90 protein-coding genes are annotated in these 94,267 nt (G+C 37.2%); 40 read left to right on the top strand and 50 right to left on the bottom strand.

Translation table 11 applies throughout. The features are described 5' to 3' along the window. The 3 genes from H560_RS0116775 to H560_RS0116765 all read left to right on the top strand — a co-directional run. Nucleotides 1-270 (top strand): IS3 family transposase (locus tag H560_RS0116775; RefSeq protein WP_034753070.1); only part of this gene is annotated, 270 nt, incomplete at its 5' end. 29 nt (nucleotides 271-299) lie between these two features. Then, nucleotides 300-1,202: an RHS repeat-associated core domain-containing protein gene (locus H560_RS0116770; protein WP_027381100.1), complete on the top strand. Its 903-nt coding sequence runs from the start codon at nucleotides 300-302 to the stop codon at nucleotides 1,200-1,202. Between the two features lie 8 nt (nucleotides 1,203-1,210). Further along, nucleotides 1,211-1,498: a hypothetical protein gene (locus H560_RS0116765; RefSeq protein ID WP_027381099.1), complete on the top strand. Its 288-nt coding sequence runs from the start codon at nucleotides 1,211-1,213 to the stop codon at nucleotides 1,496-1,498. A 204-nt stretch (nucleotides 1,499-1,702) separates the two neighbouring features. Here H560_RS0116765 and pepT read toward each other — a convergent pair whose 3' ends face one another. Beyond that, nucleotides 1,703-2,950: a peptidase T gene (gene pepT, locus H560_RS0116760; RefSeq protein WP_027381098.1), complete on the bottom strand. Its 1,248-nt coding sequence runs from the start codon at nucleotides 2,948-2,950 to the stop codon at nucleotides 1,703-1,705. Nucleotides 2,951-3,134: 184 nt separating this feature from the next. Between pepT and H560_RS0116755 the strand changes: the two genes are divergently transcribed. Beyond that, a complete protein-coding gene (locus H560_RS0116755; protein ID WP_027381097.1) occupies nucleotides 3,135-3,983 on the top strand; it encodes a hydroxymethylglutaryl-CoA lyase in 849 nt (282 codons plus the stop codon). 254 nt (nucleotides 3,984-4,237) lie between these two features. Then, the gene (locus H560_RS0116750; protein ID WP_034753098.1) at nucleotides 4,238-5,074 is read left to right on the top strand and encodes a sulfurtransferase; all 837 of its coding nucleotides are present in this window, start codon (nucleotides 4,238-4,240) and stop codon (nucleotides 5,072-5,074) included. Between the two features lie 162 nt (nucleotides 5,075-5,236). Here the strand turns inward: H560_RS0116750 and H560_RS0116745 are convergent, their stop codons facing one another. Genes H560_RS0116745 through H560_RS0116730 form a run of 4 tightly spaced genes read right to left on the bottom strand, consistent with a single transcriptional unit; the run spans nucleotide 5,237 to nucleotide 7,163 of the window. Further along, nucleotides 5,237-5,563 carry an SUF system Fe-S cluster assembly protein gene (locus H560_RS0116745; RefSeq protein ID WP_027381095.1) on the bottom strand — a complete coding sequence of 109 codons (327 nt, stop codon included), beginning with the start codon at nucleotides 5,561-5,563 and terminating at the stop codon, nucleotides 5,237-5,239. Between the two features lie 3 nt (nucleotides 5,564-5,566). Continuing rightward, complete coding sequence (locus tag H560_RS0116740) at nucleotides 5,567-6,271, bottom strand: 3'-5' exonuclease (protein WP_027381094.1); 705 nt, start codon at nucleotides 6,269-6,271, stop codon at nucleotides 5,567-5,569. A gap of 38 nt (nucleotides 6,272-6,309) precedes the next feature. Next, entirely contained in the window at nucleotides 6,310-6,657 is a 348-nt protein-coding gene (locus H560_RS0116735) for a tRNA-binding protein (RefSeq protein ID WP_027381093.1), read from the bottom strand. Next, nucleotides 6,654-7,163 carry a hypothetical protein gene (locus tag H560_RS0116730; protein WP_027381092.1) on the bottom strand — a complete coding sequence of 170 codons (510 nt, stop codon included), beginning with the start codon at nucleotides 7,161-7,163 and terminating at the stop codon, nucleotides 6,654-6,656. Before H560_RS0116730 ends, H560_RS0116735 begins: the two co-directional genes overlap by 4 nt. Nucleotides 7,164-7,363: 200 nt before the next feature. Here H560_RS0116730 and H560_RS0116725 point away from each other — a divergent pair, with 200 nt between their 5' ends. The 5 genes from H560_RS0116725 (at nucleotide 7,364) to H560_RS0116705 (ending at nucleotide 12,716) form a co-directional block, all read left to right on the top strand. Further along, nucleotides 7,364-7,939: a DUF4840 domain-containing protein gene (locus H560_RS0116725; protein ID WP_027381091.1), complete on the top strand. Its 576-nt coding sequence runs from the start codon at nucleotides 7,364-7,366 to the stop codon at nucleotides 7,937-7,939. Between the two features lie 93 nt (nucleotides 7,940-8,032). After that, nucleotides 8,033-8,599, top strand: coding sequence for an RNA polymerase sigma factor (locus tag H560_RS0116720; protein WP_027381090.1), 567 nt, complete (start codon nucleotides 8,033-8,035; stop codon nucleotides 8,597-8,599). Beyond that, the gene (locus tag H560_RS0116715) at nucleotides 8,592-9,980 is read left to right on the top strand and encodes an outer membrane beta-barrel protein (RefSeq protein WP_027381089.1); all 1,389 of its coding nucleotides are present in this window, start codon (nucleotides 8,592-8,594) and stop codon (nucleotides 9,978-9,980) included. Before H560_RS0116720 ends, H560_RS0116715 begins: the two co-directional genes overlap by 8 nt. A 30-nt stretch (nucleotides 9,981-10,010) precedes the next feature. Next, entirely contained in the window at nucleotides 10,011-10,976 is a 966-nt protein-coding gene (locus H560_RS0116710) for a T9SS type A sorting domain-containing protein (protein WP_027381088.1), read from the top strand. A gap of 204 nt (nucleotides 10,977-11,180) precedes the next feature. Beyond that, nucleotides 11,181-12,716 carry a YifB family Mg chelatase-like AAA ATPase gene (locus tag H560_RS0116705; protein ID WP_027381087.1) on the top strand — a complete coding sequence of 512 codons (1,536 nt, stop codon included), beginning with the start codon at nucleotides 11,181-11,183 and terminating at the stop codon, nucleotides 12,714-12,716. A gap of 85 nt (nucleotides 12,717-12,801) precedes the next feature. Here the strand turns inward: H560_RS0116705 and H560_RS21890 are convergent, their stop codons facing one another. Further along, nucleotides 12,802-15,003: a S46 family peptidase gene (locus H560_RS21890; protein WP_034753095.1), complete on the bottom strand. Its 2,202-nt coding sequence runs from the start codon at nucleotides 15,001-15,003 to the stop codon at nucleotides 12,802-12,804. 86 nt (nucleotides 15,004-15,089) lie between these two features. On the opposite strand from H560_RS21890, the gene H560_RS0116695 reads away from it, so the two are divergent. Continuing rightward, nucleotides 15,090-15,545: an META domain-containing protein gene (locus H560_RS0116695; RefSeq protein ID WP_027381086.1), complete on the top strand. Its 456-nt coding sequence runs from the start codon at nucleotides 15,090-15,092 to the stop codon at nucleotides 15,543-15,545. Nucleotides 15,546-15,739: 194 nt separating this feature from the next. Here H560_RS0116695 and H560_RS0116690 read toward each other — a convergent pair whose 3' ends face one another. The 5 genes from H560_RS0116690 to H560_RS0116670 form a co-directional block, all read right to left on the bottom strand. Further along, nucleotides 15,740-16,144: a hypothetical protein gene (locus H560_RS0116690; protein ID WP_027381085.1), complete on the bottom strand. Its 405-nt coding sequence runs from the start codon at nucleotides 16,142-16,144 to the stop codon at nucleotides 15,740-15,742. Nucleotides 16,145-16,152: 8 nt separating this feature from the next. Then, the gene (locus tag H560_RS22770) at nucleotides 16,153-18,324 is read right to left on the bottom strand and encodes a beta strand repeat-containing protein (protein WP_228372495.1); all 2,172 of its coding nucleotides are present in this window, start codon (nucleotides 18,322-18,324) and stop codon (nucleotides 16,153-16,155) included. A gap of 149 nt (nucleotides 18,325-18,473) precedes the next feature. Beyond that, entirely contained in the window at nucleotides 18,474-18,653 is a 180-nt protein-coding gene (locus tag H560_RS23425) for a hypothetical protein (RefSeq protein ID WP_027381084.1), read from the bottom strand. Nucleotides 18,654-18,658: 5 nt separating this feature from the next. Further along, complete coding sequence (locus H560_RS0116675; protein ID WP_027381083.1) at nucleotides 18,659-19,144, bottom strand: T9SS type A sorting domain-containing protein; 486 nt, start codon at nucleotides 19,142-19,144, stop codon at nucleotides 18,659-18,661. A gap of 188 nt (nucleotides 19,145-19,332) precedes the next feature. Continuing rightward, nucleotides 19,333-20,040 carry a LytR/AlgR family response regulator transcription factor gene (locus H560_RS0116670; protein ID WP_027381082.1) on the bottom strand — a complete coding sequence of 236 codons (708 nt, stop codon included), beginning with the start codon at nucleotides 20,038-20,040 and terminating at the stop codon, nucleotides 19,333-19,335. A gap of 204 nt (nucleotides 20,041-20,244) precedes the next feature. Here H560_RS0116670 and hflX point away from each other — a divergent pair, with 204 nt between their 5' ends. From hflX to H560_RS0116640, 6 genes are all read left to right on the top strand, one after another. Next, nucleotides 20,245-21,471, top strand: coding sequence for a GTPase HflX (hflX, locus tag H560_RS0116665; protein ID WP_027381081.1), 1,227 nt, complete (start codon nucleotides 20,245-20,247; stop codon nucleotides 21,469-21,471). Next, nucleotides 21,471-22,100, top strand: a complete 630-nt coding sequence (locus tag H560_RS0116660; protein WP_027381080.1) for a DUF4919 domain-containing protein — start codon at nucleotides 21,471-21,473, stop codon at nucleotides 22,098-22,100. The genes hflX and H560_RS0116660 overlap by 1 nt, the downstream gene beginning before the upstream one ends. Before the next feature lie 30 nt (nucleotides 22,101-22,130). After that, nucleotides 22,131-23,417, top strand: a complete 1,287-nt coding sequence (locus tag H560_RS0116655; RefSeq protein WP_027381079.1) for a cation:proton antiporter — start codon at nucleotides 22,131-22,133, stop codon at nucleotides 23,415-23,417. A 31-nt stretch (nucleotides 23,418-23,448) separates the two neighbouring features. After that, nucleotides 23,449-24,168, top strand: coding sequence for a DNA alkylation repair protein (locus tag H560_RS0116650; RefSeq protein ID WP_027381078.1), 720 nt, complete (start codon nucleotides 23,449-23,451; stop codon nucleotides 24,166-24,168). Further along, the gene (locus H560_RS0116645; RefSeq protein ID WP_027381077.1) at nucleotides 24,168-24,497 is read left to right on the top strand and encodes a DUF6122 family protein; all 330 of its coding nucleotides are present in this window, start codon (nucleotides 24,168-24,170) and stop codon (nucleotides 24,495-24,497) included. Before H560_RS0116650 ends, H560_RS0116645 begins: the two co-directional genes overlap by 1 nt. A gap of 66 nt (nucleotides 24,498-24,563) precedes the next feature. Then, the gene (locus H560_RS0116640) at nucleotides 24,564-25,634 is read left to right on the top strand and encodes a calcium:proton antiporter (protein WP_027381076.1); all 1,071 of its coding nucleotides are present in this window, start codon (nucleotides 24,564-24,566) and stop codon (nucleotides 25,632-25,634) included. Between the two features lie 31 nt (nucleotides 25,635-25,665). Here the strand turns inward: H560_RS0116640 and H560_RS0116635 are convergent, their stop codons facing one another. Beyond that, nucleotides 25,666-26,046: a group III truncated hemoglobin gene (locus H560_RS0116635; RefSeq protein WP_027381075.1), complete on the bottom strand. Its 381-nt coding sequence runs from the start codon at nucleotides 26,044-26,046 to the stop codon at nucleotides 25,666-25,668. 200 nt (nucleotides 26,047-26,246) lie between these two features. Between H560_RS0116635 and H560_RS0116630 the strand changes: the two genes are divergently transcribed. From H560_RS0116630 to H560_RS0116615, 4 genes are all read left to right on the top strand, one after another. Further along, on the top strand, nucleotides 26,247-27,215 hold the full coding sequence (locus H560_RS0116630; RefSeq protein ID WP_027381074.1) for an ion channel: 969 nt from the start codon (nucleotides 26,247-26,249) through the stop codon (nucleotides 27,213-27,215). Further along, a complete protein-coding gene (locus tag H560_RS0116625) occupies nucleotides 27,215-27,703 on the top strand; it encodes a YkgJ family cysteine cluster protein (RefSeq protein ID WP_027381073.1) in 489 nt (162 codons plus the stop codon). Before H560_RS0116630 ends, H560_RS0116625 begins: the two co-directional genes overlap by 1 nt. A 121-nt stretch (nucleotides 27,704-27,824) precedes the next feature. Beyond that, entirely contained in the window at nucleotides 27,825-28,163 is a 339-nt protein-coding gene (locus H560_RS0116620; protein ID WP_027381072.1) for a hypothetical protein, read from the top strand. Nucleotides 28,164-28,350: 187 nt separating this feature from the next. Next, nucleotides 28,351-28,590, top strand: a complete 240-nt coding sequence (locus tag H560_RS0116615) for a hypothetical protein (protein WP_027381071.1) — start codon at nucleotides 28,351-28,353, stop codon at nucleotides 28,588-28,590. A 49-nt stretch (nucleotides 28,591-28,639) separates the two neighbouring features. Here the strand turns inward: H560_RS0116615 and H560_RS0116610 are convergent, their stop codons facing one another. The 4 genes from H560_RS0116610 to H560_RS0116595 form a co-directional block, all read right to left on the bottom strand. Then, nucleotides 28,640-28,993 (bottom strand): iron chaperone, encoded by a 354-nt coding sequence (locus H560_RS0116610; protein WP_027381070.1) that lies wholly within the window; start codon nucleotides 28,991-28,993, stop codon nucleotides 28,640-28,642. A 296-nt stretch (nucleotides 28,994-29,289) separates the two neighbouring features. Next, a complete protein-coding gene (gene gdhA / locus H560_RS0116605; RefSeq protein WP_027381069.1) occupies nucleotides 29,290-30,648 on the bottom strand; it encodes an NADP-specific glutamate dehydrogenase in 1,359 nt (452 codons plus the stop codon). 190 nt (nucleotides 30,649-30,838) lie between these two features. Then, complete coding sequence (gene dprA / locus H560_RS0116600; RefSeq protein WP_027381068.1) at nucleotides 30,839-31,948, bottom strand: DNA-processing protein DprA; 1,110 nt, start codon at nucleotides 31,946-31,948, stop codon at nucleotides 30,839-30,841. 135 nt (nucleotides 31,949-32,083) lie between these two features. Then, complete coding sequence (locus tag H560_RS0116595) at nucleotides 32,084-32,854, bottom strand: rhomboid family intramembrane serine protease (RefSeq protein WP_027381067.1); 771 nt, start codon at nucleotides 32,852-32,854, stop codon at nucleotides 32,084-32,086. A 273-nt stretch (nucleotides 32,855-33,127) separates the two neighbouring features. On the opposite strand from H560_RS0116595, the gene H560_RS0116590 reads away from it, so the two are divergent. Further along, nucleotides 33,128-34,054: a DUF3078 domain-containing protein gene (locus H560_RS0116590; protein ID WP_027381066.1), complete on the top strand. Its 927-nt coding sequence runs from the start codon at nucleotides 33,128-33,130 to the stop codon at nucleotides 34,052-34,054. A 69-nt stretch (nucleotides 34,055-34,123) separates the two neighbouring features. Here H560_RS0116590 and sufD read toward each other — a convergent pair whose 3' ends face one another. The 5 genes from sufD to H560_RS0116565 form a co-directional block, all read right to left on the bottom strand. Then, the gene (gene sufD / locus H560_RS0116585) at nucleotides 34,124-35,431 is read right to left on the bottom strand and encodes a Fe-S cluster assembly protein SufD (protein WP_027381065.1); all 1,308 of its coding nucleotides are present in this window, start codon (nucleotides 35,429-35,431) and stop codon (nucleotides 34,124-34,126) included. A gap of 98 nt (nucleotides 35,432-35,529) precedes the next feature. Further along, a complete protein-coding gene (gene sufC, locus H560_RS0116580) occupies nucleotides 35,530-36,273 on the bottom strand; it encodes a Fe-S cluster assembly ATPase SufC (protein WP_027381064.1) in 744 nt (247 codons plus the stop codon). A 167-nt stretch (nucleotides 36,274-36,440) separates the two neighbouring features. Beyond that, the gene (sufB, locus tag H560_RS0116575) at nucleotides 36,441-37,889 is read right to left on the bottom strand and encodes a Fe-S cluster assembly protein SufB (RefSeq protein WP_027381063.1); all 1,449 of its coding nucleotides are present in this window, start codon (nucleotides 37,887-37,889) and stop codon (nucleotides 36,441-36,443) included. 38 nt (nucleotides 37,890-37,927) lie between these two features. Beyond that, the gene (locus H560_RS0116570) at nucleotides 37,928-38,302 is read right to left on the bottom strand and encodes a four helix bundle protein (RefSeq protein WP_027381062.1); all 375 of its coding nucleotides are present in this window, start codon (nucleotides 38,300-38,302) and stop codon (nucleotides 37,928-37,930) included. Nucleotides 38,303-38,346: 44 nt separating this feature from the next. Continuing rightward, nucleotides 38,347-38,676 carry a HesB/IscA family protein gene (locus H560_RS0116565; RefSeq protein ID WP_027381061.1) on the bottom strand — a complete coding sequence of 110 codons (330 nt, stop codon included), beginning with the start codon at nucleotides 38,674-38,676 and terminating at the stop codon, nucleotides 38,347-38,349. A gap of 145 nt (nucleotides 38,677-38,821) precedes the next feature. Here H560_RS0116565 and H560_RS0116560 point away from each other — a divergent pair, with 145 nt between their 5' ends. Further along, on the top strand, nucleotides 38,822-39,685 hold the full coding sequence (locus H560_RS0116560; RefSeq protein WP_027381060.1) for a GLPGLI family protein: 864 nt from the start codon (nucleotides 38,822-38,824) through the stop codon (nucleotides 39,683-39,685). A 52-nt stretch (nucleotides 39,686-39,737) separates the two neighbouring features. On the opposite strand, the gene ypfJ is transcribed toward H560_RS0116560, so the two are convergent. The 13 genes from ypfJ to H560_RS0116490 form a co-directional block, all read right to left on the bottom strand. Next, nucleotides 39,738-40,583: a KPN_02809 family neutral zinc metallopeptidase gene (gene ypfJ / locus H560_RS0116555; protein WP_027381059.1), complete on the bottom strand. Its 846-nt coding sequence runs from the start codon at nucleotides 40,581-40,583 to the stop codon at nucleotides 39,738-39,740. 131 nt (nucleotides 40,584-40,714) lie between these two features. After that, nucleotides 40,715-42,793 (bottom strand): LTA synthase family protein, encoded by a 2,079-nt coding sequence (locus tag H560_RS0116550; RefSeq protein WP_027381058.1) that lies wholly within the window; start codon nucleotides 42,791-42,793, stop codon nucleotides 40,715-40,717. Between the two features lie 208 nt (nucleotides 42,794-43,001). Then, complete coding sequence (ribH, locus tag H560_RS0116545; protein ID WP_027381057.1) at nucleotides 43,002-43,520, bottom strand: 6,7-dimethyl-8-ribityllumazine synthase; 519 nt, start codon at nucleotides 43,518-43,520, stop codon at nucleotides 43,002-43,004. Between the two features lie 3 nt (nucleotides 43,521-43,523). Further along, nucleotides 43,524-44,231 (bottom strand): YfgM family protein, encoded by a 708-nt coding sequence (locus H560_RS0116540; protein WP_027381056.1) that lies wholly within the window; start codon nucleotides 44,229-44,231, stop codon nucleotides 43,524-43,526. Between the two features lie 258 nt (nucleotides 44,232-44,489). Beyond that, nucleotides 44,490-45,026 (bottom strand): adenine phosphoribosyltransferase, encoded by a 537-nt coding sequence (locus tag H560_RS0116535; protein ID WP_027381055.1) that lies wholly within the window; start codon nucleotides 45,024-45,026, stop codon nucleotides 44,490-44,492. Continuing rightward, the gene (locus tag H560_RS0116530) at nucleotides 45,026-46,231 is read right to left on the bottom strand and encodes an NTF2-like transpeptidase (RefSeq protein WP_027381054.1); all 1,206 of its coding nucleotides are present in this window, start codon (nucleotides 46,229-46,231) and stop codon (nucleotides 45,026-45,028) included. The genes H560_RS0116535 and H560_RS0116530 overlap by 1 nt, the downstream gene beginning before the upstream one ends. Nucleotides 46,232-46,282: 51 nt before the next feature. Further along, nucleotides 46,283-47,299 carry a hypothetical protein gene (locus tag H560_RS0116525; protein ID WP_027381053.1) on the bottom strand — a complete coding sequence of 339 codons (1,017 nt, stop codon included), beginning with the start codon at nucleotides 47,297-47,299 and terminating at the stop codon, nucleotides 46,283-46,285. A gap of 163 nt (nucleotides 47,300-47,462) precedes the next feature. Then, a complete protein-coding gene (locus H560_RS0116515) occupies nucleotides 47,463-48,794 on the bottom strand; it encodes a hypothetical protein (protein ID WP_027381051.1) in 1,332 nt (443 codons plus the stop codon). 8 nt (nucleotides 48,795-48,802) lie between these two features. Further along, a complete protein-coding gene (locus tag H560_RS21880; protein WP_034753091.1) occupies nucleotides 48,803-49,516 on the bottom strand; it encodes a c-type cytochrome in 714 nt (237 codons plus the stop codon). A gap of 1 nt (nucleotide 49,517) precedes the next feature. Beyond that, entirely contained in the window at nucleotides 49,518-50,039 is a 522-nt protein-coding gene (locus H560_RS0116505; RefSeq protein WP_027381050.1) for a DUF3341 domain-containing protein, read from the bottom strand. Continuing rightward, nucleotides 50,026-51,423: an NrfD/PsrC family molybdoenzyme membrane anchor subunit gene (gene nrfD, locus H560_RS0116500; RefSeq protein WP_027381049.1), complete on the bottom strand. Its 1,398-nt coding sequence runs from the start codon at nucleotides 51,421-51,423 to the stop codon at nucleotides 50,026-50,028. The genes H560_RS0116505 and nrfD overlap by 14 nt, the downstream gene beginning before the upstream one ends. Nucleotides 51,424-51,448: 25 nt before the next feature. Further along, on the bottom strand, nucleotides 51,449-54,514 hold the full coding sequence (locus H560_RS0116495; protein ID WP_027381048.1) for a TAT-variant-translocated molybdopterin oxidoreductase: 3,066 nt from the start codon (nucleotides 54,512-54,514) through the stop codon (nucleotides 51,449-51,451). A 22-nt stretch (nucleotides 54,515-54,536) separates the two neighbouring features. After that, nucleotides 54,537-55,898 carry a c-type cytochrome gene (locus H560_RS0116490; protein WP_027381047.1) on the bottom strand — a complete coding sequence of 454 codons (1,362 nt, stop codon included), beginning with the start codon at nucleotides 55,896-55,898 and terminating at the stop codon, nucleotides 54,537-54,539. Between the two features lie 185 nt (nucleotides 55,899-56,083). Between H560_RS0116490 and H560_RS0116485 the strand changes: the two genes are divergently transcribed. Next, nucleotides 56,084-56,623 carry an SPOR domain-containing protein gene (locus H560_RS0116485; RefSeq protein WP_027381046.1) on the top strand — a complete coding sequence of 180 codons (540 nt, stop codon included), beginning with the start codon at nucleotides 56,084-56,086 and terminating at the stop codon, nucleotides 56,621-56,623. Nucleotides 56,624-56,741: 118 nt separating this feature from the next. Here H560_RS0116485 and H560_RS0116480 read toward each other — a convergent pair whose 3' ends face one another. The 6 genes from H560_RS0116480 to H560_RS0116455 form a co-directional block, all read right to left on the bottom strand. Further along, the gene (locus tag H560_RS0116480) at nucleotides 56,742-58,016 is read right to left on the bottom strand and encodes a DUF6080 domain-containing protein (RefSeq protein ID WP_027381045.1); all 1,275 of its coding nucleotides are present in this window, start codon (nucleotides 58,014-58,016) and stop codon (nucleotides 56,742-56,744) included. Between the two features lie 78 nt (nucleotides 58,017-58,094). Continuing rightward, nucleotides 58,095-58,943, bottom strand: coding sequence for a T9SS type A sorting domain-containing protein (locus tag H560_RS0116475; RefSeq protein ID WP_027381044.1), 849 nt, complete (start codon nucleotides 58,941-58,943; stop codon nucleotides 58,095-58,097). Nucleotides 58,944-59,021: 78 nt separating this feature from the next. After that, nucleotides 59,022-60,563: a protein adenylyltransferase SelO gene (locus H560_RS0116470; protein ID WP_027381043.1), complete on the bottom strand. Its 1,542-nt coding sequence runs from the start codon at nucleotides 60,561-60,563 to the stop codon at nucleotides 59,022-59,024. A gap of 74 nt (nucleotides 60,564-60,637) precedes the next feature. Beyond that, nucleotides 60,638-63,016: a penicillin-binding protein 1A gene (locus H560_RS0116465; RefSeq protein ID WP_027381042.1), complete on the bottom strand. Its 2,379-nt coding sequence runs from the start codon at nucleotides 63,014-63,016 to the stop codon at nucleotides 60,638-60,640. Nucleotides 63,017-63,022: 6 nt separating this feature from the next. Then, nucleotides 63,023-63,487 carry a gliding motility lipoprotein GldH gene (locus H560_RS0116460; protein WP_027381041.1) on the bottom strand — a complete coding sequence of 155 codons (465 nt, stop codon included), beginning with the start codon at nucleotides 63,485-63,487 and terminating at the stop codon, nucleotides 63,023-63,025. Further along, complete coding sequence (locus H560_RS0116455; protein WP_027381040.1) at nucleotides 63,480-64,904, bottom strand: PSP1 domain-containing protein; 1,425 nt, start codon at nucleotides 64,902-64,904, stop codon at nucleotides 63,480-63,482. The genes H560_RS0116460 and H560_RS0116455 overlap by 8 nt, the downstream gene beginning before the upstream one ends. Nucleotides 64,905-65,176: 272 nt before the next feature. On the opposite strand from H560_RS0116455, the gene H560_RS0116450 reads away from it, so the two are divergent. The 7 genes from H560_RS0116450 (at nucleotide 65,177) to H560_RS0116420 (ending at nucleotide 72,982) form a co-directional block, all read left to right on the top strand. Then, nucleotides 65,177-66,409: an OmpP1/FadL family transporter gene (locus H560_RS0116450; protein WP_027381039.1), complete on the top strand. Its 1,233-nt coding sequence runs from the start codon at nucleotides 65,177-65,179 to the stop codon at nucleotides 66,407-66,409. Nucleotides 66,410-66,418: 9 nt separating this feature from the next. After that, nucleotides 66,419-67,951 carry an SGNH/GDSL hydrolase family protein gene (locus H560_RS0116445; RefSeq protein WP_027381038.1) on the top strand — a complete coding sequence of 511 codons (1,533 nt, stop codon included), beginning with the start codon at nucleotides 66,419-66,421 and terminating at the stop codon, nucleotides 67,949-67,951. Nucleotides 67,952-68,033: 82 nt separating this feature from the next. Beyond that, complete coding sequence (locus tag H560_RS0116440; protein WP_027381037.1) at nucleotides 68,034-68,972, top strand: ribose-phosphate pyrophosphokinase; 939 nt, start codon at nucleotides 68,034-68,036, stop codon at nucleotides 68,970-68,972. Nucleotides 68,973-69,027: 55 nt separating this feature from the next. Continuing rightward, nucleotides 69,028-69,672 (top strand): 50S ribosomal protein L25/general stress protein Ctc, encoded by a 645-nt coding sequence (locus H560_RS0116435; protein ID WP_027381036.1) that lies wholly within the window; start codon nucleotides 69,028-69,030, stop codon nucleotides 69,670-69,672. Nucleotides 69,673-69,981: 309 nt separating this feature from the next. Further along, nucleotides 69,982-71,202 carry an aminotransferase class V-fold PLP-dependent enzyme gene (locus tag H560_RS0116430; protein ID WP_027381035.1) on the top strand — a complete coding sequence of 407 codons (1,221 nt, stop codon included), beginning with the start codon at nucleotides 69,982-69,984 and terminating at the stop codon, nucleotides 71,200-71,202. A gap of 52 nt (nucleotides 71,203-71,254) precedes the next feature. Next, nucleotides 71,255-72,172: a hypothetical protein gene (locus tag H560_RS22545; protein ID WP_051289367.1), complete on the top strand. Its 918-nt coding sequence runs from the start codon at nucleotides 71,255-71,257 to the stop codon at nucleotides 72,170-72,172. Between the two features lie 177 nt (nucleotides 72,173-72,349). After that, nucleotides 72,350-72,982, top strand: coding sequence for an NAD(P)H-dependent oxidoreductase (locus tag H560_RS0116420; RefSeq protein WP_027381034.1), 633 nt, complete (start codon nucleotides 72,350-72,352; stop codon nucleotides 72,980-72,982). A 118-nt stretch (nucleotides 72,983-73,100) separates the two neighbouring features. Here the strand turns inward: H560_RS0116420 and hemE are convergent, their stop codons facing one another. From hemE to hemA, 5 genes are all read right to left on the bottom strand, one after another. Next, nucleotides 73,101-74,132, bottom strand: coding sequence for a uroporphyrinogen decarboxylase (gene hemE, locus H560_RS0116415; protein WP_027381033.1), 1,032 nt, complete (start codon nucleotides 74,130-74,132; stop codon nucleotides 73,101-73,103). Continuing rightward, the gene (locus H560_RS0116410; RefSeq protein ID WP_027381032.1) at nucleotides 74,129-74,590 is read right to left on the bottom strand and encodes a hypothetical protein; all 462 of its coding nucleotides are present in this window, start codon (nucleotides 74,588-74,590) and stop codon (nucleotides 74,129-74,131) included. Before H560_RS0116410 ends, hemE begins: the two co-directional genes overlap by 4 nt. Further along, entirely contained in the window at nucleotides 74,587-75,273 is a 687-nt protein-coding gene (locus tag H560_RS0116405) for a uroporphyrinogen-III synthase (protein ID WP_027381031.1), read from the bottom strand. Before H560_RS0116405 ends, H560_RS0116410 begins: the two co-directional genes overlap by 4 nt. Before the next feature lie 78 nt (nucleotides 75,274-75,351). Continuing rightward, entirely contained in the window at nucleotides 75,352-76,260 is a 909-nt protein-coding gene (gene hemC, locus H560_RS0116400; RefSeq protein WP_027381030.1) for a hydroxymethylbilane synthase, read from the bottom strand. Next, the gene (gene hemA, locus H560_RS0116395; RefSeq protein WP_027381029.1) at nucleotides 76,247-77,521 is read right to left on the bottom strand and encodes a glutamyl-tRNA reductase; all 1,275 of its coding nucleotides are present in this window, start codon (nucleotides 77,519-77,521) and stop codon (nucleotides 76,247-76,249) included. The genes hemC and hemA overlap by 14 nt, the downstream gene beginning before the upstream one ends. A 445-nt stretch (nucleotides 77,522-77,966) precedes the next feature. Between hemA and H560_RS0116390 the strand changes: the two genes are divergently transcribed. From H560_RS0116390 to H560_RS0116365, 6 genes are all read left to right on the top strand, one after another. Further along, on the top strand, nucleotides 77,967-78,992 hold the full coding sequence (locus H560_RS0116390) for a rod shape-determining protein (protein ID WP_027381028.1): 1,026 nt from the start codon (nucleotides 77,967-77,969) through the stop codon (nucleotides 78,990-78,992). 26 nt (nucleotides 78,993-79,018) lie between these two features. After that, entirely contained in the window at nucleotides 79,019-79,873 is an 855-nt protein-coding gene (gene mreC / locus H560_RS0116385; protein WP_027381027.1) for a rod shape-determining protein MreC, read from the top strand. Beyond that, nucleotides 79,866-80,372, top strand: coding sequence for a hypothetical protein (locus H560_RS0116380; protein ID WP_027381026.1), 507 nt, complete (start codon nucleotides 79,866-79,868; stop codon nucleotides 80,370-80,372). The genes mreC and H560_RS0116380 overlap by 8 nt, the downstream gene beginning before the upstream one ends. Next, nucleotides 80,369-82,408, top strand: coding sequence for a peptidoglycan D,D-transpeptidase FtsI family protein (locus H560_RS0116375; RefSeq protein WP_027381025.1), 2,040 nt, complete (start codon nucleotides 80,369-80,371; stop codon nucleotides 82,406-82,408). The genes H560_RS0116380 and H560_RS0116375 overlap by 4 nt, the downstream gene beginning before the upstream one ends. After that, the gene (gene rodA, locus H560_RS0116370; protein WP_027381024.1) at nucleotides 82,405-83,634 is read left to right on the top strand and encodes a rod shape-determining protein RodA; all 1,230 of its coding nucleotides are present in this window, start codon (nucleotides 82,405-82,407) and stop codon (nucleotides 83,632-83,634) included. Before H560_RS0116375 ends, rodA begins: the two co-directional genes overlap by 4 nt. A gap of 116 nt (nucleotides 83,635-83,750) precedes the next feature. Beyond that, entirely contained in the window at nucleotides 83,751-84,332 is a 582-nt protein-coding gene (locus H560_RS0116365; RefSeq protein WP_027381023.1) for a pentapeptide repeat-containing protein, read from the top strand. A 204-nt stretch (nucleotides 84,333-84,536) separates the two neighbouring features. Here H560_RS0116365 and H560_RS0116360 read toward each other — a convergent pair whose 3' ends face one another. The 3 genes from H560_RS0116360 to H560_RS0116345 form a co-directional block, all read right to left on the bottom strand. After that, nucleotides 84,537-85,250: a C40 family peptidase gene (locus tag H560_RS0116360; RefSeq protein WP_027381022.1), complete on the bottom strand. Its 714-nt coding sequence runs from the start codon at nucleotides 85,248-85,250 to the stop codon at nucleotides 84,537-84,539. A 337-nt stretch (nucleotides 85,251-85,587) separates the two neighbouring features. Continuing rightward, nucleotides 85,588-87,783: a glutamine synthetase III family protein gene (locus H560_RS0116350; RefSeq protein WP_027381021.1), complete on the bottom strand. Its 2,196-nt coding sequence runs from the start codon at nucleotides 87,781-87,783 to the stop codon at nucleotides 85,588-85,590. 132 nt (nucleotides 87,784-87,915) lie between these two features. Then, a complete protein-coding gene (locus tag H560_RS0116345; RefSeq protein WP_228372494.1) occupies nucleotides 87,916-88,722 on the bottom strand; it encodes a hypothetical protein in 807 nt (268 codons plus the stop codon). Nucleotides 88,723-88,859: 137 nt separating this feature from the next. Between H560_RS0116345 and H560_RS0116340 the strand changes: the two genes are divergently transcribed. The 3 genes from H560_RS0116340 (at nucleotide 88,860) to H560_RS0116330 (ending at nucleotide 93,160) form a co-directional block, all read left to right on the top strand. Continuing rightward, entirely contained in the window at nucleotides 88,860-90,551 is a 1,692-nt protein-coding gene (locus H560_RS0116340) for a DUF6909 family protein (protein WP_027381019.1), read from the top strand. 156 nt (nucleotides 90,552-90,707) lie between these two features. Further along, complete coding sequence (locus H560_RS0116335; protein ID WP_027381018.1) at nucleotides 90,708-91,172, top strand: DinB family protein; 465 nt, start codon at nucleotides 90,708-90,710, stop codon at nucleotides 91,170-91,172. Nucleotides 91,173-91,324: 152 nt separating this feature from the next. Further along, on the top strand, nucleotides 91,325-93,160 hold the full coding sequence (locus tag H560_RS0116330; protein ID WP_027381017.1) for a M1 family metallopeptidase: 1,836 nt from the start codon (nucleotides 91,325-91,327) through the stop codon (nucleotides 93,158-93,160). Nucleotides 93,161-93,203: 43 nt separating this feature from the next. On the opposite strand, the gene H560_RS0116325 is transcribed toward H560_RS0116330, so the two are convergent. Both H560_RS0116325 and H560_RS0116320 read right to left on the bottom strand, forming a co-directional pair. Continuing rightward, complete coding sequence (locus H560_RS0116325; RefSeq protein WP_027381016.1) at nucleotides 93,204-93,914, bottom strand: class I SAM-dependent methyltransferase; 711 nt, start codon at nucleotides 93,912-93,914, stop codon at nucleotides 93,204-93,206. 70 nt (nucleotides 93,915-93,984) lie between these two features. After that, nucleotides 93,985-94,267 (bottom strand): IS3 family transposase (locus H560_RS0116320; protein ID WP_034753101.1); only part of this gene is annotated, 283 nt, incomplete at its 5' end.

Here is a 94,267-nt window from a genome sequence, read left to right as displayed (position 1 = left end):
TTTACGTCAATAGTCGGGAAAAATATTACCCGAAGTATGAGTGGAAAGGGAAATTGCTATGATAATGCTGTAGCGGAGAGTTTTTTCAAAACTCTGAAAACCGAACTTGTCTATCAAAATAAATATGAAACTAGAGACCACGCCAAAAACTCTGTGTTTGAATATATAGAAACATTTTACAACACCCAGAGAAGGCATTCAGCTTTAGGAAATTTAACCATAAGAGAGTATCAAAATTTAATGTCTAATCAATCTAAAAATGTAGCATAAAGAGTATATAAATTTTGTCTCAAAAATAGTTGCAAGTTCATTACAGTCCGTATAAGTTTAATGGTAAAGAACTTGATGCAGAAACGGGATATATGTATTATGGTGCCAGGTATTACAATCCGAGGGTTTCTCTTTGGTTGAATGTCGATCCGCTCGCGGAGAAGATGCCGAGCTGGTCGCCGTACGTTTACAGCTTTAATAATCCGATAAAGTATATTGATCCTGATGGAAGGCAACCATATGATTGGTATAGAAATACAGAAACAGGAAATTATAAATGGTTTGATGGGAGTGATCATGTAGCTGGATATTCACATTTAGATGGTAGCGGAGAAAGAAGTATTCCTATTATTGAAAACAGCTCTAATGGAACTCCACATTGGGGAGTATTATTAAACCCGGACGGAACAGTTACAGACTGGATAAATCGCGAGCATACCTCTCAAGATGGACGGATTATGGTAACTCCAGACGGTGTACATTATGCTTCAGGAAGCAGGGAAACTAGATTAGAGTACGAACACCAAACATTAAGAACAATTGCTGATGTCATGGAGTGGACAAGTATAGGTCTTGATGTTGCAGGTGCAGCATCCTTTATTCCATCCGGAGGTACGGGAGGATCCCTATTGTTAGCTGGAGAAATTATAGGGGGTGTTTCCACAGCTATGAACGTAGCCATGGATTTTAGAGAAGGTAAGAATAACTCTGCTTATACTAGAATGGCAATTTTTGCAGTTACTGCCGGATTTGGGAGTGGAATTAATAAATTAACTACAAGAACAAGTGATAAAATGGCAGGAACAATTTATAAAATTGGAAATGATAAAGCTTTAGATAAAGCGAGAGATTTAGAAGTTCAAAGGCAGCGACAGAAAGAAGCTGATAAGCAAAGACTAAATGAAGCAATTAAGTTAGAAAAATTTAAATAAAATTAAAAATGGATGAATATTTAGAAGAACATTTTGTAGTTAAGTTTTTTATTACTTTTTTTATTGGTGTTGTTCTTTTCATATGTATGTATTTACTTTTTAAATCATATAGCAAAAAGGATATTGAACCTATACCGGAAAATAACTTAAAAAGAATGGAATATTGGCGCTCAATAGTTGGAATGTGTTTAGGAATATTTGTTGTAATAATGTCTTTTTATATGTTATATGATGATTTAACAAACCCTAAAGAAGATAACAGCAACAAGATTGAGAAAGTTGAGGTTAGAAAATAATAATAAGAGCATCTTAAGGGCAACCTTTTCCAAGAGGATATTTCAGCAATAACACAAATTGACACGAGAAAGGCAATCTCTGTCTGTAATATTAAAAACAAAACCCACCGCAATTGCAGTGGGTTTTTATTATCGTCAAAATCAGATTATTCTTCTTAAGATTTTAAAAATAAAAGAAAAAAAAACCATAATTTTTTCATAATTTTACGCCTTCACAATATTTAGAATCACCTCAACCGCCTTTTCCATGCTCTCCAGCGCTACATATTCATAAGGTCCGTGGAAATTAATTCCCCCCGCAAAAATATTAGGACAAGGTAATCCCATGTAGGATAATTGTGCGCCATCCGTGCCTCCTCTGATGGCCTTTATTTTAGGCTCTATTCCGGCTTCTTTCATAGCCTCTGCTGCAAGATCTATGATGTGCATTTTTCCTTCGAACTGCTGCTTCATATTTCTGTATTGCTCTTTAATCTCAATTTCAGCGGTTCCCGCCCCGTGCTTTTGATTAAATTCCGCCACTTTTTCTTCCATGAATTTTTTTCTTGCCTCAAATTTATCAGCATCGTGGTCACGGATAATATATTGCAATTTAGCTTCAGAGATATCTGCATTGATATCCATCAAATGATAAAACCCGTCAAAACCTTTCGTAGTCGCGGGAGTTTCATTGGCAGGAAGCATTTGGGCAAATTCTGAAGCCAGTAAAGCAGCATTTACCATCTTTCCGTAGGCGTAACCGGGGTGAACACTCAATCCGTGAATTTTTACAACAGCTCCGGCTGCGTTAAAGTTCTCATATTCAAGTTCTCCCACTTCTCCGCCATCCATGGTATAAGCGAATTCTGCTCCGAATTTTGCCACATCAAATTTGTGCGCTCCTCTTCCGATTTCCTCATCAGGTGTAAATCCAACGGCAATTCTTCCATGCTTGATTTCAGGATGGGCAATAAGGTATTCTGCAGCCGTTACAATCTCTGCACAGCCGGCCTTGTCGTCTGCTCCAAGAAGCGTATTCCCGTCCGTAGTAATTAAAGTCTGGCCTATATATTTTTTTAAGCTTTCAAATTTTGAAGAGGATAAGGTAAATCCGGTAGCCTGGTTTAGCACCAGATCACTTCCATCGTAGTTCTCCCACACCTGCGGCTTTACATTTTCCCCGCTGAAATCCGGTGAAGTGTCATAATGTGAAATAAATCCAATTGTAGGCCTGTCATCATTTTCAAGATTGGAAGGCACATAACCCATGATATACCCGTTGTCATCAATCGAAACATCTTCCAGACCGATCGTTTTCAGCTCTTCCACAATGTATTTTGCGATGTCCCACTGTCTTTCCGTAGAAGGTGTTGTTTCACTTTCAGCATCGCTGGTTGAGTATATTTTTACATAACTTAGAAAACGGTTCAGTAATTTTTCTTTCCACAATTGGTTGAATTCTATTGCGCTCATTATTAGTATAAATTTCAACAAAGTTAACAAATTTGATGCTGAGATAATTTATTTGTAATCGAATATAAAGTATCGAAATTATAAATCGGAGATAATCATTTGAAAATCAAAATAATGATAGATTTGTAACAGGTAAATACTAAATTGTTTAGTTTTATTATATTTGAGAAAATCTAAAAGTAAAATGTTTCTTACTGAATGTCCGCGTGATGCAATGCAGGGTTGGGGAGAATTTATCCCCACCGACAAAAAAATAGACTATATCAACTCATTAATGGATGTTGGTTTTGATGTGTTGGATTGTCTGAGCTTTGTATCCCCAAAAGCAATTCCCCAAATGGCAGACTCTGCAGAGGTCGCAGAAAACATAGATAAATCCCGCTCCAATACAAAAGTCTCCGCGATTATCGGAAATTACAGAGGGGCGGAGAAAGCGCTGAAGCACCAGTCTGTGGATATTCTGGGGTTTCCGTTTTCCATATCAGAGACATTCCAGCACAGAAATACGAACAAAAGCCAGGAAGAGGCATTTAATGAAATTGTAAAAATGCTCGAACTGGTAAAAACGGAAAACAGACAGCTGAACATTTATTTCTCCATGGCATTCGGTAATCCGTATGGCGAAATGTGGAAATGGGAAGATGTGGATTTCTGGGCAAAACGATTTTCAGAAATTGGAGTTAAAGATATCTTACTTTCTGATACTACGGGAGTTGCAACGCCGGAAACAATCTCTCTTTTATTTGAAAAGATACCTTCAAAATATCCTGAAATCAATTTCGGAGGGCATTTTCACAACCGTTATGAAGATTCTTATTCTAAATTGAAAGCAGCTTACGATAAAGGATGCAAAAGATTTGATAGTGCCATAAAAGGAATCGGCGGCTGCCCAATGGCAAAAGACGATCTTGTGGGAAATATGCCTACAGAACAGGTGATCAACTTCATGAGCGTAGAAAAAATAAACCATAAGCTGAATTTGTTACACTTCGAAAGTTCTTACAATAAAGCGAAAGATATTTTTCATTTTTAAAAATAACAATACTAAATTAACAGATTAATTATCCGGCTGGTATTAGCGCTGTCACCCTGAGGCTCTCGAAGGGCACTATGAAGGCTTCGAGAACCTCAGCCTGACAATATTGAAAATCGAGGGTGTTCTCTAAGCAGAACAATGATTTCAAACAAGAATAAACATCAATACGGGCGGGCTTTAGCCCGCTACTATTCAAAAACAAAATCGGCTTTAGCCAAATAAATTTAAATTGATCCAAAAAAATCAACAAAATGGTGCCTATAATTTCCCCATCTGAATTAAAAAATCTCCCAAAAGAAAGCCTTATCATTCTTGATGCAAGAGTCGGTAAAGATGTAAAACAAAATTATTTGAACAAGCATATTAAAGGAGCAAGATTCATTGATTTGGATAAAGACTTGGCGGAAATTGGTGAAGATGCAGCTTTTGGCGGGAGGCATCCGCTTCCTGATATTGACAAATTTTCACAAACAATTTCAAATCTGGGAATTTCAGAAGGTTCTCATATCGTTGTTTATGATGACAAAAATGGTTCAAATGCAGCGGCTAGAGCTTGGTGGATGCTGAAATCTTTTGGATTTAAAAATGTTCAGGTTTTGGATGGAGGGTTTCAGAATGCAGAAAAAGAAGGATTAGAATTTTCTTCAGGTGAAGAAGCTTTTGAAAAAGCACAATTAATTAAAAAAGAAGGCTGGCTTCTTCCGACTTCAGGTCTGGAAGCTGTTGAAAATGAATTGATAAGACATTCGTCAACGGTAATTGATGTGAGAGACGCTTACCGCTACAAAGGAGAATCTGAGCCGATTGATTTGGTGGCGGGGCATATTCCGGGAGCCATTAATATTCCTTTTTCTGAAAATCTGGATGAAACCGGGAATTTCCTGAAACCGGAAGTTTTAAAAGAAAAATATTTAAAAATCTTACAGGATAAGCCTCAAAATCTGATCATTCACTGTGGTTCAGGAGTTACTGCCTGTCATACTATTTTAGCTTTGGAATATGCAGGTTTTCCAACTCCGAATTTATACGTCGGTTCCTGGAGCGAGTGGAGCAGGAGAGAAGGGAAAGAAATCGCAACAGAGATTTAATATTAATAAAGTAATCGTTCTATTTGTATTCTGATCAGTCTGAAGGTATGCGGAAAAAGTAGTAGTTTATAGATTCTTCACTCCAGAATAGCATTGCGAAATTATAATGACAAAATAAAAGGCTGCCAGATTTGACAGCCAATTTTATTTTTGATCCGAATTTTAAAGCATTCCCAGCTCAAACTTCGCTTCTTCACTCATCATATCCTTATTCCAGCTAGGTTCGAAAGTAAGCTCCAAATCAACGCTTTTTACGTTTTCCACCTCTGCTACTTTGTCTTTCACTTCCTGTGGAAGGGTTTCTGCAACCGGACAGTTCGGTGTAGTAAGCGTCATGACGATTTTTACATCCGCGTCATCGGAAATCTGAACATCATAAACCAGCCCCAACTCGTAGATATCTACCGGAATTTCTGGGTCATACACGGTTTTTAAAACATTGATGATCTCCTCACCAATGTCAGCAATCTGATCGTCTGTAAATTTCATTTTTTAATCTAAATTGATGTACCTTTTCAACAAATCTTCCTGACGCATGCGCCGGAAAATATTTGCCAAAGTTAAGACATCTTTTTCACAATAGTCAACTATTCTTTGCAAGTCTTTTTCTATGTAGTAGATTGATGAAACCATTGAGCCGTCGATATCGTCTTTCGGAGTAGGAATTCCGAAAAGATGGGCAAGCAGTTCCAGTGATACAAAACTTTTGTAATCCCCGAATTTCCACAGTTCCATCGTGTCAATGTGCGGTATTTCCCAGGGTTTCTTACCAAACATCTGAAAAGGGGTAGGTGGATGCATCCCATTGATCAGGAATCTTCTTGCAATCCACGGAAAATCAAATTCTTTCCCTTTGTGGGCACAGAGAATCACGTCCCGGAGTCTCGGGCTGTTAAAAATTTCACCAAATTCCTGCAGCATCTTTTTTTCGTCATGATCTGCGAAACTTTTGATTTTCAGCGTGTCATTCTTTTCCACCATTCCAATGGTAATACAGATGATCTTCCCGAATTCGGCCATAATTCCGGCTCTCTCGGAGTAAAATTCTTCTGCGGATATTTCATCTTTTCTCTGATATCTTGTTTTTTTGTCCCAAAGCATACGCTCGGTTTCAGAAAGCTCTTCCCATAATCCCGCTCCCGGAACGGTCTCAATATCAAGAAATAAAATCCTTTCTAAAGGAATATTTTGTATCATTTTGTTTTTACTTTATTCATTAAACCTCCAAGTTTTAATTATCCAACCTGCATTCCATTTTTTGTAGGTAATGAAGGTGTCAAAAGTGTAATCTCTTTTTTATCTTCACCATAAACTCCCAGAACGAGGCATTCGCTGAAAAAATTAGCGATCTGTTTCTTAGGAAAATTAACAACGGCCAGAATCTGTTTTCCGACCAATTCTTCTTTATGATAAAGGGCTGTGATTTGTGCGGATGATTTTTTGATGCCCAAATCTCCAAAATCTATTTCCAGCTGATAAGAGGGATTTCTGGCCTTTTCAAAATCTTTTACTGATAGTATTGTTCCTGATCTGATGTCTATTTTTTCAAAATCTTCCAATGAGATTTCGGGTTTTATTGTCATGATAATGAATTGATTAGTTGTTCTACTTCTGTTTTCTGTTCTGCATATTTCTGCTGTAGCTCAGAGCCTTCACCCATTCTTTTGTAGTATTCCAGCGCTTTGTTTCCAAACGCTTTTTTATGAAAATCTGATACTTCCGGAATCTGGGGGAAAACTTTATGGAAAAGCATTTCATAGTAGGCCTGAAATTCTCTTTCATTTTTATCTTCCACAAGGGTTTCCGGGGCTTTTTGGCGTACGTGAAGCATTTCGTGAGCGACCATATTCAAGACTAAATTCAGATCAAAATCAAATAAATTCTTAGGAATCATTACCTTTTGCGGACCTCCCAGTTCACCTTCTGCTGTTAAAAGCATGGAATTGTGGGAAAGTTCCGGCCTGAAGCCGAATCCTGCAAAATTTTTATGTTCAAGCTGAAAAGCATTGATTAAATATTCTGCCGCATCAATAATTTGATCATGCTCTTTATATGCCTGAAGGTGGAAATTGATTTGTTCGAAATTCATTTCAAATTTGGTTTAAACAAATGTATTAAAATATAAAACTCGAAAAAAATTATTTTAAATGTGAAAGTTTTACTACTAAAAATCAATTTGTTATGAAATATTTAATAACTTTTTGTTAATTCTTGTGCAAGGTTTCCGAAAATCCGTCTTTATATAAATGAGTACTCAAAGAAATAATATTAATGCTAAAATTTAAAATAATGAAGAAATCAATGGTACTTAAATCTATATTAGTTGCGGTTATCATCTCTCTGGGGTTTTCCTTAACATCTTGTAATAATGAAAGTTATGAACCCATTCCTGTAAAGCTGAGCGATGTGGACGGAAGCTACAGGGCTAGGCTGATAACCACACAGGGTAATAAATTTAATGAAAAAGTAATTGAGTTTACTGCAAAAGATACCATCATCACTTTTAAAGACTTTCCGATTAGAGAAATTGTAAAAACAGTGGTAACGGATCCTGTAAAAGCGGATACGGCTTTGGCTCATATCGGAAAAATAGAATATAAGCTGGATTATAAAACAAAACTGAATACAGGTCAGAATGTAGTGGAGCTGACATTTGAACCAAAAACGCTGGCGATCCAGATTCCGATAGACGGAGCTGTTAAAAATACAGTAGTAAAGCTGGGCGCAAAGCAAAAAGGGTTCTTTGTAGGCTACGACTGGTCGTTGAGATTTGGGTTGGAAGCAGAAAAAATAACCGTTGATGGAGTTGAGCTGACTCCTTATCAGACTATAAAATATGATATCCCGATTAGTGTTAAAAAGTAAGTAATGGTTATTATCTGGTAGGTAAAGCCTCAATTTGAGGCTGCCTATCTTTGCATGATGTAATTGATGAGTTAAATGCTGTCAAATTAATCAATGGAAGAAAATAAGGAGCAGATTTTAGCGGACCGCCTTTTGAAAAAGGAAGAAGCGGCCTGGAAAGAGTTTTTCGGAGCTTATTCAGGCAGTCTTACCTATGTCTGTTCCCGATATATCATTGATAGCGAAGATGTTCATGATGTTCTGCAGAACGGTTTTATACAGATGTTCCGGGCTATTGATTCTTTTGAATTCCGGGGAAAAGGATCCTTAAGAGCGTGGAGCACGAAAATTATTGTAAATGAATCTTTAAAACATATTAAACAGAATCCTGACCTGAAAAAAGTGTCTGAAAATTTTGAAATTCCGGATGAGCAAAATGAAGATGAACCGAATTTAGAAGAAATTTCGCAACATACTATAATGAAGATGATACGCTCACTTCCGGATGGTTACAGGACGGTTTTTAACCTTTACGTATTCGAGGAAAAAAGTCATAAGGAAATAGCTGATCTGCTGGGAATTGCAGAAAATTCTTCTGCCTCGCAGCTTCACAGAGCAAAATCAATGCTTGCCCAAAAAATAAAAGAATATAAAATGTCTAAAACAGCGCAATATGAATAATGAATGGTTAAATGATCTGCGCAGGAAGATGGAGGATCATACGGAAGATGTTCCTGATGGATTGTGGAAAAATATCAGAGACGAACTATTTGCGGATGATGAAGCGAAGCTGGTTCCCGGTTTTATGAGTAATGATCTGAAAGCGCAGGATAAAGCTGTTAAAAAATTTAATTTTACACCTCTTTACCGCATCTGCGGAGTTGCGGCTGCTATTGCTATGTTCTTTATTCTGGGCAGGTTATTTGACTTTAATGATAAAAAGCCTTCTTCCCAGCCGAAAATCTCATTCAATCAGATTCAATCAGATTCTCAGAAAACAATTTTATCTCAAAAACAGCCAGACTTAAGTGTTGAAAGTTTTAAGGACAGAAATGGTTTAAACAGTATTAATTCAAATAAATCAAAAAATACAGATTACAATTTCAAAAAAAATATTCTTGGAAATATTTTAAATAAAACACAAAATCAGATAAATAATCGTTGGGAGAATAAAATCCTTCAAAATCCGGATAAAATAGAAAATATTCTTTCTCAGGAAAATCAAAATCTCGCGCAGGAACAAAATAAAAACCTGGAAACACAGAAAACCGCTGAAGAACCGGAAACCCACGAGCTTCTTACCAAAGAGGAAAGGGAATGGAAGGAAAAATTTGAGGATGCAGAAAAGAAAAAACTGGCTAAAAATAAAAAAAAATGGATGTTGGGTGTAGGAACAGGAAACGCTTCTTCCAATTCCAGCGAGCAGTTTCCGGGATATGCAACCCTGAACGGAACTACGCTGAGCCTGCCGGAAATATGGACTTCAGGATATGGCGAAGATCCACTAATGTCCATCCTTATTGCCAATCAGAATAAAAAAGTGGACGCCACCATAAAACACAAGACGCCCATCACTTTCGGAGCTTCTGCACTTTATAATATTAATAAAAAATGGGGAATCGGGTTGGGAGTTAATTACACCAGACTTTCGGCAGACCTTACCACAGGAAGCAATGATAATTTTATCAGCAGTGAGCAGAATATTCACTATGTGGGAATTCCCGTACAGGTAAATTACAATGTAATTCAGAAAGGGGCTTTTACGGGATATGTTACAGGTGGAACTGTCATTGAAAAGGCTGTTTCAGGCGATATTAAAACCAAATACATCGTTGATGGAATCGTGAAGGAAGAAACCATGGAAGAAATCACCGAGAAACCGGTTCAGGTCTCCGTAAATACGGCCTTGGGGCTTCAGCTAAAAGTGATCAAAAACATTGGAATTTATGCCGAACCGGGCGTAGGATATCATTTCAATGACAACAGCTCTTTGAAAACCATTTATAAGGAAAAACCACTGAATTTCAACCTGAAATTCGGAATCAGGCTCTTGCTGGATTAATTTGTGTCAAATCAATTAAATATTTTTTATATGAAATCAAAATTAATTTTTTTAAGTCTTCTGCTTTTAAGTTTTCTTAATTTAAATGCACAGCAATGTACACCAACCATCACAAGTCCGAGACTGGGAACTATGTTTCCGAACAGCGTAGTTTTTTGTAATTCTGAAAGCGAGGTACTTTCTACACAGACTTTTGGAAGCTATCAGTGGTACAAGCAAGAATGGTACTGGCAAACCCCAAACCCGAATCCATGGGTTCCTATTTCAGGAGCAACTTCACAGACACTTACCATCAACGGAACAGACGATATGCTTTATAACTTCAAAGTAGCAGTAACAGACGGAGACTGTACAGCAGAAAGTGCGTCAATCCTTGCTGATGGTTATGCTTATGGACTTCCTTTCATGATGGTAGACCTTCAGCCAGGAACTTACCAGGAAGTGCAGCCCGGTGAATATAATGTATGCCAGGGAGCGTCAGTATTGCTGCAAAACGGATTTCCTGCCGTATATGGTACCCACACCTGGTTCAGATGTCTTCCGGGGAGCAACCCTCCGTCACCCACAGACCCTTGTATCATCAGCGGTGCAACAGGAGATACTTACACAGCAACAGAAACCGGGTTCTACGGCTTTTATGCCTGCACGGAATATTGTCCGGACCAATGTGAAATGCTGAGTGATGCGGCTTACATCCAGTTGAACTTCGGGGCATGGAATTTCTGTAACCTTTCAACTGATGAGACTAAACCTAAAGAAAATAACCTGAGCATCTACCCGAACCCTACGACTCAGTTCCTGTTTATCGGGAAAGAATCTGATAAAAAATATACAGAAATCTCTATTGTTGATATGTCCGGAAAACTGGTTCAGCAGAAAAAAGACCACAAGTTTTCTGAAGCTATTGACGTGAGTGCTTTGGTTCCGGGAACTTATCTTGTAGTTTCTAAAAGTGCAGACGGAAAAGTATATAAAAATAAATTCATTAAAAAATAACATGTAAAAGTCCATACGTGGATTTTAGTTTTTTCAATAATTCTCTCTTGGCGCAAGGTTTTACTTTGCGCCTTTTTGTGATGAAAGCACTTGATGATATTGTTAAAAAATCACATTTTAAAATTTAAATCAAAGAAAATTTTAAACAGATTAAAAAGTTTTGTAAAATGATATATTTTCTACTTTTACACCAAAACACAATTCATGCTCGTCAAAATTTTTGGAAGTGTAATACACGGCGTTGCAGCGCAGACTATTACTATTGAAGTAAATGTAGATACCGGCGGGGTAGGATATCATCTGGTAGGCCTGCCCGATAATGCTATTAAAGAAAGCAGCTACAGAATCTCTGCAGCACTGAAAAATGTAGGCTATAAGATTCCCGGGAAAAAAATCACAATTAATATGGCACCTGCTGATCTCAGGAAAGAAGGTGCGGCTTACGACCTGAGCATTGCTATTGGAATTCTTGCCGCATCGGATCAGATTCTTGCCGAAAATGTACACGAATATATTATCATGGGAGAATTGTCCCTGGATGGTGCTTTACAGCCGATCCGCGGAGTATTGCCTATTGCTATTCAGGTCAGAGAGGAAGGTTTTAAAGGAATCATCTTACCGAAACAGAATACAAGGGAGGCAGCCATAGTAAATAACCTGGATGTGTACGGAGTAGAAAATATAAAAGAAGTTATTGATTTTTTTAATGAAGGAAAACCTCTCCAGAAAGTTGAAATTGATACCCGAAAGGAGTTTCAGGAAAAGATCAATGATTTCCCATTTGATTTTTCCGAGGTAAAAGGTCAGGAAACCGCAAAAAGGGCGATGGAAGTCGCTGCAGCAGGAGGTCATAACATTATCCTTATTGGTCCGCCCGGAAGTGGAAAAACTATGCTCGCCAAAAGAGTTCCGAGCATTTTGCCTCCATTAAGCCTTAAAGAAGCTTTAGAAACTACAAAAATACATTCCGTTGCCGGAAAAATGGGTACGGAGACTTCTCTCATGACGGTCCGCCCTTTCCGGGCGCCTCACCATACCATTTCAGATGTTGCACTCGTTGGTGGGGGAAGCTATCCGCAGCCGGGAGAAATTTCCCTGGCTCATAACGGCGTTTTGTTTCTGGATGAGATGCCGGAATTTAAACGGACTGTTCTGGAAGTGATGCGACAGCCGCTGGAAGACCGGGAAGTAACAATCTCAAGGGCAAGATTTACCGTCAATTATCCTGCAAGCTTCATGCTGGTTGCTTCTATGAATCCAAGTCCGAGCGGCTTTTTTCCCGATGATCCTAATAACACGTCTACTACTTTTGAGATGCAGCGCTATATGAATAAACTTTCCGGGCCGCTACTGGATAGGATAGACATCCATATCGAGGTTCAGAAGGTTGAATTTGAACAGCTGGCGGAACGAAGAAAAGGAGAAAAAAGTGAGGATATCAGAAAGCGCGTTCTTATCGCCCGAGAGATTCAAAGGGAAAGATATAAAGATTTAAAGATCAGTTATAACGCCCAAATTGGTCCAAAAGAGATTGAGAAGTTTTGCGAATTGGATGAAGCTTCCTTTAACCTCATCAAACTAGCCATGGAAAAACTGAATCTTTCTGCGAGAGCGTATGACAGAATTTTAAAGGTTGCCAGAACCATTGCAGATCTTGAAGAATCGGAGAATATTTTGTCAAGCCATGTTTCGGAGGCGATACAGTACAGGAGCCTGGATCGGGAGTTTTGGAATGTTTAGAACTGTTTTTCAGATTTTAAAAATTATTTAATCAAAAAACCCGCGGAAAAAAACTTCCGCGGGTTTTAAAATATATCAATGAAGATTATTTTTTCTTTCCTTTTGCTGTTGTAGCTTTAGGCATTTTTGTTTTTGTATCGGCTGGAGTATTTTCGTCTCTTACTAATTGCAATTCGTCGATCAATCTTCTTGCCCCTGCGTATTTGTCGATTGTCCAAAGAACAAAACGAACGTCTACGTTAATTGTTTTCTGCCATTCCGGTTCGAAAACGATGTCACCGCTTAATGCTTCACTGTTTCCGTCGAATGCAATACCGATAAGGTTTCCGTCTCCGTCAATTACCGGCGAACCTGAGTTACCACCTGTAATATCGTTGTTGGAAAGGAAGTTTACAGGCATGTATCCTTTTGCATCAGCATACTGCCCGAAATCTTTAAGGTTATAAAGATCAATCACTCTTTGTGGAAGATCAAATTCTTCATCACCTTTCTTGTATTTTCCTACAAGGCCGGTCATATCTGTATAGTAGTTATCAGTAACCCCGAAGTAGTTTCTGTCTTCTCTGATTGGCAATTTATCAACCGTTCCGTACGTTAATCTCATTGTAGAGTTAGCATCCGGATAGAATTTTTTCTCAGGCATAGCCTTCATTAATCCTGCTAAGAAAAGTCTGTTGTTTTTAGCAAAATTATCATCAATTTTCACAAATCTGTCAGCTGAAGCCTTTTGATCTGCAACAATTCCGTTTGCAATTTTCCAAAGCGGGTCTGCATCAAGCTTTAGTTTATCAGGATTCAACATAAAGTTGGTCGCAGAAGTTTTATTAGCAAAAATCGAAGAATAAGCAACGTTTGATAGATTATTAGCGTCTAATCCCATAATTGTCGGAGAGGCAACATCAGGATTTACTCTTGTTTTATAAAGATTTACCATAGAATTCATCATTTCACCTTCAAGCTTGGTATTGATGTTTTCGTATGCCGTTTTAAGGGCAGCTTCTACTTTTGGCCTCATGGCTACTCTGCCTTCCATATTCTGGTCTGCGTAGGTCTTCAAAACATTTCCTACCTGTAATGCAAGGGTGAAATATTTAGAGTTTCTTGAAAGCTGGCTCATGTACATTCTTTCTACATTTCTGTTAGAAGTCTGCTTGTAATAAATTGCAATATCATCCAAAACAGTTTCATATTCTGCAACATTTGCCGGCTGTACAGCCCATGTTTTAAATGTTTCTTCTAATTTCTGCTTGCTGGTAATTGTTCCGTTTTTTACCACAGCGTCAATTGTTCCCTGTCTGTTCTTCCAATAGTTGGCTACAGAAGCATATTGAGAAGCGTAGTTAAGCTGCGTTCCTTTATCTTTATCCATGTACTTTTTCATTACATCCATGGCTAGTTTGGAAGCTTCTACCCATGCCGGATAGTCTTTATTTACCATTTGCTGGATTCCGTAAGAAGTAAGATAACGGTTCGTTCTTCCAGGATAACCCAAAATCATTGAGAAATCACCAGGTTTGATACCTTTCAAAGAAACCGGTAAGAAATGCTTAGGCTTCAAAGGAACATTCCCCGGAGCATATTCAGCAGGGTTTCCTGCCGCATCAGCATATACTCTGAAAACGGTAAAGTCTGCAGTGTGTCTCGGCCATTCCCAGTTATCTGTATCACCACCGAATTTTCCTAATGATGATGGAGGTGCACCTACCAATCTGATATCTTTATAATCCTGATATACGAAATAATAGAATTCATTCCCATTGAAGAAATCTCTTACAACAACGGTATATTTTCCGTTTTCAGAGTTTTCTGTCTGGATCGCTTTTGTTTCAGCATCGATCACAGCTTTTCTCTCTTCAGCGGTCATTTTATTGTTTAATTTTGAATTGATTCTCTGTGTAGCATCATCCATTCTTACTAAAAATCTTACGTAAAGATCTTTTGCATTGAATTCGTCTTTCTGCTTCATTGCCCAGAAACCATTCTTTAAGTAGTCTTTTTCCGGAGTGGAAGCTGCAGCTACAGCTCCGTAACCACAGTGGTGGTTGGTAAAGATAAGGCCTTGGTTTGAAACGATTTCTCCTGTACAGAACCCTCCAAAACTTACGATCGCATCTTTTAAGCTTGAATTGTTTACGGAATAAATTTCTTCGGGTGTAAGATGCAATCCTTCTTTTTGCATATCTACACCATTAAGTCTTTTTACGAGCATTAACAGCCACATTCCTTCGTCTGCCCTCATCTGAGCGAAGCTCAAAAGGAAAGTGAAGAGTAGAAATAGTCTTTTCATTTTATAAAATAATTTTTGTGTCGCTAATTTACTAAATTTTATGCTATCCTGTCCTGAAATGGTATGAAAATGGATTTCAAGGTTATATGAAAAAAATATTTGTATCTTTTTTTGCGGTTTTATTCCTTGGTATGGCGATAAACTGTACATCATCACAGAAGCAAAATAACATCAATACCATCAGAAATCATCAGATTCAGAGAGAATGGATGCTTGTAGCTTTTGACAATTATACAAAGCAGGATCTTGTAAAGAATAATGCTAAGATTAATCTTACACAGGACATAGAAAACGGAAAAATAAAAGGGACTGCCTTTATGGGCTGTAATTCTATGTTTTTTACTTCCGAATTTAAGCAAAACGGGGATGTTGAAATCTCTGATATAGGCTCAACAATGAAGGCCTGCGCTGAAATGAAGCTGGAAACAGATTTTTCTGCAAGCTTCAAAAATATGAAAAAGTACTCTGTACAAGGTCATTTTCTGACTTTATCTGATGATAATGGAAATCAAATAAAGTTTGTCGCGGCGGATTGGGATTAAATTAAATACTTATTGAATCCTGCGACTGCTTCGTGCTCAGGATGACATTGCTAATACTAATTGTCTTTTGTGAGCGTATGATTTACCAGTGTCATCCAGAGCGCGAAGCAGTCGAAGAATCTCTATCAAATTAAAAATAAAAGTCCGCTGTTGAGCGGACTTTCTTTTAGTGTTGAAAAATCTAGTGTTAGTTATTAGTTTTTGGGGATCGTTTTTTTAATGTCGGATATGGTAAGGTCCGGTGTGCTCATTAACCCTTGAACACTATTGCTGTGTTTTGCAGGACTTACTTTGCGGGCCTGTCTGCCAGGAATTGTTGCCCTGATTTCGTCCAGGCTTGCAGATCCGGGAATAGTTTTACCGGAATTATTAGCTGTTGTCTGTTTTGGAGCCTGTTTTAAATCCAGACCCTGTTCTGAAACTAATGTTGTTGAAGGTTTTTGTGCTGCTCTTTCTTCAGCATCCTTCATCATTCTGGCTTCGAATTCTTTGGACTCTTTGTAGTTGGGAGCTTCCTGCGTTTCCGATGCTCTTTTGTTTTCCTGAGCATAAATATTGATACTTAATGCTAAAAAAGCAATGATATATAATGATTTCATGTTTTATTTTATTTAGTGTTTACCAATACGTTTATTTTTCCGATTCCGTTTTGATCATAATCCTGAAGCGCTTTTCCGATAACCTGCCCTATTTTTACTTTTTTAGGGTTGGCTTTCATAGCTACTCCTGATTTCGAAGAAGTCACCAGAAGATCACCTCTTTTGATTTTTCCTCCTTCAAGACAAACTTTGGTAGGAATTACCCCGATTACTCCCATCGGAACTTTATCCGATAAATCGGTATCAATATGTTCCTCGGTTAATAAAACCCCTGGTTTAGTAGCATAAACTCCCGCCACAAGATTGGAATAAGGTTTTGATGATTTTTCTACTGATCTGTCTTTGGTAGTAGAAATAACAAGGATGTCTCCCGGCTCATAAGCTGAAATATTTCCTTCTACATCAAATGCTTCTGCAACGTCCGCACCACTGTTTTGAGTACCTCCATCGAAGAATCCTCTTCCTGCTTTATTGATACGGGCTACATTAGCTCCCGCACTTTGATAAGTTGCAATATTGCCCGAAGCTCCTGTATGATTGATGAGTTCTGCACTACCTGTACCATTGGTGGTTATATATAGCGTTGGCTGAGCGTTGGCGCTGTTAAAGTTAGAAAATCTAGCTGCTTTACCGGTTCCGAAGTTAGGAATCCAGCCATAGATCGCATTACCTGTTCCGTCTGCTGTAGCCTCAACACCGTCTCCGGTTCCACCTGCATTGGCAGTAATACCATTTCCATTACCTTCTGTAAGGGCTAACACTGCAGGTCCGTTACCACTGGCATTGGAAGAGTAGAATAATCCCGCATATCCCCCAGTTCCTGATGAAACACCGTAAATGCCTGCTGTCCCGAAGTTCGCAAACTGAGATGTTACTTCTCCTTTTACTGCTGCAGACGTACCTGTTACGCGGTCTACTTTAAAGTTTCCTCCGATTCCGTTTCCTACTGTTTTTACTGAGATAACTTCTTTTTGATTGTCCTCGTTAAAGATTTCAAATCTGGCAGCACGTCCTTGTGAGAAAGTTGGAACCCATGCATAAAGTGCGTTTCCGGCTCCGTCTATATTGGTTTCTACACCATTTCCGTCTTTACCGGCATTAGCAGTGATGGCATTTCCGTTTCCATCGGTTAATGCAATTAATGAGGCTCCGTTTCCTGAAGGATTGGATGCGTAGAATAATCCTGCACGACCTCCGGTTCCTGATGAAACCCCAAAGATACCTGAGGCACCGAAGTTTCCGAAGATTGTATTAACTTCTCCTCTTACGGCAGCACCTACACTGTTGGTATTATTTAAAAAGAAAGAAGATGCGTTACCTTGTGTATTATCAGGGATATTTCCGTTTGTATTGGATGCAACTTCAAAAGTATTTCTGTCATTGGCTGTATTTGTATTTTCAAAACGTCCTGCACGTCCGGTACTGCTGTTTATACCAACCTGGCCGAACACGCCGATTGCTGTACCTGAAGTATTTGTAGCTACAAAACCTCTTACACCGTAACCGGCACCATCATTTCGTCCTACCACAGCTCCTGCAATATTACTTGTAGTTCTACCCACGATAGCTTCACCAGCTCCGTTATTGTCACCCACGATACCAGCGGAAGTCTGAGAAGATGTAATACCTTGAACTCCAAATCCTCCACCTGTTGAGCTTCTTACTCCGGCTCCGTTTCCTGTTGTGGTAACGTTTACCACGGTTCCGTTTCCTACAGTGCTGGCGTTTAGTACGTTATTGTTGTTTGCATTATTGGCTATTGTGATATTTGCTGCAATACCATTGTTACTGGTTGCATTAAGACCTGTCCCGGTGTTACTGTTTGCATAAACCCCATATCCTGCAGCTGTAGCATTACCATAAACCCCAAGTCCGGCAGGTGTTACCCCGTAAACGCCCCATCCGCTTCCGTCCTGGCTTCCATAGACTCCTACACCTAGTCCGCCGGTACCGCTATTGATACCTCGTACGCCGGAAGAAAATCCGCCTGGAGCGGTATTGCTTACAATACCTCTTACTGAAGCAATATTTGATGTAGTTGTATTATTTATACCTTCAATGGAAGTTCCGTCACCATTATTGGTTAAAGAGAAAAGGTTTCCGGCATTGTTTACCGTATTGGTATATGGAATTGAAAAAGCTCCTCCGCCACTTACAGCCCCTGCTGATTTGGCAAACATGGCATAAGGAACACTTAGGAGCTGGCTGGTTCCTGTTATTGTATAATTGGTTCCTCCTGCAGGATCGGTTTCTGTTTTTAGATAGTAACTTCCGGTAGACCAGTCAATTGTATTGAATGCCCCGGTAAGTACAGTTCCTGAACCTACTTCTAATGTAATAAGTCCATTGGCATTGGTGTTCCCTGTAAGTCTTTCGGAATGCTTTGATTAGGCAAAACCTGTCCGCCTGCATTTCGGATGATAGCCTGGTAGCTCATTTTTTCGGGTACCTGTGCGAAGGCTAGGTGTGTACCAAGCAGAAGTCCCGCTGCGAGTAATATTTTTTTCATGGTTGTTATTTTTTAATGATTTTGAATGTTTTGATATTTTCTCCGTTTTGGCTGATCCTTATAATATACATTGCGGATGGGAGAGAAGAGAAGTTGAATTCAGACTTAGACTGAGTAATTTTGTCTTTTTTAATAAGTTTTCCCTGAGCGTCGAAAAGCTGATACTCGGAGCCTTTAAAAGGATTGTTTGTAAAATCTAAATACAGGTAATCTTTAAAAGGATTGGGATAAAGTAAAATTCCTTCATCAGTAGATGTTGAGGTTTCATTGGTTGCCAGTGTGGTGATTTCGTAAACTTGCTGTACTCCTTCAGAAATTTCCCGGTTGGGGCCCTTGATGATAAAGGCGGGCTGCCCTACACTGTATGAAACCGAGCCGTTGCTTCCTGTGGCATTCGCTCCTGTCGCCAAGACTGCTGATTGTGCTCTCAGCAGGCCGATGGGGACCAGAAACAGAATGAGAAAGAAGCATTGAATAGATGTTCTTTTCATATAAAAATGGTTTGTGGTTACTAATTGGTTATGTCAAAATTTTAAAGAGAATTTTGGAAGACTAAATTACCACATATCACAGACAGATATTTGGAAAATAGACAAACGACATAAATAATAGACAAACGACAAAAAGTGGAAATATTGCCGAAAATATCACTATTCATGGATATTTTGAAGAAATAATTTTAGGGCTCAAAAAAAGATAAATTTTCCTTGTATGCTCTCCCGATAGGAAGCTTAATTTGGTGTACAAGCTCTACTTCATGATTATTTTTACTGCGGATCAGGTGTCGGGGAACCGCGAAGCTCCTGTGGATCCTTACAAAAGATTCAAAATAGCTTTTATGCAGAATATTCCCGATAGAATTAAGGATGCAATGCTTTTTATCCGGGGTCACGATTCGTGTATAATCTTTTAAGGCTTCCAGATAAAGGATATCGGTGATTTTTATATGATGAATATTACAGCCTTCTTTAATTTTGATGATGTTTTCGCCCAGTAAAGCATCAAAAAACTCACATTTCTCCTTCATTTCAAAAAAAGAAAAGAGCTTTTGCATCGAAGTATGAAAACGATCTGTTTTTAATGGTTTTGCAATGAAATCAAGGGTGTCTATTTCAAAAGTTTCCAGGGCATATTCTGTGTGTGAGCTTATAAAAATGCAGGCAGGTATTTTATGGGCTAGTTTTCTGAATTCCAGTCCGTTCATGCCTTTAAGCCCGGCTTCGATTATTAAAAGATCAATAGGAAGCTCAAGAAAAGGAATTGCTTTTTCCGCAGTGTCAAAAGACGCAACGACCTCAATATTTTCATATTGCTTAAGGTGATGAAGAAGAACAAGCCTGTCCAGCTCATCACCATCAATAATCATACATCTTATATTAGTAATCATGGTGTTCAGGAATTAGTTTTATTATAATTTTTAAAATGTAAAAAGAAAACCTAAAAATTATTCCTTAAAGGTATTAATTTTCTATAAATCAATAACATTATGAATTTAATTTAACAGTAAATTTTAGATGCCACAAAAATTCATTTTGTTTTTTTTACTGAAAAATCTTATCTTGTAAATCTCACAAACTATAGATAGAACTTAATGCTAGAAAAGAAAGAACATAATTATGAGAAGGCGGTTTTGGTAGGATTAATCACCAAAGACCAGGATGAGGATAAGCTTACGGAATATATGGATGAGCTGGAGTTTTTGGCGTACACTGCCGGAGCTACAGTGGCAAAAAGATTCACCCAGAAAATGTCTCAGCCGGATTCCAAAACATTTGTAGGAAGCGGAAAAGCCATCGAAATAAAAGATTACGTAAAAGAAAACGAAATTGGAACTGTAATCTTTGACGATGAACTCTCACCTTCACAACTTAAAAACCTTGAAAGAGAACTTGAGGTAAAAATTTTAGACAGAACCAATCTTATCCTTGATATCTTTGCCCAAAGAGCTCAGACCTCTTATGCAAGAACACAGGTGGAACTCGCTCAGTATGAGTATCTTCTTCCTAGGCTGACAAGAATGTGGACCCACCTTGAGCGTCAGAGAGGGGGGATCGGGATGAGAGGACCCGGGGAAACCGAAATTGAGACCGACAGACGTATCATCCGAGACCGAATTTCCTTATTAAAAGAAAAGCTGAAAACGATTGATAAGCAGATGGCTACCCAAAGAAACAACCGCGGAAAAATGGTGCGTGTTGCTTTGGTAGGATATACCAACGTAGGAAAATCTACGCTCATGAATTCTCTTTCGAAATCTGAAGTTTTTGCGGAAAATAAGCTTTTTGCGACACTTGATACTACCGTAAGAAAGGTTGTAGTCGGAAATCTTCCGTTTTTATTGACGGATACCGTAGGATTTATCAGAAAGTTACCTACACAGCTTGTAGAATCATTTAAATCCACCCTGGATGAGGTAAGAGAGGCAGATTTGCTGATTCATGTGGTAGATATCTCCCATGAAAGCTTCGAAGATCATATTGATTCCGTAAACCAGATTTTGCAGGAAATCGATGCGCACAGAAAGCCAATGGTGATGGTTTTCAATAAAATAGATGATTTCAGCTACGAGAAAAAAGATGATGATGATCTTACACCATCTACAAAGAAAAATATCTCTCTGGACGAATGGAAAAACACCTGGATGGCAAAATCCAAGTATCCTACTGTTTTCATCTCTGCCCTTACAAAAGAAAACTTCCCGGAAATGAAGAGAATGATCTATGATGAGGTAATGAAGATTCATATTTCAAGATTTCCTTACAATGATTTCCTTTTCGAATATTTCGATAACGACGAGGAAGAAGAAAACAAAGATTAATGAAATATCACTTTTTCCTTTTATTGCTTTTTGTATCGGTTTTTGGTCTTGGCCAAAAATCAAAAATAGATTTTAAGGCGATCGAGAAAGATCTTAAGAATAATAAATCTCCCTACAACAATGAGAAGCTTATGTTTAAATACAAAGCTTACCCGAAATCCCTGGATTCTATTGAGGCTCAGTATCTTTACTATGGAAGAAACTTTAAAAAAGACAATGTTTCCACGATAGATGATGAGTTCAAAACTCTGGCAGAAGCCTTTAAAAAAGGAGATTTTGATGAATGTATAAAACAGGGAAAGATTTTATATGAAAAAGATCCCACTAATCTTGATATTCTCCTCATTTTGCTAAAAGCATATGATTCCAAAAAAGACGGAAGCAATTTTATGCACCATCTGAACCAGTTCCGTACACTCACCGAAGCTATAAGAAGCTCCGGAGACGGAAAAACTGAGAAGACGCCGTATCTCGTTAACTCTGTGGGAGATGAATATATTTTATTGAATATTCTGAATCTTGGACAGGATTATTCAAGAGGATCCAAACCTTCAAAAGACGGAATGCTTGACATTTGGGAAAAAGACAACAGCAAGATTTACATAAAAGTACTTTATATCGATTACTAATTAAAAAAGACAAACTTTAAAAACAGCTTAGTGGAATTATATTATTCATTTTCAGCATTAATAGTTTTAGCATCAATATTTTCATACCTTAATTACAGATTTCTTAAACTTCCGAGTACCATCGGAATCATGGTGATAGCCATTGCAGTTTCTATCATACTGGTTTTATTTGGCGAAAGCTTTCTTCCCCGTACTTTCGGGCACCTTAATAAATTGATGATAAGCATCGATTTTACGGAGGTTCTGATGGGAGCAATGCTTAATTTTCTGCTCTTTGCGGGAGGAATTCATATTAATATCGACGATTTAAAAGAACAGTTCCGGCCTGTGGTTATATTTTCTACTGCGGGTGTGGTAATTTCCACTTTTGTAGTAGGTTTCGGGATGTTTTATCTGCTTCCGCTTGTAGGGCTTCAGCTGCCGTTTATTTACTGCCTGCTCTTTGGAGCATTAATTTCGCCCACAGATCCGGTTGCCGTTTTGAGTATTCTTAAGCAGGCAAATGTCTCAAAGGCTCTTGAAACCAAAGTTGCGGGAGAATCTCTTTTCAATGATGGGATGGCCGTGGTAGTTTTCACGGTAGTTCTTGAGCTTGCTGTGGGAAATAAAGTAAATCTCAGCGCGGAAAGTATAGGTTTTCTGCTAATGAAAGAAGCTGGTGGCGGGCTTTTGCTGGGCGTAGTTCTTGGATGGGTCACTTCCAGGCTGATGCGTGAGGTGGATGATTATATTATCTCTGTTCTGGTTACATTATCTGTAGTAATGGGAGGTTATCTTGTTGCAAGGCAGATGCATATTTCAGGGCCATTGACGATGGTGGCGGCGGGATTATTTATGGGTAATTTTAATATTAAATTCAAAATGAAATCCATCACGCAGGATTATCTTATCAAATTTTGGGAGCTGATCGATGAAATTCTGAATGCCGTATTATTCCTCTTTATCGGTTTCGAATTATTAATGATAAAAGATCTGAAGAACTTTATGATTCCCGGGCTTATTGCTATTGTTGTGGTTCTGCTGGCAAGGCTTATTTCCATCTGGATACCTACGAAGTTCATGTCATTCAGAACGAGGTTTAGCCCGCAGACGGTAAAAGTGCTCGTTTGGGGTGGTATCAGGGGAGGTGTTTCCATTGCACTGGCTTTATCAATCCCCAAAAATGAATACAGCAATATTGTGTTAAGTATCACTTACTGTGTGGTGGTGTTTTCCATTATTGTTCAGGGACTTACCATCGCAAAAGTAGCCAATCCTAATAAGATTGCGGAAGAAGAAGAGGAATTGGAAAGCGTTGCTGCAGGTAATATTGATTAATATTCTGATCAGATTTAAATTAAAAAAACAAATGAGTGAAGTTATTAAGGAAATAGAAGAAGCTCTGGCGGTATTATCCATTCCGGAAAAAGCAGCATTTTTCACGAAGTTTTTTAAAACAGGAAAAGGCGAATATGGAGAAGGAGATGTATTTCTGGGAGTAAAAGTTCCGGATCAAAGGGCTGTTGCTAAAGAATATTATGCTAAAATTTCATTGAAAGACCTCAGCAGGCTTCTTTCTTCAAAATACCATGAACACAGGCTGACAGCTTTATTTATCCTTATTTTAAAATTTGAAAAATCAAAAGATAAGACAGCAAAAGATGAAATTGTTGAATTTTACCTGAATCATCTGCAGTATGTCAACAATTGGGATTTGGTGGATTCCAGCTGTTATAAGATATTGGGAAGATATGCCTTTGAAAATCAAAAAGAAGATTTGTTAAGAACGCTTTCAAATTCTGAAGAAATGTGGCATAAAAGAATTGCTGTTGTAGGAACGATGCACTATGTGAAAAAAGGCTCATTTGATTTAACTAAAGAATTCGTCACTCAAAATCTTAAGCATCATCACGACCTGATGCACAAGGCAAACGGCTGGCTGCTGAGAGAAATGGGGCAGAAAAATGAAGCCGAGCTGATAACTTACCTCAACCGGTTTTACAAAGAAATGCCGCGAACATGCCTGCGATATGCCATTGAAAAGCTGAGCGAAAATGTAAGGCAGGACTATTTAAAAGGAAGAATCTGATGGATTGCTTTTTCTGGAAAACAGTTACCCATTATTTTTTACATCTTATTTTCCCGGTGTTGATTGCTTTAATTTTTTACCGTGAAAATTGGAAAAAGGTGTATTTAATTTTACTTGCAACCATGTTGGTGGACCTTGATCACCTGTTCGCCCATCCTATTTTTGACCCGAATCGAGGAAGTATAGGATTTCACTTTTTACATTCGTATTATGCCATTGCGGTGTATTTTTTGATGCTGTTTTTTAAAGGAAATATCAGGATTATAGGCATTGGGCTTTTGATGCACATGATAACGGATTTTCAGGATTACCATCTTTGGTGTCATTAAATTATAATTAATATTTTCTTTTAAAATTCCAATTTTCATAGATTTTTTGTATTTTGTAAATGCTTTATGAAATTAAAAGAACTATTACATTACACGTATATTTTTCCTGTTCTGGCAGTGGGATATTATTTTTCCGGGCTTATGGGCGCCGGGGTAGTTTCTGATGTAATTGCAGGGCTCTTGTTGACGGGAAGTGTTCTGTCTGCAGTACACCATGCAGAAGTTGTAGCGCATAAAGTAGGTGAACCTTTCGGGACAATTATCCTTGCGCTTTGTATTACAATCATTGAAGTAGCCTTAATCATCTCACTGATGGTTGCCGGTGGAGATCAGGCGATCACACTGGCCAGAGATACGGTTTTTGCCGCTGTAATGCTTATTCTTAACGGAATTTTGGGAATTTGTATTCTTGTAGGCGGTGTGAAATATTATGAGCAGTTTTTTGCGAGAACTTCTGCTACTACTTACCTGGTAAGTATTGTTTCAATCCTGGTTTTAACATTAGTCCTCCCGAATTTTACATCAAGCATTAATGGTCCGTTCTATAACCGGGCACAGCTAATATTCGTTTCTATTGCCTGCCTCGTGATTTATGGAATATTTTTGATGGTTCAGACGGTAAGGCACAGAAATTATTTTATTGTTCCTGATGAGCATCCGGAAGAGCATTACATACCGTCGGTAGCAAAAACGGGAATCAGCTTTGCATTCCTTGTGATTTGCCTAGCGATTGTGGTGATGATGGCAAAAGGTCTTTCTGCGACGATAGAGGACATGGTTCAGAGTTTCGGGGCTCCGAAATCCCTGGTAGGGGTCATTATTGCTGCAGTGGTATTGCTTCCGGAAGGTTTGGCGGCGATCAGGGCTGCTCGAAGTAACCAAATTCAGTCGAGTCTTAATCTGGCTTTAGGATCGGCTTTAGCAAGTATAGGTCTTACAATTCCTGCGGTTTCTGTGGTGTGTATAATGTATGATATACCTTTGGTTTTAGGTTTGGACAAAAAAGATATCATTCTTTTGTCATTATCAGTTTTTATAGTAATGCTTTCTCTTAGCAGAGGAAAAACCAACATCCTTTACGGAACCGTTTTGCTGGTAAACCTTGCAGCCTATATTTTCACAGTCATTGTTCCTTAACTTTAAATCTAAAACTTTAAGTTTTAAATCATCAAAGCCTTCTTGCCATATCCATTTTAAAAGCCATTAATTTTGCAATGTTTTCGGATTTATAAATAGCCATATTGGCATTTTCTCCCACGAAGTTTTCTTCGATAGTTGTTCTCCAAAGTTCCAGCCAGCGATCAAAATGTTTCTGTTCCATTGCTTTTACTTCATTGATTGGAAAATGAGCTCCCATCGGGTTTCCTTTGTAAGACATCTGTCCAAAAAGAACGGATTCCCAAAATGCATACATTTTAGGTAAATGATTATCCCAGTTTACTTTAGCGATATCAGTAAAGAATATGCTTATGGTATCATCCTTTACTACTTTTTCATAAAATGAATTGACCAGATGCTCAATATCTTCTCTTGTTTCCAGCTTTTTCATACTTCAAAGTTAGTTTAAAATCAATTGAGAAATTCAATCGTGGTGTTGATAAATTTCATGAAAACAATATTTTATCTTTGCATATTATATATAAAAGGAAATTAGCAAAAAGGTAAATCAGGAAAAGAATGAGGCAATTGTCCTTTTTCGATTTTGCCTTATTAAAATATTACAGTTAAAAACAAAAATGATATAAAGAAATGGCAACAGGATTCAGGCAGAAAATCAGGCAGAAGAATACGGAAAACAGTGGTTTCGGGGATAATGCTTCAGGAAGGTTCATCAATAAAGACGGCCTTCCGAATGTGAACAAAAAAGGGGTGAATATTTTTAACAGATTTAGCTGGTATCACACGATGCTGGATTTACCGAGGTTTCAGTTTCTTTCTTATCTTGTAGTTGCTTATATTCTTATTAACCTGCTTTTTGCTTTTATTTATTATCTGATTGGGGTAGAACATTTAACGGGAATAGATAAAAGTGACCCATTAAATGAATTTATCGATGTGTTTTTCTTCAGCTCGCAGACTTTTACGACAGTGGGCTACGGAAGAATTGCCCCGATTGGCTTCATGGCAAGTCTAGTCGCAACCTTTGAGGCTTTTCTGGGATTGCTTACCTTTGCCATTGCAACCGGTCTTTTTTACGGAAGATTTTCAAGACCTCGGGCGTATCTTAAATTTTCTGATATTGCCGTTATTGCTCCGTTTAAAGAAAGTTCAGCCTTGATGTTCAGGCTGGCTCCTTATAAAAACAATGCGCTTACAGATGCTGAGGTTATTGTTTCTTCAGCGATTCAGGTGATTGAAGACGGAATTCCAAGGAGTAATTTTTATACCTTAAAAATACAATTAAGCAAGATCAATACATTAGCCCTGAACTGGACTGTTGTTCACAAAATAGATGAAGAATCGCCTTTTTTCGGATTTTCAGAGGAAGATTTCAGAAATACGGATGTTGAAATTATTGTTCATGTTAGGGCATTTGATGAAGTGTTCTCCAATACGGTGGTTCAGAGAACGTCGTATGTTTCGAAGGAAATTATTTACGGAGCAAAATTTACTCCGATGTATTATCCTGACAAAGAAAAACTGTCCACAGTATTGGATCTGGAGAAAATTAACCATTATCAAAAAGCAGATCTTCCTGTTGCAGCGGAAGTACAGTAATGAATATAGAAGTTTACAAAAAACAGGCTTTACAAAAGCAGAAAGAGCATAAAAAATTTCTGGACGGACTGAAAAACAAGCCACCCAAAAACCTAGACTATGTGGTTCAGGAAACCCACGATGAAGTTTTTGAAAAGGTAGACTGCCTGCAATGTGCAAACTGCTGCAAAACAACCGGACCCCTATACACCGAAAAGGATATTGAGCGGATTGCAAAGCATCTTCGGATGAAACCTGCTGATTTTGAGGCGAAATTCCTGCGTGTGGACGAAGATAATGACAAGGTTTTGCAAAATCTTCCCTGCTTTTTTCTGAATTCTGACAATACTTGTTCTATTTATGATGTTCGCCCGAAAGCCTGTAGAGAATATCCTCATACAGACAGGAAGAAAATTTATCAGATCAATAATTTGATGATAAAAAATACGGTAATATGTCCTGCAGCGTATGAATTCGTGGAAAGGATTATGAAAAATTTAGAAAAATAATTTATAATCCAAATTCATCTTAAAGTATTATAAAGTACGTTAAATAACAATTTCGGATATAATAATGAACTGAAATGTGTCGTTTTAAAAATATTAAACAACCATTTAAAATATTATTATTATGAAAAAGTTAGTTTTAACAGCAGCGTTTACATTAGTCGGAGTAATTGCGGTGTCGGCTCAGACGGGAACTCCACAGAACCCTTCGCAAAACTCTAATAACCAATTGAATACTCAAGCACAACAAAATACTCAGGCGGCTACCAGCTTGGAAACAGTTTCTGGTACAGCTGCCCAAAATCAAAGTACAACGGCTGCCACATCTGTGGTAGAAGCTACTCCTGTAGAATCTGCAACCAGCGCTACGGCTACGGTAAGTGCAGATGCTGCGGTGGATTCTGTAAAGCCGGTAGAAGCAACTAAAGAAGAAAAGAAATCTAAAAAGAAAAAGTCTAAGTAAGTATTTTTAAGCAAACAAGTAGAAATGAATCCTGGAACTTTATAGTTTCAGGATTTTTTGTTTTTTAGATTTTATAATGTAAATTTTCTTAAATAATTATAAATCAAGTTAAAAGAATTAACTGAAACGCATTTTAGTATAAAAATTGTACTTAAAATATTACACCATTTATAAAATATTAAATAATATGAAAAATTTAGTTTTAGCCGCTGCATTTGCAGTTTTTGGGTTGACAACTGTTTCAGCACAAACAACCCCACAGAAGAGAGACACGGTAAGACCGGACACGACACGTACGCAGAACAACATGCGAAATGACAACATGAATAATAATAACAATTTGGATAAGTCTAAAACTGACACAGCCAATTGGAAGAACAAAGATGCAGTGAAGGAGGACAAGAAAATGAAGAGGAAAAATAAATAGATTAAATAAAGAGTGAAAGGAATCCTGGAATATAATATTTCAGGATTTTTTATTCTATTTCTGCCATCCTGAACAGAACCATCTTTTTTACAAGATCAAACGGAATATCCTCATTTAAAGGGAACTGTACAGCTCCTTTTGAGAATTTATATTCTCTTTCAAGAAAGTCTTTTTCAAATTTTTTGATTCCTTCAGGACCCGGATAAAAACCGATATGTTTTTTATATCCGGCAAAATATACCAATGGCTTCTTTTTATACCTGAATGCAGGCATCTGATATCCGATGTATTCTTCAATTTCTGGATTTTCAGCAAGTATAAATTTTCTTAATTCTTCCAATTTCTCCTTTATTTCCGGAAATAAAAGAATGTATTCATCAATATTTTCAAAGGTGTTTTTCATCCATTAAATTTAATAAAATTATTGATTAAGCTAGTCTGTTAAACCTCAATGTTGTCATTCCGTAGGAATTAAGCAACAATTTGAAAATAATTGAGAGGTCTGCATTTTTTAAGGAATGACAAACATTGAGTATAATCTTAATCAAGTTTAATCCCTTTATTTACAAGGCCCATACAATAAAAAAAGCGCTGAAATAAATCAACGCTTTCTCCTTTCACTTTTTACTTTTATCCCATTTGTAGTCCCGGGAACAGGTTATATTAAAAAAGGTCGGGAATATTCCCAACCTTTGTATCTCATACTACTCCCTGAGCCAACATTGCCTCTGCTACTTTCACGAAGCCGGCGATATTTGCACCTTTTACGTAGTTTACATAGCCGTCTTCCTCTTTTCCGTAATCTCTACAAGCTTTGTGGATCCCGATCATGATTTCTTTTAATCTTGCATCTACCTCCTCAGAAGTCCAGTTCAGACGGATAGAGTTTTGCGTCATTTCCAATCCTGAAGTAGCTACGCCACCTGCGTTGGAAGCTTTCCCCGGAGAGAATAACACTTTATTGTCAAGGAAATAATTAATGGCGTCAAGCGTTGAAGGCATATTAGCAGCTTCAGTTACACAAACACATCCATTTTCTACAAGAACTTTAGCATCTTCAAGATCAAGCTCATTTTGAGTAGCAGAAGGGATGGCAACATCACACTTCACTTCCCAAGGACGCTTACCTGCGTGGAATTCTGCAGAAGGGTATTTTTTTGCATAATCTTCCGCTCTGTTATTTCCGGAAGCTCTAAGCTCTAATAAATAATCGATTTTTTCTCCATCGATTCCGTCTTTATCATATATATATCCGTCAGGTCCGGAAATAGTTACTACTTTTCCTCCCAGTTCAGATACTTTTTTGATAACTCCCCAAGCTACGTTTCCGAAACCTGAAACCGTTACCGTTTTATCTTTAAATGTCTGTCCGATAGTTTTAAGCATCTGCTCTGCAAAGTAAACCACACCGTATCCCGTAGCTTCAGGACGGATCAGTGAACCTCCGTACGCAAGACCTTTTCCTGTAAGAACTCCCGTAAATTCGTTTCTGATTTTTTTGTATTGTCCGAATAGATACCCGATTTCTCTGGCTCCTACACCGATATCTCCCGCCGGAACGTCCGTTTCAGGACCTACATGCTTGCATAATTCTGTCATGAAAGCCTGGCAGAAACGCATTACTTCCATATCAGATTTTCCTTGCGGATCGAAATCCGAACCTCCTTTACCACCTCCCATCGGAAGCGTAGTCAATGAGTTTTTGAAAACCTGCTCGAAAGCTAAGAATTTAAGAACAGAAAGGTTTACGGTAGGGTGGAAGCGGATTCCCCCTTTGTATGGGCCAATCGCAGAGTTCATCTGGATTCTGAATCCTCTGTTTACCTGGATTTCCCCTTTATCATCAACCCACGGAACTCTGAAGATGATGATTCTTTCAGCTTCAGCCATTCTTTCAAGAAGCTTCATTCCCGTATATTCCTTTTTCGTCATGATGAACGGAATTACTGTAACAGCAACTTCTTTTACGGCTTGTAAAAATTCTGGCTCATTAGGGTTTTTTGCCTCAATTTTTGCTATAAACTCTTGGATTTTCTGGTCAATATTATATTGTTCCATATATTAGGGTTGAATATTATTGCCAACAAATTTAATTTTTTTTTCAAAATTCACAACACCTTAATTGATGATTATTGAAATTTTAATAATATAATGTGTTAATATTATTAAACTGATAATTTGCGCTTTTATTTTATTAATAATTAAATGTTATATCTAAAACAATGAAATATTAAGAAATCGTTAATTCTCAAATTGCCATAAATTGCCTCCCTGAAAATGATTTTACTTTCCCCAAAAGTTCCAATTCTAAAATTACGGGTAAAATTTTGTGTGAAGAAAGGCCAATTTTAGCAGCAAGATCATCTAGTGAAATCTGCGGATTATTAAAAATGGTTTTAAATATGAGTTCTTGATTTTCAGTAAGGTGAATATCTATTTCATAGCTTGGAAATAATTCCGGATTTTTTGTCACGGCCTTATTAAATCCTAAATTTTCCACCAGGTCTTTTATAGTGGAAATGGCAGATGCTTTATGATGAAAAATAAGCTGGTTGCAGCCTTGGCTTTGCTTGTCTGTAATTTTTCCGGGAAGAGCAAAAACTTCTCTGTTGTAATTGTTGGCGAATGTTGCCGTGCTTACAGACCCGCCTCCGAAAGCTGTTTCCACGACAATAGTGGATGGCGAGATCCCGGCTACAATTCTGTTTCTCTGGATAAAATTCTCGCGGTCGGGTTTTCTTGAAGAGTTAAATTCGGTTAATAAGCAGCCGCCTTCCTCCAATATTTTTTCTGATAATTTTTTGTTTTTTGAAGGATATAAAACATGAAAACCATGAGCTAAAACTGCAACAGTCGGTATTTTGTTATTGATTGACTGTTCGTGGACTTCCTTGTCAATACCCAACGCCAAACCACTTACAGAGATATAGTTGCAGGATTTCGTTTCTTCAAAAAAATCATGAATGAACTGTTTGCCGTATGAAGTCATATTCCGGGTTCCTACGATGCTTACTTTTTGTTTTGAATGGTCAAAGTTTCCCTTTTGATAAAGAATTGCGGGCGCATCATCACATTCATTCAGTAAGTTTGGAAGCTGCTGAAGATGTCTTAAATTAATTTTAATATTGTTCTTATCACAGAATTGAAGCTCATTTTCCGCAAATTTCAGATGTTTGTGATTTCCAATGTCTGCAACGGCTTTTCTCCCAATGCCATCCACTTTTGAATATTCTTTTTTTGCATTTTCCCACGCTTTTTTTGCGCTTCCAAAGCATCGGACAAGTTTATAGAAATTGATGTCACCAATTAAGCTGCATTCACGTAAAGCAATGGCATAAAGATGTTCTTCAGAGTACATTTGTGTTGTTTTCGCAAATGTAAAGAATTGTAGAGATATTTTTTTAAAAATTTATGCAAAGTTTGTCATTCTGAAAGAATCTATGCGTCGTTGCTGAGATGCTTACAGCATGACAAACTACTATAAGTATAAATATTATTTCCCCCGCAATTCATCCAGCCGGTCCCAGATATCATCTTTCTTTTTATAAGGTAATTCAAGGAAATCTTCGGGATGGTTTTCTTTGTATTCCTGCCACAATTTATCATCTTTTTCGCTATAGTAATTGGGAAATTCCCAGATGAATTTTTTCTTTTTTTCGCCCACTTTTTTAAACATAAAAGCAAGGATAACTCCCACTACGGCACCTGCAAGGTGAGCCTGCCAGGAAATTTTGCTCGGTTCTTCAAGGTTATAAAATAATTCTTCCGGAAGCATTCCCCATACCAGACTTCCGTAATATAAAACCACCAGTAAGGAAATGGTAAGAAGTTTCATATTCCATTTGAAAATACCGCTGAAGAAAAGGAAAAATGCAAGCACATAGACTACGCCGCTGGCTCCGATAGTACAGATATACAGATAATCACCGGTAATAATATCGATAGGGGGAAGAAGCCATACCAAAAAGCCTGTGGCAAGCCAGGCAATGATAAAGACCTTGTTGGCTACCAAAGGATAAAACTGATACAACAAAAACATCAGAATAGCAATAGGAATGGAGTTTCCCACAATATGATCTAAGTTTCCGTGCAAAAGAGGAGAAGTGATAATTCCCAGCAAACCTTCCGGCAGCAATGGAATAATCGCCCCGAAACAGCTTGAAAAGAAGCCGTGCAGCTGAAGGAAATAACCCAGCCACATTGCCGCCAGCATCACCAAAGGATATAGGATAGCTTTCTTGGAAATTACATTATTTTTTAACATGAAGTGGTTACGTCAAATGAAAAGCCAATGATAAATTTCGGAAAAAATGGCGATGAATTTTATGTTTTACATTTTTATTTCAGACAAAAAGGATGTTTTTATCAATTTTAAAATAATAAGCTTAACATCCTGTCACTGATTGATATGAAAGCAATTCATTTTATAATTTTAATTAAAACTTTTGTTTTTTGGGCATATTCCGGTGTGTGTTTCTTTCACCAAAATTATATTTAATACTTTTGTAAGGAACTTTGTAAATGAAAAATTTGGATAATGAAGAAGTTTTTGTTAATTCTTACCCTTTCTATGGGAATTTTTGCAAGTGCTCAGGAAGAAATAAAAAAAGATTCCGTAATTATTGATACGGTAAAGCACTGGTCAGTTTTAGGAAAAAATTCATTAATGATTAATCAGGCGGCCTTCTCAAACTGGGTAGGGGGCGGTGCCAATAATGTGGGCTGGCTTGCAGGAATAGATTATAATATTACTTATGAAAATGATAAGGATCTTTGGGAAAATATCATCCTTTTAAATTATGGACAAAATGATACCCAGGGAATTGGAGTAAGAAAAACCCAGGATGTTATCAATGTTTCCACCAACTACGGGAGAAAAGTTTCCAAGAGCTGGTATCTTTCTGTAGGAGCGGGCTTCCAGTCGCAGTTTTCTACGGGATATGAAGATGGTAATAATCCTGAAGCTAAGAAAATTTCAAACTTTATGGCGCCCGGTTATGTGAATGTCGGGATGGGTATTACTTACAGGCCCAATGACAATGTAAATGTCACACTGCGGCCTACCAACGCAAGGTGGACTTTTGTTCTGGACAGAGATCTTCAGACTGCAGGAACGTATGGTCTGAAGGCAGACGGAGATTCTTCCTTACTGCAGTTCGGTTTTTTGGGGACAGCTTTGTATAAAGTGAAATTAATGGAAAATATCCATCTTACCAATACTGCCTCCGTTTTCTCAAATTATCTGGATCATCCGGACAGGCTGGTTCTTGCTTACGGAATGATTTTGAATTTGAAGGTTAATAAATTTATTTCGTCAAATATTACAGTCGATTTGCTGTATGATCATAATCAAATCCAAAAAACACAGCTTAAGCAGACACTGGGAGTAGGTTTCGCCTACACTCTGAATAACGGGGTAAAAAGATCTGACAGAAAAGACAGCCAGTGGTGGTACAAAAAGTAATTGCAGATACTACATAAAATCAAAAAGCACTTCGTTGGAAGTGCTTTTCTATTTATCAATTATATATTGTTAAAACTCTATATCTACTCCTAATTTCTCTGCCAGCAGCTTAGAAATTTTTTCTTTTAAAGGCTCAATGTCAATATTCTGCATTGCATCATTTGCAAAAGCATATAAAAGCAGTGCCTGAGCTTCTTTTTTAGAAATCCCTCTTGCTCTTAAATAGAATAAAGCATCTTCATTAAGCTGGCCAACCGTACAGCCGTGAGAACACTTCACATCATCTGCAAAAATCTCCAGCTGAGGCTTAGTGTCAATTGTTGCGCCTTCACTAAATAAAACGTTGTTATTTTGCTGGTAAGCATTCGTTTTCTGAGCAATTTTATCTACAAAAACCTTCCCGTTGAAAACCCCGTGAGATTTACCATCGAAAATACCTTTATAATTTTGGTAGCTTTCACAGTTTGGCTGATTGTGGTGAACTGCCGTGTGGTGATCTACCAGCTGATCTTTCCCGATAATGGTGATCCCGTTCATGAATGAATTGATATTCGATCCGTTTTGGATGAAATCAAGATTGTTTCTTACCAGCTTACCACCGAAAGAGAATGTGTTTACAGTCGTTAAGCTGTCTTTTTCCTGTTTCGCGAAAGTATTGTCAATTAAGTAAGAAGTATCATTATCGTTCTGAACTTTATGCCAGTCTGCCTTTGCATTCGGATAGGTGAAAATTTCCGTCACGGAATTTGTCAACACATACGTGCTGTCGAAATTATGATGGCTTTCAATTATTTCCACTTTTGCTCCTTCTTCTACAATCAGTAAATTTCTTGTATTGTAGAATGTGTTTTCTTCCTGATTCTGAGAAATGTAGAAAACGTGGATTGGTTTTTCAATCACTACATTTCTAGGAACTTTCAAAAAGAAACCATACTTGCAATAAGCTTGATTCAAGTTTGTGAAAGCAGATTTATCTGAAGCAATTGTATTAAAATATTTATCAAAAATTTCTCTGTGCTTTTCATCATTTAATGCATAGTTAAATGAAAGAAATTCAACATTTTCAATAGAAACTTTTGACAATTCTTTACGAAGCTTACCGTTTACAAAAGTAATCCAGTCAAAATTTTCTTCACCCAGATGCAGCATATCCAGCTGTTCTTTGGTGATGTTGTGACCTTCTTTCGGGAAAAAGTTATATTCTTTTTCGGTAATCTCTTTTAGGTTGGTATATTTGTATTCTTCGTCTTTTTTCGTCGGAAAACCAATTTTCTCAAATCTCTGAAGAGCAGCTTTTCTATCATCATCCAGAAATCTGTGACGAAGACTCTCCAAAAACTCATTATGGTTGTCTGTAATCTGTTCTTTTAATGCCATTACTGGTATATCTGTGGTTTGCACCATTTTTTTCTTTTTATTTGGCTGAAATTGTTAAACGAGGAGATTTTTAATCTCTAAATTTCTTAATCTTTTAATTAATTTAAAAGCCAGTCGTACCCTTTTTCTTCCAATTCCAAAGCAAGAGATTTATCACCTGTTTTGATGATTTTTCCGTCTGCTAAAACATGAACGAAGTCAGGTTGGATATAATTAAGCAATCTCTGATAGTGGGTAATCAAAAGAACTGCATTTCCTTCATTTTTGAATGCATTTACACCATCTGCAACGATTCTCAATGCATCAATATCTAATCCTGAATCTGTTTCATCAAGAATAGCCAGTTTTGGGTTAAGCATCATCATCTGGAAGATTTCGTTTCTTTTCTTCTCACCTCCGGAAAATCCTTCGTTCAGTGATCTTGAAAGGAAATCTTTTTTAATGCCCAGCTTCTCAGATTTCTCACGAATCATGGCCAGCATTTCTTTGGCAGGCATTTCTCCTAAGCCGTTTGCTTTTCTGTTTTCGTTTAAAGCTGCTTTGATAAAGTTGGTCACAGAAACTCCGGGAATTTCTACCGGATACTGAAAAGAAAGGAAAATACCTTTGTGTGCTCTTTCTTCAGGAGCATCTTCAATAATATCTTCACCTCCGAAAATAATTTCACCATCTGTAACTTCGTAGTCTTCTTTTCCTGCAATCACAGAAGAAAGTGTAGACTTTCCGGCTCCGTTCGGCCCCATGATAGCATGAACTTCACCCGGTTTTATTTCAAGATTGATACCTTTTAAAATTTCTGCGCCATCTTCAATTTTGGCGTGCAAGTTTTTTATCTCTAACATATTTTCAAATTTATCGCAAGGGCAGACTAATATTTATCTTTTATAATCCTAAACCATTAATTACAAAAGCGCTGATGCTTGCAAATGAAATACTATTTTTTTATCTTTTTTAAACATTAAGAATTTAAGATAATTAAAAACTTAACTCCTTAATGTTTAAAATATATTTAACCCACAGAACCCTCCAAAGAAATCTCCAATAATTTCTGAGCTTCAATGGCAAATTCCATAGGTAATTTATTTAAAACATCTTTACTGAAACCATTTACAATCAAAGCAATTGCTCTCTCTGTATCAATTCCTCTCTGGTTACAGTAGAAAATCTGGTCTTCCCCGATTTTTGAAGTTGTTGCTTCATGCTCCAATTGTGCCGTAGGATCTTTGATCTCAATATAAGGGAAAGTATGTGCTCCGCATTCATTGCCCATCAATAAAGAGTCGCACTGAGAGAAGTTTCTCGCTCCCTTTGCAGAAGGCATTACTTTTACCAGACCTCTGTATGAGTTCTGGGATTTTCCGGCAGATATACCTTTGGATATAATCGTAGATTTTGTATTCTTTCCAATGTGGATCATCTTTGTTCCTGTATCGGCATATTGGTGATTGTTCGTCACTGCGATGGAGTAGAACTCACCGATTGAATTGTCACCTTTTAAAATACAGGAAGGATATTTCCATGTTACAGCAGAACCTGTTTCTACCTGAGTCCATGAGATTTTTGCATTCTTTTCGCAAAGCCCTCTTTTCGTTACAAAATTGAAAACTCCACCTTTTCCTTCTTCATTTCCCGGATACCAGTTTTGTACGGTAGAATATTTAATTTCAGCGTTATCCATTGCGATTAGCTCAACAACCGCAGCGTGCAGCTGGTTTTCATCTCTAGAAGGAGCTGTACAGCCTTCAAGATAAGAAACATAACTTCCTTCATCTGCAATGACAAGTGTTCTTTCAAACTGACCTGTTCCTGCCTGGTTGATACGGAAATAGGTTGATAATTCCATCGGGCATCTTACCCCTTTTGGAATGTAACAGAAACTTCCGTCAGAAAATACTGCAGAATTTAATGCTGCATAAAAATTATCTCCTCTTGGAACCACTTTTCCAAGATATTTTCTTACCAGATCAGGGTGATTTTTAATGGCCTCAGAAATAGAGCAGAAAATAATTCCTTTTTCCATTAAGGTATCCTGAAAAGTAGTCTTTACAGAAACGGAGTCCATTACGATATCTACTGCAACTCCTGAAAGTCTTTTCTGTTCTTCTATATTAATTCCCAGTTTTGCGAAAGTTGCCAATAATTCAGGATCCACCTCATCCAGACTTTCCAGCTCAGGCTTTACTTTTGGGGCAGCGTAATATTTGATAGCCTGGAAATCCGGCTTTTCATATTTTATATTGGCCCATTCCGGCTCTACCATTTTCAGCCAGATTCTGAAAGATTCCAAACGCCATTCCGTCATCCATTCCGGCTCTTCCTTTTTTGCAGAAATAGCCCGAACGATATCTTCATTTAAACCCGTCGGGAAATCTTCGTAATCTATTTTCGTTTCCCAGCCGAATTCATATTTTTTATTTTCTAAGTCGACTCTTAGATCGTCTTCAGTATATTTACTCATAATGTATTAAGAGATTCAGAGATTAAGAAATTTTGAAATTACTTAATGTCCAAGCTGCTCTTTTCAAGATATTTTATAAAATGATAAATCTCTTTTGTTATTTCCAGACACTCATTATTAAGTGTATTGAAAATCTCATCATTGATTTTCTCTAAACTGTATAAAACAAACAACATATTTCTTACTTCAGCACAACTTCCTTTTGCAATCCAAAGAAACCTGATAAATTGTTTGTTACTTCCATATTCTGAGCCTTCTGCAATATTGTTTGTTATTGACAAAGTAGCTCTTTTAAGTTGATCTTTGAGTGAAAATTCTTTTTGTAAATTTTCGTTATTAAGAATTTTAAAAATTTTGACTGTAAATGAAACTGCCTTTTTGTAAATAGGAAAATCTTCAAACGAAACAGCCATAAATAATTTCTAAATTTCTTAATCTCTAAATCTTTTAATCAGTCTTAAAGACTGAAACTCTCACCACACCCACATGTTCTGGATGCGTTCGGATTGTTAAAAACGAATCCTTTTCCGTTTAACCCTCCTGAATATTCAAGAGTAGTTCCTGCTAAATAGAGGATTGATTTTTTATCTACAACAATTTTTATGTTATTGTCTTCAAAAATTTGATCAGTGTCTGCTTTTTGGTTGTCGAACCTCAAAACATATTCTAAACCAGAACATCCTCCGCTTTTCACGCCCACTCTTATATAATCTTCAGCAGCGTTGAAGCCTTCTTCCGTCATCAGCTGGATGGCTTTTGCTTTTGCTTGATCTGATACTTTTATCATTGTATTTATTTAGAATGATTTAATGGTGCAAAAATACGAACAATAATTAGGAAATAAAAATCGGCAATTTTATTTTATCGATTTTTATTATTGATAGCTTTAACTTTGCTAATATTTTGAAATCCAAAGAATAAATAAACCTACTATGAGAAAATTGAGCATTATTGCTTTAGCGCTGTTCGTGCAGACCGTTTTTGCGCAGACCAACCGGTTTGTGTATCAGGTTACCATGAAGCCGGACGCCTCTAATAAAAATGATATTAAAACAGAAAATGCATATCTTGATATTTCCGCTGAAAAGTCGGTTTTTTATTCTGAAAACAGGATTAAAAGAGATTCTATCATGCAGAAAGCCTTTCAGGGCGGTGGCGGAAGAGGAAGCATAAACCGGGACCAAATGGAAGGATTAAGATCAAATATCAATTATTCTGTTGAAAAAGATAAAAAAAATCAAAAAACATTTTTCAAAGACAGAATTGGAAGAGATATTTATACTTATGAGGAAGACCGTCCTATCAACTGGAAAATTTCATCTGAAACCATGAAAATAGGTGAATATAAAGTTCAAAAAGCAGAAACAGATTTTGGAGGAAGAAAATGGACGGCATGGTTTACCACGGATCTGCCGTATCAGGACGGGCCGTATAAATTCGGCGGACTACCGGGACTGATTGTAAAGGTGGAAGATGATAAAGGAGAATATTCCTTTGATTTAATGAAGAACTATAAAATTGAGGATTTCCCCGCAATGAACCAGTTCGGAAATACCATCAAAGTAAAAAGGGCGGATTACATAAAACAACAGAAAAAATTTATGGAAGATCCCATGTCCTTTATGACTCAGGGCGGTGGCTTTATGCAAACAAGAGTCGGGGGTGCTGGAGGTGGAGTAATTGCTGCGCCAAGAAGTGGCGGAGGCAACCAAAATCCGGCTGAAATGAGGAAAAGAATGGAAGAGAGAATAAAAGAGGAAGCTAAGAAAAACAGCAATCCTATTGAATTACAATAAAATAAAATCCTGAAGAACAAAACTTCAGGATTTTTTATTTATAAATTTTTAATTATTTTAAAAGTTGGTTGAAAGTATCACCCTGTCTTATATCTCCGGTGTTATAGCCTTTCATAAACCATTCCTTACGTTGCGCGGATGACCCGTGTGTAAAGCTTTCCTGATTCACATATCCTTGAGATCTTCTCTGGATATTATCATCGCCCACAGCTTCTGCTGCTTCTATAGCTGACTGGATATCTCCGGGCTCCAAAATATGTTTGCTTGCATCTATTCTTTTTGCCCAGACACCGGCATAGAAATCTGCTTGTAACTCTGTTGCTACAGAAACTCTATTCATATCAGCTTCAGAATATTGTCCACTTCTCCTTAGCTGATCCACTTTTTGGGTGGTTCCTAAAAGAGTTTGCACATGATGGCCCACTTCATGCGCTAATACATAAGCTACTGTAAATTCTGTAACCTGTGCCCCAAATCTTTTTTGTAATTCATTAAAAAAGCTCATATCCATATAAACAGACTGGTCTGCAGGGCAATAAAAAGGACCCATTGCAGATTGTGCAGTTCCACAGGCTGATTGTGTTGTATTTTCAAAAAGAATGATTTTCGGATCATCATAAGTCATTCCGTTTTCTCTAAAAATTTGATCCCAGGTAATGGTATTCCATTTTCCCATCATATCTACCATTTCACCGATTTTTTTGTCTTCGGCAGTGAGCGCTCTCTGCTCAGTATTAACCGGGCCTGCTCCTGAAGAAAGAACGGAAGAAGGGTCTCCTCCAAGGAAAAATATAATGGCTGCAATAATGATTGTTCCCAATCCGCCTCCTACAACGGCACCGCCGCCAAGTCCGCGCCTGTCTTCCACATTGCCGTCTCTATCGTCTGTCCATCTCATAGTTGTAATTTTTTTATATATGTAAATTTAAAATTAATATTAAAGCCAATTGATTATTTTTTTCAAAAATTATGCTTAAATGACGAAAATTAATTTTAAGATATAAAAGAGATGGGACAAATCTAGTATGATCACCGATTAAGCAGGTTCTTTTTCAGCCAGCCGGAAGTCGACTGATAAGCAGAAATAGTTTCTTCCACAAGGTTTTGTTTTGGTATTTTTAATTTTTTTTCGTCGTAATAAATATTGAATTCCGGAGATATTTTACCAGGCTTCTGGCTTACAGAATATTGTTTTACCTTTCTTAAAGGCAAAATAATGGTCAAATGATTGTCTTTTATCATTCCAAGATCCTGATAGGTGGCAATATAAGCTTTAGGCTGAAATTCTTTGCTGAAAACATCCTGACCTAGAAATTTAGATTGATAATTGAAATTAAGCAGGCCGAAAAGGGTAGGCATTACATCAATTTGTGACATGGTTTGGGTAAATTTTTGAGGCTGGATAAATCCTTCGGAAAATATCATGGCCGGGATTCTGTACTTATCCATCGGAAGCTCAGTTTTTCCTGCACTTGAGGCACAATGGTCAGCTATGATTACAAAAACTGTATTTTTATACCAGCTCTGTTTTTTAGCCATTTCAAAAAACTTTTTTAATGAATAATCGGTGTATTTTACTCCTCCTTCACGGGATTTTGCATCTCCGGGAATGTCAATTCTTCCGTCCGGATAGGTAAAAGGCCTGTGGTTGGAAACCGTCATCCAGTGATTAAAAAACGGCTTTCCGGTTTTTGATTCTGTATTCATCACCTGAATTGCTTTTTTGGCCATATCTTCATCAGCAACACCCCAAACATTGGCGAAAGTGATTTCTTCAGGCCTGAATTGGTTCCTGTCTACAATTCCATAACCGTTTCCTGCGAAAAAATCTTTCATATTGTCAAAATAACTGTAACCGCCGTATAAAAATTTCACATCATAGCCTTTTGATTTGAAAACGCCTCCGGTTGTGAATTTATTTTTATTATTTTCCCGCTTGATAATGCTCTCTCCGGCTGTAGGGGGAATACAAAGGGTTAAAGCTTCAAGCCCCCTCACGGTGCGGTTTCCCGTAGCATACAAATTAGTAAACATCAGCGACCGGTCTGCAAGGCTGTCCAGAAAAGGGGTGATATTTTCTGTATTACCGTAATGTTTCAGAAAATCTGCAGATAAGCTTTCTATAGAAATTAACACTACGTTTTTCTTCAGTTCCGGTTTTGAAGAAACAATCTTTCTTATCAAAGAAGGCTCGGAAAAATGGCTCAGGAAAATTTTCTCGGCTTTCTGTTCGTTGATTGTAGGATAGAACTGAAAATAATCCAGTTCATTATGGGTAAATGCCCAGTAAAACTTTGGCAATCCGTTTGCCTGAATTTCTTCTTCGAAAACATTGTCCGTTTTTATCTTTGTTGTAATGCTTAAGCCGAAAACACTAATCCCTACTAAAACACAAAACACGCCCAAAAATAAAATCTTCTGTTTCAGACCCGGAAGTTCAGCCAGCTCTGACTTTGTTTTTTTATAAATAAATGCTGTAATGGAACCCGCCACAGCAAATATTGCCAGAAATAAAGGAATAACAGGATAGCTTTCCATAATATTCCCAATCACTTCATTGGTATAGATAAGATAGTCTACAGCGATAAAATTGTATCTTAAACCAAATTCATTGTAAAAGAAGTATTCACTTACCGCATTAAAAGTAATTAATAGAACGTACAAAAATACAGTAATAAAATAAAGAGTATTTCTGATTTTTATGCGCTTTTCAGGTAAGAAAAGCATTAAAGCAAAGAAAATTATTTTTACTCCTACAAAGGCCAGAGTGATTTCTGCAATGGAACCTCCGTACTGTTTAAAGATATTGTTCGGGATAAAAAGTATGTAGATGAAGAAAAGCGATAAAGCTACTAAGATAATTTGCCCATAAGGTTTTTTATATTTTGAATTCGACAGAAATAAAAAGTACAGCGCTAGAAAGGGACAGGTTAAAATAAATACAAAAGTATCATTTAGTAGCCCCATCACTATAATTTTCAAAACTTCAAGAAGTCCAAATCTGGCTGTAGTAATGGGATGAAATAAAAAAACAATTCTCAGAATCAAAGAAATAAGAAGATAGAAAACGCCTAAATATAAAAAGGGTCTTATTTTTTTAACATGCATTTGCTGAATAATATAAATTCGTGCAAATGTAATTTTTTGATATATTAATTCAAAATAAAACATTGTATTTGTGAAATTGTTATGATAAATTCACAAATATTAAAAATTAATTAAAAGCGTAAAATATTCTTTGATTTAATAATTATAATAAAAAAAGAGCTATTAGAATAGCTCTTTGTATTTTTAAATTCTATAAAAAATGTTAAAATTAAGAATATCCGAAACCAATGTTTCCTTTTCTGTCAGAAAGATTCTTTTTAAAATCAATCATTCTTAAAGCTGTTACGGCTGCTTCAACTCCTTTATTTCCCAAATCACCGCCGCTTCTTGCGATAGACTGTTCTTTTGTGTCATCAGTCAAAACACAGAAAATAGTTGGAGTATCTGTAAGAATATTACAATCTTTAATTCCCTGAGCTACTGCCGAACAGACATATTCGAAATGAGGAGTTTCCCCGCGGATCACGCACCCGATGGAGATTACCGCATCATACTTACGCTCTTTACAAAGCTGCATGCTTGCATAGTTCAGTTCAAAAGCCCCGGGAACAGGGAAAAGTTTTATATTTTCAGCTTTTACGCCTTCTTTTTGAAGGATTTCTAGAACTGCATCACGAAGATTGTACGTTACAAAATCATTCCACTCAGAAAAAACAATGCCGATAGAAAATTCATCGGCATTTGTTATATTAAGTGGCTTGTAATCAGAAAGATTAACTGTTGCCATTGTTTAGTAATATTTAGTCATTTCAATATAAGAATCAGACATTCCGTTGTCGTAGTCCTGATATTTTTCGTCAATTGTAGCAAAATATTTTTTAGCTTCAGCTTTTTTGTTCAATCCCAAAGCTAAAATCCCTGCTTTTCTTGTGAAGTAATACACTGTATATGGATCATCTGTAGCAGAAGCAGCTTTATCCAGTAATTGCAAAGCATCGTCATTTTTGTTAAGACCAGACTGTGCATCTGCCATTGCTCCGTATTTCATCGCCATCAATGTTTTGTTATCTGAAGAAAATTTATCTAAAAGATCATACGCTTCCTGGAATTTACCTTCTTTAAACTTCAAAATACCTGCGTTATAAGCAGAAAGCTTTCCTACATTAGTAGCAGCATATTCATTATAAGTTCCCAGGAAACCAGGGTTTGCGGCAGATTTACCTCCCAGTGCTTCCTTTTCCTTACCGTCTGCAAGATTTTTCTGTGCAGCAAGGAAACTCTTTACAGCTTCAGCGTTTTTAGGAGCTACAACGAATTGTTTGTACCCGAAGAAACCCAGAACACCTAAAATAAGCACCCCAAAAATAATCCCCAGAGGTTTTGAATATTTCTCAAGGAATCTTTCTGTGTTTAAAGCTTCTCTGTCAAGATCTTTAAAAAACTCCACTGTTTCTTTACCTTCTTGCTCGTTTTGAGCATTCTTTGTAAGTTTTGCCATAAATTCTTAAAAATTGAATTGCAAATTTAATTGTTTCTGAATGATTTACAAAATACTTTGTGAGTATTATTGATTTTATTTAAACAAATTAAGCGAATTGTTAACTGTGAATGAGCGAATAGTGAATTCTTAATCGTAAAAAATGCCTCGGCGGGCTCAGCATGGCATCCCTAATACTATACGTCTATTTTCCGGATTAAATAAACAGCAGTCTCAAAAGTGTCATGCTGAGCGGAGCCGAAGCATCTATATTAAAGTTTAATATTCTAAAATATGATAAACTTCTGCATTGAATTTTTTAAGCTTTTCCTCGCCTTTCAATCCTTTCAATCCAATTAAAAAACTGAATTGTGACACGGTTGCGCCCTGCTTTTCAATCAGTTTTGCTGCGGCTTCTGTAGTTCCGCCGGTAGCCAGAAGGTCGTCATGGATTAAAACTCTTTGTCCGGGTTTTATCTGTCCTTCCCGGGTTTCTATAATTGCGCTTCCGTATTCCAGATCATATTCTTCTGAAATAACCGGTGGCGGAAGTTTTCCTGCTTTTCTTATCAGGACAAACTGCACTTCTAAAGCTACGGCAATAGCAATCCCGAACAGATAACCGCGGCTTTCTATTCCGCAGACCGCATCTACTTTCCCTTTACTGAACTGTACAAGGTCTGCTATGACCTCTTCATACAGCTTTGGATTTAAAAAAATAGGAGAAATATCTTTGAACTGAATCCCCGGAATCGGGAAATCAGGAATATTTTCAATTGTTTCTTCCAGTTTTTTAATTAAATCTTGTGAAGCCATTAAGGATTGATTTTATAGCTGGAGATTTTCCATTCTCCGTTTACATTTTTAAGTCCGAAAGTCACTTTCAGTGAAGTCGTTTTCCCGCTTTTATCGGTTACATCATACGTTGCGTTTACGCTGGAAACATTAGCGTTTGTAGCGTTTGTGGTGATATTTTTTACGCTTACATTTTTCACTGATCCAAATCCTGATGTAGGATTGGAAAATGATTCATAGCTTCCCCAGCTTGGGTTGTTTGAAGCATTGAAAGCGGCTTTTAAGTTTTGTGAGCTTACGTTGTTCAGGAAGCTGCTTACAGTAGTTTTTGGATCTGCTGCCTGTTGTTTTGGTGTTGCCGGAGTTGTTGTCTGTCCCGGTATTGCATTAGGATCTGTAGTCGGTGGCGTAGTTGCTCCCGGATTATTTGGGTCAATGACCGCCGGATCCTGGTTTACTGCTGTGGAATCTACTTTTGGCGGTGCTGGAACCTTCAGCAGAGCAGAATTTACGTCTAATCCTATTTTGCTCATTTTGAAAGTTTTGGCTGTAGTTTTTACAGAAACGGTGATGTCTATTTTATTGTCTACAACTTTTGCCGCCGGAATTGATGAGAATTTTAAATTAAATCCTTTAAAATTATTATCCTGCATTAAATTTTTCGCAGTAGAAAGCTTTACTCCGTTACTGAAAACTTCAAGAGTAGCTTCTAAACCAGCTCCTGTGAAAGCCACGGGATTTCCTGCACTATCTACAAGTCTTGGAATAATCTGGATGGCTGTAGGTGCACCGGCTCCGTCGTCACCGGTAGGTCTCGTAATGATGCTCAACGAGCTTGCTTTTACATCATTAGGGTCGCTTTCTTTTGCGGTTTCATCGCCGAAGATGTTCATTTCACCTAATGAAGGCGGAGCTGTACTTGCCCATTCTATTCCGTTTTTTTGTGCAACCTGATCTGCAAGTGCCATAATTTCCGGAACTTTCTTTCCGTTAATCAGCTGTCCGAGCGCTTTAAGCTCTTCCACATCGCCTTCTGCTTCCACCCCGAATGTTTTAAGGATGTAAAGGGCTTCATTAAACTTGATCTGCTTAATGGTAGGAAGGCTGGCCGTCATATCGTTGATACTTGACTGTAAAGTTTTTGTGCTTGTAGCATCTACAGAGTCTTTTTTACATGCTGTGAAGAGCAATAAGCTGAAAACTAGAAGAAAAGATAACTTTTTCATTTTTAATTCGGTTTGCCACAAATTTACTAAAACCTTTATTAATAGAGGATTTTATTTTTTATTTTGTTGTTCTTTAAGATTGGACCCGAAGAAAGAGCTGAAAATAGTCTGCATATTCTGATAATCAGGATCTTGCCAGTAAGGAGCTGTATAGTAGCTGGAATAGGTGTCAAATTTTACTTTTTCCAGGTTATTTTCATTACCAAAGCTCAGTTCGGTAGGGTAAAAATTGTCATAAATAATCACTGAATTATAGTCTGGTTCACTTTTATGCTTTAAATGAAGAGAAACAATTTTATTGTATTCTAAAAGATCTTTTAATGTTTTTTGAGAATTTTTTTCGTAAGCAACATTTAAAATGCTTTTGAAGTCAAAAAATCTTAATCCTAAAAAAGAAAATTCTTTCTCCTGAAATGCTTCACCGGTAATTTCTATTTCATCTTTAGTTTCGCCTTTCAGTTCTTTTATCTTTGTGTTTTTACTTTTTTTGTATTCAGCTATGTCTCCTATCTGCTTCATTTCAGGAACTTTTAAGAAAAATGCATAATCCCATGAAGAAGCCTGCTTTCTGTCTTCTGCTGCATTTTGTATTCTGAAAACCCTGTACTGCTCAATGCGTGTGCTCTTTAGTTTTTTCGTTTTATTGTCGAAAACATAAGTTATGATTCCGTCTGTAAAAGAATTTAATTTATTGTTTAAAGTAACATAAGAGTTGAAATTTCCTTTCACAAAAATGTATTTTGCCGGCTTGTTATTTTTGATCACAACTGTTTCAATGTCTCTCACATTATCTATGATTTTAATGACATCTTTATCAAAATCCGCATACGAAAGTGTTGCTACATTAGCATTATTATAAACCAATTGAAATTTTTCCTGATCAGGCTTTAAGGCCTGCTTATCAATTTTACCGTCAATATCAGAATAAGCCACAATGCTTCCGTCTTTTCCGAATACTGAAACTTTTGGAAGAGGCTTATTGGTTCTTTCTGAAATAAAAGTGATGGTTTGTGCGTTAAGAATATTTACTATCAATAGAAATACAAATAAGAAAAAATTCCTTTTCATAACAATTTTGGTTTTATTATTATTTAAAAATCAGATTTACAATTATAAGACAGGAAAAAAATTAAAAAGGTTGCATCAAATTTTTAATTATTCTTTTTATTACATAAAAAAAAGACTGATCATTACAATCAGTCTTTCTTATTTTTATCTTGTTACAAATTCCTTAGAAAGGATATTCATAAATTTCAGATTCATGTAAATAAGGGTTTCCTGTAGGGATCAGTTTAAGCTTAGATAATGCTGTAAGCACTGTAAACATGAATAATCCTGCTACGAATAGGATAGCTCCCAAGATTAGTAAGAATACTTCAGGAGTTTTCCAGTAAGGCCCTACCGTTCCCGGCATTACCATATTGAAATAATCCAAAATGTGTCCTAATAAAACTACTACTGCCATTATTGTAACCACTTTGTAGTTTCTCTTGATGCTGCTGCTCACCAATACCAGTAGTGGTAACAAGAAATTGATGATCAGCATCGGTAAGAATGTAGGAGAGTAGTGCTGGAATCTTCCGAAGAAGTAGTTAACCTCTTCCGGAACGTTTGCATACCAATAAAGCATGAACTGAGCGAACCATGTATACGTCCAAAGCATACTTGTAGCAAAAAGGAATACTCCTAAATCATGCAGGTGATTGTCATTGAACTGTGGTAAGAAACCATTTTTCTTAAGATAAACACTTAGAAGAATGATCACCGCAATACCACTTGAAAGGCAGCTAACCATTGAATACCAGATATACATTGTAGAATACCAGTGAGGGTCAATAGACATCAACCAGTCCCATGCCCAAGCTGCAGAAGCAAATCCGAAGAATGCAATATATCCTACTGCCCATCTGTAAAGCATTTGATAATCTACTTTAGATTTTGTTTCGTCTACAAGTTTAGATTGTGCTTTCAGTTTCCAGGCGAAGAAAGAGGCTCCAGCAACGTAGATAATCGTTCTTACTGCATAGAAAGGTATGTTTAAGAATTTTTTCTTTTCAAATAAGATCACATCAAAATGAGGTGAGTTCGGGTCTGTCAATTCAGGATCCATCCAGTGGAAAAGGTGGCCGTTGTGTGTGATATTCAAAATCATCAGGATGATCAAAATAGCACCTCCGTAAGGAATATAAGAAGCAATAGCTTCCATTACTCTTGTAATAATAATTGGCCAACCTGCGTGTGCAGCGTGCTGAATAGAGTAGAAGAACAATACGCAGCAGCTAACTCCGAAGAAAAATACAGCTACAAAATGTATTGCCGCTAAAGGCTGGTTGTGAACCTGAAGAGTGGCGTGCTCAAGGTGAGCTGCATGGTCCTGAGGTCCTACCATTTCACTGGAATGTGTAGGAGCAGTATGACCAGAAGCATGAACAGCCTCCATCATATGTTCTATCTGTTCTGTAGAAATCCCTTTATTCATAAAGAAACCGATAGCAAATAGAACTAAACCTACAACAAGAAGGATTATAGAAGTTGATTTTAATTTTGGTGAAAAACTATACATTTCTTTTCTTATTTTTTAGTTTCGGTAGTTTCAGTCTTTGCTTTTGCTTCAGGTGCCGGTGCTGCTGTTGTAGCAGTTGCTGTTGCCGCTGCAGGTGCCGCCGCTCCTTTTTTGAATGCGCTCATTACGTACATTGCAACTCTCCATCTGTCGCCAGCGTTAAGTTGTCCTGCATAAGATCCCATTGCGTTTCTACCGTTTGTTAATACATAATGAACAGATCCTACAGTAAGTTCTCTATCAGCATAGTTTGGTACACCTGAGAAAGCTCCTGACTGTACAATTGGGCCCTGTCCGTCTCCACCTACACCATGACAAGCAGCACAAGTGCGGTCAAATAACATTTTTCCTCTTTCAATATCCTTAGCTGCATTAGCCGGATTTAAAGGAGAAGTTGTCATTGATTTTGACGCTTCATATCCTGCGTTATATTCATCTACATTTTTTGGAAGTAATCCTTCTTCAAAAATACCGTCTTTATTTTGAGCTACTGATCCTTCTACAGGAGAAAGACCTGTTGCACCATTATTTTTTACGAAAGCTGGAATTTCATTTTCATGATCTGAATAAGCATCCTGAGCTTTCATCAATGGATCATAAGCTACCGGGAAATACATATCCGGGAAATATACCAGTGGTGTATTCTTTTTCGGTCCGCAAGAATTAAGTAAAACTGTTGTTAGACCTAAAACTGCTGTAATTCTTAATACGTTCTTTTTCATTTTAAGCGTCTTTAACAGTTATTTCTTCTACTCCAGTTTCAATAAGTAACTGTTTTACAGATTCTACATCATCAGTTACAAATTCCATCATGAATTTATCATCCGTAGTTCTCGGATCCGGGTTTTGTGCAGGTGCTCCGGGATACATTTTGTTTCTTACCAAGAAAGTTAATGACATCATGTGAGCAGCACAGAATACCATAAGCTCGAACATTGGTACTACGAATGCCGGCATATTGTGTCCCCAATCGAAAGCTGGTTTACCACCGATATTTTGAGGCCAGTCGTGGTTCATCACATACCATGTCAAAGTAGCACCGATAGTAACCCCATAACAAGCATAGATGAAAGCGGCATCAGAAATTCTTGTTTTCTTTAAACCTAAAGCTTTATCTAGTCCGTGAACCGGAAACGGAGTATAGACTTCGTTTATCGCGATTCCTTTATCGTTGAATGCTTTAACGCCGTTCATTAAATCGTCGTCGTCAGCATAAAGTCCGTATACAATTTTAGTGGTGCTCATCTCCTTCTTTTGCTTTATAAGTTTCACCTGAGATTTTCAAAATCGATTTTAATTCGGCCTGTGCAATTACAGGGAATGTTCTTGCGTATAATAAGAATAATACAGAGAAGAATCCGATTGTTCCTAAATATACACCCACATCAATGATCGTTGGTTTAAACATCGTCCAAGATCCTGGTAAGTAGTCTCTTGAAAGGTTGATAACAATGATATCAAAACGTTCAAACCACATACCGATGTTGATGATTAATGCAACAATGAATGTCCAGATAATGTTCGTTCTAAGTCTCTTGAACCAGAAAGAAGCAGGAACAACAAGGTTACAGATAATAAGTGACCAGAAAGCCCACCAGTAAGGTCCCACAGCAGCACCTGGAGAAAGATACGTAAAGTCTTCGAATCTTGATCCGGAGTACCATCCGATGAAATATTCTGTTGCGTAAGCTACCGTTACCATACCACCTGTTAAGATAATTACGATGTTCATAATTTCAATATGATACATTGTAATGTAGTCCTCAAGGTGACAAACTTTTCTTGCAACCAACAATAGGGTCTGTACCATTGCGAATCCTGAGAAGATCGCACCGGCAACGAAGTAAGGAGGGTAGATTGTAGAGTGCCATCCTTTAATAACCGAAGTTGCGAAGTCAAAAGATACAGTAGTGTGTACCGAGAATACAAGTGGAGTTGCCAAACCTGCAAGAACCAAAGAAAGTTCTTCGAATCTTTGCCAGTGTTTTGCTTTACCACCCCATCCGAATGCAAGGAATGTATAAATTTTCTTAGTCCAAGGAGTTTTTGCTCTGTCTCTGATCATTGCAAAATCAGGGATAAGACCCATGAACCAGAATACTGTAGATACTGAGAAATATGTAGAGATTGCAAATACGTCCCAAAGTAGAGGAGAGTTAAAGTTCCCCCAAAGAGAACCGAACTGGTTTGGTAAAGGGAATACCCAATATCCTACCCAAACTCTACCCATGTGAATTACCGGGAAGATTGCCGCCTGTACAACCGCAAAGATCGTCATCGCCTCTGCAGATCTGTTTACAGACATTCTCCATCTCTGTCTAAATAATAATAATACCGCTGAGATTAGGGTTCCGGCGTGACCGATACCTACCCACCATACGAAGTTGGTAATATCCCAACCCCAGTTAATAGTTCTGTTAAGCCCCCATGCTCCAATACCTGTTCCGATAGTATAAGCGATACATCCGAATCCATAGATGAATAGAACTAAGGCTGCATATAATGAGATCCACCATAATTTACCTGCTCTTTCTTCGATAGGTCGTGCGATATCTTCTGTAATATCGTGATAAGTTTTGTGACCAATAATCAGAGGTTCCCTTATCGGAGCTTCGTAATGTCCTGACATTTTTTACCTATTTATTATTTAAACTTTATTTTTCTACTCTGTTTCTTACTTTAGTGTGATAGAACACGTTTGGTTTGGTTCCGATCTCTTCCAGTAAATAATATCTTCTGTTTGAAGCATATTGCTTTCTCACTTCAGATTCTTTGTCATTCATGTCTCCGAAAGTCATAGCTCCCGTAGAACAAGCAGCAGCACAAGCACAAGATGCCTGGAATTCTTTATCTGTTACTTTTCTGTTCTCTCTCTTAGCGTTTAAGATAGTAGCCTGAGTTTCCTGGATACACATTGAACATTTCTCCATTACCCCTCTTGTTCTTACAACAACGTCCGGGTTAAGTACCATTCTTCCTAAATCATTGTTCATATTAAAATCGAACTTATCATTCAGGTTGTATGTAAACCAGTTGAAACGTCTTACTTTGTAAGGACAGTTATTTGCACAATATCTTGTACCGATACATCTGTTGTAAGCCATGTGGTTCTGACCCTGTTTACCGTGTGAAGTAGCCGCTACCGGACATACCGTTTCACAAGGAGCGTGGTTACAGTGCTGACACATTACCGGCTGGAAGATTACGTCCGGATTATCTGCAGGGTGGTTCAATGCTCCACCGTCTCCGAATGCGGTTCCGTATAATTCCGGAACAGCCATTCCCTCTTTTAATCCTTCGTATACTTCTACCTTCTGTCTTGAAGAATAGTAACGGTCAATTCTTAACCAATACATATCTCTTGACATTCTGATCTCTTCTTTACCTACAACCGGAGTATTGTTTTCTGCCTGACAGGCAATAACACAGGCTCCACAACCCGTACAAGAGTTCAGGTCGATAGAAAGATTAAAGTGAGGTCCGTCTGTATCATCGAAAGCATCCCAAAGGTCAATCTTTCTTGCAGGAAGTGCCCCGCTTATTGTATGATATTCCAAAGGCTTATTCCATCCTTTATGCTCATCATCGAATGCTACTGTTAGGAATTCATTTAATGGAACTTCTTTAGCAATTTCGTAACGTCCCATCAATGTATTCTGAAGCTGGATACCAGCGAACTCATGATCTTCTCCTGTTTTTTCGATCTTTACATTAGAAATAGCTAAGTTAGACCCGTCAAATAAAGGATAAGCATTTACACCTGTATCAGCTGTAGTTCCTGAGTTTTTCTTACCATATCCAAGTGCAAGACCTACAGATCCTTCAGCTTGTCCCGGCTGTATGAATACAGGAACATCTTTTATTGTTACTCCATTTACAGTAAGGTTTACGATAGAACCGTCCAACTGCATTCTTGCGTTAAGATCGTTTTCAATACCGAATTTTTCTGCATCTTTAGGAGAAATTGTCAAATAATTGTCCCAAGACATTCTTGTGATAGGGTCCGGTAATTCCTGCAGCCAAGGATTGTTTGCCTGAGTACCGTCTCCCATTGAAGTCTTAGTATATAATACCAATTCTAGATCAGAAGATTTGAAACCGCTTAATTCAGCAATTGCCTGGGCAGCATTTCCTCCGGCGTAAGACAATGTCATAGCATTTGGAGAAACATTGATACCGTTATATAAAGCTTTGTTGAAAGAAGTTCCTCCTAAAATAGAAGAAGCATTAGCTTTTAAATAATCATAATAATTATTAGCAGCGTTGTTTTTACCATTTTTCCAAACCAATAAAGATTCTTCGATCTGTCTTGATTTATAGATTTTCTGGATCGTAGGCTGCATTAATGAATATACACCTGTCTGAGGTTCAATATCACCCCAAGATTCCAGCCAGTTAGCTACAGGAATTACAGCTTTCGCTGCTTTGTACATTTCATTTTTCTTATCTGCAACAGCAATTACATAAGGAACTTTTGCTAAAGACTTTTTGAAGTCTTCTCCCTTGTGGTAAGAATAAATAGGGTCTACATTGTTAGCGATCAACACGCCAACCTGACCTGCATTTACCCATCCAAGGAATTCTTGGAATCTTGCCTTATCGAATTCTTTTAATAAGTTCGCTTTACCTGTGAAGGCAACTGAACCTAATTTTTGGTTAATTAAGTGTGCTAAAACCTGTGCACCTTTAGAACCATCAGCTAAAACAACAGCTTTGCTGCCTTTTGCCTGAAGTTCTTTTGCCAATTCAGAAGCTGTTTTATCAGAAGTACCACCTCCTACGATTGCGTTGTAAACCTCAACTAAAGTTTTATTTACTAAGCTTGGCTTTAATCTGATTCTTTCGTCTGAGTTAGCACCTGTCAACGACATGTTTGATTCCACCTGAATGTGTCTCAACATAGTTGCGCCCGGCTTTCTTGCTGCTGCGTAAGAAGTTTCTAAACTTCCACCGTTATAATCTCCTAAGAAATCAGCCTGGAAAGAAACTACCAATTCTGTCCCTTTAAGGTCATAAACAGGTAATGCTCTTGTTCCAAATACTTCCTGAGCCGCATCTAAAGCTGCTGCGTAAGGAAAAGCATCATAAGTTACTAATTCTGCTGTAGGATATTTTGCTTTAAATTCAGCGAATAATTTTTTGAAAGTAGGTGAAGCAAAAGAATGTGACAATAATACGATTCTTTTACCTGCTGCTTTAGCTTCCTCCAGCCCTTTGATTACAAAACTGTCTACTTTATCGAAAGTTTCATCTTTACCTTCAAATTTCGGCTGTTTTACTTTATCATTATCATAAAGAGAAAGTACACTTGCCTGAGCTCTTGCGTTAGTTTTACCTAAATCACCTGCAGCCGGGTTTGGATCTATTTTGATTGGTCTGCCTTCTCTGGTTTTTACTAAAACACTGGCAAAGTCGAACCCATCGAAATATGTTGAAGCGTAATAATTCGGAACCCCCGGAATAATGTCATGCGGTTTTACCACATAAGGGATTGTTTTGATTACCGGAGCTTCACATGCAGCTAATGTTACCGCTGCAGTAGAGAAACCTAATAGTTTTAAGAAATCTCTTCTTGAAGTACCAGATCCGTTCTGTTCAGCATCTCCAAGGAAATCTTCTACCGGAATTTCTTCCTGGAACTCTTTTTGAGCCAGCTTATTGTTTAAAGCCGGGTCTTTAAGTTCGTGAATACTTCTAAATTGTATTTTGTTTGAAGCCATTTATACTTCTAATTTTTAGTTATTAATAATGACATTTACCACACTCAAGACCTCCAATAGCATCTACAGTAATCTTACCACCATCCTTAGGGTATTGTTTTTTCAACTTGTCATGTAGATTCTTGAAGTATTCTTTATTATAACCGTTGTTCATATCAACTTCTGTAGTTCTGTGGCATTCAATACACCATCCCATTGTGAAGTCATTAGCCATTTGAACAACATTCATTGTGTCAATTTTTCCGTGACAAGCCTTACATACAACATCAATTTTGTTGTTTGGATTCTTTTTGTTGAAAGAATTGATGATCGCCTGCTCACCTGCTACAACGTGCTGAGAGTGGTTGAAGTAAACGAAGTCCGGCATGTTGTGGATTCTTGTCCATTCAACTGGCTGAGTTTTCCCTGTGTACTGTTGTTTTGCAGGATCCCAACCTGTAGCAGCATAGATTTTCTGGATTTCTCCGTCGTAGAATGCCTTGTCTTTTCCTGGCTCCATGTAGTGCTCTGCGTTGTATTCAGAAATTGTTCTGTGACAGTTCATACAAACGTTCATAGAAGGGATTTCAGATACCTTACCGTATTTAGCACTTGAGTGACAAAGCTGACAGTCAATCTTCTGTTCTCCAGCGTGGATTTTGTGTGAGAAATAGATAGGCTGTTCCGGCTTATATCCTTTGTAAACCCCGATCCACATGATCCAGTTCCAGATTCCATAAGTTGCCAGAAGCGCAAGGATTGCGATTAATCCTTTACCTACATAGTGATATTTTGCATAGATTTCACTGAAAGAACGAACTCTTGATTCGTTTAGTCCCGCTAAGTCATCAGACTGGCCTAATTTTACTAATTGTCTTAGTTTAATTAAGATCCAAACCAATAAACCAGCAATGGCAATAAGTGAAATAATTACGATGTTTGTAGTCGTAGAGCTGTTTGTCGGAGCTGCCTGCGCTGCATCTGCTGCTGGTGCAGCTTCTGCCTTTTTCTCTTCAGGAGCCGGCGGATTAGTTGTGTATGCTAAGATGTCATCAATGTCCTTATCCGTAAGATTTGGAAAGACCTGCATCTCAGTCTTATTATATTTTTCAAAAATCTCATTGGCGTACTTGTCTCCAGAAGCCCTCAGAGCTTTGTTGTCCTTGATCCACTTGTGAAGCCAATCTGTATCTACACCGCCTTCCGTCTTTACTCGTTCTACAACACCTTTCAGGGGTGGTCCTACAACTTGTTTGTCTAGTGCGTGACATGCAGTACAATTCGCTTTGAAAAGTTTCTCACCATTCTTAGGATCGCCGTCTTGCCCGTAAATTGAAGCACTGGTTGATAACAATAAGCCTATTGCGATCAACGTTTGTCTATAATGCTTTCTCCAACTAATCATTTAAATTATCTTATGTTAGTAAAATATTGAACATTCAATCAATTCCGCAAAAATAATATTTTTAACAGGAATTTAACGGTATATCCAAAGGGGAAAATATCATTTACGTTTAATTTGTATTGATTCTAAATAACTGTGTTTGGTATAATTTTTTAATTTGTATAAATTTGCGGAAACAAGTTTAAATGAGAAATTTAATCAAAATAATTTCGGTAGTATCATTATTTGGATTTTATAATGTTGATGCTCAACAGATTGTAAAAAAAGACACATTGGCCGGAACAGAACTCATCATGGTGATGGATTCTAAGGTAAGCGGAGCGCTGGAAAGCCTTGAGGACAAATGTTCTAGGGTAGCTTCTAATACGCCATCCAGAGATATGGACAATGATGATACACCGGCAAGACCTACAAAAATCTACGTTCCGAGCAGAGAGCTTACGAACGCTGAAATCTGTAGAAAAAATCCAAGGATTTTAGGATACAAAATCCAGATAACAACGGTAAAAAGTAATGAAGAGGCCAATGAGGTGAAATCTTATTTCAGAAAAAGATTCCCGAACCTGAAAGTGGAAACTGATGCATCTCTGAGACCGAATTATAAAATTTTAGCAGGAAGTTATTTCACAAAACAAAGTGCAGCATCGGACCTCTCCAAAGTAAGAGAATATTTTAAATCTGCAATCGCAGTACAGTACAGAATTTTCTGCTCAGAAGCAAAGTAGATTTAAGTAAAAATAATAAAATTGAAGCCGGAATTTTTCCGGCTTTTCTTATTTAGATACTAATTGTGTCATTATTTTCAGAAATTCATAATGAATTTTGGGGCTTAAACCCATTGATTTAATAATATTGATTCAAAAACCAGAAGAATTCTGCCATTCGGAGGAAATTATTTGCAACAAGGTAGGTGAGCATTATACAAAAGATCACTCCAAGAAAAGACAGGGTTTTAGGGGTGTTTTTATATGCATAAAACAGCCATCCCAGCAATAGCGGATAGATGAAAACAAAATGGCCGCCGTAAATGTAGGAAGTATGCAGCCCGAACCTCATCACACAATGGATAATGATATCAAACAGGAAAGAAATCATCAGGACTTGGACCAGTTTATTTTTGAAATTTTTAAAGTAACTCCAAAAAATTAAAGACAATAATACGGCAATAAAAATGTAAGGAACCCATGAAGAATAAACGTCCATTACAATGCCTTTATAGTCGAGCCCCTTCATATTATGCTTGTCCCGGATGATGAAATTAGAGAACAGGATATTTCCTCCAAAAAAGTAAGAAAGAATCATGTCCCAAGTGGGTGTAGAGTTCACATTTGAGAATTTTTCGTACTGTTCACTTGTTTTATTGAAGATGTTTTTATAGTTAAAATCAATCCTATTTAAATACAGCAAAATAAAGCAAACACAGGTGAAAAGAACCCTCAATACCGCATTTCCAAATTTTTTCCAGTTTTTAAATATACCTTTTTCAAATGCGATGGGAATGAAGACTTTAACAATATTTGTGACCGTTAATCCTCCGATGGAGGTTCCCGAAAAAGCAAGCGCTAATGCCGGGATCTTTTCCTCTTTTTTTAGTTTTATTGCTGAATAATGATTAAATAAAGTCAATAAGAATAAAGTGTACGTAAAGTTTTCCGGGGTAAAGGAAAGGAGCAGGGTAGTTGAAAAGGAACCGAAAAATAAGGTTAGTAACGAGTTCATTATCAAAGGCAGTCCAATGATATTTTTCAAATATTTGAAAACTTGTAATACGCTCAGACTTACTGCAATATTGCTGAACCAAGCCAAGGCAAACCGAAAGTTACCATCCATTTTTCCATGTGAAAGAAATAAGGCTGTCTCTCTGATCCAATTAAAAAAATAATAGGATAGTGGGTGCCTCTCAAAGCTCCCGCCGCTCATTACAATCGATTTATTATCAAAACTAAAATAAGCATCCCACGGAATTCTGCTGTCAAAAATGATTTTATAATGAATCGCGATATAAGATCCTAAATATCCGTAAGCAACCAAGAAAAAGAGAAAGACAATCAATTCTATTCCGGTTGAAGGGAAAATTAGCTTAAAAAAATGAAGAAATTTTGTTTTGAACTTAGACACCTGTTAAAAGTTTTTACAAAAGTAAAAATAAAAAACTCACCAAATGAGGTGAGTTTTTATAACTTATTTGATATATAATTATTCTTTAATTATTTTTTCAGAAGTTGAAGAACCATCTGTGAATTCTACCTGCATCACATATGTTCCTTTTGGAAGTGAAGATAGATCTGTTTTTTCTGAGGCAGACCTCAGGATTGTTTTCCCAGTGAAATCTACAATGCTGGTAGATTTAATCTTCTTATCTGATTTGATATTGACTTCTCCTTTTGTAGGATTAGGATAGATTTTTACGGATTTTGCTTTCGTATTAACTTCGTTAGTTGCTAACGTTGTTGCAGATACTATCACATCATCTATCGCAGCAATATCCGCATCATTACCAACATAACGGAATCTTATCTGCACATTTGCCTGACCAGCATAAGCGGCAAGACTTCTTTGCACGGAAACAATATTCTCATTGTAAAGGTCGGTATCAGGATCACCATCGCCATCGTCTATAAATCCTGTTTCAGCGTCATCATTCCATAAAGGAGTCCACGTAGTTCCTCCATTAGTGGATATTTCCGCGAAAAGATCACCAGCGTCATCCACCACCATGTAAGAATATCCTACAACCACTTTAAAATATAAATTTGGGCTGGTAGTTCCGACTAAGCTAAATGAAGGGCTTGTTAATGTGGCAGTATTGGGAGCTGCAATCCAATTAATAGAAGCAGATTTAGCTCCAGAAATTGTGTATTCAGATACTGCTGGAGCAGTAAAGTTTACCGTTGTAAAATCCCAAGGTCTTGATGCATTAGTATTTGCTCTTGACCATCCTGTTGGAGGAAATGTAGTTCCTTCAAAGTTTTCTGACAATAAAATTTGTGAATTGGCTAAAGCTCCAACACAAACTAATCCTAAAGAAAGTAAAAGTTTTTTCATGAGTTTAATTTGTTTAAAATTAATTAAAAAAAGGACAACACGATGAAAAAAAATCATAAAATATTAATTTTTGCAGGATTACGAACTACAGGAAAGCATTGAACACCCCGAAATATCGTCATAATTGGAAGGTCTTTTAGCAGAAAATTCAGGGTAAATGGTATGGTATGGATTTTCTAAGGCATGGGTTAATTTTTCCAACATTTCAGTTTTACCGGCATTAGTTTCTTCGATGCATTGATACAAAAGATAATTTCTTAAAATAAATTTTGGATTTGTATTGTGCATAAGGTCCAAAGATTCTTTTCTTGAAATATTGTTTTTATCCAATCGTGCAAGATAAGTCTTAATGAATCCTTCAAGCTTAGAAAGTTTTTCATCATTTAGAAAAGTATAAGAAACATTCTCAAACTGATCTCTCAAATCTTTTTGATCATCATATTTTTCAAGCTCATTAAAAAATAAAGTATAATCAAGCTGAAGTTCCTGCATCAGACCCTGCCAATTTGTAAAAAATGCTTCGTCACTTTTTAATAATTCATCAAAACCGAACTTTTTACAGAGCATTTTGTCATGACTTTCCCAAAAATAGCTTCCGTAATCATTCAAAACATCTTCAAGAAATTTTTCATCCTGAATCAGAGGATGAAGCGCATTCGCAAGCTGCCAGAGATTCCATTGGGATATTTGCCCCTGTTTTCCGAAAGCATATCTTCTGCTTGGAAGATCGGTGGTATTGGGAGTGAAATTCAGATTGTACTCATCCATCATAGAATAAGGCCCGTAATCGATTGTTAAGCCAAGAATCGACATATTGTCGGTGTTCATTACGCCATGTACGAATCCGACTCTGTACCATTCCACCATAAGATCAGCAGTTCTTCTGCTTACTTCCTCAAAAAAATCTTTATATTTTTGAACACCCTCGGATTTTATTTCTTTAAAATAATTTTCTACGGTGAAATTCACAAGTTCCTGCAATATTTTATACTCTCTCTGTGCCGACATTAATTCAAAATGCCCGAAACGCAGAAAGCTTTCCGCCGTACGAATTACCACTGCTCCTTTTTCATCCTGCGGATTGCCGTTGTACATCATATCTCTTACCACATCTTCTCCAGTAAAAGCCAAACTTAAGGCTCTGGTTGTCGGTATTCCCAAATGAAACATGGCCTCACTCATCAGATATTCGCGGACAGAAGATCTCAGCACGGCTCTACCGTCTGCATGCCTCGAATAAGGCGTTGCTCCGGCCCCTTTCCATTGGATTTCTGTTTTCTGACCGGAATTATTTTCAATTTCCCCTGCAAGAATTGCTCTTCCGTCACCTAATTGCCCGGCCCAGTTACCGAACTGATGTCCGGCATAAGCCGTCGAATAAGATTTAATATTTTCAGGAAGATTATTTCCTACTAAAAAATCAAGGTCTTTTTCTTCGAATTTTCCAAGCCCTATTTCTTCCGAAAGTTTTTCATTAAAAGATATCAATTTCGGATGATCGAAACCGGCTGGCTGTATGGTGGCAAATACAACTTTTGGGGTGTTTCTCTGCATTGGGTTGCCAGAAAAATCTCCCGGGAATTTTTTTATGAAGGGTTGCTTTATGTTTTCGATATTCATACTTCAAAGATATTAATTATAAAAGAAAAGACCTTCCAAATCATTGAAAGGTCTTATGTATTCTAAAAGAGAATTTATTTATTGAAGTCTATTTCTTCACCTGTGTTCAGGTTTTCATTGATGTTCTCTTCTTTTTTACCTGAATTGTTTTTAGGGGTTGCAGGCTCTGCCGGTTTTGGATTTTTAATCTCATCTATGGTTTGTAATCCTCCGTCGTCTCCATATCCTGAGCCCATTCCCTTAAGGTCTGAACATCCGTCTTTCCATTCTGAAGGTTTTACAAATTTGTCTTCCGGTGAAATTCCCAGACTCTTATCTGCCCAGACTTTCTTCATGAAGATAGCCCAGATTGGCAATGCCATTTTTGCACCCTGACCTTCACCTGTCCCAAAGAAGTGGGTTGCCCTGTCTTCCCAGCCTACCCAGGCTCCTGTTGCCAGTTTTGGAGTAATTCCCATAAACCAACCATCTGAGTTGTTCTGAGTAGTTCCGGTTTTACCTGCAATTTCAACATCTTTGGAAATTCCTTTTCTTCCCAATTCTCCGGATGCTGTACCGAATTGTGCCACACCTTTCATAAGCTCAATCATGGTGTAAGCGTACATTGGGTTCATAACTTCTTTAGGATCTACATTTACTTCCTTAATTACTCTACCGTTGGCATCTTCAATCCTCCAGATCATTTCCGGCTTATTGTAGTTACCATAGTTGGCAAAAGTACTGTAAGCTCCTAACATTTCGTAGATTGTAATATCTGATGAACCTAATGCAATGGTATTATTTCTAGGTATCTCCTCTGTTACCCCAAGATCTCTTGCGGTCTGGATAACGGCATCTACGCCTGTCATTTCGATTAATCTGGCTGCAACAGGGTTTTGAGAGTGAGCTAAAGCATCCTTTAAAGTCAGCATTCCGCCTCTTCCCGGTACATGCCATCCTTTATGATCATAAGTACCGTTTGATACCGCTGAACAAGGAGTTAACCCAAGTTTCATGATTGCCGTTGCGTACACGAAAGGCTTAAATGTGGAACCTACCTGTCTTTTTCCCTGTTTAATGTGATCATACTGGAAGTGCTGCCAGTCAATACCTCCCACCCATGCTTTAATCTCGCCTGTTCCCGGAACCATTGACATTAAGCCTGCCTGAGCAATTTGCTTGTGATATCTGATGGAATCCCAAGGAGACATTTCCACCTCTTCTTCACCTGCCCATGTAAAACGAGATGTTTTGATCGGTTTTTTGAATTCAAGCATGATGGAATCTTCAGAAACGCCAGCTGCTTTCAACTGCTTGTAACGTCCGGTTCTTTTCATCGCCTGAACCATTACCTGATTGATTTGTTTGTCTGTCAGATAATAGAAAGGCCTGTTTTTTCTGCCTCTCTGCTCTGCATCAAATCTTTTCTGAAGGTCGGTTAAGTGTTCCTTGATTGCTTCTTCAGCATATTTCTGCATTTTGGAATCAAGGGTTACATATATTTTTAAACCGTCTTTGTAAAGGTTTAATTTTTTACCGTTTTCTTTTTCGTAATCCTTAAGATAATTATCAATTTCCTTTTTTAAGTAAAACTTATAATAAGCGGAATAATCATCATTAATATTTTTGATCGGGTGATAATCAAGCGTAATAGGAGTAGAAACAGCTTTTTCGAAAGTAGCCTGATCGATATATCCGGTTTTCAGCATCTGATCCAATACAACATCCCTTCTGGCTTTTGCTCTTTCGGCATTTCTCATCGGGTTGTTTTTCACCGGATTTTCCAGCATCGCAACAAACATTGCAGCTTCCGGTAATGTAAGCTCAGAAGTTTTTTTGTTAAAATAAATTCTTGATGCCATTTCAATTCCGTTCGCGTTGTATAAAAAGTCGAACTTATTGAAATATAAGGTTACAATCTCTTCTTTCGTATATCTTTTTTCAAGACTTACAGCCACTACCCATTCTTTTAATTTCTGGAAAGCTCTTTCAATCTTATTCTGAGAAGCTCCGTTTGTGAAAAGTAATTTAGCCAGCTGCTGGGTAATGGTAGAACCACCACCTCGTCCGCCACCATATACTACGGCTCTGGCAACAGACTGCAGATCAATCCCCGAGTGCTCCTTAAAACGCTCATCTTCTTTAGCCTGTAAAGCGTAAACAAGGAAAGGAGGAAGGTCTTTATAAACAATAGGCTGCGTCTTCTCTTTTTCAAACTTACCTAATAAAACACCGTCTGACGAATAGATTTCAGAGGCCACATAAATGTCCGGATTTTCAAGCTCCTTTACATCCGGCATTTCTCCAAGAAAACCCTGGGAAACAGCAAAGAAAAGTCCTGAAATTCCTAATATGAGAGCAATAAGTCCTATCCAGATAAATTTTACCCACCTCTTCCAGGCGGTATTTCTCTTTTTGGGAGGAAGCGGGAAAGTTTTCCCTTTATTTCCTGTGTTTTGTTTGTTTTCTTCCATTGATGATTACGGTTTAGCCGTTTCAATTTTTACTCCAATATCTTCAATTCCCGGAAGGTTGTCGTTTCTCATTGCCTGAGATACGCCGATTTCATACTTTCCTTTTGCCGGAAATTTATAATTCAGCTTATACTGAAATAAAGTTTCCTTCGTGTCACCAAATCCTGTACCAAGCCACTCTCCGTTTGGTTTTGCCAAAACATAGTTCAGGGTATCTGTTTGTTTTTTCTTGCTTTGAAGGTCGGTGAAATTGACAATAAATCTTACATTGCTGTACGGATAATCATTGTTATTTCTTACAACAAATATAATATTTTTAGGATTTTGCGGATCTGAAATTTCAAGATTAAATTTTTGTTCGCTTTTCTTATTCCATTTACTGTTGACAGAATTCATTATTACCTCTCCCTCAGAAGAAGAATTGCAGCTAAAGAAAAGGATAAGAGTAAATAATCCTAAAATTTTACGCATTGTTGTCTTTTTTTGGAGGAAACTTCTTTTTGAATTTTTTCTTGTTCGGGTTTGCTTTTTTCTCAGGATCAGGATTAACGGCTGCATCTACTTTTTCCAGCTGTGCTTTGGGCTGCTGAGGCTTTTGCTGTCTCGGCTGGTTGCTGGCGTTTGCATTTGCATTTTGTTGCGGTCTTTCCTGTTTCTGAGGTCTTTCAGATCTTTCATTTCTCTCAGGACGGTCTTGTCTTTCAGGTCTGTTGCTGTTTTTCTTTTGACCCTGCTGATTTTGATTGTTCTGATTGTTATTCGGTCTGTTTTGATTTTTATTCCTGTTATTTCCCCTGTTTTTCTTCTCGAAACGGTCTACATTGTTCTCCTGAATAAGATCAATGCTCGCAAAAGGAGCTTCCGGCTGCTTCAGATCTTCAAGAGGAAGGATTTTTTCGCCGCGTTTGTTTTTTGCAATTAATTTTTTAACCAAATCAATGTCAAAGTCATACCATGCGATAGAGCTGTCTACATAAGCAAACCACATTTTCTTTTTGAAAACATCAATTTTTATACAGAAAGCTCTTCCTTTTTCCGTATCCAAAGTAGTTGAAGAAGAAGGAAAATTACTTAGAGCATCAAGGTAACTGTCTAATTCATAGTTAAGACAGCATTTCAGCTTTCCGCACTGTCCCGCAAGTTTCTGAGGATTAATGCTTAGCTGCTGATATCTTGCAACATTGGTATTAACAGATCTGAAATCCGTAAGCCATGTAGAGCAGCATAGCTCTCTTCCACAAGACCCGATTCCGCCCACTTTTGCAGCTTCCTGTCTGAAACCGATCTGTTTCATATCGATTTTCGTACGGAAAGCTCCGGCGTACTCTTTGATTAACTGCCTGAAATCCACTCGGTTGTCGGCAGTATAATAAAATGTTACCTTTGAAGCATCACCCTGATATTCCACATCGGTGATCTTCATTTCAAGACCAAGCCTGTGTGCTATTTTTCGGGCTTCTATTTTTATGTTATCTTCTTTTTTACGGGCTTCCTGCCAGACTTCTAAGTCTTTCTGGTTGGCCTGTCTGTATATTTTAAGGGCAGATTCTTCAGAAAATTTCTTCTTTTTCATCTGAATCTTTACCAATTCTCCGGTGAGACTTACCACACCTACATCATGTCCGGGACTTGATTCTACTGTAACTACACTACCTATGTGTAACGGGATATTATTTATATTTTTAAAAAACGATTTTCTGTCATTTTTAAATCTAACTTCCACAACATCACATCTGTTTGATGCGGGGTTGCTGATGTTAGAAAGCCAGTCAAAAACACTTAATTTATAACTATTACCACAGGTATTTACATTTTCACAGCCATTCGCGGTCTTCTTGGGTCCGCAAGAATGTGCAGAATCGCCGGATGTTTTACATCCACAACTCATATATTATATATTTAATTTGCAAATTTATGATTTTTATCTTTATGAGGTCTAAAATAATCAAATATTAAGAAATTCAGATGTTTAATGTTAAACAAAAAATAAGAATATTAACATAAATTCTATTAACCATCTCACAACGATGTGATTAGCGTTGTTTTGCAAAAAGTGTTATTTTAAACATAATTTTCTTTGTTCATATTGTTTAAAAATTTATGATTTATTAACAGGGGTAACCAAAATAATTTTATATTTGGGTTATATAATAATAGTCTATGAAAAAAATATTAGTATCAACTGCATTATTGGCAGGTGTTCTATCTTACGCAGGAGGCTTCAGGGTTTCTCTGCAGGGGGTAAAGCAATTGGCGATGGCACATACCAGTGCGCATGCTGAAGATGCGAGTGTGGCATTCTTCAATCCTGCGGGTATGTCATTCATTCCTTCGAAACTAAGTATTGTTGCCGGAGGATTTGGAGCGAGCAATAAGGTTACTTTTCAGAATCTGAATACTTTGCAGAGCACTGAGACTGATAACCCGATGGGAACGCCGATCTATGCTGCGATTGCTTATAAGCCGATTGACAAATTATCAATTGGTTTCAGTTTTTCCACACCTTTTGGTAGTACTATTGAATGGCCAAATGACTGGGAAGGAAGAGAAATGGTGCAGAAGCTTGAGCTGAAGAGTTTCTATTTCCAGCCCATGGTTTCCTATAAATTTAATGACTGGCTGGCTTTCGGGGCGAGCTACATCTATGCAAAAGGAAAAGTAGATTGGGATAAAGCAGTAACTCAATTCGGAGGTACACTTAATATTAATGACGAAAAAGCAAGCGGCCACGGATATAGCTTCGGTTTCTATTTCAGACCGGACCCGAAACTGGATGTAAGTGTTGCGTACCGTTCGCCTGTTGATATGAAGGCTAAAAACGGAAAGGCTACCTTTAATGTATCGCCGACAATTTATCCGTTGCTTGGATTAGATGCTTCAGGACAGGATAATTTTACAGCTACATTGCCTTTGGTAGAAGAATATACGATTGGTTTAACATATAAAGTAACTCCAAAATGGCAGATCTCCGCAGACTTCAACTATCATGGATGGGAGCGATACAGCAAGCTTACCCTTGATTTTGAAAAGGCACCTGTCGGAAATCAGGCAGATCCTACCGTGTTGGTTTCTCCTAAGAATTTCAGAAATGCGAAAACATTCAGATTGGGAACTCAATATGCATTCAGCAGTATGATCTACGGACGTTTAGGAGCATATTATGATGAATCTCCTTATTCTGATGAAAACTTTATTCCGGAAACACCTTCATTTAATACTTATGTAGTGACTGGAGGGGTTGGATTTAAATTAAAGCAATTCGGAGTTGATATTGCAGGAGGATATGCAATGCCTCAGGCAAGAGACGTGAAAAATGCAGGGCTTGGCTTTTACGGACAGGCTAAAGCTACAGCGTTCTATTTAGGTTTAGGTTTATCTTATAACCCATTTTAATTGAAGAATATGAAAAAAATTATAATTTCTACACTTGCGATTTCCGCTCTGCTTTTTACAACGAGCTGTGAGGATGATTTTGATAATGACGTAAGAGACATTGTTGTTACTGCCGGAGAGGCCAACTTTTCCAATTATGTATCCATAGGAAACTCTTTGACATCGGGATATAGAGATAATGCTTTATATATTGACGGCCAGAATGAGTCTTATCCGAACATTATAGCCGGCCAGATGAAGCTTGCGGGCGGGGGGAATTTCGTACAGCCTCTAATGGCGGATAATAACGGTGGTCTTGTTTTGGCAGGAAATGTTATCCAAGGTACAAAACTTTATATAAAATCATTTACGAACGGTTCTCCGGATATCATGAATGTATCTGGAACACCTACTACAAATGTGTTGAATAAAGTAACCGGTCCTTTAAATAATTTCGGGGTTCCTGGTGCAAAATCATTTCACCTGGTAGCTCCGGGATATGGAAATCCTTCAGGGATCCTTTTGGGAACGGCCAATCCTTATTATGCAAGATTCTCTTCAAGCAATACTTCTACAGTAATTGATGATGCGGTAGCAAAACAACCTACATTCTTTTCTTACTGGATCGGAAATAATGATGTTTTAAGTTATGCTACAAGTGGTGGGATGGGTACAAACCAGGCAGGAAATACAAACCCTGCAACCTATGGACCGAATGATATTTCGGATCCGAATGTAGTTGCCGGATCTATCAAAGCCGGTTTAGACAAATTGAAAGCCGGAGGTGCTACAAAAGGGGTTATTGCTAATATTCCTTATGTAACTTCTATTCCGTATTTTACAACAGTGCCTTACAATCCCTTGACGCCTGCAGCATTGGGTGCAAACCTTGCAACGCTTAATACAAGTTTATATGGGCCATTAAAGCAGGCTCTTACGGCATTTGGGGCAGGAGACAGAATTAATCTGCTTTCTTCTACAGCTTCAAACCCTGTTTTAATTAAAGATGAATCTCTTCCGAATCTTTCCGCACAGCTTACAGCCGCTTTAACGCCTTCTTTAGGATTGCCGACTGCAACTGCTTTCGGGCAAATATTCGGGCAGGCAAGACAGACGACGGCAGATGATTATATCCTTCTTACAACAAGATCATTAATCGGGACAACAGCTCCGGGAGCTCCATCTCCGGTAAATGTATACGGGATCTCTTATCCATTGCAAAATCAGCATGTATTGACGAAAACAGAGGCTGCAACAGTGAAAACGGCAGTTGATGCTTACAATTCTTCAATCAAAACACTTGCTGATACGTATGGATTGGCATTTGTAGATGCAAATAAGAAGATGATTGAGCTTAACGGGCAGTCAGGAATTTCTTTTGACGGAGTAAAATATACTGCGAAGTTCGTTACAGGAGGAACCTTCTCGTTAGATGGTGTTCACCTTACCGGAAGAGGATATGCTTTAATTGCTAATGAATTCATAAAATCAATTAATGATAAATACAAGTCTACACTTCCACAGGTAGATCCTAATAAATATTCGGGTGTAAAATTCCCTTAATATTTAGAAATAAAAATTGAGAAGCCACAGGAGTAAATCTTGTGGTTTTTTTTTAAATTTGCAAAATCTTTAAAAAGTAAAAATGGCCGATCAGTTAAGTTATCTATTTTGTACAAGGACGAGTAAGGACTTGGCAGAGAAAATTGCCCAGCATTATGGGCAGGAATTAGGAAAAATCAACTTTCAGGAGTTCAGCGACGGAGAATTTGAGCCCGTTTTAGATGAATCTGTAAGAGGAGGAAGAGTTTTCCTGATTGGATCTACATTTCCTCCAGCAGACAATTTATTAGAGCTTCTTTTAATGATTGATGCTGCGAAAAGAGCTTCTGCTAAAAGCATTACAGTAGTACTTCCTTACTTCGGGCTTGCAAGACAAGACAGAAAAGACCAGCCTAGAGCACCTATCGGGGCAAAATTGGTTGCTAATCTTTTAACAGCTGCAGGTGCTACGAGGGTGATGACAATGGATCTTCACGCAGACCAGATTCAGGGATTCTTCGAAATTCCGGTGGATCATCTGTATGCATCTACGATTTTCGTGGATTACATCAGAAACCTGAATCTTGAAAACCTTACGATCGCTTCTCCGGATATGGGAGGTGCAAAAAGAGCGAAAAACTATGCCGGCCACCTTGGTGCAGAAGTAGTAATTGCTTATAAGGAAAGAAAAAAAGCAAACGTTGTAGAAGAAATGTTCCTTATCGGGGATGTGGAAGGGAAAAACGTGATCCTTATTGATGACATGATCGATACTGCGGGAACGCTTTGCAAAGCTGCGGACATCCTTATGGAAAAAGGGGCAAAATCCGTAAGAGCAATGGCTACTCACGGAGTGCTTTCCGGAAAGGCTTATGAGAATATCGAGAACTCTAAAATTTTAGAAGTTATTGTAACTGACTCAATTCCTGTGAAAAATAATTTGTCATCTAAAATAAAAGTGCTATCTTGCGCCCCATTATTTGCGGACGTTATGAAGATGGTTCATGAGCATCAATCAATTAGTAGTAAATTTGTTATTTAATTGATAATCAAAAGTTTGCAAATTAATTTTGAAACAATTTTTTAAATTTTTATAAATGAAATCTATTACAATTCAAGGTACAAAAAGAGAAAGCGTGGGCAAAAAGTCTACAAAAGCTTTACGTGATGCTGAATTAGTTCCTTGTGTTGTTTACGGAGGTGGTGAGCCATTGAACTTCTCTGCAGAAGAGAAAGCTTTCAAAGGTTTGGTATATACTCCTGAAGCACACACGGTATCTATTGAGGTTGATGGTCAAACAATTCCGGCTGTTCTTCAGGATATTCAGTTCCACCCGATTACAGACAAAATTCTTCACGCAGACTTCTATCAGCTAGCTGACGATAAGCCAGTTATCATGGAGGTTCCTGTAAGAATTACAGGACGTTCAAAAGGTGTTGTGGCTGGTGGTGTTTTACGTCAGTCTTTCAGAAAATTGAAAGTAAAAGCTATTCCTGCTAACTTACCTGATGAGGTAGTTGTAGATGTTACTCCATTAAGAATCGGTAACAAACTTTACATCGGTGGTATCAAGACTGAAGGATATACTTTCATGCACCCGGACAACGCAGTTGTGGTAGCAGTTAAGATGTCTAGAAATGCAATGAAGGCTGGTGCTGGTGCAGCAGACGATGATGAGGATGAAGAAGAAGTTGCTGCAGAAGGAGCAGCTCCGGCAGCAGAAGAAACTGCAGCAGAATAAGAATTGCTTATTTAAACAATATAAGACCTGTCAATTTATTGGCAGGTTTTTTTAATTATTTAAAAGTAAATCCTACCAATCAAAAATCTTTATACCCTTTTTATAAGTGAAACGGCTTTGTGAGCCTAAAATATTTATTAGTCAAAAAAACTTAGCGATCTTCGTATTCAGATTTTAAGTTCAAAATATATCTTATCCATCGAATATTTCTATCATAAGACATCCGCCAACCAGCAACAAGAATCCGAAAAAAAAGCCGTAAATTTGAAGTGTTCTAAATAAGAACTTTTTAATTTAAAAATTTAATAAATGTTTGACATTCAGGAAATCAGAAGTCAGTTTACGATATTAGACAGGCAGGTGAACGGTAAACCTTTGGTTTACTTAGATAATGCAGCAACATCTCAAAAGCCAAATTCAGTTTTAGAAGTTTGGAACCAATATTATACAGATCTTAATGCAAACGTACATAGAGGAATTCATACTTTAAGCCAGTTGGCTACTGAAGAAATGGAGCTTTCCAGAAGGAAAATCCAGAAATTCATTAATGCTAAACATGATTTTGAAGTAATATTTACTAAAGGAACAACGGAAGGACTGAACCTCATCGCTTATATTTTAACTCAAAAATTAAAAAAAGACGATGAAATCATCATTTCTTACCTAGAACATCACTCCAATATCGTTCCATGGCAGCTGCTGTGTGAAAGGACGGGAGCAAAACTGAAAGTAATTCCAATTGACGAAAACGGAATTCTTCAGCTGGATCATCTTGATAAATTTTTAAGTGAAAAAACTAAAGTAGTTTCTGTAAATCAGGTTTCTAATGCATTAGGAATTGTAAATCCGATTGATGAAATTATTGCAAGAACGAGAAAGCATACTGATGCTTATATTGTAATTGACGGGGCTCAGTCTGCTCCGCATTTTACGATTGATGTTCAGAAGATGGATTGTGATTTCTTTGTTTTTTCAGGGCATAAAATGTACGCCCCGATGGGAACCGGGATTTTATACGGAAAACAGGAACTTCTTGAAGATCTGCCGCCTTTCCATGGAGGAGGAGAGATGATTGCAACATGTTCTTTTAACGGAACTACTTATGCTGCTCTACCTTTCAAATATGAAGCAGGTACACCTAATGTTGGTGGGAATATTGCTTTGGGAGCCGCTGTTGATTTTATCCAAAAAGTAGGGCAGGAAAATATTCAAAAGCACGAAAACGGACTATTGGAATACGCTCAGAAAAAACTTCTGGAGCTTGAAGGAATAAAAATTTACGGTGAAAAGGCCGACAGAACAGGTGTTGTTTCATTTAATCTTGAAGGAGTAGGTATTTCTTCCGATGTAGGAATGATCCTTGATAAAATGGGTATTGCCGTAAGAACCGGGCATCACTGCACCCAGCCGATTATGGAGTTTTTTAATATTGCCGGTACGGTGAGAGCAAGCTTCGCGGTGTATAATACTTTTGATGAAATTGATTTATTGGTTGAAGGTGTAAAAAAGGCGCAACGAATGTTAAGCTAAGTTGTTTAAATTTGGTATTTTTGTCATCTAAATTTAAGACAACACAACTTTAATGATGAGAAAATTATTTTTATTAGTACTAATTATGCTTAGTACGTTTTTTTTAGCACAAGCCCAAAATTTAGTAGTTGCAGATTATCACTCCGGATGCGCTCCTATTACAAATGGAATTAAGATTAAAACAAATATTCCGTTTGATAATGGGGGGATGCCAACGGTATTTATTGAGGGTTATGCCTACGGACAAGAAAAAACCATGAATTTGGCTATTAGCTGGTATGTTTTTCAGGGGCAGGTTTATCAGAGTTCCAATGTGAGTTCTTTTGGAGCACATACTCCTAAAGTTACTATTGCTAAAGAAACTTATAATGGGGGTGATTTTGCAGTAATTTATCTTAATGATACGACTTATTGTTTAAATTTCAGAGTAAGATTAGGTAATAGTACAATAAATGGAGTCCCGGTAACATGGCCTGTTGTAGATGAACCTTTATATGCTACTGTGAAAAAGGAGCTTCCTTATAAAAATGCATTTAGTGGAACTATAGATTTTGATCAAAATAGTATTGCGAGTTTTTATGGCAATAGAACGTATTTTAAAAACAAAGTTGGAATCAATTCTTTAAATCCGGATGCCGAACTTACAGTTAAAGGAAAAATTCATGCTGAAGAAGTAAAAGTAGATTTGAATGTTCCTGCTGACTATGTTTTTGAAAAATATTATACAGGAAAATCTGATTTAAAATCAGACTATATAATGCCAACATTAAAAGAAGTTGAGGCTTTTACAAAAGCAAATAATCATCTTCCAAACGTACCGTCAGCAAAAGAAATTAAAGAGAATGGCCTACAAGTGGGTGAAATGATAAATATTTTGCTTCAAAAAGTTGAGGAGCTTACATTGTATAGTTTAGAGCAGCAGAAAAAAATTGAAGAGTTACAGCAAGAAGTTAAGAATTTAAAAAAATAGTAAAAGCCTCCGAAATTTTCGGAGGCTTTTTTGTTTGGGTATAATGTATTAAAATTAAATGCTTTTAAATAAAGGAAGTTCATCATAAACAATAGATATTAACAATAAATGAAATTTAAAAATCCATGTACCATATTTGTAAGACAAGAAGTAATTTTGTTCGGTAAAATTTAACGAATGGAATTAATTGAAAAATTGAACTGGAGATTTGCTACTAAAGCAATGAACGGTCAAAAAGTACCACAGGAAAAAGTGGATAAAATATTGGAAGCAGCTAGATTGGCGCCGACTTCCAGCGGTCTTCAGCCGTTTGAGATTATTGTTATCACTAATCAGGAAATCAAGGAGCAGATAAAGCCTCACGCGTGGAATCAGCCACAAATTACAGATTGTTCGCACCTTTTGGTTTTTGCAGCCTGGGATAATTATACGGAAGAAAGAATAAACAAAATGTTTGATCTTACGAATGATATTCGAGGTTTCAAAAATGAAGGCTGGGAAAACTACAGACAGATGTTATTGGGAATGTATCCTCAAAGATCCGAAGAAGAAAACTTTACCCACGCCGCAAAACAGGCATATATTTCTTTTGGGGCAGCAATTATCGCGGCGGCCTTTGAAGAAGTGGATTCTACACCGATGGAAGGTTTTGTTCCGGAAGAAGTTGATAAAATATTAAATTTAAAAGAAAAAGGTCTGAAAAGTGTTTTATTGTTGCCGATCGGTTACAGAGATGCTTCAAACGACTGGCTGGTAAACCTTACGAAAGTAAGAAAGCCAAAAGAAGATTTCGTTACTGAGATCAACTAGTTATAATTATTGTATTCATAGAAAAATCCCTTTCATGTCAATGAAAGGGATTTTATTTATATTGCGCTTAAAATTTTATATAAAGTTTGTCATTCCACAGGAATCTCGACAATTTATTTTAAACAGTTGGTTTCCAATCAACCACCGCTCTAATAAAAGCTTCCGCATTTTCCAAAGGAATATTTGGTAAAATTCCGTGTCCTAAGTTGGCAATATAACGGTCTTTTCCAAAACGGCTGATCATTTCGTGCACCATTTTCCTGATGGTTTCCGGAGAAGAATGTAGTCTTGCAGGATCAAAATTCCCCTGCAGGGTTATATCATTGTTGGTAAATTGTCTTGCCAGCTCCGGAGTAATTGTCCAGTCCACGCCCAGTGCGGAAACATTAGCCTTACTCATTTCTTCCAATGCAAACCAGCATCCTTTACCGAAAACCACAACGTGTGACAACGGGCTTAATGCTTCAACGATCTGATTGATATACTGCCACGAAAACTCCTGATAATCCGCCGGAGAAAGCATACCGCCCCAGGAATCGAAAACCTGAACCGCAGAAACTCCTTTTTCTACTTTTCTCTTTAAATAAGCGATAGTAGTATCGGTAATTTTCTGAAGCAGCTGATGCGCAGCTTCCGGCTGCTGGAAACAGAAAGATTTAGCAATATCAAAAGCCTTGCTTCCTTTTCCTTCTACACAGTAGCAAAGAATCGTCCACGGAGAACCTGCAAATCCTATTAAAGGAATTTCGTTATCTAATTTCTGTAAAGTCAGTTCAATAGCATCAAAAACGTATCCTAAAGTATCATTTACATCAGGAACGACAACATTCTGAACCTGTTCCAGCGTTCTGATCGGAGTATCCAGCCATGGCCCTACTGATTCTTTCATTTTAAAATCAATTCCCATCGCCTGAGGGACCACCAAAATATCAGAAAACAGAATGGCAGCATCCAAAGGAAATCTTCTGATAGGTTGTACTGTGATCTCGGAAGCCAGTTCCGGAGTCTGGCATCTTGTGAAGAAATCATATTTATCACGAAGAGCAATGAATTCCGGCAAATATCTTCCGGCTTGTCTCATCATCCAAACGGGCGGCCTTTCAACGGTTTCTCCGCGAAGCGCTTTTAAATACAGGTCGTTTTTTATCATAATTTATTTAAACTGATGTTGCCATCGTACCTCCTGTCAATGATAAGGATCTTGAAAGGGGCAAAACGGCTCGTTATAGGGGTTGCAGTATCTTTTATAGAATAATTTATGGTAATATTACCATTATTCTTTATAATATTATTAATTATAATTTCCTTGTTTTTATAAGATTGGGGCGCAATTAACCCAATTACATAATTTTTAGAAAAATCAACTTCTGTTGGTTTTCCTTCAGAAAGGTCTCCGTTTTTATCAGTTTTAGGATCCAACCCGAAAATACTGATAAGCTCATTGTACGAAGAGATTTTTTTGTAAATAACTTCCTGATTGTTCATTCTGTCTACATAATAATTTTTGGCTACAGAATAAATTACATTTGGGTTGTTGGGATTAAACGTTCTGGTTGCACATGAAAAAATACATGTCAAACAGATCAATAAAAGGCTCAATTTTTTCATTTTTTATGTTTTTTTAATTCGTTCTGCATTAATTCCAAAATAGATGCCAATGTATTTTCCTGAGAGGTAAATGTCTGTTTTGATGTATATTTTTTAATTTCTTTTGAAGTTGTTTCTCCAATAGAAAAGAGCATCAGCCCGTCAAAAGAGTTTTGTTTTGCAAAACTACGAACTCCGCTCGGACTAAAAAAAACGGCAGCATGATATTTTTCAGTTATCTGAGGATAAAGTTCCTGGGTATTATAGACCGTAATTTTTTTATACTTAATATTTTGCAACGGCAGGTTCTTATCAAGTACGTCCAATGCCATGTTTCCGCAGAAATGCAGAAAGTTTTCATGCTGGCAGTGGGTGATAATGAATTTTGAAAGCGCTTCTGCATTTTTTAATACTTTAAATGTTCCGTATCCGTGCTTTCGTAGCTCACGTTTTGTTTTTTCGCCGACACAGTAAATTTTGTTGTAATTTTTTGCAGTAAAATCTTCATTTGGCTTAAAATGGTTTTTAAAAAATGAACTTACTCCATTTACGCTTGTAAAAATAAGGGAGTAATTTTTTAAGTCAAACGGACTTACTTTTATTGTATTGGTCTTAATTACCTCCACACAGTCAGCCGAAATATCCTCTCCTAATTCTTTGGATAAAATAGATGGGTCTATATTTTTGGTAAATAAGATTTTCATGCTTTTAAGTTTGAAAGCGGGAACTTGATGATAAGTTTAAATAGAAAGGCAAATTTGCTGATCAGCTTTTTGCTTTCTTTAAATCTGGCTTTTGATTTCGGCCATCAATTCTTTTCCGCCGTTTTCAAGAACTGCTTTTGCGAACTTTCTCCCGAAATTCTCTTCTTCATTATAAATGAAGTTTTCGTCTGTAGCAATACAGTTTTTGCCGTCCAGAGAACAAAGTGCCGCCTTGAAACGGATCTGGTCATCGAAGATTTCCGCAAATGCCCCGATGGGTGCAGTACAGCCCCCCTCCAGTGTATTCAGGAAATTTCTCTCCATTTCTACGCAGATTTGGGTAGGCTTATGATTTATGGAGCTCAGAATATTGTTGATCTCCGTTTTCTGAGAGTGTCCGGCTACAGCAATTACGCCCTGTGATGCAGCAGGAATTAAAAAGGGAAGCATTTCGTAATCTATATCCATTTTCATCCTTTTGATTCCGGCTAAAGATAAAATGGTAGCGTCAAAATCTCCTTCTTCCAGCTTTTGAAGACGCGTCTGGATATTCCCGCGGATATCAGAAAACTCAGTATTAGGGAAGTTTTTCAGCCAGAATGCTCTTCTTCTCAGGCTGCTTGTGGCCAGTTTCAGCTCATGGAATTCCTTATTCCTTGCAGATTCTTTCCGGATGAGGACATCTTGTGGAAAATCTCTTTCCAGATAAGCAATCAGCTCAATATTTTCCGGTAAAACGGTAGGTACATCCTTTAATGAATGTACGGCAATATCAATCTCGTCATTCAGTAATGCGACATCCAGATCTCTGGTGAAAACGCCTGTGATTCCTAATGAGTAAAGCGGCTGAGTAAGATTTTTGTCGCCCGAAGATACGATGGGAACAATTTCCGTTAAATAATTATTATTCTGAAGGTGTCTCGCAACTTCTCTTGCCTGCCAAAGTGCAAGTGCGGAATTTCTGGTTCCGATTCTAATGCTTTTCATTGAATTCGTTGTTTGGTTGTTCAACTAATATTTCGTGCATTAATTTACTAATTTCTTCGGCTTTTAACGGATTATCTATTATATATTTTGCAAAACGGTTGGTAATTTTCTGAATCATTTTATCGGAAAGTTCCATGTCCGTGATGTTTATGTATTTATTTTTTCTGTAAAAATTATGCATTTCATTGCGCTCCATATTCTTTAAAACGGCTTTGAAATGATGAATATTTGGTGCTAATTTTCTCTTTTTTTCCCATTCAAGGAAGTCTTTTGTCATTTCCTTGATGATTTTTTCAGCCTTCGGGATTTCTTTTTCTCTCTGCTGAATGGTTTCCTGGATTTGTTTTGAAAGCTCATCCACGTCAATAAGCGTCACATTTTCATTTTCCGTCACATTTTTTTCTACATTATGAGGGATGGAAAGATCAATCACCAGCGTCTCTTTTCCATTCGGGAAATGAGATTTGTTTACAATCGGGTGCTTCGCGCCGGTTGCTACAATAAGAATGTCCGTGTTTTTTAGTTCTTTATCAAATTCAGCGTAATCTATATTAGGAATATGGTACTTTTCAGAAATTTTTGCAGCTTTCTCCTGCGTTCTGTTGGCAATTTTAATTTTTGGCTGATACACGTGTTTTACCAGGTTTTCAACTGTATTCTGGCCAATTTCTCCAACTCCAAGTAAAAGAATATTTTTTTCCGTGATTCTTTTCTGGTTGTTTAAAATATAGTGGACCGCAGCATAGGAAACAGAAGCTGCTCCGTTGGAAATCCCTGTTTCGTTCTTAATTCTTTTTGAAATCTGAATGGCAGAATTGATAGCTCTTTCCAGATAAGGATTAGAATTTTGTCTTTCCTTTTTGAAACGGCTGTATGCTTTTTTAATTTGACCGATAATTTCAAAATCCCCGATGATCTGGCTCTCCAGGCCGGCTGCGACCCTGAAAAGATGCGTTAAAGCCTCTTCTTTTGTCAGAATATTGGCAAACTGAAGAAAATCCATAAGGTTTACCCCGATGGTTTTACAATATTCTTCGGCTACCAGCAGATAATTGGGAGATGTGGTATAGATTTCGGTTCTGTTACAGGTAGAAACCACGAATGCATCTCCAAGATCTTCGTCATGGATTCGGGTAACAAAATTTTTGATGTTTTCATCAAAGAAAGCAAACTTGCCTCTGGTCTCTACATCGGCCTTTTCGAAGCTAATGGAAAGAACGGCAAAATTTGACGTTTGATGTATGTTGGAATACTGTAACATAAGCTGGGCAAATTTACGTTTTTTTTAGCAATTGGTTTTCTGATAGTGTATATGATAATTATCGTAAAAAACTATTTTGGGTTTGTTCTAAATAAGACATTTTGGTTAAAGGTTTAATTTTTTTTAAATCATAAAGTGTTAATATTTTGCTGTAAATAAAATTTCTAAATTCAAAATTAACGGTAATGTTAAAATTTTTAAGGTTTATAATCCCATGGTAAAATTATGCTTTAAGAAGTTCAACTATTACATCTTACGGTATCGCGCTTCCAGCCGTTAATTGCCTTAATTTTTATTGAATTCAAAGTTCGTAAATATCTAAACTAAAAGTTAATAACGAACTAAAAATTTTAATAAAATTTTAACCAAATTATATGCACACTAAATTTCTTTGGTAGTCTTAAATTTATATCTTTGTAAATCTTTAAAAAATCAGAAGGAAAATATGAGTTTATTCGATATGTTTACGCAAGAAATTGCGATAGACCTTGGTACTGCCAACACCCTTATCATCCATAATAACAAAATTGTTATAGATCAGCCGTCAATTGTCGCAATTGAACGTTCTACGGGTAGGCCGATTGCCGTCGGTGAACAGGCAAAACATATGCAGGGTAAAACTCATGAGGATATCAAGACAATCCGACCGTTGAAAGACGGGGTAATTGCAGATTTCCACGCTTCTGAACACATGATTAAAGAGTTTATCAAAAAAATCCCAGGGATTAAAGGTAAATTCATTCAGCCTGCGCTGAGAATTGTGATCTGTATTCCTTCCGGCATCACTGAGGTTGAGAAAAGAGCGGTAAGAGATTCTGCCCAGAAAGTAAATGCAAAAGAAGTTCGTTTGATTTACGAACCAATGGCAGCTGCAATCGGAGTCGGGATTGATGTTCAAAAACCTGAGGGTAACATGATCATCGACATAGGTGGTGGTACTACAGAAATTGCTGTAGTTGCTCTGGGAGGTATCGTTTGCGACAAATCTGTGAAAATTGCAGGTGACGTGTTTACAAATGACATCGCTTATTACTTGAGAACTCATCATAATTTATACATCGGAGAAAGAACAGCTGAAAGAATCAAAATTGAAGTAGGTTCTGCCGTTGAAGACCTTGATGTTGATATTGAAGATATCCCGGTACAGGGTAGAGATCTTATTACTGGTAAGCCAAAAGAGATTATGGTTGGATACAAAGAGATTGCAAGAGCATTAGACAAGTCTATCATCAGAATTGAAGATGCTGTAATGGAAACTCTTTCTCTTACTCCTCCGGAATTGGCTGCGGATATTTACAAAACAGGTATTTATCTTGCCGGTGGCGGTGCATTATTAAGAGGTCTTGCGGACAGATTACACAAGAAAACCGGTCTTCCTGTATTTGTAGCAGAAGATCCGTTGAGAGCTGTAGTTCGCGGAACGGGTATTGCGCTTAAGAATATGGATAAATTCAATTTCCTGATTAAATAATTTTAACTTTTTACGAACACATCTGAATGGGATTTTTGCTGAGATTATTTTCGAAGAACGCGTTTTTTGTCTTCTTTATATTCCTGCAAATCATTGCTCTGGTTCTGATATTCTCTAAAAATGCCATGCAGAAATCCTGGATTGCCGGGCAGACTGCAGCTTTTAACTCTTGGGTTTCAGGGTATATTGATGAAGGGGTTTCGTACCTTAAATTAAAACAGATTAATGAAGATCTTGTGGCCCAGAACAAAGCCTTAATGGTGGAGCTTTACGGAAAACAGGGTGCTGCAAATCCTAAATTCAGAAAAGTGCATGATACGTTGGGAGGCGGACAGATCTATACTTTTGTAGATGGTGAGATCGTTTTCAACAGTATCAACAGACGAAATAATTACTTTACAATAAACCGGGGCAGAAGAGACGGGGTATTTCCACAAATGGGTGTAATGGCGCCCAGAGGTATTGCGGGAATCGTGATAAATTCTACCGACAGCTATTCCTTGGTTCAGTCGGTTTTAAGTGTTAATAAAATCAGGATTAATGCTGCTCTTAAGAATTCCGGATATTTCGGGACGCTTACATGGAACGGTGATAATTCCAGAGTGATGCACCTGGCGGATATTCCTAAATACGTTGCGCTAAAAATAGGGGATACTATTGTGACGGATGGAAAATCGGCTATTTTCCCTCAGGGAGTAATGATTGGTACTATTGCGGGCTACTCCGTGGATAATAAAACAGGTTTCTGGGATATTTCAGTGGAATTAAGTGAGAAAATGGGAGCTTTGAACAAAGTTTTCGTTGTGAAAAATCTTAAAAAAGCTGAGGTACAAAAGATTCAGGATACAATGCAAGCTGTAATAAAAAAGGAAAATGATTAGCAGAACTTTATTTACGGACATATTAATCATGATTTTCCTGGTTGCATTACAAATTTTTGTATTGAACAGGATCACCCTTTTCGGGAAATACACTCCGGTGCTGTATCCTGTGTTTGTCATGTTTTATCCTTTCTTTAGAAATAAATTTCAGTTTTTGGCTTTAAGTTTTCTGATCGGCTTATCGGTTGACGCGTTCCTCTATTCTTGGGGAATCAATGCATTTGCAACAACCCTGATCGCCTATTTCAGAACCTTGATTTTCAGGACTTCTACAGATACTTCTACAGATTTCTTCTCTTTTCAGTCCCTTCAGTGGGCGCAGTTTTTGCTGTTTTTATTCTCAAGTATCTTTTTACATCAGCTTTTAGTGCAATATATAGAGTTCTTTAAGTTTAGTAGATTTTTTGAAATATTATTTAATGTATTGGTAACGAGTATAATTTCGTTTATATTTATAGTTATGTATGCATTAATATTTAAAATCAAACAAAAAGTTTGAACACACGTTATTTAAAAATTTTTTCCGTTCTTATTATTGTCGCCTTGATTTTCGTGGCGAGACTGGCTTATTTGCAATTATTTACGGACCGTTACGCTTTAAATGCGGCGAATACTTCTATTAAAATTGAATATGTTATTCCGCAGAGAGGGGTGATTTTTGATCGTAATGGGAAAATCCTGGTTGGAAACCAGCCTGCTTATGAAATTTCATTCACTCAGGCTTTAATGAAACCTGATTTTGATACGCTTGGGTTTTGTAATTTAATGAAAATTTCAAAAACGGAATTTATCAACAGGATCAATACTATAAAAAAAGAAAAATACTATTCCAAGCTGAATCCCATGACTTTCATGAAAGACCTCAGCAGGGAAGATATTGCAAGGGTACAGGAAATTATATTTAAATATCCGGCTTTCAGTATTGTACAGAGACCTCAGCGTCAGTACGAAGTTTCCACTTCAGGAAACCTTTTAGGATATACCAGTGAAGTAAATGAAAGGGAAATCAAAAAAGATTCTACTTATTATCTTCCCGGAGATTTTATCGGTAAAACAGGTGTTGAAAAATCCTATGAAAAGGAGCTTCGAGGGGTAAAAGGAATGAAATATATTCAGAAAGATATTAAGCTTAGAAATATAGGTTCCTATAAAAACGGCTCATTGGATAAGGACGTAATTACAGGTAAAGATATTACCTTAACTATTGATTATGACCTCCAGAGAATGGCCGAAGAAATGCTGGTGGACAAGCACGGGGCAGTAGTAGCAATAGATCCCAATAACGGGGAAGTTCTGGTGGCCGCAACAGGTCCGGATATCGACCCGAATCTTTTCACAGGACCGAACAAATCAAAAAATTTGTACGCTCTATCAAAAGATACTATTTATGAAAACAAACCTACCTTCGACAGATCCCTTCAGGCTGCTTATCCGCCGGGATCTACTTTCAAGCTGTTGACTGCTTTGTCGGCCATGCAGATGGGTGTTATGGATGAAAACACCATTTTCCCTTGTGGTGGCGGATTTTATTATAAAGGATTAAGAATTAAAGGTCACGGAGGAGCAGATCCTTTGATCCCCGCAATTCAGGTTTCAAGTAACTGTTATTTTTCTTATGCTTATCTGGCTATCATGAATAAATATCCTGGAAATCCTTCGAAAGGAGTAGATGAATGGAAAAAAATTATGAGCAGCTTCGGCGTGGGAGAGTTTCTGAATAATGACTTTGCAGTAGGCGCAAAAGGAAGAATTCCTTCCGGTGAGTTTTACGAAAAAAGAATGAAATCTATTCTTAAAGCAAGTGGTTCCAAGAAAGATTATAAAAACTGGGATCCTTTGGCTACAGGAGCTGTCTTTAATGGGATGGGGCAGGGAGATGTCTTGGTTACGCCGCTTCAGCTGGCCAATTACGTTGCAGCTATCGCTAATAAAGGGTGGTATTATACTCCACACATTGTAAAAGCAATCGACGGAAAGCCAAATCCGGACCCAAGATTTAAGAAAAAACATAAAACTTTAGTAGATCCGAAACACTTTGAACCCGTATTAAAAGGTATGGAAGCCGTAGTTTTGCGAGGTACGGCCCACGGCTTGAAGTCCAATGATTTTACTCAATTGGCAAAAACGGGTACGGCACAGGTTCCGCAGGGTAAGGATAATTCTATTTTTGTATTAATTGCTCCTGCTGATAAACCAAAGATCGTAGTAGCTGCCGTAATGGAGCATGCCGGTTTTGGTGCTACCTGGGCGGGTCCTGCTGCAACGGTTATTGCTGAAAAATATATTACAGGAGATCTTAAGCGTGAAAATCTTTACAAAAAAATGACCTCAGCAAGCTTTATGCCTGAATACAAAAGACAATGGATTGCCGATCTAAAGCGTAAAGGTTTATATAAAGATCCAAAAGAAGATTCTATTAAACAAAAAAGGATTCAGGACAGTTTAAATTACATCAAAGAAAAGAAAGCAAAACTGCAGAAACAGATAGACACAGAAACAAAAAATACTAAAAACCCTAAAACTGCGAAGCAATGAAATGGACAGAAGGAATAGATAAATTAGGGCTGGGCCTATATTTTCTGCTTTGTGTTTTTGCCATTGCAAATATTTACAGTGTAGACCATAAATTAGGGGAAAAGCAATTGATTTTTTTCTGTATTTCTTTAGTGGTAGGATTGGTGATTTTTGTCGGAAGAAGTAAATTCTTTGAAAATATGGCCGGAATCATCTATATAGGTGGTGTTTTGCTGCTAATCGGGCTTTTTCCTTTCGGGAAGGAGATCTTGGGTCAGAAAAACTGGTATAAATTCGGGAGCTTTACGATGCAGCCCGTGGAATTTGCGAAGATAGGGACAGCATTAATGCTGGCCAATTACGTTTCAGGGCCGGAGTTTAATTTGAGCAACAGGAAATCTTTACTGACCACCTTAGCCATTATCGGGATCCCTGCGGTGGTGGTTCTTGCCATTCCGGATGTAGGCTCTATGCTTGTTTTTATTGCTTTTTTTATTGCTTTATACAGGGAAGGACTGAGTGGATTATTATTCGGAATCGGATTTCTGTTTGCCGGGGTTTTCCTGATCTCATTGGCTGTAAATCCTATCTGGGTAGCTCTCGCAATTGTCCTTATTGTAGGAGGCTGGATCGCCCTGAATTACTATAAAATGTCCTGGAATGTTATTTCAATTTCAGGTATTGTAGGTTCGGTGGTACTCTTGTGCGGACTGGCATTCGGTTCACCTTATGTTTTGGAAAAACTTCCTAAGCACCAAAGGGAAAGAATTGAGGTTCTTTATAAAGGTGAAAAAGCATTCCGGGACACTTCCGGCTACAATCTTTTATATTCTAAAACAGCCATCGGTTCGGGTGGGCTTTGGGGTAAAGGTTACCGTCAGGGTTCCGTTACACAGGGAAAATTTGTTCCTGAACAGGAGACCGATTATATTTTCTGTACAGTGGGAGAAGAGTGGGGCTTTTTAGGAAGCGCGGTTCTTATTTTATGCTATATGGTTTACATTGGCCGAATCTATTTCCTTGCAGAAAAGCAGAAATCTACTTTTAACCGGGTTTTCGGGTATTGCTTTGCCTCGATCCTTTTGATGCACTTTACTATTAATTTAGGCATGGTTATGGGGCTTTTTCCTACGGTGGGTATTCCGCTTCCCTATTTCAGTTACGGGGGAAGTTCTTTGCTGGCTTTCTCAATCATGACTTTTATTTTCTTTAAATTGAATTATTCTGATAAGAATAGTCTGGTATAAGGCGGGAAGTTGGAAGCGGGGTGATGGAAGTTTATAATCATTTTGTTTAAACTTTATATAGAAAATCTACAATTTTGCTGAATCTGCGATATAAATAATTTCATCAATAAAATTCAATGAAACAACCATACTTCTCGGATCAAAATTTTGAGAGCAAAGATTTCACACAGCAGCTTTTAGAAAAAGGTGAATATGAAAACTGTACATTCCGAAACTGTAATTTTGAATATGCCGATCTTTCTTTTTTTAACTTTAATGATTGTGAATTCGTTGACTGTAATTTGAGCATGGCAAAGCTTGTTTCGACGGCTTTTCGTGATGTAATCTTTAAAGAATGTAAAATGTTCGGGCTTCACTTTAATGACTGCAATGAATTCGGGATGACGTTTCAGTTTGATGGCTGCTCTCTAAATAATTCTATTTTTTATAAAACAAAAATTAAGAAAACCATTTTTAAAAATTCTAAATTGATTGAAGTGGATTTTGCGGATTGTGATTTATCTAATGCTGTTATGAGCGGTTGTGATCTTTCCGGTGCTATTTTCGAGAATACAAACCTGGAAAAAGCAGATTTAAGAACTTCGGTCAACTATTCCATAGATCCCTCTTTAAACAGGCTTAAAAAGGCTAGATTTTCCCTTTCTGAAGTATACGGACTTCTTCGTAAGTTTGATATTGAAATTGACAGGAACAGTTAATTTTGAAACTAGAAACTAGAAACTAGAAACTAGAAACTAGAAGTTAGTATTGACGATACTAAATTCCCCTACTTTGAAGGGGCGGATTTTGCAAAGCAAAAAGACGGGCTAGTAAAGAATAACAATATTTTGAGACTTCAACAATAAGACAATAAAAAAACCAGCAATTTTGCTGGTTTCATTATTTAAATCAATTATTTAAAATTAAAAATTTGTTCCGTTTGAAGCGGGATTTGTAGCTGCAAGATTGTTGTAGGCTTCTCCGTTCTCATTAATAATTCTTTTCCCGAATCTGTATTTAGGCCCCCAGTAAGAATCATTCAGTGAAGAAACCATTACTCCTCTTGAAGTAGCTGCGTGAATAAATTTCACTTCACCGTCTTCTGTTACACTTTCTACAATACCTACATGAGAAATTCTTCTTCCGTGAGAGAAGAAAATTAAATCTCCCTTCTTTAGATCGCTTTTCTCAATTCTTTCACCTTCCTGAGCCTGAGAAGCTGCTACTCTTGGTAAGCTAAGCCCTGCTACTGCCCCGAAAACAGAAAGAACGAAAGCTGAACAATCAATACCGTTTCTTGATGTTCCTCCGTATCTGTAAGGAGTTCCAAGGTATGTTGCTGCTTCCGTTAGGATATTGTCGATAGTTGTATTGTGTTTGATTGCTTTTGCAATCTCAGAATTTTTGATAGTATTTTTTGCGTTTGCAATAGATGCCGCTTTTTCAGCTAAAAATGAATTAATAAGCTGCTGCTTATCCTGCTCCATTTTCTTCATATCTATAAAAGCTAGTTTGGCATCTGTTTTGTATTCTTTAGTGTAAGTTGCTGGTTTTGAAACCACATAATTGGTAGCACAAGACTGTAGTGAAACTGTAGTAACTAAAGCAACTAAATAAAACAAAACTCTTTTCTTCATATATATTTGATTACCGTGTTAAAAGGAATATTTATTTTCAAAAGCATTACAAAAATATATATTCCAATCAGAACACCTTCGATATGATTATTATCAGGTTCTGTTTTTAACACATTTTAACATATTATTGATGTATGTTAAAAAAAAACAAACCGCAACCGCCTGTTTTTGGTGAGTATGCGGTTTTTTTTATTAAGATTCTTTAACAAAATAAATTGCAATTGCTTTATTAATCAAGGTTTGAGTTTTACAACTCTAATTTTTAGTAACGTTAATAAAACAAAAAAAATCCCCGGAAAACACCGGGGAATTTAACTAATATGGAACTTTACAGATGTTACTTTGTAAATAACATTTCTCTATATTTCGTCATTGGCCAAAGCTCATCATCCACCATCATTTCAAGATCGTCAGAAGCTTCTCTGATGATATCAAAAAGAGGTTTTACCTTGTTGCAGTATTCTTCTGCCTGTTTTTGGCTGTCAGACACAGCTTTTGCTGCTTCTCTGGATTTGATAAGGTCTTCTACACCTAATTTGATTTTAGAAACGTTTTCAGAAATATTAGTAATTAAGCTCATTTGCTCTTTCGCTAATGTTTTGAATTCTTTGTCTCCGAAAATTTCTTTAAGACCTTTTACGTTTTCAATTAATCTGTTCTGATAATTTAAAGCAGAAGGAATAATGTGGTTTCTTGCGATATCGCTTAAAACTCTTGCTTCAATATCAATAACTGTAGAATATTTTTCTAATTTGATTTCGTTTCTTGCTTCAACTTCTCTGTGAGTGAAAATTCCCATTTCTTCGTAAAGAGCTAAGAATTTCTTATCCATTTCCTGTTTAAGGGCTTCCGGAGTAGTTTTTAAGTTGTTTAAACCTCTCTTTTTAGCTTCTTTTGCCCAGTCATCAGAATATCCGTCTCCTTCAAACATGATGTTTTTACACTGCTTGATGTATTCTCTCAACACGTTGAAGATCGCTTCATCTTTCTTAAGACCTGTTTCAATTAAAGCATCTACTTCTTTTTTGAAATCATTCAATTGCTTCGCTGCTATAGTATTCATTACCGTCATAGATTCTGCACAGTTTGCAGAAGAACCTACCGCTCTGATTTCGAATTTATTTCCTGTAAATGCGAATGGAGAAGTTCTGTTTCTGTCAGTATTGTCCAACAAAATTTCAGGGATTTTTCCGACTACATTTAGTTTTAAATCTGTTTTTTCGTCCGGAGAAAGTTTTCCTTCCGTTACTTTTTCAAGCTCTTCCAAAACTCTGAACAGCTGGCTTCCGATAAATACTGAAATAATCGCCGGCGGCGCTTCGTTTGCACCCAATCTGTGGTCGTTGCTTGCAGACGCGATACTTGCTCTTAAAAGGTCAGCGTATTCGTGAACAGCTTTAATAGTGTTTACAAAGAACGTTAAGAACTGTAAGTTTTTCTTAGGATTTTTTCCCGGGCTTAAAAGGTTTTCACCTGTATCTGTTGCTAAAGACCAGTTGTTGTGCTTTCCGCTTCCGTTTACTCCTGCGAATGGCTTTTCGTGGAATAAAATATGGAAATGGTGTCTGTGAGCAATTCTTGCCATAAGATCCATCAATAAAGAGTTGTGGTCTACTGCAACGTTTACTTCTTCGAACATTGGAGCCAGCTCAAATTGGTTTGGTGCTACCTCGTTGTGTCTTGTTGTTACAGGGATGCCCAGCTTCATACATTCGATCTCCAATTCTTTCATGAAGTTCATTACTCTTGTAGGAATAGAACCGAAATAATGGTCATCCAATTGCTGTCCTTTTGCAGGAGAGTGTCCAAGCAAAGTTTTCCCTGTTAATACAAGATCCGGACGAGATTGGTATAATGCTGAATCTACCAGGAAATATTCTTGCTCCCAACCTAAAGTAGGAGTTACTTTTGTTACATTTTTGTCGAAATACTGCATTACATTAGTTGCAGCTTCGTCCACAGCGTTCAATGCTCTTAAAAGAGGTGCTTTATAATCTAAAGTTTCTCCTGTATAAGAGATGAAGATGGAAGGAATACATAAAGTAGTTCCCATAATGAATGCCGGAGAAGTAGGATCCCAAGCTGTATAACCTCTAGCTTCGAAAGTGTTTCTGATACCACCGTTCGGGAAAGAAGATGCGTCCGGCTCCTGCTGGATCAATAAGTTTCCGCTGAATCTTTCAATGGCTCTCCCTCCTTCGATAGGGGTAAAGAAAGAGTCGTGCTTTTCTGCAGTGCTTCCTGTCAAAGGCTGAAACCAGTGAGTGTAGTGAGTTACTCCTTTACTCATTGCCCAGTCTTTCATAGCTACTGCTACCTGGTCTGCAATGTGTCTTTGGATTTTAGTTCCTTTTTTTACCGCATCCATAATAGACTGGAATGCTTCTTTTGTTAAATATTCTCTCATTGTTTCTTCTGAGAAAACATTCTGACAGAATAATTCTGACAATTTTACAGGAACTTCAACCGAGTTATCTCTTCTAAAGTCCTTGAATGGTAAAGTTTCTAACGCTTTGAATCTTAAAGTTGACATATAGGTTAATTTTTACGGGGCAAATTTACAAAAAAAATGAATTGAAAAATTTTTTACCCTAAAAATTTAAGGGGTGTTTTTAAAATTTAACTAAATTTTAAGTAATAAATTTGATTAAAAAAGGGGTTTGTTTTAAAAAGATAAAAGTTTAATCCATTTATCGATAAAATCTATCCTTTTTTCTTCGGTCAGAACATCCAATGATAAATAGGGGTTGAGGTCTTCAAGCTCCACAAGCTGAAGAGAATGGTCTTTTAATCTGCACCCGTCGATTCTTGTTATCCCTCTGGTTAAGCCATTCCATTGTATAAAAGTGTTTGCAAACCGTAGGTCTTCTTGGCTGGGGATATACTCTGTGAGTTCCCATCTTTTTGTTTTGTCTTTGGCGTAGAGGGCATATTGAAATTCATTATTCAAATAATAAAATGAAACTTCATACATAAAATCTAAATAAGGCTGGACGATTTTATTATTTAAGTCTACATTATTTAGTTCACTTTTTGTTACAACTTCCTGACCGATAGAATCGGCTCCTTTTTTGTTCTTAACCATATATTTTTCACAAGATCCTAACGTGTCTATATCTTCTATTCGGTCTATTGTAGGAATTACGGGATAGTTTTCTGTTGTTAAAGAAATCAAATAATCTTTTCCTTGCTGGTCTCCTTTTCCGTCGAATGAATTGAACGTGAAGATGTTTTTCTCTTTTGTATGGTGTACGAATTCATTAAAATAGTGTTCGTAATTTAAAACAGATCCCGTATTTCTAAAAATGATAATATCGGCAACATCCAGGTAGCTATTAACTTGGTGCGGGTGCCCGATCAGGATATTAAAATGCTCCTTAAGCTTTGAAGTTATATAAAGGTCTTCCCTGAAATATTCCCTTCCTTTTGCCTGATAATAAAAGTCTGTAAGGTATAAAATGGTTTTCATCATGACTAAATTTAAGCAAATTAAAAAGAAACAGCTAACATAATACTTTTAAAATAAACATTATCAGGTTAAATTGTTTATTAAAAGATACTTAAAATAACTTGCCTCGATATTTCGTATATTTGTGTGAAATTTATTTTATGACAAATTCTAGAGCAAGAGAAACAACGGAAGCAATTGAAAGATTGTATATTTCTATGAGACACCTCTTTTACAGAGGTTTTTTTAAACCTGCCGGTGTTTCAGGAGAAAGTATCAGAAGTTTGTTGAAGACCATTAATCCGGAGATTTACGGAAGCATGAACATTCCGAGCAAGTTGGAACTGAATGGTTTGATGTATGTTTTAGACAGGCTTCCGGAGGGAATTGAAGAATGCGCTTTTATTCATCTTACATCAGATGAGGGTTTTGATAAAGGAAGCTTCGAGCCCATTGTCCCTAAAAAGAGAAGAAGAAACTGTTACAGAATAGACGAACACCAGATGAACATTGAAGTTCTTTTGGGACGTTCCGAAATCTATGATATTCTTACTCACCTTACCTTCTTATTTATAGAAGCGGATAAAGTTCGTAATCTGGCTTTCATCCAGGATGAAAACTGGAAACCCACACGCGCCTTTAAAATTATCGAAGAAGTAGTAAAAGGTGAAAAAAAATTCAGCAGGAGAGAAAAAGAAGTTGCTTTGATTCATTTATCTTCTTTATTAGGAAGAACTTTCGATGAAACATTGAATGCTTACAACACTTTTGGGGATGATAAAAACCCTGACCGTTTATTCAAAATCATTTACAACTTAGCAAAAGTAAGTCTGGAAGATGCAAAACAGACGAGAGAAAGAGAAATTCACTTCAGTGCTATATTAAAGGAAAGGGTAGGGCATCATTATTTTGGAGAAAAATGGGCGAATAAGGTGAAAGAAGTTTTATTTGAAAATGATCTTCACATGCGCCCGCTGCATATAATTTCTGCCAATATGCACTCAGTGAAAAATATGCTGTATGCGAATGATGCATTAAAGAAAAAAGACCACAAAGAAGTTGATTATAAACTCTATGGCGAAATTTCTGATAAAAAAGAACTTCGCGACAAGGTTTCGAAATATGCTTTGGAAGAAGGTCTGATTTATATTAATGATAAGAGCGGAAGTAATATCGACGTTCAAATTATAGATTTAAGCAAAACCAATCTTAAAAATACCCCTTTTGGTCATATAAAATACGGCGGAGATGATGTCATCATGGTTTTTGACTATGCCTTCGGAGAGCAGGCTTATGAGGTAATGGACGAATTGTTAAGGCCTTTCGAGCAAAAAGGTGAGGTGTATATGATGAAAGTGAAATCCGTTTCCATCATGGGTAAAGCAGGAATTCTTGCCGGGGGAAAAGGAGATATCATGATTCCTACTTCTCATATTTTTGAAGGAACTGCAGATAACTATCCTTTTGAAAATGCATTAAAGCTTGAAGATTTCAAAGATGAAGAATTAAAAGCTTTCGAAGGGCCGATGATTACAGTGTTGGGAACTTCGCTTCAAAACAGGGACATTCTTTCTTATTTTATGAACACTTCATGGAAGGCGATCGGCCTTGAAATGGAGGGAGCTCATTATCAGAAAGCTATTCAGGTGGCATCTAAGATCAGGCATCATATTGCACCAGATTTATTTGTCTGCTATGCGTATTATGCTTCGGATAATCCTTTGGAAACAGGAAGTACACTTTCTTCGGGAGGTTTGGGATTAACAGGTGTAAAACCGACGTATCTTATTACTTTAAGAATTCTGGAGAAGATTTTACAGAGCGGAAAGAAGGAAATTTCTTCTCAAAAATAATTTTTTTTGAAATTAAAATCAGTCTAATCCTTCAAGGTTTTTAAAACCTTGAAGGATTTTTTGTTTTCAAATCATACCCTTGTCAAGGTTTTAAACCTTGACAAGGGTTTTTAGCTTTCAGCACAAAAAATATTATCTTTAAAAAAATTAAAAACAATGAGCTCAACTTCACAATTAGCAAAAAGATTTCGGGAAGTCCTTCTTGACGGGCTTTGGATTGCGAATACCAATTTTAAAGACCAGCTTTCAACGGTCACTTTCGAACAGGCAACCACAAAAATAGGATCTTTAAATACCATTGCCATGCTCACTTTTCATATTGATTATTATATTGCGGGATTAATAAATGTCTTTGAAGGCGGCGATTTGGAAATTAGGGATCAATACAGTTTCGACCTTCCGCCGATTGAATCTCAGGAGCAGTGGCAAGAGTTATTGAACAAGCTTTGGAATGATTCTGAAAAATTTGCAGCCTTATTAGAACAAATGCCCGATTCTAAAATGAATGAAGTTTTTGTTGATGAAAAATACGGAACGTATTTAAGAAATATTGACGGAATGATAGAGCACGCTTATTATCATTTGGGCCAGATCACTTTGATTAAAAAATTGTTAAACTAACACAAATCACACGAATAATTTTACGAATAACACTAATTTTATTTCTGTCTGAAATTGTGTGAATGTTTGTGATAATCGTTTTTAAACAAAATAACTCCACATTTTAGGGTCTTATTTAAAATACATATCTTTAGAAAAAATAAAAATTTTAAATGAAAAAATCGGTTGCAATCCTGTTTGCGTTTATCATTTCTCAATTTCAGGCTCAGCAGGGAGCTTATTATCAGCAAGCTGCGAAGTACAAGATGGATATTGATGTGAACGCTGAAAAATTTACCTATCAGGGAAATCAGACTTTAACCTATACCAACAATTCTCCGGACGAGCTCAAAGTCGTTTATTTTCATCTGTATTGGAACGCTTTTAAACCTGATTCCATGATGGATCAGAGGGTCGCGGGGCAGGGTAAAAATGGTGATTCAAGATTGCAGAAAGACGGAATTTCAAGATTGGCTTCCATTCCGAAAGATCAGGAAGGAGCGCAAAATATTCACTGGATCAAGCAAAACGGAAAAGACCTTAAATTTGAAATCCAGGAAACCATCATGAAAGTATATCTGGCAGAACCGATTAAGCCAAATTCAACCACCACTTTCACAATGGATTGGGATGCTGTAATACCTCAGCAGATCAGGAGAAGCGGAAGAAACAACAAAGAAGGAGTGGATATGACCATGACCCAATGGTACCCGAAAATCGCAGAATATGACTACGATGGCTGGGCAACTTTCGATTATATCGGAAGAGAATTTCATGCACCTTTCTCAGATTTTGACGTAACCATTAAAATCAACAAAGATTATGTAGTAGGAGCAGGAGGAATTCTTGAAAATCCTACAGAAGTAAAAGGCTATGATGCCAACGCTAAAATTAAAGCAGAAAAAAATAAAGCAACATGGCGATGGACAGCGAAAAATATGCTGGATTTTGCCTGGAGTGCAGACAGAGATTATATTGTAAAAAGTTTTGATGTTCCTCAAGGCCCGAAAGTTTTTTTGGTGTATCAGAATAATGATAAAACAAAAGTTTGGGAAGAAGTTCAGCCTTACGTTACGAAATATTTTCAGCTGATGAACTCTCATTTCGGGAAGTCTGTTTATCCGACTTACGCTTTTATTCAAGGAGGTGACGGGGGAATGGAATACGGTATGTGTACCATGATTTTAGGTGAAGCAAAGAATATCAAAGATTTAATGGGTTTGATGGCCCACGAAGGGGCTCACTCATGGTATCAGCAAATGCTGGCAACTAATGAATCCATGCGCCCGTGGATGGATGAAGGTTTTACAAGCTACGCTGAAAATTATGTAATGTATCAGCTGTTCCCTGAAGAACTTCCAAATCCGTTTGCAAATTCATTAAATGCTTACAGGAATTTCATTAAAAAAGGCATCGAAGAACCGGCAGTCTGGCTGGGTGATCATCACGATAACGGAACATCTTATACCTATGCTTCCTATGTAAAAGGGGAGCTTTACCTGGTGCAAATGGGCTACATTATGGGTGAGCAAAATCTGGCAGAAACATTGAAACAATATTATGATCAGTGGAGTATGAAGCACCCTTCTGACAGGGATTTCCTGCACATTGCCCAGAAAGTTTCAGGAATGGATCTGAAATGGTTCCACAATTACTGGATCAATACGACAAAAACAATTGATTACGGAATTAAAGATGTAAAATACGATGCAAAATCCACAACCATCACTTTGGTGAATAAAGGAGGCGTTCCAATGCCTGTCGATTTCAGTGTAATGACGACTGATAAAAAGATCGTAACCTATCAGATCCCAATAAATATGACACATATATGGAAGGAAAAGGATTCTTATGGCGAATTTAAAACAATGCCTTATTGGCCGTGGACGCAAAAAGAATATTCAATCACAGTGCCTTACTCAAAGGCTCAATTGTCTGTTTTAGGAATAGATTTCAGCCAGAGAATAGCGGATGTGAATATGGAGGATAATTTTGTGGAAGTGAAATAAATTTAGGAGATAAAATATAAGACCGCAGAATTTTTCTGCGGCTTTATATTTTTACACCATTAATTCCCGAAGCGCAACCAAAAAAATACTTTTCATAAGTCACCTTTAAACCATTTCTTTCAAAAATATCTTTAACGGATTTGCTGTTGTTAAACTTTTCTGTGTAAATCCACAACATTTTATAATCACTTGGATCACCCAAAAAAAGCTTGCCTAAAACAGGAATTATTTTACTTAAATAAAGTTTGTAAAAGAGATATAAAATCTGGTTATCAGGTTTCGAGACTTCTACAAAGCTAAATTTTCCGCCGGTTTTTAATATTCTTTTGATTTCTTTTGCAAAAGTCTCAAGCTGATCATTATTAAAAGTTTTTAAGCCGTAAGCACAGGAAATTATGTCATAATAATCGGAAGGTAGTTTATTTTGAAGAATATCCTCACACAGCAGGGTTAAATCTCCATTAAAAATTTTCTGAGATTTTATTTTTGATTTTTCAATCATCATCTCGGAAAAATCCAAGGCAGAAAATTGAGAATTAGGAAAAAATTTCTTTAAATACAGCCAATTTTCTCCAAGACCGGAAAGAAGATCGATAACGTTCAGTTGTTTGTCAGAATTTCCTAATTTTTTAAGAAACTGCTTTCTCCACCGTATTGAAAAACCGAAAGAAGTGATATAGTTCATTCTCTCATAAGAACCGGACATGTGGTTGAAGAGGTTTTTTACATAATCCGGATCGTAGATGTTTTTCATGTCTTGTTAATGTTGTTATATTCTTTGTTTTGAACTTGCAACTATTTTTGAGACAAAATTTATATACTCTTTATGCTACATTTTTAGATTGATTAGACATTAAATTTTGATACTCTCTTATGGTTAAATTTCCTAAAGCTGAATGCCTTCTCTGGGTGTTGTAAAATGTTTCTATATATTCAAACACAGAGTTTTTGGCGTGGTCTCTAGTTTCATATTTATTTTGATAGACAAGTTCGGTTTTCAGAGTTTTGAAAAAACTCTCCGCTACAGCATTATCATAGCAATTTCCCTTTCCACTCATACTTCGGGTAATATTTTTCCCGACTATTGACGTAAATTCTGTGCACGCA

Origin of the sequence: Chryseobacterium daeguense DSM 19388 (assembly GCF_000430825.1) — a bacterium.
Classification (GTDB): Bacteria; Bacteroidota; Bacteroidia; order Flavobacteriales; family Weeksellaceae; genus Chryseobacterium; species Chryseobacterium daeguense.
This window is presented reverse-complemented; position numbering and strand designations above follow the sequence as displayed.

Coding starts and splice junctions, on each gene's coding strand:
- H560_RS0116765 (WP_027381099.1), top strand. CDS start 1,211: ATGGATGAATATTTAGAAGAACATTTTGTAGTTAAGTTTTTTATTACT.
- pepT (WP_027381098.1), bottom strand. CDS start 2,950: ATGAGCGCAATAGAATTCAACCAATTGTGGAAAGAAAAATTACTGAAC.
- H560_RS0116755 (WP_027381097.1), top strand. CDS start 3,135: ATGTTTCTTACTGAATGTCCGCGTGATGCAATGCAGGGTTGGGGAGAA.
- H560_RS0116750 (WP_034753098.1), top strand. CDS start 4,238: ATGGTGCCTATAATTTCCCCATCTGAATTAAAAAATCTCCCAAAAGAA.
- H560_RS0116745 (WP_027381095.1), bottom strand. CDS start 5,563: ATGAAATTTACAGACGATCAGATTGCTGACATTGGTGAGGAGATCATC.
- H560_RS0116740 (WP_027381094.1), bottom strand. CDS start 6,271: ATGATACAAAATATTCCTTTAGAAAGGATTTTATTTCTTGATATTGAG.
- H560_RS0116735 (WP_027381093.1), bottom strand. CDS start 6,657: ATGACAATAAAACCCGAAATCTCATTGGAAGATTTTGAAAAAATAGAC.
- H560_RS0116730 (WP_027381092.1), bottom strand. CDS start 7,163: ATGAATTTCGAACAAATCAATTTCCACCTTCAGGCATATAAAGAGCAT.
- H560_RS0116725 (WP_027381091.1), top strand. CDS start 7,364: ATGAAGAAATCAATGGTACTTAAATCTATATTAGTTGCGGTTATCATC.
- H560_RS0116720 (WP_027381090.1), top strand. CDS start 8,033: ATGGAAGAAAATAAGGAGCAGATTTTAGCGGACCGCCTTTTGAAAAAG.
- H560_RS0116715 (WP_027381089.1), top strand. CDS start 8,592: ATGAATAATGAATGGTTAAATGATCTGCGCAGGAAGATGGAGGATCAT.
- H560_RS0116710 (WP_027381088.1), top strand. CDS start 10,011: ATGAAATCAAAATTAATTTTTTTAAGTCTTCTGCTTTTAAGTTTTCTT.
- H560_RS0116705 (WP_027381087.1), top strand. CDS start 11,181: ATGCTCGTCAAAATTTTTGGAAGTGTAATACACGGCGTTGCAGCGCAG.
- H560_RS21890 (WP_034753095.1), bottom strand. CDS start 15,003: ATGAAAAGACTATTTCTACTCTTCACTTTCCTTTTGAGCTTCGCTCAG.
- H560_RS0116695 (WP_027381086.1), top strand. CDS start 15,090: ATGAAAAAAATATTTGTATCTTTTTTTGCGGTTTTATTCCTTGGTATG.
- H560_RS0116690 (WP_027381085.1), bottom strand. CDS start 16,144: ATGAAATCATTATATATCATTGCTTTTTTAGCATTAAGTATCAATATT.
- H560_RS22770 (WP_228372495.1), bottom strand. CDS start 18,324: ATGTTTGCCAAATCAGCAGGGGCTGTAAGTGGCGGAGGAGCTTTTTCA.
- H560_RS23425 (WP_027381084.1), bottom strand. CDS start 18,653: ATGAAAAAAATATTACTCGCAGCGGGACTTCTGCTTGGTACACACCTA.
- H560_RS0116675 (WP_027381083.1), bottom strand. CDS start 19,144: ATGAAAAGAACATCTATTCAATGCTTCTTTCTCATTCTGTTTCTGGTC.
- H560_RS0116670 (WP_027381082.1), bottom strand. CDS start 20,040: ATGATTACTAATATAAGATGTATGATTATTGATGGTGATGAGCTGGAC.
- hflX (WP_027381081.1), top strand. CDS start 20,245: ATGCTAGAAAAGAAAGAACATAATTATGAGAAGGCGGTTTTGGTAGGA.
- H560_RS0116660 (WP_027381080.1), top strand. CDS start 21,471: ATGAAATATCACTTTTTCCTTTTATTGCTTTTTGTATCGGTTTTTGGT.
- H560_RS0116650 (WP_027381078.1), top strand. CDS start 23,449: ATGAGTGAAGTTATTAAGGAAATAGAAGAAGCTCTGGCGGTATTATCC.
- H560_RS0116645 (WP_027381077.1), top strand. CDS start 24,168: ATGGATTGCTTTTTCTGGAAAACAGTTACCCATTATTTTTTACATCTT.
- H560_RS0116640 (WP_027381076.1), top strand. CDS start 24,564: ATGAAATTAAAAGAACTATTACATTACACGTATATTTTTCCTGTTCTG.
- H560_RS0116635 (WP_027381075.1), bottom strand. CDS start 26,046: ATGAAAAAGCTGGAAACAAGAGAAGATATTGAGCATCTGGTCAATTCA.
- H560_RS0116630 (WP_027381074.1), top strand. CDS start 26,247: ATGGCAACAGGATTCAGGCAGAAAATCAGGCAGAAGAATACGGAAAAC.
- H560_RS0116625 (WP_027381073.1), top strand. CDS start 27,215: ATGAATATAGAAGTTTACAAAAAACAGGCTTTACAAAAGCAGAAAGAG.
- H560_RS0116620 (WP_027381072.1), top strand. CDS start 27,825: ATGAAAAAGTTAGTTTTAACAGCAGCGTTTACATTAGTCGGAGTAATT.
- H560_RS0116615 (WP_027381071.1), top strand. CDS start 28,351: ATGAAAAATTTAGTTTTAGCCGCTGCATTTGCAGTTTTTGGGTTGACA.
- H560_RS0116610 (WP_027381070.1), bottom strand. CDS start 28,993: ATGAAAAACACCTTTGAAAATATTGATGAATACATTCTTTTATTTCCG.
- gdhA (WP_027381069.1), bottom strand. CDS start 30,648: ATGGAACAATATAATATTGACCAGAAAATCCAAGAGTTTATAGCAAAA.
- dprA (WP_027381068.1), bottom strand. CDS start 31,948: ATGTACTCTGAAGAACATCTTTATGCCATTGCTTTACGTGAATGCAGC.
- H560_RS0116595 (WP_027381067.1), bottom strand. CDS start 32,854: ATGTTAAAAAATAATGTAATTTCCAAGAAAGCTATCCTATATCCTTTG.
- H560_RS0116590 (WP_027381066.1), top strand. CDS start 33,128: ATGAAGAAGTTTTTGTTAATTCTTACCCTTTCTATGGGAATTTTTGCA.
- sufD (WP_027381065.1), bottom strand. CDS start 35,431: ATGGCATTAAAAGAACAGATTACAGACAACCATAATGAGTTTTTGGAG.
- sufC (WP_027381064.1), bottom strand. CDS start 36,273: ATGTTAGAGATAAAAAACTTGCACGCCAAAATTGAAGATGGCGCAGAA.
- sufB (WP_027381063.1), bottom strand. CDS start 37,889: ATGAGTAAATATACTGAAGACGATCTAAGAGTCGACTTAGAAAATAAA.
- H560_RS0116570 (WP_027381062.1), bottom strand. CDS start 38,302: ATGGCTGTTTCGTTTGAAGATTTTCCTATTTACAAAAAGGCAGTTTCA.
- H560_RS0116565 (WP_027381061.1), bottom strand. CDS start 38,676: ATGATAAAAGTATCAGATCAAGCAAAAGCAAAAGCCATCCAGCTGATG.
- H560_RS0116560 (WP_027381060.1), top strand. CDS start 38,822: ATGAGAAAATTGAGCATTATTGCTTTAGCGCTGTTCGTGCAGACCGTT.
- ypfJ (WP_027381059.1), bottom strand. CDS start 40,583: ATGAGATGGACAGACGATAGAGACGGCAATGTGGAAGACAGGCGCGGA.
- H560_RS0116550 (WP_027381058.1), bottom strand. CDS start 42,793: ATGCATGTTAAAAAAATAAGACCCTTTTTATATTTAGGCGTTTTCTAT.
- ribH (WP_027381057.1), bottom strand. CDS start 43,520: ATGGCAACAGTTAATCTTTCTGATTACAAGCCACTTAATATAACAAAT.
- H560_RS0116540 (WP_027381056.1), bottom strand. CDS start 44,231: ATGGCAAAACTTACAAAGAATGCTCAAAACGAGCAAGAAGGTAAAGAA.
- H560_RS0116535 (WP_027381055.1), bottom strand. CDS start 45,026: ATGGCTTCACAAGATTTAATTAAAAAACTGGAAGAAACAATTGAAAAT.
- H560_RS0116530 (WP_027381054.1), bottom strand. CDS start 46,231: ATGAAAAAGTTATCTTTTCTTCTAGTTTTCAGCTTATTGCTCTTCACA.
- H560_RS0116525 (WP_027381053.1), bottom strand. CDS start 47,299: ATGAAAAGGAATTTTTTCTTATTTGTATTTCTATTGATAGTAAATATT.
- H560_RS0116515 (WP_027381051.1), bottom strand. CDS start 48,794: ATGTATAGTTTTTCACCAAAATTAAAATCAACTTCTATAATCCTTCTT.
- H560_RS21880 (WP_034753091.1), bottom strand. CDS start 49,516: ATGAAAAAGAACGTATTAAGAATTACAGCAGTTTTAGGTCTAACAACA.
- H560_RS0116505 (WP_027381050.1), bottom strand. CDS start 50,039: ATGAGCACCACTAAAATTGTATACGGACTTTATGCTGACGACGACGAT.
- nrfD (WP_027381049.1), bottom strand. CDS start 51,423: ATGTCAGGACATTACGAAGCTCCGATAAGGGAACCTCTGATTATTGGT.
- H560_RS0116495 (WP_027381048.1), bottom strand. CDS start 54,514: ATGGCTTCAAACAAAATACAATTTAGAAGTATTCACGAACTTAAAGAC.
- H560_RS0116490 (WP_027381047.1), bottom strand. CDS start 55,898: ATGATTAGTTGGAGAAAGCATTATAGACAAACGTTGATCGCAATAGGC.
- H560_RS0116485 (WP_027381046.1), top strand. CDS start 56,084: ATGAGAAATTTAATCAAAATAATTTCGGTAGTATCATTATTTGGATTT.
- H560_RS0116475 (WP_027381044.1), bottom strand. CDS start 58,943: ATGAAAAAACTTTTACTTTCTTTAGGATTAGTTTGTGTTGGAGCTTTA.
- H560_RS0116470 (WP_027381043.1), bottom strand. CDS start 60,563: ATGAATATCGAAAACATAAAGCAACCCTTCATAAAAAAATTCCCGGGA.
- H560_RS0116465 (WP_027381042.1), bottom strand. CDS start 63,016: ATGGAAGAAAACAAACAAAACACAGGAAATAAAGGGAAAACTTTCCCG.
- H560_RS0116460 (WP_027381041.1), bottom strand. CDS start 63,487: ATGCGTAAAATTTTAGGATTATTTACTCTTATCCTTTTCTTTAGCTGC.
- H560_RS0116455 (WP_027381040.1), bottom strand. CDS start 64,904: ATGAGTTGTGGATGTAAAACATCCGGCGATTCTGCACATTCTTGCGGA.
- H560_RS0116450 (WP_027381039.1), top strand. CDS start 65,177: ATGAAAAAAATATTAGTATCAACTGCATTATTGGCAGGTGTTCTATCT.
- H560_RS0116445 (WP_027381038.1), top strand. CDS start 66,419: ATGAAAAAAATTATAATTTCTACACTTGCGATTTCCGCTCTGCTTTTT.
- H560_RS0116440 (WP_027381037.1), top strand. CDS start 68,034: ATGGCCGATCAGTTAAGTTATCTATTTTGTACAAGGACGAGTAAGGAC.
- H560_RS0116435 (WP_027381036.1), top strand. CDS start 69,028: ATGAAATCTATTACAATTCAAGGTACAAAAAGAGAAAGCGTGGGCAAA.
- H560_RS0116430 (WP_027381035.1), top strand. CDS start 69,982: ATGTTTGACATTCAGGAAATCAGAAGTCAGTTTACGATATTAGACAGG.
- H560_RS22545 (WP_051289367.1), top strand. CDS start 71,255: ATGATGAGAAAATTATTTTTATTAGTACTAATTATGCTTAGTACGTTT.
- H560_RS0116420 (WP_027381034.1), top strand. CDS start 72,350: ATGGAATTAATTGAAAAATTGAACTGGAGATTTGCTACTAAAGCAATG.
- hemE (WP_027381033.1), bottom strand. CDS start 74,132: ATGATAAAAAACGACCTGTATTTAAAAGCGCTTCGCGGAGAAACCGTT.
- H560_RS0116410 (WP_027381032.1), bottom strand. CDS start 74,590: ATGAAAAAATTGAGCCTTTTATTGATCTGTTTGACATGTATTTTTTCA.
- H560_RS0116405 (WP_027381031.1), bottom strand. CDS start 75,273: ATGAAAATCTTATTTACCAAAAATATAGACCCATCTATTTTATCCAAA.
- hemC (WP_027381030.1), bottom strand. CDS start 76,260: ATGAAAAGCATTAGAATCGGAACCAGAAATTCCGCACTTGCACTTTGG.
- hemA (WP_027381029.1), bottom strand. CDS start 77,521: ATGTTACAGTATTCCAACATACATCAAACGTCAAATTTTGCCGTTCTT.
- H560_RS0116390 (WP_027381028.1), top strand. CDS start 77,967: ATGAGTTTATTCGATATGTTTACGCAAGAAATTGCGATAGACCTTGGT.
- mreC (WP_027381027.1), top strand. CDS start 79,019: ATGGGATTTTTGCTGAGATTATTTTCGAAGAACGCGTTTTTTGTCTTC.
- H560_RS0116380 (WP_027381026.1), top strand. CDS start 79,866: ATGATTAGCAGAACTTTATTTACGGACATATTAATCATGATTTTCCTG.
- rodA (WP_027381024.1), top strand. CDS start 82,405: ATGAAATGGACAGAAGGAATAGATAAATTAGGGCTGGGCCTATATTTT.
- H560_RS0116365 (WP_027381023.1), top strand. CDS start 83,751: ATGAAACAACCATACTTCTCGGATCAAAATTTTGAGAGCAAAGATTTC.
- H560_RS0116360 (WP_027381022.1), bottom strand. CDS start 85,250: ATGAAGAAAAGAGTTTTGTTTTATTTAGTTGCTTTAGTTACTACAGTT.
- H560_RS0116350 (WP_027381021.1), bottom strand. CDS start 87,783: ATGTCAACTTTAAGATTCAAAGCGTTAGAAACTTTACCATTCAAGGAC.
- H560_RS0116345 (WP_228372494.1), bottom strand. CDS start 88,722: ATGATGAAAACCATTTTATACCTTACAGACTTTTATTATCAGGCAAAA.
- H560_RS0116340 (WP_027381019.1), top strand. CDS start 88,860: ATGACAAATTCTAGAGCAAGAGAAACAACGGAAGCAATTGAAAGATTG.
- H560_RS0116335 (WP_027381018.1), top strand. CDS start 90,708: ATGAGCTCAACTTCACAATTAGCAAAAAGATTTCGGGAAGTCCTTCTT.
- H560_RS0116330 (WP_027381017.1), top strand. CDS start 91,325: ATGAAAAAATCGGTTGCAATCCTGTTTGCGTTTATCATTTCTCAATTT.
- H560_RS0116325 (WP_027381016.1), bottom strand. CDS start 93,914: ATGAAAAACATCTACGATCCGGATTATGTAAAAAACCTCTTCAACCAC.